Below are 115,343 nucleotides of genomic sequence, written 5' to 3'. Positions count from 1 at the left end.
ATTGGCAAGTGTTCTTTCTTAATCATTATGGCTATCGCATCATATAAAGCCTGTTCTTCTTCAGTCAGCTTAAACCAGTAGATATTCTCAAAACACCACATGATATAACCTATATGGGTAAGTATGATATACTTTATATCTTGTCCTTTATATTTTCCAAATATCATTTTTCTGTTTTCTTTTTCCATGCTATTTTTTCTTTAAATGTTTTCTGTATTTCACTGGTATAAATCGTTTGAGTTCTGGAAGCGAGGTAGACACAATATGCATCCATGCGTCCCATCTTTGACCTTCATGCTCTCTTTGAGGTTGAGAGCATATTTGCCCATAACAACTTCCATTTTTGTTTTCAGCTTTGCATTTAACGCCACCCTTCACATTCAGAGGAAAGATGGCAAAGGATACAAGCCTGCTCCTTACTTATTCCATAATCCATATCTAATGATAATTGAGTTGCTTTCATCGATTATTCCTCCTTTTTTCAACTAATAATTCCAACCGTTTCTCACACTCATCACATTCGATTTTCTTTCGCTCCAGCTTCTCCCGAAACTTAATCAGTTCCTCATCCGCGTCCTCGTCAAAGAACATGTTGTTCTGACGGTTGTGCTCTATGTATTCATTCATCCTGCGTTCTGCTTTTGTTATCTGGGCTTTGGCCGAAATCAGCTTAGACAGGCAAGAACTCACTTCAAGCGACTCTCCTGAACGATTGTCGTAGTAGTAAAAAGAAGTGTACACATCATTCCTCGGATACTGGCATTGCAATCTGGCCACCCTCCATCTGATTACCCACATCCTTCTTTCGTACACTTCACGCGGAAGGTCGTATGTATATAGTGTGACAGATTGATGACCGTAACCATAGCAGATGTTGATTTGCACCCAATTCTCGATTTTCAGCTCCTTTTCAGCTTTGGCCAAATCCTTTGCGAACTGATAATAATCACTCAAACTTTCCTGCTTTCCCATATCATTCAAATTTCAATTCAAGTTGTCTATCCGGTTCTTTATACCACGGATTTGCAAATAAGAAAGACTTTCTCAATGCCTCTGAGATTCTTTCACTCATAGCTTTAGAAACATTGTTCTTGTCCGATTCGCTGTTGATAAGCAAGCATCTTTCAAGGCTCCCATTGATAGGTTTCTCGTCAAGGAACAAACTATATTCTGTGAATATCCGGTTCTGACGTTTACCTTCCTTTTCTTCTTCATCAGTCTGGTACCGCTCAAATGCAGTGTCTTGAATTGTTCTAAGACACCTTTGTCCTCTCTCACTCCTGCATCCAAGCATTTCGTTTTCAAACATGACCGACAAAGCACGTTTCTTTCGAACATTTCCAATTCTAGCCCATCCATAATAAACTTTCAGCTTTCCCATATCATGCAACCTTTCGTTTTCTTATAATCTCCTTACAGATGGCCTCACAAAGCACGCGGGCCATGTTCACCTCCACGGCGTTACCGATAAACTTCTTCTGGTCTGACTGTGGCCCAATCAGTACATAGTCTTCCGGAAATCCCATGATTCTTTTTAGTTCCGGAATCCGAAGCATACGCATTTTTATGTCAATGATGCCATACAAAGCCATAAACTCCTTAATCTTGATTGTCATCGGACTGTCATCAGGTGTAACCTGTATGCCGATACCTCCTTCAACCTCTACCAGATAAGGTGGCATTTTGTCCATGCGGGCTATGAGCGTGAAAAAAGGATTGTTCACAGAACCTTCAGCACTAGCAAACTGAGGATTCATAAGATAGTGCCATTTACGATTAGCTGTGATTACTTGCGACGGCTGCTCGATGCTGCTTCCTACATTAGAGAAAGCTGTATTCATTATCCACGGTTTGCAGCTTACCATATTGAACTTAGGCACCGTGGTTACTGTACCAACCGGTTGATTAATGGATGTAGGTTTTCCGGTACCGTACTGGTTGTCTATGAAAACAGAATTTACCAATGCCAACCTGTCTTTAGTCGTAACTGTCGGGGCTGGAAGCTCGACCGAATGGTTGTGACCGTTTCCGTAATAAGCAGACACGAAAGAACCATGAACGAAGTTTACCTTGGCCAATGCAAGCCGTCCTTGTGTTGCCACAACCGGGCATGGCTCGTCAACGCTGGGTGCCTTGTATTTTCCCGTCAGGCTCATGGAGTTGTACTTCACTAAGAAAGCCTCCTTACCTCCGGCCACGAACTTAATCAAGCCGGAATAGATTCGTTCAAGAGTTTTCTCGGCCAGCGGTTTCTTCCGACAGAAGATACTTTCTCCCTCATCGGAGAGGTCCAGCACATCCTTGACAGGCTTCCACTTCTCCAGCCGACCGAACATATCGTTTTTCCCATCCTTGCAGTGTGTCGGTTCTGGGAATACGATAGGCAGGCCACGTTTGGCGAAGATACAGAAGAACCGCTTACGGGTAGTATAAGCACCATAATCAGCAGCGTTCAGAATACGCCAATCGAAGTCATATCCGTATCGCTTCACATTCCGTTTCCATTTCTCATAGCAACGACCCTTATCCCTGCTAATTGGATGCCCATGTTCGTCCATATCTCCCCAGCTCATGAACTCCTCTACGTTCTCTATCTGTATATAGTCAGGGTTAATGGCTTCGATGTAGCGGAACAGATGCTCAGCCAGTGTCCGGCTGTCAGCGTCCCGTGGCTGTCCGCCTTTGGCCTTACTGAAATTCGTACATTCAAGGCTGGCCCACAGCACAACCAGTGCATCCGGATAAATCTTCTTCATTCGTTCCACATGGGCCACCAAGGGGGACAGTTCCAGTGTTCTGATGTCCTCCGTGAAGTGCAGCGCATCCGGGTGGTTGGCCGCATGGCTGGCGATGGCGTTTGCATCGTGGTTTACACATGCTATCACTTTAGCGCACTGTTCATCTTCGTAGCGTGCGTTTTCTACTCCGGTACTGGTTCCACCGGCACCGCAGAAAAGGTCTATATAGAGTAACTTTATCATATCAGTTCCATCTTTGAGGTCTGTTGTTTATCCTATCAAGATAAGCGGCTATCTTCTTTTCCACGTTCTCACCGTTGCGGACGAAGATTCGCGTCCGTGTCTTGTCACCGGGGACAGCCACATACTTTCCATGCTTCTCAATCTCCCGCTGGTGAGCAACTTTAAGTTCTGTTCCTTTTGGATTTTTTTCAAGGTCAACTTTCTTTGACCCCTCTTCAACACAGCCATTAAGATTCTCTTGGCCATAAACATCTTTTTCCATAATTCTAATTTTTTCGGTTTGACTTTTAGTAATATATGCCACGACAATGCGTGGCATATTATCATACAACACCATCAAAAAGGCCCCTTTCGCGAGGATTAAGTGCTTCGTATTCTTCACGGAAGAATTCCTCTTTTGTTCGTCCCATCTTTTTGCCTCTTCTGGTATGCACATCGAATGTATATGGAGGAATGGGAATAGGATTTCTCCTTACATCTTCCAGCCATTCGTCTGCATTAATCATATTCTTATCGTAAATGAAGTTCTGAAGGTGATCTGCATCCCTGCATTTACGACAATAGCACAGAAGTATTACTGCCTTGCTGACAAATATTCTACCTTTTGGCTCCTTTGAGGACTTGTTGACAAGTTCGTGTCCTTGCCACAATGCTTCAATTTCAGACGTAATAAGTCCATAGCAATCTTCAGCGGAAATCGTATATAAACGCTTCCAGACATAATCCCTGTAACCGCTTGTCCACAGTTCCAAGGCAAAATATCCGGCAACAGCAGTGTCAGCCCGTCTTATAGCCTTCTGCATCGCTGACGACACCTCAAAAAAATCATATCCTCTAACAGTTCTGATAATCATAAATCATTGACATTTATTATCTTACATCAGTAAAATTAATACAGAATGACAAGTTTTGCAAACAGAAACTTCGCCATTTTTACGCCATTTTCAAAACTTGAACTTGCAAGTTATATTGTACTTAACAAGCTGCTTTGTTTTGTCCTTACCGTTATTGGTACTTCCCTTCAGATTAATGCTGTCTCCGAAATGCTTCTTGATAAGCATTATTGAACGCTGCTCCTCTGCCTGGTTCCGGAATGCGGCAAGACCTCCTGAATTGACGAAGGTGGATTTCTGCTCGAAGTTGTATCTAAGGTCAGTAAGTATCCTTCTTTCCTTGTACTTCATGTAACAGGAAATCCAGAAATCCTCCTTAAGCCTGAGCTCTTCATTCCACCATGTGTTCTTGTTGTAAAACACTCCATAAGAACATCCGGTTATCATCTTGGACAACGAAAGGAATGCAGTTTCATCGTACATGACCGGAGATATGCGTGCGGTAAACCCGAAAAGATGCACATCCATCATCTCAGCCATCTCGGCAAGATTGAAAATTATACGAGTTATCTCGTCCTTATCCTTGATTCTCGAAGGTTCTCCTTTTTCGACGTAAATAGATTTGCAAGCATGGACATCATCGTCCAGCATGAACAGGTTCCTGAAATGCTTCGCCATCCAGTTGCGTTTGGGGATGAGGCCGACAACATCGTCCGGATGGGTGACTATCTCACAGTCTGGATTGAACTGTCTGTACACGTCTGCCTGGCTCTCAGCAACGCAGATTATCGGGTCGTTCACCAGCTTTTTTGCGAACACCCTGTCGTGTCTCTTATGACTTGGTATTACGATTCTCAATTGCATGGCGTACATCCTTAATATCAACTACATTGCTTTTGCTCACTTTACCGGTCTTGTAACTCTGCATGTGCTGCATGTCAAGTGCTTCACGCAGCCAGTTGCTGTCCACTTCGTTAGAAGACATGACAATAAATAGCTCGTACTTCTCATCATACTTGGGTATAAGTGGATAGACGGCAGTTTCATCCGTTATGGCTTCGAAACGCTCCTTGAATTCATCCTTTTCAGGCTCCGGAGCAAACTCAATCCCCCATTCCTGAAGTTCAGACTTATCCCAGTCGTTCATCATCACGTCCATATCATTCTCACCGAATGACACGTTATCCTTTGTCGCATATTCACGCAGCTTCTTTACAGGAGTCTCAGGATTTAGAACCTTGCAAGGAAGTTCCTTGTACCCAAGTTCCTTGCAGGCCCTAAGTCTTAAATTACCGCACACTACAATGTATCTTTCTCCTACAGGATAGACAATTAGTTCACGAAGATTAAGCATCTCAGGACTGTCCTCTATGCTTTTCTTCATAGCGTCATAACGGTAATCCCTGAAGAACCGGGGATTCTTCGGCAGGCCATCAAGCTGGCCCTTGTTGAAATCCAGCAGACTTGTCTGGATTGTCTGAAATTCAAATTCTGTCATATACCAACTATTTAATCAACAACACTAATAATCAACATCACATAATAGCCGGAACATCACTTAGTACGGTACGAATTAAACTCCACTTTATCCTTCAAAAGTTGCTCGATGTCGTTGCATCCTATCTTCTCAAGATATGTAAGTGTAGCTATTATGACATCTGCGGCTTCTTCCTCACGCTCACTCCAGGATGGAATATGATTGCTTCGCTCCTTCCCGGCCTCGGCAAGTTCCCTCCATTCCGACGATATGGCCAGCACTACAGCCTTAGGAGAAGTGCTTTCAGTCATTTTTTTACGCTTCAACGCTATCTCAAAACATCTTTTAGCCAATCTGTTTAATGTAATCATAATTATCTAAGTTATTGTTATCGGACTATGTATCAACTTTTATTATCAAGGGGAATGATTCATTTCCATATCATTAATTCAATTACTGTTCACCGACAAGTTCCTTAAGTTTCTCATTCAGATTTTCTTCCTTTTTAGCGTATGAACTTGTGAGTTTTGAAGTCATCTCGTTGTATCTTTCAGGATACTGCTCGCTGAAAAGCATATCCTGTAATTTCTTCAAATCACTATCATACATCACAGCAGCTTCAGATAATTTTGCACGAATAAACTCTCTGTACCATTTGTTCCTTTCCTTAGCATTATCTGTAACATATTGCACAATATCAATCTTATTTATATTCAGCCCTATTGATTTTTGAAACAGGTATCCACAACCCTTCATTACCAACACATCGAATATAATCTGCTCGTTCGGTGACATTCCATCAGATTTGCTCGTATAATCATCCATGTCATCCGCCCATTTACGCATGGTTTCAGTTTTCTTCTCCACCATCAGCTCCCCATTTCTCTTTATCTTCTGTCTGATATTCTCAGCCTCAATCTGATTGGAAACATTACAAGCACCTTTGACAGATGAAGATTTCTTGAGATAATAAAATGACACCTTGAATTCCGGTCTGCTGTAACCTAGAACCTCTATGCATCTATATACCTCATTATTTTCAAGTTTCTCTGCAATCCTTTCATCAGATTCAGAATAAAAGCACGGATGGTCGAATACACTACTATATACGACTTCAAATCCCATATCGTTATACATCTTAATCGTATCTTCCTTTCTCTGTTTCTCACTCTCAGTATCCCATGACCGAGGAGGTTCGATTACGATGACAGATTTTCCGAATGTCAGAGGCTCACCCTTCTTGACGAGATTTTCAGCCTCCTTCATCACACGGTATTTGACATATTCCTGCTGCTTCCTGGAGAAACATTCACGATTAATGCACTTCTGCTCCTTACCTTTCATTTCGTAGAACAGGCACCCATGATTGGCAGTGTTATTGATGCAGCTAGAGCATGATGGAATCGAATCACTGAAATTATCCTCAGAAAAAAACTGTGCCTTATCAATGACACAAAACAGGTCATCAATATAATCCTTAATATCTGACAAGGTTACTCCATCCTCACCATTCACTTCTTCGTTATAGAATTCCTTCTGAGCGTCTACATCGAGTTTGGCAAGCAACATGGCGCCGGAGATAGGAATGAGGTCTTCTCTTAGCATCTCGATAAGCTCAGGAATAAGTCCTTTCAGCTTTACCCTGTCCTGCACGAATCTGGTAGACTTTCCAAATCGCAAAGCTATATCATCAACTGAATTGCCATTTTCTAGAAGCAGGGAAAATGCTATCGCTTCTTCAACCGGATCGACATCCTGCCGCTGCAAATTCTCAGTTATCATAGCGTCGAAAGCCTGTTCGTCAGTCATTTCCCTGACTATGCACGGTATTTCATTATACTTGTCGGATTTTTTTGCAAGCATATTCCATGCTCGGAAACGTCGCTCACCGCATACAATCTCATACTTAGATTCCGAATTGATAACTTCTCCAGTATCTTCATCTATTACAGAATCACCTTCCTTGATTACTCTTACTGTGATAGGCTGCAGCAGTCCCTGTTCTTCAATGTTCTGTGCAAGTTCCTTTAACTTTTCCTCATCGAATGTTTTACGAGGATTTCTAGGTGACGTTTGAATTAAACTCACCGGTAGATTTTTAATTTCTGCCATAATTTTATTATTTATTGGTTTGACTTTTAGTTCATTACATCAGTAAAGATAGTTCAGAATGACAAGTTTTGCAAACAGAAACTTCGCCATTTTACATCCTTTTTATCACTGAAATAAAAAGCCGTTCTACAGTCTTTTCGAATGCTTCCATCTTATCTGACCTTACGCTCACAATGCAATGTCCGTTAACGGTAAGATGTACATTATTCCAGCCAAAAAAATTGCATATTTCATCTTTTTTCAGGTACCCCTTTTTGTTGAACTTGATTTCGAATTTCGTTACGTTTCCGCTCATACTCTTCAAGTATCTTTTTCTGTTTCTCCATTTTCTTTTCTTTCATGAAGGAAAGTATATCATCAGATCTACGGAGCGCTTCCTGTGCACTCTTGTCTCCATGTGATGCCAGAACCTTTAATTGTTTTCGGTAATCATCATAATACAACCCAGATTCTTCCTGAACCCTTACCTTATGCTCATTGTACGATATTACGTCAGCCTTAGCGCATCTCTCACGATTATATTGATTCAGCCACCCCATGATAACAGAGCCATCCAGACGATTATATATCTCTCCGTATCTACCCTTCATAGCATTTCGGAAAGCCAACTTCAAATCATCAATCTTGAAATACGGATATTCCTCGATAATTAAATCAGTTGTAATGGCTACCTGTGAATCATTCATTGTATTTGACGCATTGAAGAAATCCACAACCTCCGACAGCAATATCACGACAATTGCACGTGCATGGTTTTCTCCGAATTCCATGGCAACTGTTACAAGTGCAGGCACTGAGGATGCAAAAACATCATCGATACTCTTAGGTTTCAGAATCTGTAAGTATTGCTTCGGCGAGGCCTTTAAGACGGCTAACTGATTCCTTTCTGCCTCCTGCCGTATTGTTATTTCGTTTTTCGTCATAATTACCCTCCAAAATCTTAGTGAAGTTTCCAGCCTTGAAAATCCAGTCAAAATCGCACTTCCAGTTTCTGTCGTTACACCCTAAAAGAAATGGACTGGCAGCCACCTTCTTCAATACGGTGAATACAGTTTCCTTGTCGTACTGGGCTATTCTTGCCTTGACAGCCTTGCGCCTTGCTTCGGTCATGTTCATGACCACTGACAATTTACCGTTGAAAGTAGTATTGAAGTATTCCTGCAATTTGACAAAATCAACATGTTCTATTTGCGGATGAGGCTTCAAAGAAAGCTCGTCTTTCTTTGTATCTCCTTCAGGAGATATTTCTTTATCATTTTCTTTACTTTTCTTTACTCTACTTTTCTTTACTTTACTTTGTGTACTTCTGACGTCAGAAACTTGGTTTTTGATGTCAGAAACTATTTTTCTTACATCGGAAACCATATATTCTTCAATGTACTCAATCTTTTCCCTCTTGTAAACCGCGGACTTGAATCGCTTCTGAATACCTAACGAGGTAAGTACGTTATGCTTATTATATATGTCCTGGTCAAAAAAATCAACTTGCAGAGCCTTCAATATAACTTCCTTAACAGCGCCCTCGGAAACCCCAACTGTGTCAGCAATAACAAAAGGCAAATCTTCATCCCACAAAATGTAATACCCTTTATCCTTGTAGATATTACACAGCAGGCAGATTAGTATGGAAGTAGCCTGTGAACCGCATGCCCTTGCAATCTTCCTGATTTTTATGTCTGAGAAAAAATCAACATCAAATGGGAAATAATCAATCCCCTGTTTGTTTGGTCTGGCCATAAGTACCTCCTACTTTCAGAACTCTATCGGCATTACCTCATATTCAATCCGTGGCTCCTTCTTGTCGATGAATTTCTGAATGTCTATTTGAACACAATATCTGTCATTATCAATCGTCTTGGTCTGTTGCAGGCAGTCAAGAAGAATCTTAAGAGAATTGTCCAGATCCGGACGGTTACTTGAATAATATATCTTGGCTTTCAGCTTGAAATATCCTTTGACCATCCTCCCACGTTCCGGACACTGAATATAGAAATTCTTTTCATATTCAGTAAGAACCTTCTGTTTGGCCAGCTTTGCATGACCATTTACATTCACTATCTTATAACAGTTACTCTTACTTGGTATCTGTCCTCTTATTACATACATAGGCTATAGTATTACATTGGTTAATTGTTTACCGTTCGTCTTGACCATCCACTTTCCTCTCTCCGGCTGCTCAATCCTCAAGTCCTCCACCTTACCGAAAGTCTTTATATTTCCGCACAAATCAACGACCCATCCTTCCTTCCCTGGATATGGCCGTATAACACGACCTACCATCTGGTAGTACAATGCAAGTGACATCGTAGGCCGGCAAAGAACGATTGTATCCAGCTCCGGATAATCAAATCCTGTAGTGAGTACACCGCAATTGGCAACAACCTTTATCTTTCCGGACTTGAAGTCTGCCAAAATCCGTTCACGTTCCTTTTTAGGGGTAGTTCCGCTGACCACAGCGCTACAAGGTATCTCATGGGTTAGCATTTCAGCCTCCTTTACAAACCTCGTGAACACCAGTATTCCACGTCTCGGTATTCCACTCTTAGGAGCCAGCAGCCTTCTTACCATGCTTATCAGGTATCCATACAGGTCCACACGTTCAAATTCCTTTGAAAGACTCGCGTCATCGAAGTCCGCACCGGTTGAATTTCTTCTGACATTCACAAGTTCTATTTTTGTCAGGTCGTAATATTTCAGTTTGGTAAGAAAACCTCTTGCAAGTAGTTCACTGACCTGACAATAATAGATTACGTCACTGAAAACTCTCGGTCGTGTGCGTGTAAGAAATTTAAGCATCGAACCGTTCATCGTACTACACAATCTATATGGAGTAGCAGTAAGTCCGATTATACGCCTCTCTGCTGCAGCGAAGAAATCTGAATACATTCCCTGTGACGGATTAACCAAATGGCATTCATCTATTAATATATACTTGAAATGCTTGAAATCTTCCATGTGATTATATACGCTACCGATAGTAGCAAAAGTAATCCTGTTTATATCCTTTCTTTTTACAGAGGCTGAATAGCATCCGGCATCAAAGATTCCATATGTCTGCAACTTTGCGAAGTTCTGCTCAAGTATTTCCTTGTTAGGTTGGAACACCAGCAACGGTTCATTCAGCCTTGCTGCTATGTCAGCTATGATGAGGCTTTTTCCACTGTTATGATGAATGAAAAACTGACCATCACAATATAAATGGTTTCCATCTATGGTAAATCCGTAATATTCACCATTACCTATGTAATGAACGGAAAATCCTGTAACAAGAACACTCTTCTTTTGTAAGCGAGGTTTCCCTTTCCTGATTTTAACTTTTGTCGGGATAATATCAAGCTCTCCTGTTATCGTCATTCGGTAATATGTTTCACCGTTTACTATCTTAATTGATTTATCTCCGCAGTAAAAACCAAGCGAACGACAGAGGAATGCAATATCGTCAGCAAGCCTTTCGGATTTAGTGCAATATTCATACATGTTTCTATCCTTATCGTAGTAAGAATCTGTATCAAGCAACCCTGCAAGGAGTTCTAATCTGTCAGATTTGGAAGCTGTCTTGTAGTCCATCGGTATAAACTTAAAAGCAGATGTCAATCCTGATAGACCAAGACTTTCCAAAACCAATTTTATAGGATTGGGGGTCATCCTGCTCACTCTAATATTAGAAAAGCAATAAGATGACGCAAGGTTGTCAGGCTTTGTCGCTTTCCTTACCTTTACATTATGCTTTGCTGCAAATGAGTACAAATATTCCTCAACTTCCTTACGTTGTGACGTAATGCTTATTCCATTTGTCGAAGTGCCGTCACCAAGATACAATCCAAGAAAGTAAGGTTCAAAAACCTTTATTTCCTCATTCCCAAAATCTACGAATTTCACTCTTCTCAGTTTATGGAGATGTTTATAATTATTACTCTTCGTGATGTATTCTTCTACTGATATTTCATCTATTCTTGACATACAAGAAGGATGATTCTTCCCTTCATTCGTTTTGTAAAGGGACAGTATATGACCTCCGTTTACAATAAATGTCTTACCCTTTATTGGCTTAATCTCATAAAGTTTGTCAATACCTCTATGAAGCTCAAGCACAGTACGTTTTTTTTCCGTCATCTCCTACAAGGCAATCTCCTACCTTTATGTCCTCAACATTCTTCATAGAACCGTCATACATAAGAATTTTAGTTCCTTTTGCATGACAGCCGGTAGGCAACACCATCAGGTAATTCTTTCCATTCTTCAGCTTGTAATGTGCAATTGCTGCGTTACTTGCATTCTGCTGGTAATCTCTTAATTGAAACTTCATAATCTGATTATTCCTTTATGAACTTTTTCGTGGCAGGAAGCACATAGAGTAACAAGGCAATCAAGGTGCTCAAGTTCCTTTCCTACAATTGAAACGCCATTTATCTTATATGTCTTGTGATGCACTTCCAAAGGATAGCGTGCGCCGCAAATCATGCACTTATGCCCATCCCTTAACCTCACCTCTCTTGCAACCTTTTCCCAATATGGGTTGTTAAGAGAATGTGCATAATTGGACTTGCGGCCACGCTTATGCTGCAATCTACTCATCTCCTACAGCTTGATTGAAATCATCTTCACCCATCACTTCACCTTCATCGTCCGGAATCATGTCATGCTCCTTGTCAAACTCTTCATCAGAAGGTCTCTCAGGTGCTGGAAAAGCTCCATCATTGCCACACGGTTCTTGTCTTCCTGTGCCCACAATGATGATTTGTCGTAGGATGGAATCTTTTCAGATTTGGCCAGCACGACCTTTCCGTTAAGAATTGAGTAATACAGGAAATATCCATTCAATGCTATGCGGAAAGTCTTTGTAGCCGGAAGTTGCTTTTCCTCTGTTCCTTCCTGTACTTTTGCAGCGTAATCCTTAATCTGCTTGCTCAATGAATTCAACCTTTCCTCAGCATCCGTCTTGATACGTTTTGCCTCTTCCTTAGCGTTCAGCAAAGCATTCTCAGCTTCAGGAAGCTCCTGCTCTACAAGCTTGCAGTATTTCCCACGAAGGTCCGATTTCTCCACGTCATCCATGTAGCGAAGCGCCATCTCGTTCTCAGGGAACAAAGCATTGAAGTGTTCGTTCACTGCTTTCAGAATGTCTTTCTCACTCTCAGCGTTCTCAAATTGCAGTTCCATTGGAAACTGTTCCCGAACTGCTTCCGGAAGAACAAACTTCAGTTCTTCCGGTTCGTAATCTTTAATTATTGCCATATTAATATTTGTTTTCGTACTCGGCTGCAAATGCCGAATAATACTTGTCTGTAGGTAACGGTAGCTGTATACCGTATTCAGTCATTATATCAGTCTTGACAGCATCCAGGAAATGTGACATCTCCATAGTGCTAAGACCTTTTGTACCTCTTGCGAGTTCCGTTGTTTCACCTTTAGGGGTAACAACCATCTTTGTAAGGAATTTCTTACAATACAGGTCATGTATCGTTTCCACACCTTCCTTTGTACTCCAGTACGCTTCACCGGTGAACTCACGCAAGGCACCACCCACGCACCTGAACCACATCCACATGAGTGCGTTCTGGTCCAGCGTCCTGGGCTTAGTCTTTCTCTTGATGGTAAGAGTATATTCACCATTACGGAGAAGGCTTAGCATGAAGTTGAAATCCTTGTCCATGGTGGCCTTACCGTCTTTCTTAATTATAGTAGCTTCCATAATCAGAACGGTAAATCATCACTTGGAGTCTCTGATGGTAATGGAGCTTCAAAAACATTATTCTGTGAACCACTCTTAGATGTTGTGGAAAGAATCTCCATGTTATCTGCGAATATCTCTGTGATATATCTCTTCACCTTACTGTTATCCTCATAACTTCTGGATCTGATTTTACCTTCGATAAAAACCTTGTCTCCCTTGTGAAGATATTTACCTGCAACCTCAGCAAGCCCCTTCCATAGTACAATATTGTGCCACTCTGTCCTGTCCGGTACCTGAGTACCATTCTGCAACGTGTATCCCTTTTCCGTCGTTGCCAGTGTGAACTGGCAGACTTTTGTTCCGGAATCAAGCGTTCTTACATCAGGGTCCTTTCCAAGATGCCCTATCAGCATTACCTTATTAAGCATTTTCTTCCTCCTTTCTTAATGTGATTCTTATAGATGCAGCAGTTTCAGTCTCCTTGATGTACTGTTTATACAACTCGGGATGCTCAGATTGAAACCTCTTAGTGTCGAAAGATTTTTTGATTCCTGCAGGTGTTATGGTAGCTTTCAATACACCTGTGTCCCACGACTTGACATCGTGTTCAACCATTGCGCGTTTCAACGAATCCTTGAAACCGTCAATGAACGGCTGTATTCTCTCAACTTCCGCTACAGCTTCAAGATATTTGTTTATCACGTCCTTTGGCAATAGCTGTACTTCATCCTGCTTGTGTTCAAGTGCAGTTTCAGTATCAAGGTAACGTGTTCCCTCAATCTCACACTGCAACAGCCTTTTGACCTCCACGTCAGATTTCCGGACAAGTGGAATAAGCTCTGACTTTTCATTGTAAAGCCATACACCGTACAGTTTAGAAACCTTCAGCTCAGGATTCTGCTTTTCGAACAGGTACGCATATATTGACAACTGCCATTCGAGGTATTCAATATCCGGCTTATACGTTGTCTTGATGTCGGCAAGTGCTATAGTTCCATCCTTCTCCCAGACACAATCAATATTTGAAGCGAAGTGCTCTTCATCAGAGACTGTGTATTCATTATCAAGAGCTGTATAACCAGCACCAGTACGTATCATTAAGTAATTAAGTGCCTCATTGCTTTCTGGCTCAAATCCCGTTACATCTGCGAACTGGCAATCATGATGGACCTTTGTGCCCCTCTCAGCAGCCTTTTCCAGCACAAACTTAGGAACATCTCTATACTTATCAGGGAACAACTGTCTCTTAATCATTCCTGTAATTCCTGAAAGCTGCTTGTCGCCCAGGAAATAGGTGTGGTTCTCTTCATTGAAAACCACACTTGACTTAACTAATTCTATCATTTGGGATATTTTTTACACATGTTCTGAATCTCGTTCTTGAACTCAAGGTTGTTTTGCATTGCAGTATATTTTTTCCACACAGCATTAATATCAGATCTACTCTTACATGCCCTTACTTTATCAATCGCTTCCTGAAGCTGTTTACCGGAAAATACGCTTGAATTTTGTTGAGGCTGCTCAGATTTCTGTTCCTTTGGCTTTGGGAACTGGTATCTTATAGCACCATTGTGGTCCACAATGATACATTTACTAACCTCTCTGTTCTCGTCATACTCAATCTCGCTTACAGAGAACTTAGTATAAGTAGAACATCTACCCGAAGTGCTCTTACTGATTTCGCTTGGCTCAAGTTTCACCCAAATAAAAGGTGCCGAGTAAAGTTCTCGACCAATCCCCCAGTTGAATCCGGCACGTTTGAAAGCATCCGAAGCCTGTCCTTTCTCCTTCTCGGTATTAGATTCCGTACCGACATCCTGTTTACTCACCCATTCCTTTTTACGTTCATCATAAATGGATATGGTGCAGAACAGATTTCCGTTCACTACTTCGTGGTCTCTCTTCCAGTTCATGGGGCCGAACACCTCATCAAGCAGCCTCATATCCACACGGGCATCCTTGTACAGCAACAATGTACATCCTTTCTCATTGATTGTACCGATTCGACATTCAATCTCGTTCGCTTTCAAGGTTCTTATGTTACCAACCTTTTCAGAAAGTGTCTGTTGCACTTCTTTTTCTTCCTGTTTTTCTTCCTGATTATCTTTTTCAGGAACTTCTGTTTTAGCTTTTCTTTCAGCCATAATTAAAGTATTAATGGTTTGACTTTTAGTTCATTACATCAGTAAAGGTAGTTCAGATGGTCAAGTTTTGCAAACAGAAACTTCGCCATTTTTACGCCTTAACATTTGTATCACAGATAGGTCTACACAACTCAACAACACGTTTGCAATCCTTCACATCGAACATACCTATGTGACAGATTTCGTGTGGTATCCCTAATTGAATGGATAACCACAGGTAAGCCTTATTCCTGTTTGATGTATTTGGGATATGTTTCTTCCAAATCTTATTTATAAGGTCTGTCTTAGCTATCTGGTCAAAATAGAAGTGAGCTTCTTTCTTGGCCTCTCTTAGTTCTGCATTTGCCAAACGGCCTAATGCCTGGTCTGTTCCTTTATGAACTCCTACATAAGCCCTGCAATCACGGCATATATAAATCATACCGTACGAACGTCCGTATATTACGGAGCTGTCAACAAATTCGGTAGGTTTACCACAGTATGGGCAAATCTTACCAGCAAGTATTTCATCCATAAAATTATCTATTAAAAGCCCCGAAGCATATTCTCCGGGGCACATCACACAATCAATCCTTTCCGATTTCGCGTTACCTTTCAGATAGAGTCAACGGCTAACCGATGCCGTGCGGATAAAACCTGCGCTATCTTCGCCCTACTTTCGGATTTGTAACGGATAACTTATAAAGGGTTGCGGGCAATACGGGATTCGAACCCGTACCTTCGACAAAGCAAGACAATTTAAAGAAACAATAATACATGGAAACTGTCGATATTCTACCATTAAACTAATTGCCCAGTGTGTGTACGGACGACTTTCACAAGCCAGTCCGTACACCAAGAAATTAAAACGTAAACATTTATGTAGAAAATAACCACTTTCACAGGCTTTTAGACTTGTTCCTTTTTTTATGTCTCTTCTTGTACGAACAGTACCTTAACACATCAGCACCATTGCAGAACCATTTTCCGTTCTGACAATCTGCCTTCTTCTCAGCACGTATCTTACCGCTCTCAACAAGCTTTTCCAACCGGTTCTCGGAACCGACTATTCCTGATGCCTGAGACTTGCTGAACTTTATTCCTTCCATTGCAAGAAGTATGTTCTCAAGAATCATTCCTGCTGTATTATCTGACAATATTGTAGTCATAAACTTCCCATTTAATTCGAACACCATCAGCTAACACGTTTAACCGTTACAATTCCGGCTTCACGGTCTGTCTTGCATTTCCATGACATACCTGAAGCACGTTCAACATCCAACCTATTGGCTATTGTACCCATAAGAGAAATTCTCTGATGAATACCAAAAATAACCTCTTCATCTATTTTCATGGATCGTAATGTCGATACAATAGGTCTTTTGCCCATAACTTCTACCTTTCTTTCCATATTATAACACAAGCATATACCGATGCAATTACAATGATTATACAGGAGCATATCCATATACCCTGCACCGGACTTGGTATTGTGATTGCTCCATACAACATGCCAACAGCACATATAGCTACCATCAGCATCCATATACGACTAAATACTTTCATAACTAATAAGTTTAAGTTCCGAGAGACGGATTCGAACCGCCACCTGCACCAAAAATCCTTATGCCCTCAGACTGGTGCCGTTCTGCCATTAAACAACCTCGGAATGTTCCCTCCGGAATTTTATAATCATGGAATTTCTCCGGAGGGATTTCTTAATTTTGTGTTGGAAATTCAAAAATTAAGATTTATGAAACATTTTATCGAACTTCTTCTTAACCACTTAGATTCCTTATCATTACTAGTAGGAATTATATTCTTTTTTATCAGAGAACTTTACAAGTTGAGTATCAGAAAAAAAGAACTAAAATTCAAAACCTTCTACTCAAACTCCGTCAATTCCATATCAGAATTCCTCGACTCTTTTCTTTCATACAAGGCAGCAATGAGAAACATCAACCTGATTGACATCCTCAATGAGCAAACAGACATCCTTGAATTGAATAAGATAGCTTATGAGCCTCTTATTGACATGAAAAACAAGAACCTGAAATTGCATTTCTACCTTGATAAAGAACTTTATGAAAAATATGATTCACTCGTACAAAGTTCCTCACTGCTTTATGATGAACTCAGGGACATAATATACAGCAAGGATTTGCCATACCCCGATAAAATCAATAAATACGAGGAAGCATTCACGAAATTTGAAGAGACTACAGAAAATTTCTTAATCCAAGCAATTAACGAATCTCAAAAGATGCTCAGCAATCATAAAGAAAAAAGAAATCATACATAATACAGAACAAATGACCAACATCACAATCGCAATAGGACACCAATAATTGGCTCCGTTAAAATCAAAAGGTCGCTCTTCCTTACACGATTTCCATATTTCATAAACAAGGCATGGAGAAACCATGCCGAATGCCCATGCTGCCACAAAATAAAGCATTGCAAATAGATTTTTCAATGACTCGGCAGTTTCTATCGAATTATCTATAACCATAACAAACTAATTTGAATTAGGGCTGGAGAAGGGAGTCGAACCCTTTCATCAACGATATTCATTATTGCATCTCTATTTTTTATAACCCATGTTGTGCTCTACCGTTAAGCTACTCCAGCTATATCATAAAGCCTGCATACGCAGACCGAATTGCTACAATTCTACACTCTGTCGGACCGCCCGTTATCCACGGTGAATTACTATACCATACCAGTATGTCCGTCAGCCAAAAGATGTCAAGGAACTCTTCTCTATTGTTCCCGGTGTGGCGGTCAGGCCACACCGGGATGTGATTTGTCAATCACCGAAAACACTCATTCTCATCTCTTCCTTTGAACTAAATAGTTCTTTCTCGGAATAGGATGCAAATGCTTCACTGGAGCATTCCTTTTCTTTTGGAACCAACATGTGATAGTAGTTCTTCTGTACTCCATCGGAGTCAACACTGATGCTGATACCCTTGATTGTTTTCTCTTCAGCCTTCATTCCTATAAGTGTCCAGACTTTCTGTCCTGGCTGATACTTGGTTGGTTTAATTTCCATAATGGTTTTGACTTTTAGTGAGGTTTTTATTACGCAAATTTGTATCTCAAGTAATCGGCTTCATTTGCAAAGCCGGGGTCAACGATGCCGAAATCATCATCATTTTCAACAATGTGGCTTTCAGCAACTTTGAGTTCATCTTCAAGCATGCTGATAAATTCTTCCTTGCTATCGTCTGTATTGAAGTAAGATTGCATCTCTTCTTCTGTCATAGACTTAGCTTTTTCGATGTCAGCTTTAAGACTTTCAGCTTCATTTTCGTAGAAAAATTCATCAGTTTTCATTTTCAATTATTCGTTTTAATTTCTATTTTTGTATGTGTGTATGTTTGTATTGCAAAGGTAATCTCATTTGAGATAATTTGCAAACATAGAGGTATAATTATTATCTCATATAGGATTATTTAACATTTATGTAGAATATGATTGAACGGATAAAAAAAATAATTAACCACTACGGACTATCTGACAGGGCTTTTGCTATTAAATGCGGAATTAAGCAGAATACATTCAGTAATCAGATTAACGGTGTCAGAGAGATAAGTCTACAAACAATCAATAGCATACTTATCACATTTGAGAACATTTCAGCAGAATGGCTTCTTCGCGGTAATGGAGAAATGCTGCTGACATCAGAACAGCCAACATCTTCAAACGAAAACGACAGATTAAGCAAGCTGATTGACACAATAGCCTTCCAGCAGGACACAATCAACAACCTTCAAAGAAAAATCAAGGAACTGGAAACAATAAACAAACGCCTTGAAGTAGAACTGACAATATTCAAGAATAACAAATTAATCGGATAAAATGAATTTCATATTCTGGAACATACATAAAAATAAGGACATCTTCCCAACAATAAAAGAACTCGCAATAACGGAAGATGTAGACATTCTTATGCTTGCAGAATATCCTGAATGCATGGAAGAAGAGTTGTTGAAAGCAATCAACGAAGAACCTTCTTTGTATAAATATCAATACGTACCTTCAAATTCACCGACTGACAAGGTTAAAATCTTTACCCGTTTTGACATATCTTTCATCAGTAATTCTAATGACAGGAACAGATTAAGCGCAAAACAACTTTTCAGTACTTTACTTAATAAGAATATCACGCTGATAACTTGCCACTTGCCAAGCAAAATAAATATGACGGATGATGAACTCTCTGAATATTCTACGGAAGTGGCTGAATTCATCGAGGAAGTGGAACAGCAAGTAGGACATCAAAGAACTATCATCTGCGGTGATTTTAACATGAATCCCTTTGACAAGGGAATGATAAAAGCAAGGGGATTGCATTCTGTGATGGATAAATCTGTCATCAACAATAACGGAAAAGCTACCGTAAGAGGTAACGAATATGAATTCCTATACAATCCGATGTGGGGATTCCTTGGAGATACAGGAAAAGGAAAGGTGTCTGGAACGATGTATTACAATTCATCTAAATCAATCAATTTCTACTGGCATATATACGACCAGGTACTGATAAGGCCGGAACTGATAGACTTTTTTGACGATTCTCTGCTGGATATTATAACACGTATTAATCAGAAACAGCTTGTAACATCTAATTTTGTAATCGACAAGCAATATTCAGACCATTTACCAATAAAGTTTAACTTAAAAATATGAGATTATGGAAATGAAGAATTTATGGAAAGTATCTGCCCCAACAGCAGTAGCACCAAATACAATTATGGAAGCTCAAGCACAAAACCTGACTGAGGCAACTAATGGACTTGTTGTCGGTGAAATTACAACAAAGACACTTTCTACAGTGTCAATCTATATAATAAGTCAAGTCTCTCCGATAACCAAAAATCCCAATATATGGGAGTGTACGTTTAATGCTACAGTTCCTAAGTTGAATTATAGATTACAAATCATGAAGATTGTGTTCTCTGCACTAGAGTTCTACCCATTGATACTGAATGACTACATAAATGGCGAAGAATATGAAGTCGATAGTGAAGATGATTTAAAGAGTAAATTGGAAGAAATCATTCCAAGTCCTAATATGACTAAAGTTATAAATAACCTTATGGTTCAAGCCTCAATCAAAGTTACTGAGCCAAATAAATAAAAATGGCAGGACACAATCAACAACCTGCAGAGAAGAATCAAGGAACTGGAAGCGGAACTAATAATAGCAAATAACCAACGTAAGATAGGGTAAAAAATCGTTGACCATGTAAAAAAATACGGCCAACAATGTAATTCTCAGTTAAATCAAAATCAAACATAAAAAAATTTAACTACATTTGTGTGTATGTGTGTGTGATTTATTATATTAAACAAGTAAAAACTACTATATAATGCCAGAAGAATTAGATATTAGAAAAATAAAAGAAGGTCTACCTGGTATAACAAAAATTGCTGCCGGTCAATTATATGAAGCATGTATGGTTTGCCTTCATAGGTCAGGACATCCTCAAAATGTCATAATGCCTTTGAAAGGCGATAACGAAAAAGAATATGAAATCCTCTGGGAAGATTATTTTGATGACCAGATTGATAGGACATATAAAGATCAGGAATACACCACAGAACACGGTGCCGTATGTATCTCTGCAATGTTGGCCATACATGAAACAGACTATACAATCATAGAACGTTCTAGGAAAGGAACAGGGGTCGACTACTGGCTAGGCCATGATGATGACATACCATTTAAAAAGTCGGCCAGACTGGAGGTCTCCGGAATATTTACAGGAGGAGAAAAGCCTCTTGAAACAAGATTCAAAAAAAAGATTAAACAAACGAACCAATCAGACTCTACGCAGTTACCTGCATATATATCAATTGTTGAATTTAGCTCTCCATTTGCTAAATTTGCAAAAAAGCGATGACTTATGAACATAAGGGAACACCACAACATAGCAATGGAAATTGCTGACCACGCCGATATGCTCAAAGCAATGAAAGACGCAGAAGGAGCTATTAGGCTTTATGCTGAAGCCTTCGAAAAAGAAAAAGAAGCTGCGATGTTCGCTCGTGAAAATAATTTAGGCGAACCTACCACCTCTATCCTTATCAGAAGCGCTGCGAGTCTTGCATACAATGCAAAAAACTATAGAGAAGCCGAAAGAATGATTTCATACGGTCTTCTTGGTGAACCTCCACACGAAATTGCCGAAGAAATGAGAGATCTCCTTGAAATGGTAAACTTCAAACGTCACATGGAGATAAAAGGAGTAGATTTTCAGGAAGGTGATATACAGCTTGTGATTAACGGGAAGGGAGTGAACTACGGAATGGCAAGAAGTGAAGACGTTATCGGAAGAATCATCAACTTTGTAAAACTCACGGAAAGAACCATAGAACGGAAATCAGGAAAGCCATTCAGAAAAAAAGGAAAAGTTTCAAAAGAACTTAAGAACTATTGCGAAGCTTATATATCTGTCCCAAGGGCTGGAAGCCTTGCATTTACTGTTCGGTTTACAAAGGATTTCGATTCAACCATTCCCGGATTTAGCAGCCTTGAGAATGTAATCGAAGATATTACAACAAATATACAACATATCAATAACAATGATATGGAAGCATTGAAAATGAATATACCTGACGAATCTTACAGAAGCAATTTTATTGGATTGACGAAAGAACTTGCTCCTGACGGAAAAGAAGTATCAATGTTCGGTATTACAACCTTCAATAATGGACATATTAATCCTGTTCCTATACAAAGAGACAAAAAAAGCATATCAGATACGATAATGAGTGAATTGGAGTCTTCTTTAGATGAGAAAGGAAAAAAGAAAAAAATATCTACAAAAGAGATTACAGGTGTGCTTACAGCTGCAAATGCGATAGGTAATAGTGTAAAGATTTCTTCTGTAGATTCAAGTGTCACACTGAGTGTTCCAGACGGACTTTCCGATATAGTACGAAACTACTGGGAAAGCGAAGTAAAAGTAAGATACCGGAAAGAATCTTCAAAAAATATACTTGAAATTATAGAAAGTCTATGAATATCATAAATATTTACACTTAATCATAAACAAGAACATACCGTTTATGACAAAAAATATATTGAAAACATGAAAAGACTTTTATTAACGTTATTTGTGGCTGTGTTATCAATCAGCCTTTATGCCAATAACTACATCTATTGTGAACTTGTAGGAACCTCAAAACTTCTTAGCAACAAAGTTAAGGTACAAGTTGACTATGGACAGGAAACCTCTTTCTGGAAAGGCATATCATACATGAAAGACGAAAACGGAAAGAATATAGAATTCAATTCTATGGTGGATGCAATGAACTACTTCGGAAAACAAGGATGGGAATTTGTACAAGCTTACGCAGTCACAATGGGAAATCAAAACGTATACCACTGGCTATTGAAAAAAGAAGTATCTGAAGAAGAACTGAACAAAGCATTGGAAACGGAAAAGTAATAGCCTTTACATAGCATCTATTCTTATAATTGTTCATTCATCATTGACAAAGTAGAATCACCTGAATAACATGATATGCAGAAATAGAATCTGGGAAGAATTGAAACAGGCAAAGGCAAACATTATCTGCATACAAAAATATACAGATAAACGAAGAGGATACAACAGGGCATATAATGGCTTTGTTGCCATCACAGCCTCTGCAGGTGCATTAGGTACTCTACTGAATGACAAAGTGCCGTTCTTCGCTTCTATGCTGATAGGATTCGTATCTATTATAAAGTCTGTACTTCCAAACTTCGTACAAGGTGAAAGTGAACTGTCATCGCTAGATGTTCTTGCAGACTTCTACAACAAATACATGAACTCGCTTGAAAACATCTGGTACCGGTTCGACCATGACATCATCGACGAAAAACAGGCTATGGATGAATTCTTCAAGCTAAAAGAAACGGAATGCGACAAGATGTCACAGATGAACAGGCTCGTACGTAATATCTCTACAAGATTTCAACGTAAGATAGATGAACAAGCTAAAGAATACATTAACCGTGTATATTACGAAAAATAAAATAACAACATTATAAGCACAAATAAGATGGAAAAATCAATTAAAAAAGTTGCATATCCTCCAGAAGTGAATATTGCAACGACAAAGATTCCAGGAGATAGATATCAAAATTCAATGCCAAAGGCTGTGAATGTACCACCTCCTCCAAAACCTAAAAAATAAATGAGTATGGGAAAAGATTATGCAGAAGTTCCGGGGACAGTGAACGTTCCACCTCCCCCAAAACCGAGAAAATAAACCACACATCTTCTCGGATATAACAATCGGATAATAGTCAACATTTATAATTACTCTCAAATAGATAGTATTGCATTCTCAAGATTAAGTATAGCATAACATCACAATTATCAACTTACTCTGTAAATCAATACTTTAAGCACGACAATTCAAACAATCAATAAACACAAAATAAAAATGAAAAAAGAAAGAATTTTAGAATTAAAAGTTTACAAACGTAGATATAAACTTAAAAAAAGGAATCAAAAACCAAGAAAAAAAGCATTGGCCGGAGTTTTTCCACGTATCAACATAAAAGTACAAACCAATCTTTTATCTTTTTTCCGAAAAAAAGGTTTTATAAATAAAGACTATATTTCAGATAGAGTAATTGTTCCCAAAATATTCTCTTTTGAAGAGAATAGCGATGACTGTATAACATTCTTTAAATGCCTAATGTCATCCTATCTGTTAACAGATAAAACTACCATTGCAGATTTTAATATATGTGAAAGAATTGATATTACAAATGCAATGTTGTTAAAGATTATAGTAAGAGAACTAATTGAGACAAAAGTACGATATAACGATAGATTTTATAATCCTACAGATAAAGAGATTAAATACAAAAAATCAAAATGCAATAAAGTAAACAGGTCTTTATTCGCTCTAAAGTTAGTAGACAATATAGGAAAGAAAGAAGTAGAGGATGTTAAACCTGAAGAAGGTTTCCTATATTTAGGACTACAAACAAACTTGGCAAGCAAGACCTCATACAAAGAGAACAAAAAAGGAGCTGTTTGTACTATAGTCAGAGAATTTATAAATGAATCACTGGTGCAATCAAACGCAATCCTAAATGCTAGTGGTATTCACAAAATAGACAAACTCTTATCCGAAATTTTTAATAATGCAGAAGATCATAGTACACATAATGAATGGTATGTTGACGGCGTTTCTTTTAAAAATATTATTGATGGAGAACCTATAATAGAACTTAACTTAGGAATATTAAATTTTGGATTTTCTATTTCAGAAGGTATCATTAATAATGAAAAGAAAAACAAAGAAATGATGACAAATATAAAGAAATGGTATAATAAGCATTCAGAATTGAAAGAGAAAGTAGGATCCAAACTAAATAAAGATGATTTATATACATTATATAGTCTACAAGACGGAGTAAGCCGTTTAAAATACGAGGATGAGAGTCGAGGACACGGGACTATGAATTTCATCAGGGCATTTATAACACTGGGGTCATTTGGAAAAGAAAATCCAGACTACAAACCTCATTTAAACATTATATCAGGAAAGACTTGTGTACGTTGTGATAATGAAGTAGAACCATATGAAGAGAACAATAACTACTTCTTATCGCTAAATAAGGAAAAAGATATATCTTTATTACCTGAAGAGAATTACCTTAGACACATGCAGGAATATTTTCCAGGTACATTCCTTGAAGTTAAGATATATCTAAACAAAAAATATTTTAGTAAGACTTTAAAAAATAAAGGGAATGAAAACAATAAGGTTAACCCAAGCGCATAGAGGACCAAATAGCACTATGTTCACAGGTAGAAAACAAGGGTATCAAGTAAGAGAAGAATTAAAACTTAACCAATGTGATAAAGATAGAGAAGAATATGAAATATCAGTACCTGAAGGAACAACATCATTCAACCCATCATTCTTCTTAGGATTATTCTATGAAAGTATATGTAATCTTGGAGGTATAGACAATTTTCATGAAAAGTATAAAATTACTTTTGAAGATGAAGACCCAGAAGTCATAAAATGTCTAAAAGAAGATATTGCAGACAATGAAAGACAAGCTGTAATAGAATATAACAATAGAAAATAGTTTATGGATAATTTACCGTATATTCATTTCAAGAATGATTCGTTAATGAACCAATCTTTCATCTTTGCATACCAACCTTTAGATAGCTTATACTACGACAAAAGAGAAGATGAACTAGAAAGGCTTGAAAAGATTATAAGTACTGATTTTTATGCAAATGTAATTTCAACATTAGCAATAATATTAACTATAGCCATATTCATAAGACAAAATTATATAAACAACAGAGATAGAAAAAAAGAGACAAAAAAGAGTTGGTACATGTCTGTAATAATACAACCCAATCTCAACAATATTGATACATTCTATAATCAAATACATCAACGAATTAATAACAATATTAATTCGTTGAAAAGAATTAATGACGGCAGATTTATACCAAGACAAAAGGCAAGAGCTAATAGAGCACTTAGAGATTTAAGAAATGATTTTCTTGACAATTTTGTTACGATTATACAATCATACGATAAATCTCTTGCTACAAATATAAATAGAATAATAAACGATTTACAGGATTTATGTTCAAATCAAATTGACAACTATTCAAATGCAGATATATCTCAAATAAAAAAGAGAATATATGAAAATAGAGCCTCACTAATAAGCCTCCTATATGATGGGATAAAAGAAGAAAAAGAAAAGTGGTATAAAAGGATATTCAAACGGAAAAGAAGATAATATATTCCACTTTCATTCCAGTCGTATAAAAGTCAACATCTATAATTAATTGACTATCAGCATGAAGTATCACATTCACAAAATTAAGTCTAGTTTAGTTTTTGTGTTGTGATACTCCTGCTAATAGTGATTAGCGGGAGTATCTTTTTTATTGTCTGTACACACATTCTCTCAAGAACAAATATGTTTATTAACAAATTCAGGCGTGAAAGTTGTTAAAAAACACCAACACGTCTGAATGCATATTCTTACATTTTGTATAAAAACAATCAAGGAATATCTATCAACTTATGTGTTTGCAAACTTAACCTCCATACAGGATGTTGTTTGATGTATTCCACAACTTCAGTGGTATTTTTCCCCGAACATGGTTGTAAAAAATAAGCGGAAGCCTTCAACTGCAAATAAGGCTCCACATCCTGTCCCACAAATACCACCTTTACTTCATCTATCCGTGCCACATGCAAACTTCCACTTTTTTTCGGTGAACAAGTAACCCAGTCAACCGAAGAAGGAAGTACACAAGTCCCATTGGTCTCCACACATACGTATTTACCCGCACGATGCAATGCTTCTATCAAAGGTTCATCTATCCATAACCCAGGTTCCCCTCCCGTAAGGATTACCATCCGACAAGGATAACGGCAAACCTCTTCCACTATCTCCTCGTCCGACAAGAAAGTACCTTTCTCATGACGCGTATCGCAAAAGTCACACTTCAGATTACAACCTGAGAAACGAACAAACACAGCCGGTGTACCTACATAAAAGCCCTCCCCTTGAAGACTGTAGAATATTTCATTAATCTTTTTCATAAACCACCCTATTCCCCTCAGATTCACACACTTCTACCTTCACACAATGAGGAACACGGTCGCAAATCCATTTGGCTATATTCTCGGCCGTAGGATTACAAGGCAACACGTCATTCAGATTTTTATGATCAAGTTGCCCTTTTACTACTTCTTTAATGTGCGTAAAATCGACTACCATTCCGTCCTCATTCAATTCCTCAGCCTGACAATACACAGTGACAATCCAATTATGCCCATGCAGGTTCTCACACTTACTTTCATAAGAAAGCTGCAAACGATGAGAGGCCGAAATTTCCATCCGTTTTATAACAGTATACATAATGATTTGATTTTTAAAACATTAAAAAAAAACGCATCTAATGTCACCTCAATGCAACCACAAAGGTAAAAAGAATTATCAGACAGAAAAAATCCATACACAAAAGATTTCACCCGCCCACAATCTCACAATTTTTAATAAAATCCACAACAAATATTTTTGATTTTCCAACCAATACTGTATATTTGTGTATATTTTTTGATATACGGATGACAGAAGAGGACAAAAAGCTGTTAAATACTTTCGAGGGCAGACTGAGACAATTACTGTATCTTTACGAGGAACTGGAAAAAGAAAATCTCTCCTTAAAAAAAGAAATCAGCCAAAGAAACGAAGAACTGGCCCAACTGGAGCATAGCCGGAAAGAATTGGAAACCAAGTATATCAATTTGAAAAACGCCCGTATTCTCAGTATCAACGACAACGACCTCCGCGATACGAAACAACGACTGGCGAAACTTGTGCGTGAAGTCGATAAATGCATCGCTTTGCTGAATGAATAAGACTACGACGGTAAAGTATATACTTTTATGGACGAAAAAAAGAGATTTAATCTACTCATTGACAACGAACGATATCCAGTATCCATACTTCCATCAGAAGAGGAAGGTTATCGGGAAGCTGCCAAACAGATTAATTATAAACTAAATAAATACCGAAGTGCATTTCCTGAATTCAGTAGCATACAACACTGGAAAATGGTAGCACTTGACTTAGCTTATGAAAATTTTTCCATGAAGGAAAGGAATGACACCTTACCTTATCAAGAAAAGCTAAAGGAGCTGAACGAAGATATTGAAAGATATATACGAGACAGCCGGAACAAAGGTTTATAGACAGATACATAAAGAGAAAACATTCACGCATAAGCTTTATCTGATGGGATTTCCCGCAGAGAAGTTTATGCGTTTTTTATTTATATATTTAAACTAATTATAATGTTGACGACAGTAATACTAGCGATTGTGGCCTTCCTGGTTGGAGGTGCATTGTCGTATGGATTCTTTAAGTATGGCTTGAAGACGAAATATGACACCATTATCAAAGAAGCCGAAACAGAGGCTGAGGTAATCAAGAAAAACAAACTTCTGGAAGTAAAAGAAAAGTTTCTAAACAAAAAGGCAGACCTGGAAAAGGAAGTCGCTCTCCGAAACCAGAAAATCCAACAGGCGGAAAACAAATTGAAGCAACGGGAAATGGTGCTGAACCAAAAGAACGAAGAGCTTCAGCGTAAACGCAACGAAACAGAGGCCATCAAAGAAAATCTGGACGCCCAACTTGTAATCATTGAAAAGAAAAAAGAAGAACTGGATACGCTTCAATCACAGGAAAGAGAAAAACTGGAAACCATTTCAGGATTGTCTGCGGAAGAAGCTAAAGAACGTCTGGTAGAATCCTTAAAGGAAGAAGCTAAAACCCAGGCACAGTCTTACATTAATGATATTATGGACGACGCCAAGCTTACGGCCAACCGTGAAGCGAAACGAATCGTCATCCAGTCTATCCAAAGAGTAGCTACAGAAACAGCCATTGAAAATTCTGTCACCGTATTCCATATTGAATCAGACGAAATTAAAGGACGCATTATCGGACGTGAAGGACGTAATATCCGGGCATTAGAAGCTGCCACAGGCGTAGAAATCGTAGTAGACGATACTCCGGAGGCAATTGTACTTTCTGCTTTCGACCCTGTTCGCCGTGAAATTGCTCGCCTGGCCTTGCATCAACTGGTAACCGACGGTCGTATTCATCCGGCCCGCATTGAAGAAGTGGTAGCCAAAGTACGTAAGCAGGTAGAAGACGAAATCATTGAAACGGGTAAACGTACCACTATCGATTTGGGTATCCATGGACTGCATCCGGAACTTATTCGTATCATTGGTAAGATGAAATACCGTTCTTCATACGGACAGAACTTGTTACAGCACGCTCGTGAAACAGCCAATCTATGTGCCGTAATGGCTTCTGAATTAGGATTGAATCCGAAAAAGGCAAAACGAGCCGGCTTGTTACACGATATCGGAAAAGTTCCTGATGAAGAACCTGAATTGCCGCACGCTCTATTGGGTATGAAACTAGCAGAGAAATACAAAGAAAAGGCAGATATCTGCAATGCCATCGGTGCTCATCACGACGAAGTGGAAATGACCAGTCTATTGGCTCCTATCGTACAAGTCTGCGATGCCATCTCTGGAGCACGTCCGGGAGCACGCCGTGAAATTGTAGAAGCTTACATCAAACGTCTGAATGACCTCGAACAACTTGCGATGTCATATCCTGGTGTTACCAAAACCTACGCCATCCAAGCCGGACGCGAACTCCGTGTCATTGTAGGTGCAGACAAGATTGACGACAAACAGACGGAAAGCCTGTCAACCGAAATCGCCAAGAAGATTCAAGACGAAATGACCTACCCGGGACAAGTAAAAATCACGGTTATTCGTGAAACCCGCGCTGTCAGCTTCGCAAAATAAAAACTATAAAAAAATCCGGAATCCACATTCCGGATTTTTTTATGGTTTCATCTCCACAGTTTTATCCTCTTTTTCCTTCCAATAAAGGCATCAACACCTTTTCGGCACATGCATAGCCTTCTTCATACAAAGCCGTAAGCTTATTTACATCTTTTTCTATTCGATTCACCACGACTTTCTTTTCAGGTCGAATAGCAATGACACGTCCTTCATCCTCTAATTTTTCAACAAGTTCCAACTGTTCATTATACACCGCACAACGGCGGCTAAGCACCAGCCTCAACCTAGGATAGCGACGATAGATAAAACGAGGCACACGAATATCTTTTTCCGATTTCCGGTATCCCCTATTACGAGTTAAAACCACCACATTCCGTTCATAACCTTGTGACATTGCACGCAATACTGGAATGGAATCTACAATTCCACCATCCAACATCGGACGTCCGTCTACATACGTAATAGGACACACATACGGAAGACTACTTGAAGCTTTGGCAATATCTACCAACCGTTCACGATTACGTCCCTCTTTTTCCTCCAAGTAACAAGCCCTTCCAGTCACACAATTAGTAGTAACCATTTCAAAGCGTGCCGGATTATTAAAATAAGCCTCATAATCAAAAGGTAAAATCTGACTCGGAAACAAATCATAAAGCAAATGCTGATCCAGAATACTGTGCTGATACCATAAATACTTCAAACCGATATAATGATATTCGGCCAGCATGTCAATGTTACTGAACTTGGCACGACCTCGCTGATGAGACATATACGACAAACCGTTACAAGCCCCCGCCGAAACACCTATCGCATAAGGAAACTCCAACTTATGATCCATCATGAAATCCAATACTCCACATGTGAATACACCTCGCATGCCTCCACCCTCAAGAACCAATCCTGTTTTTTCAAAGTCTAGTTCCATACTTCGTTCTTTTTAAGCAATCTTGGAATTTGCAAATATATGTTTTTCCCATACATCCTAACTATTTTTTCTATTTTATTTACTACATTTGCAACATTATTTTCACAAATGTGATATTAAAATGAAATGAATATGTTCGATTCACTTACTTATCAGAAACGCCGGAAGGCTCTACGAGAAAAAATGAGCAACGGCATTGTCCTTATTTTGGGCAACAACGAGGCACCTGCCAATTATCCTGACAACACATATAAATTTCGTCAAGACAGTTCTTTTGTCTATTTTTTCGGACACTCACATCCGGGTTATGCCGGAATCATTGATATAGACAACGGAACAGACTATTTTTTTGGAAACGACGTGGATATGGACGATATCATTTGGATGGGACCTCAACCCAGTGTCAAAGAACTGGCCGCACAGGTGGGAATTGAGAAGAGCTATCCATTCGATATGCTGAAAGACTTTGTAGGAAAAGCCATCGCACAAAGAAGAAAAGTGCATTTTCTTCCTCCTTACCGCTACGACAACATGCTGTTACTCGAAGAATTGACAGGCATCAAAGCATCCATGACCAAACAGCACGCTTCCATTGAACTCATAAAAGCTGTAATCTCCCTTCGTGCCGCCAAAGAAGCATGCGAAATCGCAGAAATCGACAAGGCTTGCAACGTAGGATATGAAATGCATACTGCTGCCATGCGTTTGTGTAAACCTGGAGTTTCAGAACAATACATAGCCGGAGTACTCGATGGCATCGCTTCTTCCTACGGACGAATGGTTTCATTTGCCACTATACTGACGCAGAACGGACAAACACTTCACAATCATGACCACAGTCATATCCTGAAAGAAGGCCGGATGATGCTGACCGATGCAGGAGCCGAGTTAATGAATTATTACTGCTCCGACCATACACGTACTATCCCTGTCGGTGGAAAGTTTACCAGCCGTCAGCGCGATGTATACGGTATTGTATTGGCCTGCCACGACAAAGCCCTCGAACTGGCACGTCCGGGAGTAACCTATAAATCCGTACATCTGGAAGTCTGCAAAGTATTGACCAATGGCTTGAAAGAACTAGGACTGATGAAAGGAAATACAGAAGATGCAGTCGCAGCCGGAGCACATGCTTTGTTTTTGCCACATGGACTGGGGCACATGATGGGACTGGATGTACACGACATGGAGGACCTGGGCCAATGTTATGTAGGTTACGATGAAGAAGTGCAGCCTTCTACCCAGTTTGGACTGGCCTCTCTTCGTATGGGACGCCGCTTGCAGGAAGGTTTTGTCATTACCGATGAACCTGGATGTTATTTCATCCCCGCATTAATCGATAAATGGAAAGCTGAAAAATTACATGCGGACTTCCTGAATTTCGATGAAATTGAAAAATACAAAGACTTTGGGGGAATTCGTTTGGAAGATGATATACTGATTACCTCAAAGGGTTCTCGTTTCTTGGGTGACAAGCATATTCCAATCACCTTCGACGAAGTGGAAGCTATCATGAATGAATAAAAACAATTTATTAACCCTATAACATTTTACATCAAAACAATGAACAAACTGATTTTATTAGCCGCAGTGGGACTTTGCTTTGGAAGCATCTATGCCAAGAACCCCAAGAAAAACAAAGCAGACGAAGGATTTATTTTCACAACGGTAAAAGAAAACCCAATAACCTCTATAAAAAACCAGAACCGTTCTAGTACTTGCTGGTCTTTTTCCAGCATAGGATTCCTGGAATCGGAATTGCTCCGTACAGGAAAAGGTGAATTCGATTTATCAGAAATGTTTGTGGTACACAAAACAATGGAAGACCGTGCTGTAAACTATGTACGTTATCATGGAGATGCTTCTTTCTCTCCGGGCGGTAGCTTTGAAGATATCGTTTACTGCTACAAGAACTACGGTATGGTACCTCAAGAAATTATGCCAGGCATCCAATACGGAGATTCTCTTCCTAATCACAACGAATTGGATGCTGTAGCAGAAGCCTATGTACAAGCCATTGGAAAAGGAAAACAAAGCAAACTGACTCCAGTGTGGAAAAAAGGAGTTACAGCAATCTATGACACTTACCTCGGAGAATGCCCAAAAGAATTCACTTACAAAGGAAAAACTTATACTCCCAAAACATTCGCCGACGAAGTATTAGGACTGAACATGGACGATTACGTTTCACTTACATCTTACACACACCATCCTTTCTACCAGCAGTTCAGCATCGAAGTACAAGACAACTGGCGTAATGCTTTATCTTACAACCTGCCGATTGACGAACTGATGGAAGTAATGGATAACGCTATCAACAACGGATATACCTTTGCCTGGGGAGCAGATGTAAGCGAAGAAGGATTTACTCGCGACGGCATCGCTGTATGCCCAAATGTAGAAAAAGGGGCAGAACTAACAGGCTCAGATATGGCACACTGGTTGGGATTAAGCAAGGCAGACAAGCGTAAAGAACTAACCAGCAAACCGCTTCCGGAAATTGAGGTAACTCAGGAAATGAGACAGACCGCATTCGACAACTGGGAAACCACAGACGACCACGGAATGCTCATCTATGGTATCGCCAAAGACCAGAACGGTAAAGAATATTATATGGTGAAAAATTCATGGGGATTAAGCGGAAAATACAAAGGTATCTGGTACGCTTCCAAGACGTTCGCTAAATATAAAACGATGAACATTCTAGTTCACAAAAAAGCAATCCCAGCTGATATCGCCAAAAAACTGGGACTTTAAATAGTTCATATATAGACTCATTATAAATAATAAGCGACTCATTCCATAATTTTAATAGGGAATGAGCCGCTTTTTTTCTTTCTTTTTACTAATTTTACGGATTGAAGTCCGAAATAAGTAACTTATTTGAGACAACAAGGTTCTTCCTTTAGTGGATATATCTTATAAAACCACCTGCAAACCAAATAAAGAAGCGCCTTACGTGAACTGAAAAAAAAGAAAAAAACATATATAAATGAACTACAAATGGAACTATCAACCTCCTACACTCCCAGAAAGAGAAGCAGCTAGAGCCCTCTCCAGAGAAATAGGCATCAGCCCCATCTTGTGCAAACTGCTACAAGAAAGAGGAATACATACAGCTGCTGAAGCCAAGCTTTTCTTCCGCCCGCAACTGAACGACTTACACGATCCGTTTCTAATGAAAGATATGGATGTAGCTGTGGAACGCCTCAATCTGGCCATGGGACGCAAAGAGAGAATTCTGGTGTATGGAGACTACGACGTGGACGGAACTACAGCCGTCGCACTGGTTTTCAAGTTTTTGCAACAGTTCTACTCGAACATCGACTATTATATCCCCGACAGATATAATGAAGGGTATGGCGTGTCAAAAAAAGGAGTAGACTATGCTTATGAAACAGGAGTAAAACTGGTCATTGTACTCGATTGTGGCATCAAAGCCGTTGAGGAAATCAGTTATGCCAAAGAAAAAGGTATCGACTTCATTATCTGTGATCACCACGTACCTGATGAAGTGCTTCCCCCAGCTGTCGCAATTTTGAATGCCAAAAGGTTTGATTCTACTTACCCGTATGAACATCTCTCCGGATGCGGAGTAGGCTTCAAGTTCATGCAAGCTTTTGCCCTGAACAACGGAATCGAATTTCATCAGTTGACTCCCCTGCTTGACTTGGTAGCCGTCAGCATTGCTTCCGACATTGTACCTATCATGGGAGAGAACCGCATCTTGGCCTATCACGGACTCCGCCAGCTGAACTCCAATCCGAGTATTGGACTGAAAGCTATCATTGACGTATGCGGACTGGCTGAAAGAGAAATCACGATGAGTGACATCGTATTCAAAATCGGACCACGTATCAATGCCTCCGGACGCATCCAGAATGGAAAAGAAGCTGTCGACCTTTTAATTGAAAAGGATTTTGCCTCCGCACTGAAAAAAGCCAACCGCATCAACAGTTACAATGAAACGCGAAAGGATCTGGATAAAAGCATGACGGAGGAAGCCAACAAAATTGTAGACAACCTGTCCGACCTGTCTGAAAGAAGATCGATTGTCATCTTCAATGAAGACTGGCACAAGGGGGTCATCGGTATCGTAGCTTCCCGACTGACGGAAATTTACTATCGCCCAGCCGTGGTACTGACACGCACAGACAACCTGGCCACAGGTTCTGCACGTTCCGTATCGGGTTTCGACGTATATAAAGCCATCGAATATTGCCGCGATTTATTGGAAAATTTTGGCGGACATACCTATGCCGCCGGGCTCTCCATGAAGGTGGAAAATGTGCCGGAATTTACCCGCCGGTTTGAAGAATATGTCACCAACCACATTCTTCCGGAACAAACCAATGCCACCATTCAGATTGATGCACAACTGGATTTCAGAGACATCACTCCGAAGTTTTTCTTCGACTTGAAGAAGTTCAATCCGTTTGGTCCGGAAAACCACAAGCCTATCTTTGCCACACTGAACGTGTATGATTACGGTACCAGCAAGGTGGTAGGCAGAGACCAGGAACACATCAAGCTGGAGTTGGTAGACAACAAATCGAACAACGTAATGAATGGCATCGCTTTCGGACAAAGCTCACAAGTCCGCTACATAAAGACCAAGCAATCGTTCAACATCTGCTATACCATCGAGGAAAATACCCATAAACGAGGAGAAATCCAATTGCAGATTGAAGACATCAAGCCGAGTCGAAGCTAGAAATCCATGGCCGACTATCTGAAAATCCTGAAACAATACTGGGGATACGACCACTTCCGAGGCATACAGGAAGATATCATCCGCAGCGTAGGCGAAGGCAAGGACACTTTGGGGCTTATGCCCACAGGAGGAGGTAAATCCATTACTTTCCAAGTGCCGGCCCTCGCCCAGGAAGGATTGTGTCTGGTCATTACCCCCCTGATTGCCCTGATGAAAGACCAGGTAAGAAACCTGCGTGAACGGGGTATCAAGGCCACTGCGGTTTATTCCGGCATGACGCGAGAAGAAATTCTGATTGCATTGGAAAACTGCATTTTCGGCAACTACAAATTTCTTTACATCTCACCGGAAAGACTAGGAACCGAAATCTTTCAGATTAAGCTTCGCAGCATGCACGTAAGCCTCATTACCGTGGATGAATCCCATTGCATCTCACAATGGGGATACGATTTCCGCCCTGCTTACCTGAAAATAGCCGACATCCGGCAACTGCTTCCGGGAGTTCCCGTCATTGCCCTGACGGCCACAGCCACTCCGGAAGTGGTCAAGGACATCCAAGAGCGACTCCAGTTCCGCCAGGAGAATGTATTCCGCATGAGTTTCGAGCGGAAGAATCTGGCCTATATTGTCCGCCACACGGAAGACAAAGAAGGCGAAATGTTGCACATCCTGCAACGGGTAAATGGTTCCAGCATTGTTTACACACGCAACCGGAAAAAAACCAAAGAAATAGCCCAGCTCCTGAACCGGAACCACATTACAGCCACATTCTACCATGCCGGACTCAGTGATGAGACCAAAGACCTACGTCAAAAAGCTTGGCTGAAAGGAGAATATCGTGTCATGGTGGCGACCAATGCTTTCGGTATGGGAATTGATAAGCCCGATGTACGTCTGGTGATTCATGCCGATGTACCCGACTCCCCCGAGGCATACTTTCAGGAGGCAGGACGAGCCGGAAGAGACGGCATGAAAGCGTATGCAGTACTGTTGTTCTGTCCCCGCGACAAGATTACCCTCAAACAACGAATTAGCGACACTTTTCCTGAAAAAGACTATATCCGGAAAGTGTACGAAGACATCAATTTCTACTACCAGATGGCCATGGGAGACGGATTGGGCTGTACCTTCGCCTTCAATTTGGATGAATTCTGCCACAATTTCAAGCATTTTCCTGTACAGACCGACAGTGCGCTGAAAATCCTGACACGCGCCGGCTACCTGGAATATACCGATGAACAGGACAATGCCTCCCGAATCATGTTCACCCTCACCAAGGAAGAACTATACCGCATTCATGAGCAAAACGCAGATACGGAAAAACTGATTCGTATTCTACTGCGGACCTATACCGGACTTTTCACGGATTATGCGTATATTAATGAAGAGCTGCTGGCCAAACGTTCCGGATTGAGCAGGCCACAAATCTACGAAACCTTGCTCTTTCTGACCCGACAGCACATCTTGCACTACATTCCCGGGAAAAAAACTCCCTACATCATTTACACCCGTGAACGACAAGAGACTGACCGTATTTACTTGAGCAAGGAAGTGTATGAGGAACGAAAAGAAAGCTACCGCCGGCGAATAGAGGCCATGATAGAATATGCTGAAAGTGAAAACAAATGCCGAAGCCGCATGCTACTCCATTATTTCGGTGAGAAGAACGAGCACAACTGTGGACAATGCGATGTATGCCTGCAACACCATCACTCCGGACTTAAACAAAGCCAGTTTGACGAAATCAGTCACCAGATACTTGCTTTACTAAAGACTTCTCCTTTTTCTCCGCAAGAACTCAAAACCCAAATTCAGGCCCCGGAGGAACAAGTGACCAAAGTCATAGCCTATCTCCTGTCGGAAGAAATCATCCATCAGGAAAATGGCCGACTACTCCTTTAAGCGAGTTTATATTAGTCAAACATTTTACTATTCTAAAAAAAAGACGTATCTTTGCCGGAAAACACCAAAAAACTTGATCCACATGGAAGAAGGAGGAGAATTCCGGGAACTCATGATACAGATTTTCCGTACCCGCATGGCATTCCGACGCGCCATGCAACGCACTCTAAAAGAGAATCATGCAGGCATCACTTTCGAGATGCTTCAAGTGCTGAGCAGTCTTTGGCATGAACAAGGTATCACCCAGCAGGCACTGGCAGAGCGAACCGCTAAAGACAAGGCCTGCCTGACCAACCTGATGAACAACCTGGAGAAAAAAGGATATGTCTATCGCAAGGAGGATCCCAATGACCGCCGAAACAAGCTGGTGTATCTTACCCTGGAAGGAGAAAACCTCAAAGTCCAAATCCGCCCAATCCTCAATTTAGTATATGCCAATGCGGAGCATATCTTATCTACCGAACGAACCGGAAATATTTTATCTGAACTAAAAACAGTGCAAAATGTTCTCGAAGACTTCTAGCACCCTACGAATCCTACTTCTCATCGGAAATTTCTTTCTTATCCTCCCGGTTATGGCGCAACAAGATTCGCTGTTCCTATCCGTAGAACAGCTTTTTGAATCGGGAGTAAAAAGCAGTCTGCGGCTGCAAGCCGACAGCCTGAAAGAAAGAATGGCCTATGAACGAAAACGTCATGCCCAAACAGTCTTGCTCCCCGACCTGGAAATCGGTCTCAAAGGAGGAGTTATCGGACAACCTGTGGTCTTTCAGGAAGGGCTTTCCCATCCTACTTATCCGGACACTCCCAACTGGTCGCAAAACTATACGGTCGACTTCAACCAACCGCTGTATCAGGGAGGAAAAATCCGCTGTTCCATCCGTAAGGCAGACATTGAAAAAGAAATCGCAGGCTTGCAACGAATGAGCAATCAAGCTGACATCAAACTGGGGTTACTCAACCAATACTTGAACCTCTTTACCTTGTTCAAGCAACACATCGTGCTTACCCGTAACATCGAAGAGTCGCTTCGGCGCCTGCAAGACATACGGCAGATGAAGAAAGAAGGACTCATCACCAACAACGATGTGCTGCGCAGTGAGATGCAACTCACCAACGACCGGCTTTCTCTGCAAGAAACAGAGAACAGTATCCTCATCGTATCCCAACAACTGAACCTGCTGCTGGGAAATTCCGAGAACCGGATTATAAAGCCCGACACCACATTGCTGCAGAAGGCTACTCCCCTGGAAAGCTACGAAGCCTATCTCCTGTCGGCTTACGAGCAGGCCCCAGACATGAAACTGCTGCAAAAAGAAACCGAACTGGCCCGGAACCAAATACAGATGAACCGCGCCTCCCGCAAGCCCAATGTCAACCTGTACGCATCCAACACGCTGGCGCGGCCTATCACCCGTACCATGACCGATTTGTATAACAACAACTGGAACATCGGACTTTCGGTTTCCTATCCCCTCTCGTCCTTATTCAAGTCCGACCATAAAATCAAGGAAAGCCAATTGCAGGTGTCCGTGCAAAAGAAAGAAGAGGAACTGAAAAAGCAACAGCTCCAGATGGACATTTACAATGCGATTCTCCGCCACAAAGAAGCCCTGCAGCAGGCTGACGCCTGGAAACTCTCTGTCCGTCAGGCACAGGAAAACTATCGTATCATGCAGAACCGTTATATGAACCAACTGGCCATACTGACCGATTTGTTGGATGCCAACTCTGTCCTGCTCAATGCCGAGCTTCAGCTGACAGCCTCACGCACACGAATCATTTACACCTATTACCAACTGCAGAAAGTCTGCGGAAGATTATAACCCATTCAATCCTACAAGAATATGACACTAAAAGAGACTCATAGCAAACTACGGAAGAGAAGACTGCAGAATATCATTCTCAACTTACTCTGCATACTGATTGCCGGCTCCGGACTGGTATGGGTGGGCAACTACTTCTGGAAATACATTCATTATGAAATCACGAACGATGCATTCATCGACCAGTATGTAGCCCCCTTGAACATACGCGCTTCGGGCTACATCAAGGAAGTCCGCTTCAAGGAACATCAATATGTACATCAAGGAGATACGCTGCTGATACTGGACAACCGCGAATATCAGATAAAGGTCAAGGAGGCCGAAGCAGCCCTGCTGGATGTGCAAGGTTCACGCGACGTACTACATTCCGGCATAGAGACCTCACAAACCAACGTGGCAGTGCAGGAAGCCAACATTGCCGAAGCAAAAGCCAAACTGTGGCAACTGGAGCAGGATTATCACCGCTTTGCCCGTCTGTTGCAGGAAGAATCGGTCCCCGAACAGCAGTACGAACAGGCAAAAGCCTCTTATGAGGCCGCAAAAGCCCGCTACCAAGCCCTGCTGGCACAACATAAGGCTGCGAAATCACAGTTCACAGAAACCAGCAAGAAAACCACCAGTGCCGAAGCAGCCATCCTGCTCAAGGAAGCCGACCTGGATCTGGCCAAGCTGAATCTTTCTTATACCGTACTCACTGCGCCATACGACGGATACATGGGACGCAGAACCCTTGAACCCGGACAATTCGTACAAGCCGGACAAACCATCTCCTACCTGGTCCGAAACACAGACAAATGGGTGACAGCCAACTATAAGGAAACCCAAATTGTCCACATCTACATTGGTCAGGAAGTACGTATCAAGGTCGATGCCTTTCCCGGAAAAGTCTTCCACGGGACGGTGACAGCCATCTCAGAAGCGACCGGTTCCAAATACTCGCTGGTACCTACCGACAATTCTGCCGGAAATTTCGTGAAGGTACAGCAGCGAATTCCTGTGAGAATAGACCTGAAAGACATTTCTCCTGAAGAGATGAGCGAATTGAGAGCCGGTATGATGGTAGAAACAGAAGCCTTACGCAAATGATGACCATGCAACAACTGGACGTCCCCGTACGTCAATGGGTTCCCGACTGGCTAGGAATGATATGCATCTTCACCATCATCCTGCCTGTCACCATGCTGAACGGTTCCTACACCGGAAGCATGCTTGAAGTGTCCAACACATTGGGCACCCACACTGAAGACATCACCATGGGGTATTATGCCGCTTCGGCCGGAATGGCTGTGGCCTATCCCATTGTTCCCAAAGTGCTCGATGCCCTTTCCTCCAAGTTCCTGTTGCTGACCGACCTGACCCTGCAATTCTTTCTCAGTTGGATATGTGCCCGTTCGCAAAACATCGACCTGGTCATTATCTGCAGTTTCTTCATCGGTTTTCTGAAAGGTTTCCTCATGCTCTGGTTCATCCGAAGGGCCACCAAGATTTTCAGTCCCAAGAACGTACGAAGCGAGTTTTATTCTTATTTTTATCCGCTGGTATTTGCCGGAGGACAGGTATCCATGGTACTCACAGCCGAACTGGCCTACCATTACAACTGGCAGTATATGTACTACTTCATGATGCTGCTCCTCATGACCGCCATCCTGATAGTGATTATCTGTTTCCGGCACGACCGCCCGTTGAAGCCCATACCGCTCTCTGAACTTCATCTGCGCGAGATGCTGGTCATTGCCACCGGACTCCTGATGCTTGTCTATGTCATCAACTATGGGAAAGTACTCGACTGGACCTCCTCTTTCAAAATCCGGCTTTATATCGTCATTGCTCCCATCCTGATTGCCTTTTTCATCTGGCAGCAATACCACTCCAAACATCCCTTCGTCAGTTTGGCTCCATTGTATCAGCCCAAGGCCATCGTAGGTTATCTGTATATGATGCTGGTCATGTTTTTCAGTACCTCCACCACCCTGCTCACCAACTATATGACAAGCATCCTGAAGGTAGACAGCACACACACTTATCTGCTCTATGGCTACCTGTTACCAGGTTATGCCCTGGGGGCTTTCATCTGCTTCTGGTGGTTCCGCTGGCAACGGTGGCGTTTCCGTTTTCTGATTGCCGGAGGGATGGGCTGCTTTGCCGCCTTCTTCGGTATCCTGTATTTCACCGTATCCCCCAACAGTACCTACGAGATGCTTTTCCTCCCTGTGTTTCTGCGAGGGCTGGGCATGCTGGTATTAATCATCGCCTTTGCCTTGTTTGCCGTAGAAGAGCTCAATCCCAAATACCTGCTGGCCAATGCCTTTTTCCTGATTTCTTTCCGGTCGGTGCTGGCCCCCATTCTGGCTACCTCTTTTTATAGCAACGCACTCTATCGGATGGAACAGAAATATTTGCATACCTTGTCGGAAACCGTCAGCCAGACCGATCCGCTGGCCGCCAGCCAGTTCAACCAGTCACTCAGCCAATATCTTTCACAAGGACACGAATATACCGAAGCCACCCAAATGGCAACTCAAACTCTCTATGCCACTTTGCAACAACAAAGCCTCCTGCTTTCGCTCAAACATATACTAGGCTATCTGTTTGTCATTACCCTGGTCATTGCCATCGTTTCGCGCTTCATCCCCTTCCACAAGACCATTCGTGTGAGATATGCCAAAACCGGGGATGATATGGTATAAAACAGCATAAAAAAACAGCGGAAAGAAAAATCCTTCCGCTGTTTTTATAAAAAATTTCATCAGAATTCAATAATCAATGACTTGCGAGGAGAAACCACAAGATTCTTTGTCAAATCGATTTTCTTCCCGCTCGATACATCTCTACCTTCTTTAGAATCCTTAGTCAAGACAGTATAGTACTCTGCAGCTAAAGTTTGTTCACTACTCGTACTATTCAGCACAATCATTTCAGTTTTTCCATCATGTACATGAGAATACATATATATTCCTCGCTGAGGAATATGATACTTCACTGTTCTGTTTTCTGCCATATACGTTGTTTAGTTTAATTTTGCGAGGCAAATATATGTATTTAAAACATAACTCTTAAACATAACAGCGAAAAAATTAATGTATTTACTCATTTTTCATGACATAAATCAACTTTAATATACTTCTACCTTCGCAGCCAGCGACTTACACTTGTCACGAAGCGCATCCAGATCGCCATCGTTCTTGTCATAGCAAACTACCACTCCCATACGACGGTTCAAGCGAGTAGTCGGTTTTCCAAAGATACGAAGATAGGTATTCGGCTGAGAACAAACCAGTTCCTCGCCTCTGTACTGCGGAGCTTTCTGGCTGGCAATCGGAGAAAGAATCACTGCACTTGCACCAATGTGTTCCTGCGTAATGCCCGGAATCGGCAGACCCAGTACCGCATACAGATGCAATTCAAACTCATTCAAGTTCTGCGTATTGGCCAAAGTTACCATACCGGTATCGTGCGGACGAGGAGAAAGCTCAGAGAAATAGACTCCGTTTTCATGGCTCAGGAAGAATTCCACTCCCCACAAACCATATCCCGTCAGCGCTTTTGTCACTTTGTCGGCCATCCGCTGTGCTTCAGCCAAATGTTCCGGTGCGATGTGAGCCGGCTGGAAACTTTCACGATAGTCTCCTCCCTTCTGTACGTGTCCGATAGGAGGGCAGAACAAAGTCGGTCCGTTCTTCTGAGTCACTGTCAGCAAAGTGATTTCACTGTCAAAATGAATGAATTCCTCTACAATCAGTTCCTTGATATCGCCACGACTACCGTTGCACCCATATTCCCATGAATACTTCAGGTCTTCTTCAGACTTTGCTACCGACTGACCCTTTCCAGAAGACGACATCAACGGTTTGATGACACACGGATAACCAATCTTACTGGCTGCCTCTTTCAGTTCATCGTAAGAGGAAGCATAAAAATACTTCGCAGTTTTCAGTCCCAGTTCCTTGGCTGCCAAATCGCGGATAGCCTTACGGTTCATTGTAAAATTCACCGCACGCGCACTCGGCACGACTTGAATACCTTCTTTTTCCAAATGATAAAGCCGTTCAGTACGTATCGCTTCTATTTCAGGAACAATAATATCCGGATGATACTTTTCTACCACACGGTCCAAAGCCTCTCCATCCAACATACTGAATACCTCGTACGCATCTGCCACCTGCATAGCCGGTGCACCTGCATAAGAGTCACACGCAATCACATACTGGCCCAAACGCTGGGCTGCAATGGTAAATTCCTTACCAAGTTCTCCGGAACCTAACAAAAGTATTTTTTTAGTCATATATATAAGGTTTATGCTTCTTTTCTGCAAAGATAATATTTTTCTTCAGACCTTATACCACGACCCACCGATTTATCAAGCTTCAACTTCCGCTGCTGCCAGCTTCTTCAAGGTCAACAATTCACTTCCGTCCTCGCCCAATAAGCTCACCGTACCATTTTCTTTTACCTCAAAACTGCGCACCTTGTTCAATGCATCCAGAATATTTCTTTCCGTTTCCATATCCGGACAAGCCATCATGGTGGAAATCATCTGGCTGAACTGCAAAGACGAGGGCTTTCCTTCTTCTTGAGAGAACCCGCCATTGATGGTGTTGCAACTGGCATTTCCATACACCCGTTTCTCTGCCAAGTCGAAAGTCAATTGAGGCGTTTTTTCCGTTTTACCGATTTCAGTTCCATTGACGGTCATAATCTGCCATGTCCCTTCCAAATCCTTTATAGAGACTTCCTTTACGTCCCGTTTCTGCAACAGGATGACCGATTTTCCATCGGCGTCGTTCAAGGATACACCTTCACCCACTTCTTCATATCCAGCCACCTTGTTCAAGGCTTCCAGCACACTCTGTTCTACCTTCATGTCCGGACACATCATCCGCGTCGCACCCACCTGTCCAAACGAAATTTTTCCCGCATTCAGCGTATCCAGGTTGAAGGTTCCCATCAGACGGTTGCATCCCGCATTGCCATACAAGCGGTGTTCGGCGTTGTCAAAACCCAGGAAAGGCGTATTTTCCGCACTTACTTTTTCCCCGTTCACTTCCACGATGTTCCATTCCCCTGAAAAATCAACCACAGCCACCGAGTTCTTTCCCGAGCCGCAGCTCATCAGCAGACAGGCAAAAGCTGCTGCTGCCAGATACTTTCTATTCATAACTTGTTTCTCTTTAATCGTAATTACATTTTCACAAACAATCCATTTTTAAGAATTGTTCATTTACAAAAATACGGATATCACCTGAATACTGCATCAGGTTTGGAATTATTTTCTATCTTTGCATATTGAACGGTAACGTTTACCGGGCATTTAAAGTATCAAATTAATAAATGAGTAAAGTATTGATTATCGGTGCAGGCGGTGTAGGTACCGTTGTTGCACACAAAGTGGCTCAGCATCCGGAAGTCTTCTCCGAAGTCATGATTGCAAGCCGCACACAGTCCAAATGCGACGCTATTGTCAAAGCAATTGGCAATCCTCACATCAAAACCGCCAAGGTAGATGCCGACAATGTGGATGAACTTGTGTCTTTATTCAACAGTTTTAAACCCGAAATCGTTATTAACGTAGCACTTCCCTACCAGGATTTAACGATTATGGAAGCATGTCTGCAAACGGGAGTGAACTACTTGGATACAGCAAACTACGAGCCGAAAGACGAGGCTCACTTTGAATACAGCTGGCAATGGGCTTACAAGAAACGCTTCGAGGAAGCCGGACTGACCGCCATTCTGGGTTGTGGATTCGACCCGGGAGTAAGTGGCGTATATACTGCTTACGCAGCCAAGCATCACTTCGACGAAATTCAGTATCTGGACATCGTGGACTGCAACGCCGGAAACCACCACAAGGCTTTTGCCACCAACTTTAACCCGGAAATCAACATCCGCGAAATCACACAGAACGGACGTTACTACGAGAACGGCAAATGGATTACAACCAAACCGCTGGAATTCCATAAAGACTTGACTTATCCGAACATCGGCCCGCGCGATTCTTACCTTCTGTATCACGAAGAACTGGAATCACTGGTCAAGAACTTCCCGACCATCAAACGTGCCCGCTTCTGGATGACTTTCGGCCAGGAATACCTGACTCACCTGCGCGTAATTCAGGACATCGGTATGGCCAGCATCAAGCCTATCAACTACAACGGCATGCAGATTGTTCCGTTGCAGTTCCTGAAAGCCGTGCTGCCTAACCCGCAGGATTTGGGTGAAAACTACGAAGGGGAGACTTCCATCGGATGCCGTATCCGGGGTATCAAGGACGGAAAGGAACATACTTATTATGTATACAACAACTGCTCTCACCAGGCTGCTTACAAAGAAACAGGCATGCAGGGTGTAAGTTATACTACCGGTGTACCGGCCATGATTGGGGCCATGATGTTCCTGAAAGGCCTGTGGAAACGTCCGGGCGTATGGAACGTGGAAGAATTCGATCCAGACCCATTCATGGATGCCCTGAACAAATACGGACTGCCTTGGCATGAAGTATTCGACGGTGACTTGGAACTGTAATCGATTGAAAAATTATCCCTATAAAGAATCAAGAATGGAGAACCGGAGCACTCATTCTTCATTCTTGGTTCTTTTCTTTTTTCCCACTTTTATAAAGAAACAATTATGAACATAGGAGACAAAGCTCCCGAAATACTGGGAATCAACGAAAAAGGTGAAGAAGTCCGCCTGAGCGACTACGCAGGCAAGAAAATCGTACTCTATTTCTACCCCAAGGATATGACTTCAGGCTGTACGGCACAGGCCTGTAACCTCCGTGACAACTACGCCGAGCTCCAGAAAGCTGGTTATGAAGTCATTGGCGTGAGCATCAACGATGAGAAATCACACCAAAAATTCATCGAGAAAAACCAGCTTCCGTTCACGCTGATTGCCGACACCGACCACAAACTGGTGGAAACCTTCGGCGTATGGGGAGAAAAAAGCATGTACGGACGCAAATACATGGGTACCTTCCGTACCACTTTCATTATTAATGAACAAGGCATCATCGAACGGATTATTTCGCCCAAGGAAGTGAAAACCAAAGATCATGCCGCACAAATCCTACAATAATTATGGCAAAGAAAGACGAACTTGAATTTGAAGGGGGTATTGAAAACACCCCCAAACCCAATAACAGTGAGAAACTGAAAGCCCTGCAAGCTGCCATGGACAAAATTGAGAAGAGCTTCGGAAAAGGCTCCATCATGAAAATGGGCGACGACCACGTGCAGGAAGTAGAAGTCATCCCCACCGGCTCCATTGCCCTGAATGCGGCACTGGGCGTAGGTGGTTATCCGAAAGGACGTATCATCGAAATCTACGGTCCGGAATCTTCCGGTAAGACCACACTGGCCATCCATGCCATTGCCGAAGCACAGAAAGCCGGCGGTATTGCTGCTTTCATCGATGCAGAACATGCTTTCGACCGTTTTTATGCAGCCAAGCTGGGAGTGGACATCGACAACTTGTGGATTTCACAACCCGACAACGGTGAACAGGCATTGGAAATTGCTGAACAGCTGATTCGTTCCTCTGCCATCGACATCATTGTCATCGACTCTGTAGCTGCCCTGACCCCGAAAGCTGAAATTGAAGGCGACATGGGCGATAACAAGGTAGGCTTGCAAGCCCGACTGATGTCACAGGCTCTGCGCAAGCTGACTTCTGCCATCAGCAAGACCAACACGACCTGTATCTTCATCAACCAGCTGCGTGAGAAAATCGGCGTCATGTTCGGCAACCCGGAAACCACTACCGGTGGTAACGCCTTGAAATTCTATGCATCTGTCCGCCTGGACATCCGTCGCGCTACTCAATTGAAAGACGGCGAAGAAGTCATCGGTAACCAGGTACGCGTGAAGGTCGTAAAGAACAAGGTGGCTCCTCCTTTCCGCAAAGCCGAATTCGACATCATGTTCGGTGAAGGTATTTCCCGCAGCGGTGAGATCATCGACTTGGGCGCCGAACTGGGCATCATCAAGAAAAGCGGTTCTTGGTACAGCTACAACGACACCAAACTGGGACAGGGCCGTGATGCCGCCAAACAATGCATCCAGGACAATCCAGAACTGGCCGACGAGCTGGAAAAACTGATTTTTGATGCGTTGAAAGACAAAGAATAAATCTCATTATCCTTTTTTTCTATAATAAAAACGGGTTCACTCTGCTGCAATCAGCGGATGAATCCGTTTTTTTACATGCCTACTATTACCTTTTTTATTGAATCCAGCACCAAAGAGAACGAAAAGACATCTCCATGAAAGTCCAAATCCCTCTCTCATTTTTTCCCAACATCTTCATAATTTCTCTGTTTCACACTGTGGGATACAAAAACCACAGTGCGGGATATATATTTCACAGTGTGGAATACAAAAACCACACTGTGAAACAGAACTATTTTCTAGAGAAAAAACAATATGTATACCAGCTTTTTCACCTTTATCAAAAAGTCCGTACACACAATATTTCCAGACCTCTCTCCCACCGTATGCAGACTCTTTATTACCTTATTTTCCAGCCCTGAGCTTTTTTCTCGACAAAAAGCAACGAAAGAAACAAAAAATACGTTATATTTACCACAAAGAATTATTGTGAACCACTAAAAAACAAAACTATGACCCTAAAGCATCAAATTCTTTTCATACTTTGTCTGGCCTTTTCCACTGTAGCTTCTTGGGCACAGAGTAATAAGTTCGTCAATTCAGCCTTCCGTTTCGCCACTCGTGCAGAGGCCCAAATGCTGATTACGGAACTGGACGACTATACCCGCAACTGGAACCAGTTTGATATCGACGTGCGTTTGCAGAAACCCAAAGGACGCAAATCCGAGTTGTTACAATTCGCCATGAACCAGACGCTTAACTGGAGTGACAAAGATAAAGAACGTATCAGTAAGGCAATGAAAAGCTTGGATACTGAAATCAAAAAACAAAAATACAACTTGGAATTCCCTAAAGAAATCATCTTCGTAAAAACTACGCAAAAAGAAGAAGGAAGTGCCCAGGCCTACACTCGCATGAACTGGATAGCCATTGGAGAAGAAGTATTACAAAGTTCTTCCGACGAGGACCTGAAATACCTTGTTGCACACGAACTGTTCCACCTGTTGACGCGACAGAATTCCACTTTCAAGAAAGACATGTATCAAGTTATCGGATTTACAATCATTGAAAAAGAAATCCTATTCCCGTCCGATTTAGCTGAGATGCGCATTTCAAACCCTGACATCAGCCACCATGACAGCTACGGAACCTTTACCATAAATGGGCAGAAACAATACTGCACCATGGTGATTTACACCGACAAGCCCTACGAAGGAAATACATTGTTTGATTACATAAAGATAGGACTTGTTCCGCTAAACGGAGAGTTCATCCCCATTCAAAAAGCTGGGAAAACCCTTATTTACACACTGGATGACGCGGAAGACTTCTACACACAAGTTGGTAAAAATACCAGCTACGTGATTCATCCGGAAGAAATCATGGCCGACAACTTTGCTTTTACACTGATTGGAAAGAAAGATTTACCGAATATGGAAATTATTCAAAAGACACAAAAGGTTCTGAAAGCCAACAACCGATAAATTATTGACAATCCACAATATAAAAAAGTCAGGCATTCATTTTTTTAAGTGCTTGACTTTTTTTATGCTAAGAAATAAAAAATCTATCGTTTCCGGTAGTCTTTCTCAATAGCCTGAGTAATCCAGTTGGCGAGGGCCTGACGATTGTCAGCAATAACCAGACGTTTCTGGTCCTGCGCATTCTGAATATTTCCCACCTCCAGAAAAACCGCTACAGGAGTCGTGTTACGGAGAACAAACAGATTACGTTCGCTCACCGTTCCCTCAAAACCGCGGTTAGGCTGATGCCGGTCGTACTTGGCACGAAATGTGCGCTGAATTTCTCTTGCCAGCTTCTTTCCTTTCGAACTGCCCGGTGCATGATAAAAATACACATCGGTCTGGTTATGACGTGCCCGGCTGTCCACGTGGATAAACACAGCCCGCTTGTAACTGCTCTTATCTTTTCGGTAGAGGCGGTTGATGGCATCGCAACGCTGCTGCAGACGGGCCACCTGATTCAACGGAATGGCTTTGCCCATGCAAGTCTCCCGCTTGCTGTTGTTCAATACCGCCTGGTTACGGATACCATCTTTCGCATCCTGAATGATGAAATGTACTTTTGCCCCGCGCTTCAGGAGCTCCCGCCCGAGGCGGAGAATAATGTCGTAGGCATATTCATCTTCGTGCAGTTCCTTTCCCTGATATTTGCCGATGCAGCCGGGGTCAGGACCGCCGTGTCCGCTCACCAAGTAAAAGACCGCTCCTTTCAAGGAGCTGGAAGTCACGGCATACGACGCATATTTCTTTCCCAGCAATGGCTCATAGTTGCCTTTCTTCCGCCCGTTCATTTCCAGAGGGAAACACAGCAGAAAGGCCAACAATACATACCCATATTTCTTCATCACTTCAGCAGTTCTTCTATTTTCTGACAAAGAGAAGCAAATTCCTCTTCATTATACAAACGCGTCATCATGACAATCTTTCCATCCTTGCCAACCAGTACATTGCGAGTGATTCCGGCATTGCGTTCTGCATACTTGGCAAAGATATCCGCCCCCGGGTCAAGTCCCAATGGATAGGTCACTCCTGTCTGCTTGGCAAAAGCCTTCACGCGTTCCAGCGGTTCGTCACGGTCTACCCCGTAGAGCACGAATGACGCATTGTCTTTATGTTTCTGCCAGATGTCTTTCTCGATAAAAGGCATTTCCTTGCGGCATACTCCACACCAGCTGGCCGTGAACTGCAACATCACTACCTTGCCTTTCAGGTCGGACAGCTTCACCTTGCTGCCATCCGTCAGCGTCATCTCAAAGTCGGGTGCCTCATCGCCTACCTTTACAATATATCCAGCCGCATCGGGAACCGGCTGACTAGCCTGAAGAGGGGCATGGCTCCCCATACATCCCATCAAAGCCAATGCTAAAAACAGCTTCTTCATATTCATTCTAAATTATAATCCGGTCCAAAGATAACACAAAAAAGTGAAAAACAGACATATCGGAATAGAAACACGTATTTTATCCACTACACCGGATGTTTATACAGAAACTTTATTACCTTTGCGAAACATGAAAAACTCAAAACAACCCAACCTATGGACTGCACAAACATCATCGGAGAAAAAATCAAAGCGCTCCGAAGCAATCAGGAAATAAGTATGCAGGAACTGGCCGAACGCGCCGGACTGACCGTGGAACAGGTGAGCCGCATCGAAGAGAACATCGACATTCCTTCGCTTGCCCCACTGATTAAAATCGCCCGTGTACTGGGGGTACGACTGGGTACTTTCCTGGACGACCAGCCCAATGAGACAGGACCGGTAATCTGCCGGAAAGGGGAGGCAGACGATACCATCGGCTTTTCCAACAATGCGACACAGGCACGGCAGCACATGCACTACCACTCACTGGCAAGAAGCAAGGCCGACCGTCACATGGACCCGTTTATCATCGACATCGAAGCCGACAGCGAAAAGGATTTCTTCCTTTCCGGACACGAAGGCGAAGAATTCATTATGGTACTGAAAGGGGAACTGGAAATCAGTTACGGGAAAAGTACTTACCGACTGAAGGAAGGTGATACCATTTATTACGACTCCATCGTGCCGCACCACGTACACGCTGCCGAAGGACAAGCCGCACAAATTCTGGCCGTGGTCTACACTCCGGCCTAAGTCTCACTCAAACCTTCAACGACATGTTACAACTATCTGAAAGAACCTTGGGCGACTGGCTGGAGCATTGGGCGGAAGTGACTCCGGACAAAGAATACATCGTCTATTCCGACCGTAACCTGCGCTTCACCTGGAAACAGTTCAACGAACGGGTGGACCGTATGGCCAAAGGCTTGCTGGCCATCGGAGTGCAAAAAGGCACGCACGTGGGTATCTGGGCCCGCAACGTACCCGACTGGCTGACTTTTCTGTATGCCTGTGCCAAAATCGGGGCCGTAGCGGTCACCGTCAACACGAACTACAAGCAGGCGGAACTGGAGTATCTTTGTGAGAACTCCGACATGCATACACTGTGTATCGTCGACGGGGAAAAGGACAGCAACTTCGTGGAAATGACCTACACCATGCTGCCTGAGCTGAAACTCTTTGAACGGGGACACATGAAAAGCAAGCGCTTCCCCCACATGCGCAACGTGATTTACATCGGACAGGAAAAATACCGAGGGATGTACAACACGGCAGAGATTCTGCTGCTGGGACATAACGTGGACGACGAGGAACTGACACGAGCCAAAAAGCAGGTGAACTGCCACGACACCGTAAACATGCAGTACACCTCGGGTACTACGGGATTCCCCAAAGGCGTCATGCTGACCCACTACAACATCGCCAACAACGGATTTCTGACGGGCGAACACATGAAATTCACCCCCGACGACAAGCTGTGTGTCTGTGTACCGCTGTTCCATTGTTTCGGAGTGGTACTGGCCACCATGAACTGCCTGACACATGGCTGTACACAGGTGATGATTGAGCGTTTCGACCCGTTGCTGGTCCTGGCTTCCGTTCACAAGGAACGGTGTACGGCCCTCTATGGCGTACCGACCATGTTCATTGCCGAACTGAATCATCCGATGTTCAGTCTGTTCGACCTGTCGAGCCTGCGCACCGGCATCATGGCCGGCTCTCTCTGTCCGGTGGAACTCATGAAACAGGTGGAAGAAAAGATGTTCATGCGCGTCACCAGCGTGTACGGACTGACGGAAACCTCACCGGGCATGACGCACAGCCGCATCGACGATGATCCGGAAGTGAGATATCACACCGTAGGGCACGACTTTGAATTTACTGAAGTGAAGGTGCTCGACCCGGAAACCGGCGAGGAATGTCCGATAGGGGTACAGGGAGAGATGTGCAACCGGGGCTACAACAACATGAAAGGATATTACAAGAACCCGGAGGCTACGGCCGAGGTTATCGATGCCAAGGGATTCCTCCATTCGGGCGACTTGGGAGTGAAGGATGAAAACGGGAACTACCGCATCACGGGCCGCATCAAGGACATGATTATCCGTGGCGGTGAAAACATCTACCCGCGTGAAATCGAAGAATTTCTCTACAAGATGCCGGGCATCAAGGATGTACAGGTGGCCGGTGTGCCTTCCAAGAAATACGGAGAAGCCGTAGGGGCCTTCATTATCCTGCACGAGGGCTACACCATGAACGAGTTCGATGTCCGGGAGTTCTGTCAGGGAAAAATCGCCCGCTACAAAATTCCCAAATACATCTTCTTCGTCAAGGAGTTCCCGATGACGGGCAGCGGCAAAATCCAGAAATTCAAACTGAAAGACTTGAGTCTGAAACTCTGTGCCGAACAGGGTATCGAAATTATATAAAAAGTGACTCGAACAACCAAAAAGAAAATGGCTCCCCCAAAATGCATTGTCACTGGGGGAGCCATTTGTTTGTATCGTTACGGAAAAAGAATCGTCAGGCAAGCTGCTGCAGGATGTCTGCGGCAATCTGCGGAGCGGTCAGGTGGTTCTGCTCCAGGAACTCCTGCACGTCGAAACGGTCTACAAATTCCTTCCGGGCTCCGAAATTGAGCACCTTCATCGGGCTGCAACCGAAATAGCGGGCAATCTTCTCGCCGAATCCGCCGTCCAAGACTCCGTCTTCCAGCGTCACTACCAGCTCGTGGTCGGCCTTCAGTTCTTCCATCAGGGCCTCATCCACTCCCGTAATGTAGCGCGGGTTAATCAGCGTCACTTCCATACCATGTTGACTCTTGAGCAAGTCAGCCGTTTCTTCCGCCAATCCGAAGAAAGAGCCCAATCCCAGGATGGCTACCCGATTACCTTTCTGGACGGTCTGATAACGGTTCAACCGACTGTAATCTGCATCCACCGGACGATTCCCGTAAGCCAGTTCCGTAGCCGGCACGCGGATAGCTACCGGATGTTCATTCTGACGGATACTCCATTCCAGCATGGCCATATACTCTTCCTGGCAGGTCGGTGCCAGGTAGACCAGATTCGGAATATTGCTGAGCAGCGGAATATCGAAGAAGCACAGATGTGTCACATCGTTCATGGCCGAGAGCGAACCCCAGAACACCAGAAGTACCGCCGGATTGCGGTTGATACACAAATCCTGCGAAAGCTGGTCGTAGGCACGTTGGATGAAGGTACTGTACACCCCAAACAACGGTTTACCTCCATTCTTGGCAATACCCGAAGCCAGGGCCACGGCATGCTCTTCGGCAATACCCACATCCACAAACTGCTTCCCGGCAGCCTTCCGACGGTCGGGAGTAAATCCCATCACGGTAGGCGTACCGGCTGAAATGGCCACAATGCGGCGGTCTTCCTGCATACGCTGCAACAAGTAGCGGGCGGTCAGGTCGGCATAGTCCTGCGGCTCTTCACTCGAATGGAACACCACTCCCGTTTCTGGATTGAACGGCATGGTCCAGTGGTACGTCTCTTTGTCCTTTTCAGCCGGAGCATATCCTTTTCCTTTCAGCGTGTTGATGTGCACCACAATCGGATGGTCAATGTCCTTCACTTGCTGGAAAGCTTTGATAAGCGCCTCTACGTTATTGCCTTCGTTCACATAAAGATAATCCAGTCCCATGGCCCGGAAAAGATTGCAAGGACACTGACCGTTGCTTTCGCGCAGCTCCTGCAAATTACGGTAAAGTCCTCCGTGATTCTCGGCAATCGACATCTGGTTGTCGTTGACTATAATGATGAAATTGGTTCCCAGTTCTGCCGCATAATCCAGTCCTTCCAAAGCTTCTCCACCACTGAGCGAACCGTCTCCGATGACCGCAATCACATTGCCGCCTTTCCCGGTCAGGTCTCTTCCTTTGGCCAATCCGCCCGCCAGGCTGACAGAAGTCGAAGTATGGCCCATCACAAAATGGTCGTGCACACTTTCCATCGGTTCGGAATAACCGGACACCTCGTCATACTGTTCCGGATGCAGGAAGGCATCCTTACGCCCGGTCAGCATTTTATGGGTATAACTTTGATGTGACACGTCGAACACAATCTTGTCTTCCGGCGAATGGAACACGTAATGCAAAGCAATTGTAGCTTCCACCATTCCGAAGTTAGGACCGAAATGTCCTCCGTGTGCGCTCAGCTTCTGCAACAGAGCCTGGCGTATCTCGTGGCTTAACACATTCATTTCTTCTACCGACAACTTTTTGACATCAGCCGGTGAATTGATTTTTTCCAGATACATAAAATGATATTTAAACAAGTTATACATTAAAGATGCAATTTCACGAAGCAAAAATAGGTGTTATTCCACTTCATGAACGTATATAAATTACGGCTTTTTATACCCGGATTACTTGCATGTAACCCTACAAAACAAAAAGACTGTTCCACTTATAATAGTGAAACAGCCTCTTTGTATGGTATGATCGGCCCAATTATTTCTTTACAATCTTAACCAGCAACGTCTTGCTGTCCAGTTTTCCTTTCGTATCGTATGCCTCCGACTTTACCAGTCCCACTCCTTCTGCATACCACTCCGTAATACGCAGTGTAGTGGTCTTCAATACGATTTTCGTACGCTGCAGATAAGAAATCTTCACGCAATTGAACTTTCCGGCAGTGGTACTGATGGTTTCGTTACCCATATAAGCCGCACCGGAAATGTTTACATCATTCTTCAGCATGTTGCGAACCCACTGATAGGACCGGTCAGGAATACTCTCTCCTCCCTTGGCACCATCCTTAATGGTAAACGAATTGTCGCCTTTGAATTTGAGCTTCTCCAGCAAGCCCAAGCGAGCAGCTTCATTATACTTATCAGGATCGGAATCAGAATCCACATACGGACCGTACATCAAGTCTTCCGTACAAACCGTGTTCGCTCCATCGTAGCTCCAGTTGAACAATGTATAGCTGGTATTGTTCTTTGCCTTTGTGGTCACAATCTTATCGTAATAAGAAGCCTGTACCTTCCCGTCTGCCTTTACCACCTTGCTCACCGTCATCGTTTCGTCGGAAGTACTCTGACCAATCTCATCATAATTCACATAATGCAATTCTGTTCCTTCCGTCGTACAGAAATATTGTGCTTGCATAGAATGACAGCCTAAAATAGCTGCGACCAAAAACATTAGCCTCTTCATAGTTTCATCTTTTAAACAAAATACGGTGCAAACATACAAATTTCTTTCTTTTTCTGCCTATCTTTGTCACAGAAAAAACATTAAATCGACTATACATGGGATTATTATCATCTTTATTCGGAAAAAGCCAATCCGATGAAAACGAACAGGAAAAGCAAGACAAGAAAAATTTTGACATTCTGAAATACGACGGCATCCGTGCCCGCAACATGGGAAAACTGGACTACGCCATCAAATGTTTTGAAGAGGCGGTAGCACTCAACGACGAAAACGAAACACTGGGACTGCTGGCCAGCGCCTACCTTCAGGCCAACCGGACAGACGATGCACGCATCACCCTCGACCGGCTCGTGGCAAAGGATGAAACCAATGTGCCGGCCTTGCTGTCACTGGCCAGCGTATGCTTCCTGCAAGAAGATTACGACAGCATGGAAAAAGCCTGCCAGAAAGCCATCGCCGCAGATGATAAAAACGCACAGGCCTACTACTTGGCCGGGAAAGCGGCTCACGGCATGAAAAACGGATTGCAAGCCATCGTGATGCTGACCAAAGCCCTCGCCCAAAATGAAAGTTATACGGAGGCCTACCTGCTCCGTGCGGAGGTTTTGTGGGAAATGCGTCAGGCAAAAGACGCCTTAGACGACTTGGAACAGGTGTTGAAACTCAATCCGGAGGAGGAAGAAGCCCTTCTGCTGAAAGCCACCATTCACATTCAGCTCGGGCAAACGGAAGAAGGTGAAGGGTGCCTGGACCAAGTGATTTCACTGAACCCATTTAACGTGAAGGCTTACTTGTTGAAAGGAAGCTTGCTGACAGAAGAGAAGAAACTGGACCAAGCCTTGGAGAACTATCAGGAGGCCATCGAATTGATACCGCAGGACGCTCAGCTGTATCAGGAAAGAGGACGGGTACGTCTGCTGATGGGAGATAAGGACGGAGCCACAGAAGACATGAAAAAAGCCATCGAACTGGCTCCTGAAAAAGAGAATCTGATTTCCGGTCATTTCGATAATTTTGAAAAGAACAACTTGCAGACGGGGATTTATTGATTCACGCCCTTAATAAATTAAGAAAAAAACGGCTGTGGAATGCGCTTTCAAAAAGATTTCCGCAGCCGTTTCTTTTATATGTCTTTTAATCAAAGCGTGTCGTAAGCCGCTTTCAATTGCTGCAAAGCTTTTTCGAGGGTAATTCGCGGACAGCCCACATTCATCCGCATAAAACCAGCCCCTTCCTTCCCAAACATTTCTCCGTCGTTCAATGCCAGTCCGGCCTTGTCCACAAAGAAAGCATTCAAGTCCTCGTGCGAAAGTCCCAGTTCCCGGCAGTCCAACCAAATCAGGTAAGAAGCCTGCGGACGCATCACCTTCATCTTAGGTATATGAGTCCCGACATAATCTGCCACATAATCAATATTTCCCTGAATATAGGCCAGACACTGCGCCAGCCACTCCTCCCCTTCGGTGTAAGCAGCCGTCACGGCAGGCCAGGCAAACACATGACCCGCATTCAGTTCGCCGGCATCCAGATAATTCACGAAGCGTTCCCGGAGCACCTCATTATGTATAAAGGTGTGCGAAGCAGCCACTCCCGGCATGTTGAACGTCTTGCTGGGCGCCATAAAGGTGACAGAGTTATTGCGTGCCTTTTCCGAAACCATGGCAAACGGCGTATGATGGAAAGGAGGCAAGGTCAAGTCGGCATGAATCTCGTCCGAGAACACAATCACGTTGTCGTCGGCACAAATTTCGGCCAGCTCCTGCAATTCTTCTTTTTTCCATACGACTCCACCCGGATTGTGAGGATTACAGAGAATCAATACCCGTATGCCTTTAATGGAACGACGAATCAAATCCAAGTCCATGCGGTAATGTCCGTCCACCTCTTTCAGCGGACACTCCACCAGCCGGCGGTTGTTGCGCGTCACCAGCCAGGCAAAAGGATGATACACTGGCGGCATAATCATGATTTTATCTCCCGGCTCCGTGAAACAGTTGATGGCCATTCCCAGTCCGGGCACAATGCCGGGTACAAAATTAATCTCTTCCTTCTGCACCGTCATGCCATAACGCTTCTTCACCCAGCCGATAATGGCCTGATAATAACTGTCCGGACGGAACGTATACCCCAGCACCGGATGTGCACAACGCTCACGGATGGCATCCAGAATAAACGGAGGAGTGGCAAAATCCATATCGGCCACCCACATGGGAATCAAATCCGAACGTCCCCACACATTCACCATACCGTCTACTTTCTCGCAGGAAGTGCCCCGACGGTCTATCACTTCATCAAAATTATAGTTCATGTCTTTTATCTGTTTGGCTGTTTTATATATGAAATATCTCTATACAACAAAGGTAAGAAAATACCTTCACATCCGGCATTAAGAACGTATTTTTTAAAAATGAGTAGAAAAAATTTGATGTAATATTTGTTTTTTAAAGAAAAGTATTACTTTTGCAGCAGAAATAACAACAAAATAACAAGAATATGAGAACATTTGCATCTTACTTCTTCTTTTACTTTTATTTCTTTTACTTTAGCAATGAAGTGAAGCGGGAGTTTGCATGCATACGGTAAGAAAAAATTAAATTGAAATGATAATACAAAGTCCCGCTTCCATGGAGCGGGACTTTTTTTATAGTTATAGTTACACAAGATGAAAAAGATAGCCATACAAGGAGTTCCGGGCTCGTACCATGACATCGCAGCCCATAAGTTTTTCAAGGACGAGGAAATCGAACTGATTTGCTGTAATACGTTCGAAGACGTGTTCGACACCCTTCGGAAAGACAGCAGCGTCATCGGAATGATTGCCATTGAAAATACGATTGCCGGAAGCCTCCTTCACAATTACGAGTTGCTCAGAGACAGCGGGGCAACGATTATCGGAGAACACAAACTACGCATCAGCCACAGCATCATGTGCCTGCCCGGAGAAGACTGGAGCACACTGACCGAAGTCAACTCCCATCCGGTGGCACTGGCACAATGCCGGGATTTCCTGCAGCATCACCCGCAGCTGAAAGTAGTGGAAACGGAAGATACCGCAGGCAGCGCACGCGACATCAAGGAAAAGGGTCTGAAAGGACATGCCGCCATCTGCTCCAAGTATGCCGCCGAACTTTACGGCATGAAAATCCTGCAGGAAGGCATCGAGACCAACAAGCACAATTTCACCCGCTTTCTGGTGGTATGCGACCCCTGGATGGCCGACGAACTGAAAGACCGTTCGAAAATCAACAAAGCCAACATCGTCTTTTCATTGCCACATAGCGAAGGAAGCCTCTCGCAGGTGTTGTCCATCTTTTCATTCTATCACATCAACCTGACCAAAATACAATCGTTGCCCATCATCGGAAGGGAATGGGAATACCTGTTCTACGTGGACGTCTTGTTCAACGATTATCTGAGATACAAACAATCCATTGATGCAGTCATGCCATTAACCAAAGCACTTAAAATTTTAGGAGAATATGCAGAAGGAGAATCAACCATATAAAATAGAGCCGGCCAACCGGTTAAGCAGTGTCAGCGAATATTATTTCAGCCGGAAGCTGAAAGAAGTGGCACAGATGAATGCCGAAGGAAAGAACGTCATCAGCCTGGGAATCGGAAGTCCCGACATGCCGCCTTCAGAAGAAACCATCAACGTGTTGTGCGAAAATGCCCGCAAGCCGGACGCACACGGCTACCAGCCTACTGTGGGAATACCTGAACTGCGCAAGGCCATGGCCGACTGGTACAAGAAATGGTACAACGTAGACCTGGACCCGGCTACGGAAATCCAGCCGCTCATCGGTTCCAAGGAAGGAATCCTGCACGTCACCCTGGCACTGGTCAATCCGGGCGACCAGGTGCTGGTTCCGAATCCGGGATACCCCACTTACACTTCACTGAACAAAATTCTGGGAAGCGAAATCGTGAACTACAACCTGCGGGAAGACAATCATTGGCAACCCGACTTCGACGAACTGGAGAAGATGGATTTGAGCCGGGTGAAAATCATGTGGACCAACTATCCGAACATGCCGACAGGCGCCAATGCCACGCTGGAACTTTACGAAAAACTGGTCGACTTCGCCCACCGTCACCAGCTGGTGGTAGTGAATGACAACCCCTACAGCTTCATTCTGAACCGTAAGCCTCTCAGCATCCTGAACATTCCGGGAGCCAAGGAATGTTGCATCGAGTTCAACTCCATGAGCAAGAGCCACAACATGCCGGGCTGGCGTGTGGGCATGCTGGGCACCAATGCTACCTTCGTACAGTGGATTCTGAAGATAAAAAGCAACATCGACTCCGGAACCTTCCGGCCTTTACAGCTGGCCGCTGCTCAAGCCTACCGTAACAGTGCAGAATGGCACGAAGAAGCTAACATCCATACCTATGCACGTCGCCGGAAACTGGCCGAAGAAATCATGCACACCTTAGGATGTACCTTCGACCCGGAACAAGTAGGTATGTTCCTGTGGGGTCGTATCCCCGACTCTTACGCCGATGTGGAAGACCTGACCGAGAAAATCCTTCACGAAGCCCGTGTCTTCATCACTCCGGGATTCATTTTCGGCAGCAACGGAAAGCGCTACATCCGCATTTCGCTTTGTGCCAAAGAGCCCCAACTGGAAGAAGCTCTGAAACGCATTCAAGCAGTTATGAACAAATAAACATTACAAAAATCAAATACTACCATGGAACAATTGGATTTATTACCCATCGAACTGGAAGGTGTTTCTCAGGAACGCCCTCTGATCATTGCAGGTCCCTGCAGTGCTGAAACTGAAGAGCAAGTCATGACTACGGCCAGAGCCTTGGCCGACAAAGGCATCAAGATTTTCCGTGCCGGAATCTGGAAACCCCGTACCAAACCGGGAGGCTTTGAAGGTATCGGCGTGGAAGGACTTTCCTGGTTGAAAGAAGTGAAAAAAGAAACCGGTATGTACGTGGCTACCGAAGTCGCTACCGCCAAACATGTATACGAATGCCTGAAAGCCGACGTGGACATCGTATGGATTGGTGCCCGTACAACTGCCAACCCGTTTGCTGTACAAGAAATTGCCGATGCCCTGAAAGGTGTGGACATTCCGGTGTATGTGAAGAACCCGGTCAACCCGGATCTGGAACTCTGGATTGGCGCCCTGGAACGCATCAACAATGCAGGACTGAAACGTATCGGAGCCATCCACCGCGGATTCTCTTCCTACGACAAAAAGATATACCGCAACCTGCCACAGTGGCACATCCCTATCGAGTTGCGTCGCCGTATTCCAAATCTGCCTATCCTTTGCGACCCGAGCCACATCGGCGGAAAGCGTGAACTGATTGCTCCGCTCTGCCAGCAGGCCATGGACCTGGGATTCGACGGACTCATCATCGAATCACACTGCAATCCGGAATGTGCATGGAGCGATGCCGCCCAGCAGGTAACACCTGATATCCTCGACTACATCCTGAACCTGCTCGTCATCCGTTCAGAACACCAGACCACAGAAAACCTGAACGAGCTGCGCCGCCAGATTGATGAATGTGACAACGAACTGATGGACATATTGGCCAAACGTATGCGGGTATGTCGCGAAATCGGAACCTTCAAGAAGGAACACAACATGACCATCCTGCAGACCGGACGTTACAACGAGATTCTGGACAAGCGAGGCGCACAAGGCTCACTCTGCGGAATGGACCCCGACTTCATCAAGCAAGTGTTCGAGCTGATTCACGAAGAAAGTGTCCGTCAGCAAATGGAAATCATCAACAAGTAAGCACGGGAGCGAGAAATGAAGATATTGATTTTAGGAGCCGGAAAAATGGGCTCCTTCTTTACCGATGTATTGAGTTTTGAACATGAAGTAGCCGTGTACGATGTAAATCCCCAGCGCCTGCGTTTCATGTACAACTGCTACCGTTTTACCCAACCGGATGAAATCAAGGAATTCCAGCCAGAACTGGTCATCAATGCCGCCACGGTGAAATATACCCTCGATGCGTTCAACCAGGTGCTTCCGCTCCTGCCTAAAGACTGCATCATCAGCGACATTGCCTCCGTGAAAACCGGGCTGAAAGAGTTTTACGAGCACTGCGGTTTCCGTTACGTGTCCACCCACCCGATGTTCGGTCCCACGTTTGCCAACCTCGACAAACTGAGCACCGAAAACGCCATCATCATCAAGGAAGGCGACCATTTGGGCAAGATTTTCTTCAAAGACCTCTACCAGCGTCTGAAGCTGAACATCTTTGAATACACGTTCGACGAACACGACGAAACCGTGGCCTACTCCTTGTCCATCCCGTTCGTATCGACCTTCGTGTTTGCGGCCGTCATGAAACACCAGGATGCTCCGGGTACCACCTTCAAGCGCCACATGGCCATCGCCCAAGGCGTGCTGAGCGAAGACGATTTCCTCTTGCAGGAAATCCTGTTCAATCCCCGCACGCCGGCACAAGTGGAAGGTATCCGTACGGAACTGAACGAACTGCTGGACATCATCAGCCGGAAAGACGCGGAAGGCATGCATGCTTACCTGACCAAAATCCGAAAGAACATCAAATAATAAACAGAAAAAAAGTCTCAGACTAAAATTACGAAAATAAAAATCCTCCTGCCTTTAGCCATAGAATGCAAGACAAACTAAAGCTAAACACAGGAGGATTTCTTATATAATCACAAATAGATTCCTTTTATCTCCAACAGATTCATCTGCAATCAGAACCGGTATCCTACCGTCAACAAGAAAGCCAGGTTCTTGTTATTTTCATTTACAAAACTGTCTTTAATCATATTGGTAAATCCATACTGTCCGGTCAGGTTAATCAAATAATGGTCGTCCAGTTCAAACCCGATACCATATTGCAAACCCACAGCACAGCGGTTCATCATGGCCTCATCACTGTTACCCACCTTCTTAAACAACTTGGTGCCTACTTCTGCCCCATTAGTTTCAACAGTCATTTTTCCACCCAATCCAAAGCCTACATACGGACCAAAGTTAATCACGAAACGATTACTTTCTGTTATATTCATTTTTACTGCTGCCAGCAAAGGGATATCCAAATATACCGGATTCATCTTTACATCGACCCCTTCCTCACTCTCCTTACAGCCTTTGCTGGTAAAGTTCAATCCAGACTGGAAAGACCACATGTCATTAATGGCATAATCCATACCCAATCCAACCGTATAACCCACTTTCATATCAGCCTCACTGTTAGTGATGTTTGCCATTGACATACCTCCATGGATGTCAAATCTAGCCTGTGAATAACCTGTTACAGCCAGCAATCCCAATAACAAAGTTAATAATGTCTTCTTCATAGTCAATAAATATTAAATTAAGTTTCTGTCCCCTCCGAAACAATTTCATTAATAAAGAGAAACACGGAGACCCACCTTTCGGCTATGTTTCCATTCACAAAACTCTAAACCTTTCCATTTATAAAAAATAAATGTTCCTTTTTGTTCATTTTCACTAAAAAAAGACCAGAAAATAAACAAAAAGGAACACTTTTACCTTTAGGTTCCCTCTTTACAACTTTATTTTTTTCGATACCGATTTCGATTCATTGTGCAGACGGTCGAGTGCAGTCACCACGTAACGGTACTTCGTCTTGCCGTCTTCATACGGCAACTTATAATATTCATCGTGTGTGATGGCTACAATGTGAGACGGATCGTTCAAATTCACCTTTTCCTTCTTATCGAAGCGATACACCACATAATGATAAGCCTTGTCCATCTCCGTCTTGGCTTTCGGTGCGGTCCAGAACAGAATGTAACCGTCTGCTGTCCACACCGGTTTCAGTTTGCGCACCTTTCCGGGAGCCTTGTCGTCCATGAACGGAGAGGCAGGAAGCAATGCCGGATACTTATGGTATTCCTTCACCAGCATATCCCGGTAATGACCCTTGTTTTCCACCACGGCAGCCGCATACCACTGGCAACTTCCCTGTACGGTCGGCAAGGAACGCTGCAAATTGTACTTGGCAGGAATCTGGCTCTGGTTCGGGTTCATCAAATCTGCCTTAGATACCGTACGCACCACATCCTGACCAATATACAACGGACGAGCAGCCGCATGACGTGCCCACCAGCGAATCAACGTCTCATAATCGGCAGCCGGATGACCAATTTCCCAGTAAATCTGCGGAATATTGTAGTCCACCCAACCATTGTTCACCCACAACAGCACATCGGCATACAAGTCATCGTAGTTCTGCAACCCGTTGGTCTCACTTCCGTTCGGGTCGTTTTTCCGGTTGCGGTAAATACCAAACGGAGATACCCCGAACTTCACCCACGGCTTACATTCGCGTACCGTCTCGTGAATCTCCTTAATCAGCACGTTCACATTGTCCCGGCGCCAGTCGGCCCGACGGGTAAATCCACGGCCATACGCCGCAAAACTGATATTGTCCGGAAAATCCTCTCCCGGATTCGGGTACGGATAGAAATAGTCGTCCATGTGAATGGCATCCACATCGTAACGGCTCACAATGTCGCGCACAATCTTGCAGATATATTTTCTGGATTCCGGCAATCCCGGGTCGAAATACAACTGTCCGGCATACTGCACGAACCATTCCGGATGCTGGTTATAAGGATGCATCGGCGACAACGCCCCCGTTCCTTTCGTCTTGGCCCGATACGGATTGATCCACGCATGCAACTCCATGTTCCGCTTGTGACATTCCTCAATCATAAACTGCAACGGGTCCCACATGGGAGAAGGCGCTTTTCCCTGTACGCCCGTCAAAAAACGACTCCACGGTTCGTATGGCGATTTATACAATGCATCCGCTTCCGCTCTCACCTGGAAAATGATGGCATTGATACCCGCTTTCTGCAAATTGTCCAGCTGGCTTACCAACATTTTTTTCATCTTCTCCGTAGGCATTCCCTGGAACTGTCCGTTCACACACTGTATCCATGCTCCGCGGAACTCCCGTTTAGGATAACGCGCCTGCGCATGCAAGCTGCCTGCCCACAGGCTTCCCAACAGGACAAACAACATCAATAGTCTAGTCTTCATATCTGTCAATTTTATCATATTCTTTTTCCTTTCCGGACAAATGTCCGATTAAGTCGCAAAGATAAAGATTATATTTGAGAAGCACCCTCCAGCAAGATATTATTTATGAATGATTTGACAGTAACAATTCTTTTATTCGTCCCTATATAAAAAAGAAAACCTCAGGAGAAATTCTCTGTTTCACACTGTGGGATACAAAAACCACAGTGCGGGATATATATTTCACAGTGTGGTACACAAATCCCACACTGTAAAACAGAGAAATTATCAGAGTATTTTACAGAAAATATCAGAGAGTTCCGAAGAAAACCTTTCCACTCCGTCCAAATTTCTTTCTGCATTTCTCGCAAATATAATTGACCATAAAATGGTTTCTCTCTACCGAAGCACTTTCCGGTCAACCTTGATTTTACTTTTCATTAACCGTATGATTTAAATTGTCTGACAAACTTACCGTTGCTCTGTAGCAAGGCAAATAGAAAGTGGATAAATAACAGTTTATCCGGACGTATTCCTGTATGTCTGAATATAAAATATATACGCTTACAATATGGATGAAAACATTTGGTATTCCAAAATAAAATAAATAATTTAGATGCGAAGATATAAGTATTAAAGTTACGAGAAAACACATAAAAACGGGACCCCAAAAAAGTAACATGAAAACAAAGAATCTATTTGGAATATTGATGCTGTTCCTGTTTACATTTACCTTTATCAGTTGTAATAAAGAGGAGGAATTTTCTAAAGAAGAGATACAACAAGTGCTATTTGACATGAAAGGTACTTATCACGGCACGGTTCACGTGAGTGCTCCAATTTGCCTAAAATCACATATCATTTCGAAGGAATGTGCGAATAGCATAAAATACGAAAAGGTAACAATAGAAAAATAAATACAAAACTATATCATGAAAATGAAAACAAGATTTCTATTAGGAATATTGCTCCTGTCAGTATGCGGTCTTACAGGATGCAGCGACGCTGGTAACGAAAACACGAATAACGTGATTCCATTCAACCTTAATAAAACTTCTTATGAAGTAAGATTAAAATACGTTGGCACCCAGATTCCTATTACAAACGGGAGTGGAGACTTCAGTGTTTCCGCAGCAGATGAAACTATGGTAGAAGCCAAGATAATTCAAAACGAAGGAGCAAACACCTATATTTTTATCGAAGGTAAACAGAAAGGAAAGACCACACTCAACGTGACGGACAATGTAACAGGTGATATGAAGACAGTAGAAGTGAAAGTGACGGATTGCTACCTGGCATACGCCATTGCTGAGAGCAATCATCCGATACTGAAAACTGGTATGGTACTTTTTTTAGTAAACAATCAAGCACGTGATTACTATCTCTTTGTTAAAGACAATATACATGGACAGTTATACAACCAGCCACTGGTTAAAGGCAGTTATGAGTTCTTTGTTACTATTGACTCAGATACAGATCCATCGTCACAATTATATTACATTCCTAATTTACGTTTAACATATCCTTCCAATGAGGATGGGAACTTGACTGATTCCAGTACTGCCACAACGGCCCATGATTTTCAAATCGAATTATGGGGTGAAAATGCAAGTTCTTCATACGCACTACAAGCCGTTCAAAACTATTTAGGCATAGATTGGAAGGAACTTACGGATAACTCCCAGACAAAATCACCTTCCCCCATAGATATGAAAATGGTAATGACTGTTCCTGATACAGAATATGAAATAACAGGACTAGTTAGCACAGCATCTATACCGGAAGGCGTGTTGGATTGACCGTATAATCAAATGGAGATTTCTCAATCCGAACAGTTTAACTTTAGGCGTACCAAGCGCTTTGCAGGTGCATGACGAGCAGAAAACAATAAAGAATATAAATACAGAGTAACAGAGCAATATGAAATAACGTGAGTTTGATGTCCTTCTCGAACTCACGTTACTTTATCGTATCCCCTGCTAACGAACTAGGTGTTTTATCACCACTTCTTTGATTTTTATATCTCGGGGAGCCAAAAAAATTTCCATCTCTTTCCCTTCTTCCAGTTTCTTCCTGTAGGTTTCAAACGAGACATACAACAAAGAGAAGAATTACGTTCTTCATCGCATTGTCAAGGTTTATCAATGAGTCTTTCTGTCTACATATTCTTTGTTTATCACTTCCTGACTCACCAGTTTTCCATCCTGAAAAGTAAATGCCGTAGTCAAAGTGTACCATTCCCGGTCGTAAAGACTTTCCTGATACAGCAACCGTTCAAGGGGACGGTTATGTATATCCATTGTCATTTCCTTCGCGTAGGGTTCACCAACAAGTGCCAAAAAATCCTTTTTACTCATTCCAATTTCAATCTTTTCGGAAGTGAACTTACTGTTTTGCACTCCCAAAAGGGATGCACAGCCCACCTGCATGATGCTGCAAATCAGTAGAACAATCAGTTTAAGTCTCATATTATACAAATTCATCTGTAATCCTTTTATGGGTGATTCGGTGTCTAATTTATATGTTTATTCTGGAATAAAAAGAATACAAGCTTACTTTTTATCTTTCTTAAAAATTGGTCTTATAATCTTATTCCATATTTTTAGACTTTAGAATAAAAGTTAGAATTCAAAAGACCGTTCAAATGATTAAAAAACATCTCAAAGCGTGGAAAGTTATCGTCCCGGCATGATGGTAGGATTGCCCCCTTGGTTTTTAAATTTAACGCTTCTTACTATTTCATACAGAATACCTCCCACATCCAGACCTATCTTGGTCTTATTGAACTTATAGTAAGGTATTGCTATAGGACGGGTATCCCAACTTTTTCTCATAGGGTCGTATATTCTTTCAACGCCCATTTCCACTCCCCAACGATCATTGAACTCATAGCCGATAGTCCCCCCGTAACGGTTCATGTAAAACCCGTAGGCACTTGTGGGAGCGTATGAGCCAAAGGCTCTGAAGCTCAGTTTGTCGGTTGGTCTGTAGATGAGGGCTCCTGCCGCACCGAAAGCCTGACCTGTACTGAATGGGAAATTATACTTTGTAGCATTCACTCCTCCCTGAATTTCCCAAAAGTCATTTATATCATACCGGTACATCAGTGAGGCTTCGTTGATTCTTCCAATTCCGGGTAATATAGATTGTGAACCATAGCCGTACAGATTCGGAGCAATCTTCCCATTTGTGCTGTAATCGCCGTAAAACATCGGAGAAGGATTTGTGTAGTAAGGCATATAAAATGGACGGCGGAGCCTTATTTCCTGAATCTCCATTTGAGGAATATCCGTTTCCGGCTTTATGTCCGGTATCTCTTCTTTTACAGCGAATGGTTTCACCGTCGGATTTTCACTCCCTACATATTCATTCGATATTGTCTTCAGACTATCTTTCTTCAGTTCGGAGACGTTTTCCTGAGCATATACACTGACTGTGATGCAACATAACACTGTAATTAAATATATTCTGATGCTCATACTGCTAACTATGTTGGTGAATACAATACAAATATAAGAATTAAATTGTAAGACAGATGATTAGAAAGTATCTATTTTACCAGGTTTTCTACTGATTGCCCATATTTAGTCGCCACATTTCACATTCCGCCGCACTTTGGTTATCCATTGTCCGTCCGGTGTGGAAACAGTATGTGATTATTTTCATTCTCACTAAAAATAATACGTCAACGAAGCCACGAACGTCCTGAACTTGGTGTCCGGATTATGCTGATAAGTCTTCGTCATGCCCCAGTCGTATCCTATGGCTATCTGTACCTGGCGGGCTATCTCCACTCCGGCACGAAAGCCCACTCCCCAGTCGAAGCGGGGCATCGTTCCGTCCTTAAATACATTAGAGGAAACTGTCTTGACGACTTCCGGCTCTCCCAAATTGCTGCTTATCTGCTTCATTTGACCGAACAGACCGACATTGAAGTGAGGGCCGGCATCCAGAAACAGACTGACATTCTTCCCGACCTGCAGTTTATAACCTATGTGAATGGGAAGATGAAGATAGTAAGGCGTACTTTCATATTCGTAAGTATTTTCGTTCATCACATAATAATAAGGGCTTTTCCAGCCGTAGGAAGAAAACATAAGTCCCATATTCACATACAACCCTTTCGCCGCCTCACGGAAGGCATATTCCCCTTTCAATCCGGCATGAAAACCGGATTTAGGCATGTTTTCCTTGGTGGAGTGATAATTATATCCTCCTGAAAGTCCGTACCTGAATTCCTGTGCCTGCACCGAAGCAAACAACGACACACATATTGCCAACGTAAGTAAAAGTCTTGTCTTCATAATCTTATGATTTTAAATCAATTATCATTCTTTTTCTTTCGGAGAGCTTATCCAATCGCTTTCGTACACATTACATCCTCCTAAAAGCCCGATGCCGTTCTCCACATTGGTATAATGGCTGCGGATGGGAGCCAACCCATATTTTCCCAAATCATTGTTTTGGATACGATTGAGCGCCTCTAAGTAAGTGTACATTTCTTTCGACAGCTTGTACAAATAGATTTTATAGGCGATGGTTTCCTTTTGCTCTTCATCTTCATAACCGAGATCGTAATATGTACCTACCTTCAGCGTATAACTCTTCCCGTCTATCTTGCTGTCATCCCAACAATATAGATAACGGTAATACTCTTTCGAAATATCAAAAATAGCATCGAATCCGGTCTTTTCCGAAAGCAACGGTTCCTTTTCCAAATCAAGGTCTACAGGCATATACTGTATGGTATCCCGCATTTCGGGGCTCGCATACACCGTTTTTTTCTTTTTAAGGACCCTCATCCCATAATAATCCTCCGTATCGGCCGTATCAGTGAAAGAGACGCGAAACTGTATGCTCCAGCCATAATTGCCGTCTGTCAGCACCACCTCCAGTTTCTCCAATGGAAAGGCCTTCGGTATCACCGTTTGTGCCTTGGCGAGCGGCAAATCGGGATAAGAGACTTCCATCTCGATACGGTCATCTTCTTTCAGCCTGCCCAACACATAATACGACTGAGCCGGAAGCAAACCGGTAGCTGTTTCCGTGTATTTTATCGCCTTCTCCTCTCCGTTCAGCTTGAACACCAGCGTAGGCTGGCCGTCTGTACTCGCCTCCTGGCCATGAATCACCCGGCTCCGGGCCACCTGTATCAAGGTCGTGTCACTCCCCGTAAAAGGCATGCAGAAAAGCACGACCTTGCTCTCGGCATCCATCTCTTTCAAACTGAAGTCGTGCGTACACGACTGGCATATAAAGACTCCTAAGAGAATCAACCACATTCTGTATCTCATACGAATTTAAAATTTAAGTGTATAACTGAAGGACGGTATGACAGGAAATACCCCGTGGGCTTTCCCCACAAACGTACCGTCCGGATTTTGCTGTACGGTGGCATAAAGCGGGTTCATCCGGCAATACGCATTATACAGACTGACATTCCAGATGCGCTCGAAACCTCTTTTCGTGGTTTTGCGGAAGTTAATCCCTACATCCAACCTGTGATAGGCTGGAAGGGAGACATTGTTGGGCATCTCGTACACCAGCATCTCTTCATTCGTTTTTTCTACTCCCGGTATGACAGGAGCATCCACCTGCTGCGACGGAAGGGTGATGCGATTCCCACTTCGATAGTTCCACGAGGCGTATGCATCGATCCGGTCATTGAACTTATGCGAGATAGAGACCGAAAATTTATGTCGGTTGTCGAACTTATCGGGATACCATGCAGGATAGAAGTCCGGGAAATACCGCTTGCTCCACGACAAGGTGTAGGAAGCATCGACCGAGGTCTTCCCATTGCTGTAACTGACATCGGTCTCCATTCCGTAAGCTTTTCCTTTTCCGGTTCTCACCTCATTCTCCCACCGGTCCGCCGTAGGGTTAAGCACGCCACTGCTGCCGTCATATTCTATCAGGTTGTCCAGGGTCTTATAAAATCCCTCCAAGTTCCACCGAATGCCATACGGCAGTTTGCCGTAGACTCCTGCGGCATATTGCCGCGATTTCATCGGCGTAATAAGTGCGGTGGAAGGCACCCAATAGTCGGTGGGCAGGTTCAGGTAAGTGGCCGAAAGCTGGTGCATGAACTGGCTCATCTCCGTGTACGAAACCTTCAGACTGGCCTTGTCGCACAACCTGAGGTGGATTGCCGCACGCGGCTCTATCGAATGATATTTCGTACCCGATATGCCAAACAATGTGTAATGTACCCCTCCATTCAGCTTCACGTGTTTACCTACCGACAGGTCATCTTCTGCATAAAGCGTGAATTCATTGCTCCTGTACCGGCTGATGATTTGGTCGGTCAGCGCGTTTGGAGAAGCATCGTCGTACTTGGAATAATAATTCTGGGGCACAAAAAGATGGTGCATATAGTTGGATCCGAAACGGATGTGATTCCACACATTCGGACGATAGTCAAACTCCATCCGGTAGCCGAAATCATGGATAGTGGAACGATTGCGCTGCTCTTTTACGATGGCTCCCTTCGTTCCTTCAATATATCCCAACCGCTCTTCACTCAGGTAATTGAAGTTCGCCCGATTATGGGTATAAACCCCTGTAATATTGGCAAACATCTTGTGCGAGAAAATGTATTTCCAGTTGACGGATGCGGTGAAGTTTCCCCATTGCAGACTGAACTTGTCTACATTGGTCGGCTCCGGGTCAAACAGGTATTCTTTATGCCTGAACTTGAAAAGGTCATTTCCCGAATAAAGGCTGATATCCGCACGACTTTTTTCCGAAAAGATATGGGTTACCTTTGCATTGAAGTCATGAAACGCATACCGCAGATTCTGCTTGTTCCGACGACTGGAGTTTATGATGGCAAGAGCCGGAGCCGTGAGCAAGTCCATCCACGTACGGCGCAGGGCCACATTGAACGAAGTACGGTTCTTCACAATCGGTCCTTCAAACTGTATTCTTCCTTCCAGTAGTCCCAGCGTGAAACTGCCCCGATACTTCTTCAGGTTTCCGTCATTGGTACGTACATCGACCACCGAAGAAAGCCGTCCGCCGTAGCGGGCCGGGAAGCCACTCTTATAGAAATCTATATTCTTGATAATGTCCGTATTGAATGCAGAAAACAGTCCTCCGGCATGGTTCACCTGATACAAGGGAGTACCATCCAGCAGAAACAGGTTTTCATCGTTATTGCCGCCATGCACGTACAACCCGGAGATAAGTTCCGTCCCGCTGGCCACTCCCGAGAGACTTTGAAGTTTCTTCACCACATCGGGCGAACTCATAAAGTTGTTTCCGTTCACAAAATCCTTTGCCGTAAGCGACACCTTCCCTGTCTGGGTGGTGTATAAAGGAGAATTCAAATCGGCGGTCACGACCACCTCCTCAATTTGGTAATCCGATTTCAGCCAAATATTTTTTGTTTTATTTCCCTTCAACGTAATCTCTTCCAGTAGTTCTCCGCTGCCGATGTGCGAGAATCGGATTTTGTGGGTTCCTTCACTCAAGGTCAGGCTGTAAAAACCGTGCTCGTTGGTCAGTGTTCCTGTATGAGAGGTGATGTCCCACACGGTAGCATTGATAACCGTCTCTCCGTTTTCCTGATAGACGTATCCGCTTAACGTATAGGAAGACAGTTTTTTAAGTATCACATACTCGCCGTTCATCTCCCATCGGATACCTGTATGCTCGAACAGGGTGGAAAGGGCACTTTCCAGACTGTTCATATCGAGATGCTTACCAACATAAGGAATGTCGAGCTTGATAGAAGCATCGTACACAAAGCTGACCGGATATACTTGTTTCACCTGTTCCATCAGGTCTTCAATTGTGACCCGATGCTGTGCATACAGGGATAAGGCATTCATCAAAGAAGCCAGAAAAAATAAGGGTAGGATGCTTGTCTTCATCTGCTTTTCTTTGTGATTTTTATATCCAGTGTCTTTTCAATCAACGCGATGATTTCCTCCAGGTTATCCGTCTTGAACTCTCCGGTAATCGTCCGGTAATGTGCCGACGAATACAGGGGTGTGCCATAATAAAGGGAAAGTTCTTTGAGGACCTCCTCAATCGGAGTGTTCCGGTAAATGAATTTACCCGTTGCCCATGCCGACGGGTTGGGAAAAGCCGGACGGCTCACCACTGGCATTTCGTCGCCATGGGCCAGCATGCCGCACATGTCTTTCGTGAGGATAATCCCGTCTTTGCCGTATCGGGCCTTGAACACCACCTTACCGGATTTTACATACACACGGGTAGCCGTGTCCTGTCTGGATTCGTCCACTTCAAACTCGGTACCCAACACTTTCACCTGCGCATAGTTGCTTGTGGCCAGGAAAGGAGCATGCACATTCCTGCGGACGGAAAAATACACCTTCCCGGACAGGCTCACCGCCCGGCATTCTTTTCCGTATGTATCCGCATCGTATGACACTGTGGCCCCTTGGGAAAGAATGAGCAGTGTACTGTCCGGCAAAAAATACCGGGTCACTCCAGTCTCTGCCGTGAGACACACGGTATGAGGTTCCTTTCCATTCCACAGGATATGATACCCCACGATACAAAGGAATATCGCCGCGGCTATACCCGAAAAATACAGCCAGCGCCTTCCGGACGGATGGGATTGTCCCTCACCCATCATTTTTCGCAAGGCCTTCCGGGTATCCAGTTTCCCGTATGTGTAATACCGAAGGACAAACTGGAGTTTTCTTTCTTCTTTATCTTTCATAAGAAAATGTGTTTTTAGCTAAGACTGAATGTCCGGCAGAAAATCCTATGCCGGAAACAAAAAAATTATCCGAAAAAGAACAGATACACCTTTTTCACTCCTGCCTTCACGGTTTTAATTGCCTTGCTCATCTGGTTCTTCACCGTATGGACAGAGATACCCATTCTGACGGCTATTTCCTCGTATTTCAACCCCTCTTTCTTGGCCAGCAGAAACACTTCCCTGCACTTTTCCGGCAAAGAGTCTATGGCCGTCCATATACGAGCCTCATCGTAAGCCCATTCTTCACATTCTTCGTCCGAAAGGATTTCTTCAAGGTCGGAAGGCTGCAAGTTGCTGTCAATCAATGAATCTTTCTTCAAAATGTCTATGCATCGGTTCCTCACCATGGCATACAGGTACGATTTAAGGCCACTTGTATCCACTCCCCTGTTTTTCCGCCTCCACAGTTCCATGAAACAGTCCTGTACCGTATCTTCCGCATCATCAATATCTTTCAGGTAATGAAGTGCGAACAGACAAAGCGGACGGTAATATTGAAGGAAATGCTCTCTGAATATTTTTGTATTGATGTCCATGTCCCAATGTAATTGATAGATTCGCATTTTTAGGAAAACTCAGAATCGAAAGTTTACCACTATGAAAGGACTCGTCTTTTATTATATTTAAACACAAGGACAGTTTTTTATACATTCTTTAAACAGGATACACTTCTAGAAACTTCACAGCGGATACATTTCATATAAGAATTAAGAAAGAAAAAACTTATATTTGCATTACCTGAACCAACAATCCTAAGAGTATGAGCAAGATTTATCCGGTAGGCATACAAAGTTTTGAAGAGATACGTAAAAACGGCTACTGCTATGTGGACAAGACGGCATTGATTTACCAACTGGTAAGCAGTGGTAAATACTACTTTCTGAGCCGTCCCCGACGCTTCGGAAAGAGTCTGCTCCTCTCCACGCTTGATGCCTATTTTTCAGGCAAAAAAGAGCTGTTTAAAGGCCTTTTCATGGAACAAAAGGAAAAGGAATGGACAGCTTATCCCGTATTGCATCTCGACCTGAATGCACGGAGATACGAGGATGAAGCTTCTCTTTATGCCATACTCAACCAACATCTGGAAAGTTGGGAAATAATCTATGGAGATGAGAAAAAGAATCGGGCACCGGAAGAACGTTTTGCCTACCTGATAGAAAAAATCAGCCGTACCACCGGAAAGAATGTGGTCGTATTAGTCGATGAATACGACAAACCGATGTTGCAGGCCATCGGTAACGAGACTCTTCTCCGCAATTACCGCAACACACTGAAAGCTTTCTACGGAGTATTGAAGACCTGCGACAAGTACCTCCGGTTCGCTCTGCTGACAGGTGTGACCAAATTCAGTAAGGTCAGTGTATTCAGCGACCTGAACAACCTGGAAGACATTTCCTTACAGTCCATGTACAACAATCTATGCGGAATCACAGAAAAGGAATTATCGGAAGTCTTTGCAGAAGACATCCAGCTATTGGCCGACAACAACGCACTGACCTATACGGAAACTTGTCGCCAACTGAAAGATTGGTATGACGGATACCATTTTGCCTACCGGTCGGAAGACATCTACAATCCTTTCAGTCTGCTTAACGCCATGAAAAGCAGGGAATTCGGAAGTTATTGGTTTGAAACAGGCACACCGACTTTTCTCGTAGAATTAATCAAACGCAGCAAATATAATTTGCAACGGCTCACGGAAGAAATAGCCACCGCCGATTCATTGGGAAGCATTGACACAATGGAGACCAACCCCGTTCCCATTCTCTACCAAAGTGGCTACCTCACCATTAAAGGATACGACAAAGAATTCAAGGTGTACAAACTGGGATTCCCCAATAAGGAAGTGGCAGAAGGATTTACCCGCTTCTTGCTGCCTTGTTATGCCTATATGCCTTCCGGCAATCCGTCCTTTGAACTCATGTGTTTCGTAAAAGAGATTCGAAACGGAGACATAGATGCTTTTATGAAACGTCTGCAAAGTTTCTTTACAGACACTCCTTATGAACTGATACGAGATTTGGAATTACATTATCAGAATGTGCTGTTTATTGTTTTCAAACTGTTAGGCTTTTATACCCAGGCAGAATACCATACCTCGGAAGGACGCATTGACCTGGTAGTGAAAACAGAGCAGTATATCTATGTTATGGAGTTCAAACTGGACGGAAGCGCGGAGGAAGCGCTAAAGCAAATCAATGACAAACAATATGCACTGCCTTTTGCCACCGATACAAGAAAAGTCTACAAACTGGGAGTAAACTTCAGCCATCGTACACGCAGCATCGAAAAATGGGTGACAGAAGAAGTCCGTTCATGAATTCTCGCCTTCTTTAAACTCCTCCCATTTCTTGACTACGGTCTCAATCGGGATGTCCAGTAGTTTCATCTGACTGAAAAGCTCCGGCAGATTTTCAGTCATAAACTTCAGACTGCGGGCCTGTCTGATCTTTTTCAGAGCATCGACAGTCACAAAATAGCCCAATCCCCGCCGGGTATAAATGATACCCCATTGCAACAGCAGGTCGTAGGTCTTCACCACGGTATTGGTGTTGACTTCGAACAGGACGGCCTGCTCACGCACACTGGGTATGCGATCATCCGAATGATACTTCCCGGCCAATATCTCGTCACAGATTCGTTCTGCCATCTGCAGATAAATAGCCCTATCTTGTTTGAAATCTACCATCTTCCTATTTAAACTCCAACCTTCTAAAACCTTTATAGGTCATGACAACAGCCACTATGCTCCAAACCACAGAAACCGATACCCAAGTGTATTTGATGATGCTTTTGGGAGCACCTAATCCATACATGCACACCACAGGCAACACATAAGAGCACACACATAAAACGACTAGCAGCCAGAACTGAATCTTACTGTACTGTTTCCTGCACATCACCACCAGCGTCAACATCGCTACATAAAAAGCCACTACCACCTGCACGATGAGTTGTGTAAATCCATAGCCTCCTCCCAAAAAGAGAAGAACCAGTCCGTCTGTTTTCTCCGTAAAAAACAACGGAGCAGCCAGTTGTATGAAGATATTCGACAAGACCGCACATCCCACCAACATCACCGTACCTATCAAAAAGGTACTGACAAACAAACTTACATATTTTTCTGCCCACGTGACCGGAAGCATGAACTTATTTATCAAATCTTTATCATTCCGCATGTTTTCCATCAGACTCCAAAACGTATAATAATAGGACAGGAGAATCAGCAATTGTTCGATAAGTGACAAACATTCTTTCAAACTATCTCCTGACACAAAGGCACAGAACACACAGATACTGAAGGAACGTAAAAGCAAAAGCTGGATAAACGCTTTCTTTTTTCCATAGAAAAACATTTCCTTTAACTGAAGCTGACTGAACCTCCACATTTCTTTTACGGCAAAACTTTTCATACCTTTCCTCCCTTCTTCATTAAGGCATTAAACAGCAGTTCCAAAGACACTTCCGTATCTATCTCCTCTCGTTTAGGAGTGATTACATGATAACCCTCTGCACAAGGTTCTGCATACAGTGCTCCTTCTTCATCGCTCTGGATACCGAATGAATAGCGACTGGATATTTCTTCCAAAGAAGCCGCATACACAGAGGCATCCTTTCTCAACACAATCACATCGGTCAACAGATTTTCAATGTCCTGCACAATGTGAGTGGACAAAACCACTATCTGATCTTCCCGGACATGCTTCATCAACAACTTACGAAACATTTTTCGCGCAGGAATATCCATTCCATTGGCTGCCTCATCCATCAATACCATCTTCGTCCCTAACGACAAAGCGATACTGAAAGCTATTTTGTGTTTTTCTCCCAAGGATAATTTGTTCAGGTTCTTGATGTCCCGCTGCAGCCCGAAATCGGCCAGGCAGTCATTCCACACGTCTTCACGGAACCCGGGATAGAAACCGGTGTAAACAGACAGAAACTGATCCAGTCTCATATCGGGAAAAGTAAAATCAGCCGGCAGCATGAACACATTCCGCAAGGTCTCGACCTCCCTCTTCCGTACGCTACGACCGTCTGCATCAATCTCACCGCTTTGCGCAAAGAGCTTGCCTGCCATCAGTTTCAAGAGCGTAGTCTTACCGGAACCATTCATGCCCAGCAAACCATACCATCGTCCCTCCTCCAAACGGAGACTCAGATTGTCCAACACCATTCTATCAGACTGATACCCAAATGAAACACTTCTTAGTTCTACCATAGTCACTCAACTGAAAATCGTTATACTGTACCATCAAAGTGGTACAGCAAAGATAGGAATTCTTATTGGAAAAACAAATGATTTTCCGAAAAGAATGAGACAATATCCACCAAACGTCAAGTAACTTTCTATGTTTCCCTTCCGCAAAACCTACGTTTCCCGATGTGGAAACCTACGTTTCGCGCAAGGAAAACATACGGTTCCGCACCGGAAAACGTAAAAGACTTCTTTCCGTACGGAAGTATTCGCTTTGATAATTCCAGCTATTTTTCGTAACTTCGCACGTTCATCTAACAAGAAGAGACACATGTCAGAAAATGATTTTATTACCATAAAGGGTGCCCGGGTGAATAACCTGAAAAACATCGACGTACGTATCCCCCGCAACAAGCTGGTAGTCATTACCGGACTGTCCGGTTCGGGAAAGTCGTCGCTGGCATTCGACACGCTGTATGCCGAAGGGCAAAGACGCTATGTGGAAAGCCTGTCTGCCTACGCCCGCCAGTTTCTCGGACGTATGAGCAAACCGGAATGTGACTTTATCAAGGGGATTCCGCCGGCCATCGCCATCGAACAGAAGGTGACGAGCCGCAACCCACGTTCTACCGTAGGTACATCGACCGAGATTTATGAGTACCTGCGTCTGCTTTTCGCACGGGTGGGAAAAACCTATTCGCCCATAAGCGGACAACTGGTGAAGAAGGACAGCGTGGAAGACATTGTGAACTGCATGCTGTCGTATCCGAAGGGTACACGCTACACGGTGCTGACCCCCATCCTTCCCCGCGACGGAAGAACCGTGGCGGAACAGCTGGACATGGACATGAAGCAAGGATTCACCCGACTGGAGGTGGACGGCGAAATGGTACGCATTGAGGACTATACCTACCACGAAAGCGACAAGGTGTATCTGCTGGTAGACCGTATGAGCTGCGACGACAGCAAGGATGCCATCAGCCGACTGACGGATTCTGCCGAAACGGCCATGTACGAAGGCGACGGCACGTGCATGCTCCGTTTTTACTTGTCGGACGACACCCGCCTGCATGTGTTCAGCACCAAATTTGAAGCTGACGGCATCAAGTTTGAAGAACCGAACGACCAGATGTTCTCGTTCAACTCGCCGCTGGGAGCCTGTCCTACGTGTGAAGGCTTCGGCAAGATTATCGGCATCGATGAACATCTGGTAATCCCCAACCGGGCACTGAGCGTGTACGACGGGGCCGTACTCTGCTGGCGAGGTGAGAAAATGGGAGAATGGCTGAACGAGTTCCTGCGGGAAGCGCCGGCTCATGATTTTCCCATCTTCACACCGTACTATGAACTGACGCAGGAACAGAAGGATTACCTCTGGCACGGACCGAGAGAGAAGGTCTGCATCGACTCTTTCTTCAAGATGCTGGAGGAAAACCAATACAAGATACAGTATCGCGTGATGCTGGCCCGCTACCGGGGAAAAACGACCTGCCCTACTTGTCATGGCAGCCGGCTGAAAAAGGAAGCCAGCTACGTGCGGGTAGGCGGAAAGAACATCTCGGAACTGGTGGAAATGCCGATTACCCAGTTGCAGGAGTTTTTCCGTACCTTGACCTTGGATGCCCACGACACTCTCGTGGCACAACGGTTGTTGAGTGAAATCAAGAACCGCCTGACCTTCCTGTCGGATGTGGGACTGGGCTACCTGACCCTAAATCGGTTGAGCAACTCGCTCTCCGGAGGTGAAAGCCAGCGAATCAACCTGGCTACCTCGCTGGGAAGCAGTCTGGTGGGCTCGTTGTACATCCTCGACGAACCGAGCATCGGATTGCACAGCCGCGACACCACCCGCCTCATCAAGGTGCTGCGCCAGTTGCAACAGCTGGGCAACACGGTGGTAGTGGTGGAACATGACGAGGAAATCATCCGGGCAGCCGACTACATCATCGACATCGGTCCGAAAGCCGGACGACTGGGTGGACAGGTGGTGTACCAAGGCGACATGAAAGACTTGCACAAAGGCAGCGACAGCTATACCGTGAAATACCTGCTGGGAGAAGAAACCATTGACCCTCCTGCCAGCCACCGCCCGTGGAACAACTACATCGAAATCAAGGGAGCTCGTGAGAACAACCTAAAAGGCATCGACGTACGCTTCCCTCTCAACGTGATGACGGTGGTGACGGGTGTCAGCGGTTCCGGAAAGAGTACGCTGGTGCGCGACATCTTCTACAAAGCCCTGAAGCGGGAATACAGCGAGTCGAGCGAACGTCCGGGCGAATTTGTCTCACTGGGCGGCGACATCCACCAGGTAAGTGACATCGAGTTTGTAGACCAGAACCCAATTGGAAAATCTTCCCGAAGCAATCCGGTGACCTACGTCAAGGCGTACGATGAAATCCGGAAACTGTTTGCCGACCAGCCGCTGGCCAAGCAGATGGGATACAGCGCAGGCTATTTCTCGTTCAACACGGAAGGCGGACGCTGCGAAGAATGCAAGGGAGAAGGTACGGTGACGGTAGAAATGCAGTTCATGGCCGACTTGGTGCTGGAGTGCGAATCTTGCCACGGCAAACGCTTCAAGAACGACACGCTGGAAGTGAAGTTCGAAGGGAAAAACATCTACGACGTACTGGAAATGACGGTCAACCAGGCCATCGAGTTCTTCACGGAACACAACCAGAAGAAGATTGTCAAGAAGCTCCGTCCGTTGCAAGATGTGGGGCTGGGCTACATCAAGCTGGGACAGTCCTCTTCGACCCTTTCCGGAGGAGAAAACCAGCGCGTGAAACTGGCCTACTTCCTCAGTATCGAAAAGGCACAGCCTACCATCTTCGTGTTCGACGAACCGACCACAGGCTTGCACTTCCACGACATCAAGAAACTGCTGGAGGCCTTCGACGCCCTCATCAGCCGGGGACATACCTTAGTCATCATCGAGCACAACATGGATGTCATCAAGTGTGCCGACTATGTCATCGACCTCGGACCGGAAGGAGGCGATAAGGGAGGTAATCTGGTAGTGGCCGGTACACCGGAGGAGGTAGCCCAATGTGCCGCTTCCTATACGGGACAATACTTGGCCGAGAAACTCAATCCGCAATCTTAACGCACCAACTACATGACTCAAATACTTGAAACCCTATATAGCCGGCTGACCGGACATGCCCCTGCAAGCGTAGAGGCACTGCCGGGAGCTGGCTCCAACCGAAGCTATTACCGCCTGAAGGGCAACCCGACCCTCATCGGGGTGTGCGGTACTTCGCGCGAAGAGAACGAAGCCTTCATCTACCTGTCGCATCATTTTCAGGCACAGCATTTACCCGTGCCGGCAGTACATGCTGTTTCCGACGACGGACTCTGCTACCTACAGGATGATTTGGGCACGGATTCCCTGTTCCAGCTCATCGCCCACGGAAGAGAGACGGGAGAATTTGACGAGACAGAACGGAACCTGCTGAAAAAGGTCATCCGGCTGTTGCCCCGCGTGCAGTTTGAAGGGGCAAAAGGGCTGGATTTCGGGAGATGCTATCCGGCGGTAGAATTTGACCATAGAAGCATCCTGTGGGACTTGAACTACTTCAAATATTGTTTTCTGAAAGCGACGGGCGTAGATTTCCGGGAAGATTTGCTGGAAGATGACTTCGATGCCCTCTGCCAGACCCTGATGGGAAGTATGGAATCCCAACCGGTATTCATGTACCGCGACTTCCAGAGCCGGAACATCATGGTGAAAGACGGAGAACCTTACCTGATAGACTTTCAGGGAGGACGGAAAGGACCGATTTATTACGACGTGGCTTCTTTCCTCTGGCAGGCCAAGGCCAACTATCCGGACAGTCTCCGCCAGGAACTGATAGACGAGTACATGGACGCCCTTCGCCCGTACAAGCCAATCGAAAAAACGGAATTCCTGTCGCGCCTGCGCCATGTGGTATTGTTCCGCACGCTGCAGGTACTGGGAGCTTACGGCTTCCGCGGTTACTTCGAAAAAAAGGCCCATTTCATTGAAAGCATTCCTTTTGCCATCGAGAACCTGCGCCAGCTGTTGCAGGAAGGTTTCCCGGAATATCCTTATCTCTGCGAAGTGTTGCAGCGCATGACGGGACTGAAGCAGTTTGCCGTGGTCCGCAACCGCCGCAACCTGACCGTGACGGTGATGAGTTTCTCCTACCGGAAAGGGATTCCGACAGACGAGAGCGGAAACGGCGGAGGATACGTGTTCGACTGCCGCGCCGTACACAACCCCGGACGCTACGAGCAGTACAAGTCGCTCACGGGACGGGATGCACCGGTCATCGAGTTTCTGGAAAAAGACGGAGAAATCACGGAGTTCCTGCGCCACACCGATGCCTTGGTGGATGCCCATGTGCAGCGTTTTTTGGAACGGGGTTTCTCACACCTGATGATTTGCTTCGGCTGTACCGGTGGACAGCACCGCTCGGTATATTCCGCACAGCATACGGCCGAACACTTGCATGAGAAATTCAAAATCAACGTACACCTGATTCATCGGGAACAACAAATAGACCAATTACTGAAAGCCAAATGAAAGCCATGATATTTGCTGCCGGACTGGGTACCCGGCTCAAACCACTGACCGACCATACTCCCAAAGCCTTGGTGCCGGTGGCCGGACGTCCCATGCTGGAGCATGTGATTCTCAAACTGAAAGAAGCGGGATTTACTGAACTGGTCATCAACATCCATCATTTCGGAGAACAGATTCTCGATTTTCTGAAAGCCAACCAAGATTTCGGACTAACCATCCACATCAGTGACGAACGCAAGATGCTGCTGGATACGGGAGGCGGCATCAAGAAGGCAGCAACTTTCTTCACAGGAACGGAACCTTTCCTGGTACACAATGTGGACATTCTGTCGAATGCCGACCTGAAAGAAGTCTATGAGTTTCACCGAAAGAGCCGGAATCTGGCCACCTTGCTGGTCAGCCCGCGCAAGACCTCGCGCTACCTGCTGTTCGATGCAGACAACCGCCTGAAGGGCTGGATTCACAAAGACACCCTGCAGACCAAACCGGAAGGATTGGTATATGAACCGGGGAAATACCGCGAATACGCCTTCAGCGGCATCCATGTGATTTCACCGGAATTGTTTCATTACATGGAAGGAGAGCAATGGACCGGCAAATTTCCCATTATGGATTTTTACCTACAGAACTGCCGCCAACTCCTGCTCGGCGGATGCGTAAAGGAAGATTTACAACTGATTGACATCGGCAAGCCGGACACGCTGGCCCGGGCCGAAGAATTTCTACAGCATTAACATTAATACCATGTAACGGCACTACCCGTATTGCTTCGCTGGTCCCACTTCAGGGCATCGGTCAGCATACTGGAGTTGGCACGGATGGAGAAATTGTAGGAAGTGAACGGGCCGAACACCAACCCACAGCTCATATTAAAACAGTGCAAGTCGCGGGTAATGTTCAAGGTGGTCATAGACATTTCCTTAGTGGTAAAGTCATACCCTGTAGAATACGTCATGTTCCAGCGGCTTCCAATCTTGAAGTTACCCGACACATTCAATGAATGGGTCAGTGAGTACGGATACCGCATCTTCTTGATATTGATTTTCTTGGAACGGTCCTCCCGAATGCTGTAACTGTAGCTCAAGCTGATGCTCCACGGAAACTTAAAGGCCAGGTAACCGTCCGAATCCAAAGAAGCCTTCTCCGTCTTTCGCATATTGGAATTATTGTTCTGACTTTCGGTTTCCTCGTCAGTATCGTCCTCCTCATCCGAGTTTTCCTTATCCTTCTTGTTCTTATCGTCATTTTCATCCTTCTTACCGAAAAGTTTCTTGAAGGTATCGTTGTTCAAGGTATAAGAAAACGAACCGCTGTAGCCCTGGAAACGTCCGAAACGCCCGTAAGACCATTCCGTACGATCACCTACCACGACATTACCATTTTCATCAAACTGATAGGCGTAGGTAGCAAAGGAAGCGTTCATATTGAATGTATAGCTCTTGGTCAACTTCATACGAAGGTTCATGCTCAAGTCACTCCATCGCTTGTTGGCCACATCATAAGAAAGAGAAGCTCCCAACTGGTCAATCAGACTGATTTTCTTGTAGCCCGTGGTATCCTTGTCCGACTTCATCTTCATTTCAATGTTGTTATCCACAGAGAAACTGATGTTCTGTGACATCTGTTTTCCGGGCACCCCATACACAGCCCCTTCATACGGCGAATATTCCACGGTACGCACTTCTCCGTTTTCGTCCGTATAAGTATAGGTATCGTAATAGCCATAACGTGCCTTACCGAAATCCGGCGTATACGTATAGCTGATTGTCGGTGTAAAGACGTGACGAATCTGAATTTCCTTGCTCTTCATGAACAACGGCTTGTACATACCATACAATTTGGTATTCATCTGCAATGCCAGATTATAGTCGTACACACGGTTGAAACCATTGATGGTATCCCGACGCACATGATCGGTAGAAGTAGAGTTCGGGTCGTAGCTCTGCTTCACTTTCCGCAAATACCAGCGTTCCGTATAGTTGAACGAAGGTACGATGTTGATGTATTTGAAAAGGTTGAAAGTGGCCGAAACCGGAATTTTATGCTGCATACCATTCTCCCACTGAGTCAACGGGGTTTTAAACAGCAAGTTATCCTTCGTACTGATGGAGTTGGTAATACTTCCGGTATACTGCAAAGAAATCTTCTCATACCAGCGTTCATCACCCGCAGACTTTTTCCGCTTGAACGGATAGATACGGTTCAACGAGATATTGACATCCGGCAAGGTCATGCTCAAAGAAGAGTCACGCGTATTCTGCGTGATATTGAACGCTCCCGAAATGTTCAACCCGATTTCCGGAAAGTTACGAGAATAACTCACACTAGACGCCTTGGTATTCTGAGAGTACTGCTGCGGATTGTACAAACTGCTCAAGCTGGAACGGTCATAACTACTGGTGGCAAAGTTCACACTGGCCGAGAACGAACTGTTCGGATTGGCCTTGGCATCCTGCCGGTGACTCCACTGAATACGGAAGTCCTTCGACACTGAATAGTCGGGCATGTTCTTTTCACCGGTTTTCGTCACCAGGTAACTGGCATTAAAAGAACCGCTAAACTTGTATCGCTTGGTGTAATTGGAAGCCGCCGAGAGTCCCCACGAACCCTTGGTAAAGATTTCACCCAATACTTTCAAGTCCATCTTGTCGCTGATGGCGAAATAATATCCTCCATCACGCAGATAGAAACCACGGTTCATTTCATCTCCATACGTCGGCATGATGAAACCGGAAGAATAGCTGCTGTTGAAAGGGAAGAATCCAAAGGGTACGGCAATGGGCAGCGGCACATCTTCCACCACCAACTGGGCCGGACCGAATACCACATTCTTCTTGGGACGGACCTTCGCCATGGAGAGTTTCAAATAGAAATGAGGATGCTCATGGTTATCACAGGTAGTATATTTTCCATGGCGCATGTAAATCTCGTCATTGGCTCCTTTTTTTCCCTCCTCACTGGTGACATATCCTTCACCCTGCTGTGTGACAATATTATTGATGAATCCTTTCTTCGTCTTGAAGTTATAGCGCATAATCTTGGATTCGTAGGGAGTTTCTCCATCCTTGAATATCGGCGTACCGGTCTCTACCCCCGTCGTATCGGCCACACCTCTTGCGTAGACCGTACTGCTGTCCATATTCATGGAGATAACTGCAGAAGTCAACTCGATGTTCTGGTAATTGACCTTTCCTTCTCCATAAAGATGTGCATAACCTCCCTTGGTAAAGACAATGGAATCGCTCGCCTCATAAATGACAGGGGCATCCAGCGGCTCCTTCTTCTTGGCGGTGTCTGCGGCCAATGTATCCATCCCTAACGAATCCATCGCCAATGAATCCCGCTGAAGAGAATCGGCTGTCACCGAATTTCTGTCCCCTCCCCGCATACGTTTTCCTCTCACACGCTGCGCTTCGGCATAGAATGAGCAGAAAAAGCCAAAAACAAACAAGGATAGCAATAAATATGTTGTTCTTCTAAATGATGTCATCACCGTTTTCTTACGCAATATGCGGTGCAAAAGTAAGCATTATCCTACAAATAAATGTCAAACCTTTCCTTATTTATGTATTTTTAGTTCTACAAGAAGAGTTTACACCAGGCATCAAAACGGGTGAGCCCCTCGTCGCCATGCTTCTCGATGCTCTTACGGGCCTTTTCCACACTCTTCTCCTTATCCAGTTTGGTCTTTGAATAGAACTTATCGGCAAAACAGATAATCTGCTCCTCCAGACTGACAGGAATCATATCGCGATGGGGTATCGGCAAATTCTGTTCGAGAATGCTCTGCAAGGACAGTCCTGCCCCCGTGTGACGCTCGCACACCAGTGCATGACGCGGGTATCCTTCACGGGCCACCAGTTCCGCCCCCAGATAGCCATGGCAGATATAGGGATATTTACCAAAACAATAAATGCCATCGGCATCGGTCTCAAAGATACCGATGTCGTGCAACATGGCGGCTTCCTCAATGAAATTCAAGTCCAAGTTCAGTTCCGGATGTTTCCGGGCCATGGCCAGTGCCTTGTCGGCTACCGAACGGCTGTGTACCAGCAGAATGTGTCTCAACTCATTTTCTACCGGATAATATTTGTCTATCAATGCAAGTGGATTCATCATAAAGGTGCTATATTTGTAAAAAGTCTCACAAATCTATAAAAAATCCATGAGTTACACGAAAAGATTCCGATTGAATTACATACTGGGGCTGTGCTGCCTCTGGTTTGGGGCCCTGCAAGGACAAGCCACCGTGCGCAACGGGGCCGACCAACTGGATAAATTACTTCCGCTACTGGAAGGAAAACGGGTTTCGCTCGTTGTTAACCACACTTCACTTTGCGGAAAAACCCATTTGCTGGACACCCTGTCTACCTACCTCAAAATCGTGCAGGTGTTTGCACCGGAACACGGATTCCGCGGAGAAGCCGATGCCGGAGAAAGTGTCAAAGATGGGAAAGACCTCCGCACGGGAGTTCCCATCCGTTCTCTTTACGGGAAAAGCAAGAAACCGCTTCCCTCCCAACTGGCGGGTACGGATGTGTTGGTTTTCGACATGCAGGACGTAGGTGCTCGGTTCTATACCTATCTCAGTACACTTTACTACGTGATGCAAGCCTGTGCAGAGAATCATAAGGAACTGATTGTGCTGGACCGCCCCAATCCATGTGACTACGTAGACGGCCCGGTACGAGAAAAAGCCTATAAAAGTTTTGTGGGCATGCTTCCTATCCCGGTGCTTCACGGCTGTACGCTGGGCGAACTGGCCCGGATGATCAACGGAGAAGGATGGCTGGGCCACCAACTGCAATGTTCCCTACACATCATCCCAGTGGAAGGGTGGAGACACGGACAATCGTATTCGCTTCCGGTGAAGCCCTCTCCCAACCTTCCCAATGACCTTTCCATTGCACTCTATCCTTCCCTCTGCCCGTTTGAAGGTACTGCGGTGAGCGTAGGAAGAGGTACCCTATTCCCATTCCAGGTAGCAGGCTCACCCTATTTGCGCAAAGCCTTTTCCTTCCACTTCACGCCCAAAGCACTGGAAGGATTCGACAAGCATCCCCTGCACCGCGACTGTACCTGCTACGGAATAGATTTACGTACAACAGACCAGCTCCCTCAAGGCTTTTCCTTGCAATACGTCATCCAATTCTACCGGGCCTACCAGTCCCTCTATCCGGATGCAGAGAAACGGTTCTTCACCCGCTCCCGATGGTTCGACCTGCTGATGGGGACCTCACAAGTACGCAAGGACATCCTGCAGGGAAAGACCGAAACGGAAATCCGCCGGACCTGGGAAAAAGATTTGCAACTCTATCGGGCTATCCGTGCAAAGTATCTGCTATATGAATAAAAAAGAGCGGACAGCAGTCTTCTCCTGCGAGATTCCTGCTGTCCGCTCTGTATTCTTTCAATTTCAAGAATTATTTTTTCTTCATTTTCTGCATCATACCGGCCATCTTGCTACCTGTCACCATCTTCATCATCTTGCGAGTCTGGTCGAACTGCTTCAGCAAGCGGTTCACTTCCTGAATGCTGGTACCACTACCTTTGGCGATACGCGTACGGCGTGTGCCGTTCAGGATTTCCGGATGTGTACGTTCTTCCGGTGTCATGGAATAGATAATGGCTTCAATGCTCTTGAAGGCATTGTCGTCAATGTCAATATCCTTGATGGCCTTTCCTACCCCCGGAATCATGGAAGCCAGTTCCTTCAGGTTACCCATCTTCTTAATCTGGTGAATCTGTGTCAGGAAGTCGTTGAAATCAAACTGGTTCTTCTGGATTTTCTTCTGCAAACGCTTTGCCTCTTCTTCATCGTACTGTTCCTGCGCACGTTCTACCAAAGAAACGATATCACCCATACCCAAGATACGGTCGGCCATACGAGCCGGATGGAACTGGTCTACGGCATCCAGTTTTTCACCTGTACCGACAAACATAATCGGCTTGTTGACCACGGTACGAATAGACAGGGCCGCACCACCACGGGTATCACCATCCAACTTGGTCAGTACCACACCGGTGAAATCCAGACGTTCGTTGAACTCACGGGCTGTATTCACCGCATCCTGTCCGGTCATGGCATCTACCACAAACAGGGTTGCATCCGGATTGATGGCCTTCTTGATGGCTTCAATCTCGTTCATCATCTGCTCGTCAACAGCCAGACGTCCGGCGGTATCGACAATCACCAAGTCATAACCTTTTGCCTTGGCTTCCTGAATGGCGTTCAACGCAATCTGCACAGGATCCTTGCTGTCCAATTCGCTGTACACCGGCACTTCTACCTGCTGTCCCAGCACTTTCAACTGTTCGATAGCAGCCGGACGATACACGTCGCAGGCTACCAGCAAAGGCTTGCGGTTTTTCTTGGCCTTCATCATACGGGCCAGCTTGCCAGAGAAGGTAGTCTTACCAGAACCCTGCAAACCTGACATCAGGATGACAGCCGGACGGTTTTTCAACTCGATTTCTGCCGTATCTCCTCCCATCAGGGTGGTCAGTTCATCGTGTACTATCTTTACCATCAACTGGCTGGGCTTGACTGCTGTCAAGACATTCTGTCCCAAAGCCTTTTCCTTTACCGTATCGGTAAAGTTCTTCGCCACTTTATAATTCACGTCCGCATCCAACAAGGCACGACGGACATCCTTCAAGGTTTCGGCCACATTGATTTCGGTGATTTTTCCTTCACCCTTCAATATCTTAAACGACCGTTCCAGTCTTTCACTTAAATTATCGAACATATATGTTGCTTTTTTATTTATTATCAAAATTTTCCAGCGTGCAAAATTACAAAAAAATCAGTATGCTCAAATCTTTTTATTCTGCCATTTTGCTTTTTTCAGATAAATGAGGCTGAAAGTCAGCATCAATATATAGTAAATGACCTCGGTAGTGAAGCAAATATCCACCGGTGCCTGGAGAATCATACCTACTCCTACCACATAAAGGGCATAGAACACTTGCACACATACTTCAAGCACCAAGGCAGCCTGCGTGTTTCCCGTACCGGATATGCCATTGAAGTACACATTGGCCAGTGAGGAAATCAACATGGCTCCACACACCACATACAAGGCCGATACAGACTCGTGCCACAAGGCTTCTTCATTGGTATAAACCGACAAGATACTTTCAGGAAAAGCGACACAAAGTGCCACACACACCACCATAATCAAAAAAGACATGCGGGCAATCTTATGCAGCAACGTCAATACGCCTGCTACTCCTCCTGCCCCAATCAGATTGCTGACCAGCGTGTTGGCTGAGGTGGACAGCGCCTGTACGGGTATCAGCAACACCACGTACACACTACGCACAATGTTGGCGATTGCCAGCTGCCGCTGTCCCAAACGTTCCAGTGCCATGAAAAAGACAAACCAGATGGCCATGGCCAGAAAATACTGCACCATCGTGAAGCAGGAGATACGCAAGATACGCATCACCATCGCCATGTCGAATTGTCCGAAACGGTTCAATCCGTATTTCTTCAAATCTACTTTATAATAGGTATATAACAGGAAAAATACCAACGAAGAAGCTTCTGCAATGACAGAGGCCAAGGCGGCTCCCCGTACCCCCATCTCCGGCAAGCCCAATTCTCCAAAGACCAATCCGTAGTCCAACACCACATTCACCAGTGCCATGACCACCGCATTCAAGGTCAGTACCTTGGTACGGGTAATGCCGATATACAATCCCCGGAACATGACATTCACAAAGGCAAACAGGAATCCCCAAATACGCCAGACAAAGAATTCATACGTGGCTTCATAAATGGAATCGGAAGCAATCAGCAGGCGAATCAACAGTCCGGCAGAAAAATACATCAGTGCCAACAGGCAGACAGCCATTACGAAGCTGAAAGCCGTGCCTTGCCACATGACCGGTCCCACGGCCCGGTAATTGCCCTCACCGTTACGTCGGGCTATTAGAATCTGTGAACCGACGCTGAATCCAAAAGCAATAGTGTACACACAGATATACAACAATCCTCCCATGGCTGATGCCCCCAATGCGACCTCGCCCACACGTCCTAAGAAGGCCGTATCGGTCACGTTAATCACATTCTGAGCCAGCAAGCCCAGAAAAATCGGATAGGTCACATGCCAGATTTCTTTATTGGTGTACATACGTCAGGAAATAAATTGAGTAAAAACCGCATACTTTTGCAAAGATACACATTTCGCACAAGATGGGAAGGAAAAGACCTGAAATCGCCCCATTCGTTTCAAATAAAACAATTTCATTTAAAATAAATTTTGCACATTTCGTTGGTTCTTGCGCAATTTTAAATTACTTTTGCGGCCTATTTCTAACAAACAACCTATTAAAACGAATGAAGAAAATTCTTTTTCTCAGTGCAGCGACACTGTGTCTTTCCTCTCCGGCTTTTGCGGGAGATTATCTTACGAATACCAACCAACACGCCGCTTTCCTCCGTATGGTCGCACGAGGAGCTTCCATCGATGTAGACGGTGTGTACAGTAACCCCGCCGGACTTTCCTTCCTGTCTCACGAAGGATTCTATCTGTCACTGACCGGACAAAGTGCTTATCAGACACGCGAAATAAATGCTACGTTCCCACTCTTCCAACAAGCGGACGGTGCCGGAACCAACCGTCAGTACAAAGGAACAGCTTCTGCTCCTCTTATCCCCAGCTTCCAAGGACTCTATAAAAAAGACAACTGGGTGATTTCTGCCAGCTTCGCCATTACGGGAGGTGGAGGAAAGGCCTCGTTCAGCAACGGTCTTCCCATGTTTGATGCCCTGGCCATGGGAATGATCAGCCAGCAGACGGGTGGGAAAGTCACTCCGCAAATGTACGACATCAATACCGCCATGGACGGCAAGCAGTATATTTACGGACTGCAACTGGGATTAAGCTATAAAATCAATAACTGGCTGAGCGTTTTTGCAGGTGGACGAATGAACTACGTAAGCAGCGGATACGAGGGATACCTGAAAGCGCACCTGAAAGAAAACCTGGGTGGCACCCAACTGACTAACCTGGAACTGAACTGTGACCAAAGCGGATGGGGACTGACTCCTATCCTCGGAATAGATGCCAAACTGGGACGCTGGAACCTGGCAGCCAAATATGAATTCAAGACAAACCTGAACATCGAAAACAAAACCAATGTACTGGAAGTGCCTGCAGGTACTCCAGAAGCTATCATGAAACCTTACGCCGACGGTGAACAGACACCAAGTGACATTCCGGCCTTCCTGAGTGTAGCCGCCGGATACGAAATTCTGCCCAACCTGCGTGCTTCGGTGGAATATCATTTCTTCGATGACAAGCATGCAGGCATGCTGAACGACCGTCAAAAGACCCTGAAACACGGTACACATGAATATCTGGCAGGCCTGGAATGGGACATCACCAAACGGCTGACCGTCAGCGGGGGATACCAACGGACCAATTATGGCCTCAGTGATGAATTCCAGACCGACACCAGCTTCTATTGTGATTCGTATTCCTTGGGCTTTGGAGCAAGAGTAAATCTGACACAGGCATGGAGCATCGATGTGGCTTATTTTTGGACGCACTATGACAAATATACCAAAGAAGTGGCCAGCTACAACGGTACCGGACTCAGTGGAACAGACATATACTACCGTACCAACAAAGTTTTCGGCCTGAGCTTGAACTATAAATTTTAAACTTCTTCCGCTTCGTATCACATGTATCCAAACATTCTTGATACGGAGCGGATTTTTCATATCCGACATCCTCAACCAGACAATTTGTCACATTTTATTTCATTCCACGAAAAAAAGCTACAATCCATTGCCTTTTTCTGCTCTTTTCATATATTTGTGACCTAATTTCCTTACAAACCATTTCAAATATCGAACTATGAGCAAAAAGCTATCGTGGGTACTCTTGTTTGCCCTATTAGGAAGTGTGGCAGTTACTGGATGCACGGATGAAGATCCACAAGAAAATAACCCATCCATCGGCCCCTCCGACAATGACAAAGATACAGATGACGACCCATCTCAAAGCATATCTACCGAAACGTATTATGCCAATATGTTTGGTAAAGACGCGTTAGAGACCTATTACCTATGGAACGAAGAAATCAGTGAAGACCTGAACCGATGGAACATTGAAACCAACAATGACCCTATCGGCACCTTCGACCAGATAAGATATCACGAAGGAGAAAAATACATCGACAAATGGTCCATGCTTACCGATGATATGACTTCTTTTGAGAATGAAATAAACGGTACGGTCACTACCTTCGGCTGGAGCTTGAGTTTATACGATATCTCAAGTTCTGAAGAAAAAGAACGATACATAGGAGTGGTCAATTATGTATACAAAGATTCTCCGGCTGCCCAAGCTGGACTCAAACGAGGAGATATCCTTCTCACGATGGACGGTAACATCATAAATTCCAGCAATTACCTGAACCTCTATTATGGTAGTACACTGACCGTCACCCTTGGATTATTGGGGTCGGACAATTACATCCACGAACAAAACAAAGAAGTGTCACTTACCGCCGTTTCCATGTATGAGAATCCGGTGATTTGCGATTCCATCTATGAATTCAATGGTAAAAAGGTAGGTTATCTGGCTTATACAGGATTTGACCTGTCATCAATTCCCCAACTCATTGAAATCAGCCGCAAGTTTAAATCAGAGCAGATCAAAGAACTCATCCTCGACTTACGCTACAATGGAGGAGGATATGTGACCACAGAACATGTGCTGGCCTCTCTTTTCGCGCCCCAAAGCGCAGTAACCCAAAAAGAAGTTTTTGAGAAAGAAGTTTATAACAAGCTTTTGACTCAATATTACCAACAAGAAGGCATCGATTTGGAATACCGTTTTGGCACAGATTTTGAGTATCAGGATCAAGACCAAACTGTAACAGTGAGTACCAAGGACGCCAACATCGGACTGGAAAAAATTTACGGACTGATTGGTTCCGGATCCGCCTCCGCTTCAGAAGCTCTTTTGGGAGGACTGATGCCTTACACGCAGATAGAACTTATCGGAAGTCAATCTCATGGAAAATATTGTACGGGAGCCCTACTCCCAGCCAAAGACTTCTACGTGCAATCACCGGCCGAACTCCACAACTGGGGAGCTTATGTCATGATAAGTATTTATCAGAATGCCCAAGGGAAAACACCTTGTATGCCCGACGGCTTGACTCCAGACATTGTCATTGAAGACAATCCGCTCCTACCTTATGCCATAGGCGACGTGAACGAACCGCTGTTAAAGCAGGCACTTATCGAAGCTGGACGTACTTACGATGACGGCACGTCATCTACCACTCTCAGCCGTAGCATGGTTTCCAAGTTCCGTAAACTGCCCCAGGTAGAAAATGTGACTTTTGGGAAACGCATTCTGACATTACCCTCAAAAGCCCCACACAATATACTTATCAGAACAGAGCAAAAATAAAAACATCAGATTCAAAGAAATGGGCAGTTTCCAAATAGAGAAATTGAATAAACTTACTTATAATCTATAAGTTATTACATAAAAATCTCCTGCTTTTAGCCAGATAATCTAGATAAACGAAGGCTGAAGCAGGAGATTTTTATTTTTAAATTCAATCTACTCAGAGTTTTACCGTAACACTCTGTTTAGAAGCGACTTTATTCTTTTAGGGAATATACCAATCCTTTTCAAAGAATCATTCTTCCCACACCAGATAAGCAGAAATCAGCCAGTGATTCAATTCATTGCCGCTTGCAGGCTGTGCCTCAGGAATACGGACCGTAAAAGTATGCTTGCCGGCCTTTAAATCCTTCAAGCTTATTTCCTCCGGCGTCACATCCGAACCCGGGCACCAGTTAGAACGAGACAAATCGGAAGAAGCCAAGGGCTCTTCCACTTCTTTGGTCTTATAACCGTCTTCACTAATATAAGCCGCCAAACGTTTGATCAACCATACTCCTGTAGCGGGGTTAAAACGACGGAAAGAAGCACAATCATCTCGCCAAGGAATGAAATTATAGACCTCTTTTCCATCTACAGAGAGAATATTTCGCTTCTGTACAAATTCATCCCCACCTTCATGACCTCCATGGCCGGTAACAATGTATTTCAGACGTACATTCTTTGCATTCTCCGGTAATACGAAATCAGTGGAAACTGATTTGCGCGCAAAAATATCCGGATACGTCTGCCCGATATAATACACCGTATTCATCAAGGGTTCTACATGACGGCGTACCAGCTTTTCGCAAGTCACCGGCGTTTCCTTTACCTTCAGCTCCATACTGGCCACATAACCTTCTTTTGTCCAGGTATCAATAAAAATGCCGACATAGGCTTCTCCTTTCAAGGCCGGATATAAATCGGTGATATCCTGCTCCCATTGCACACATTTCTCCCATTTGGGGATATAGACCGGACGGCGCTTACTGGACAACGAATCATCATTCTCGCTGTAATATCCCACCCCAAATGGCGTCATGAAACGCATCAGTTCAATCGTAGGCAAGTAGTCCTTTCCGGGCACGATTCCCACCATCTTCTCCAATTTCAGGCTGTCGATTTCCGGGAACTTCTTTTTTCCCTGTGCAATACTCAACAGATTGATGGCCGAATGTTTGGGAATCACAAAGCAAGAACCCGACTTATCCCAGCGGTCGCCATTTGAAGCCACCGTCACTTTCACACTCACCGTTACATCCCGTTGGTAATCGGGTATCTGAATCTTCTTCAAAATGATACGCCCGTTCACCAGGTGAATGACGCCATTGGCATCAGCCTCAGCGTAATTGGGATACACATCCGGTGCGAAACGAATATTTTCCTTATTAAACACTGCCAAATTTAAATCTCCCTTGGCCGGAAGTTCCTTATGTCCTGCCGCATAGATATTCATGGCCACGAACAAGGAAACAAACATACTAACTATCTTCATATACTTATAAATGATTATTTTACAACTTCAAAACCTCTCTTGTCCAAATAGGCTTTAAATTTACGAAGGTATTCCTCGTCCGGACCATCAAAGAAAGAAACGCCAGAAGCACCGTTGTTAAAAGCTTCCTCCAACGCCTGCTCGAATGTATTTTTAATATCCGGGAACATCAGCCCCGCATAAATCTTTGCTTTTCCATGAACAGTCTGAACACTTTCCTTGACCGAACGCCCAATCCATTCCGGCCCTTCATAATAAAAGCCATTGTAAATCATCGGGAAATATGCATCGAGTGACCATTCTCCCCAATCCTGACGCACCATCTTACGAGCCATCGACGGACCGGGGAATACAGCTGCAGAGATTTGCTTCCCTTCTGCCTTGAGAGTCCGCGTAATCTTATCCACCACACGCGTAATGGCATCCAAGCGGAAGTTTATCCACGACTGGTCTTCCATCGGATATTTCAATTCCAACGGATCCTTCCCGGACTGTTCCTTAAACATTCTCCGACACACCTCACAATAACAATAATCGTATTCCGGCAATTCCGCTGTCTGCTCAATGCCATAATTCTTCCATAAACTAACCGGAAGCACCACATCCGGAAAACGAACATAATCCAAATGTACTCCATCCACATAAGGCAGATTCGCTTCTTTCAAATAATCGGCAGCCAGATATTCAGCCACACCTTCATGATTCGGACACAAGAAACGATAATAATCCACATAAGCCGGTTTATCGTAGCAAGACTCTCCCTTGCGGTTTACGGCAAACCAGTCGGGATGTGTTTCAAGGACCTCCTTACGGTTCATCGTCCACTTCCAATAATGAGCCTCCAGCCCCGCATCTTTACACACCCGATATGTATTCTCGTCATATCCTTCAAACATGACTCCACTAATACCGCATTCTTTCATCAAGGCAAAATGTTTTTTATAAAACTCATCCCCTTTTTCTTTATTGATACGCATCCAGACCCAGTTTCTCACCTGCCGGGGAGTAATCGCCTCACAAATAAACCGTCCGTTCTGATCCACCACATAACGTATTTTTTCTTTCGGTACGGTTACTGACATGCAGAATGTACGACTGGTAGCTTCTACGGATATTTCCGAACCCACAGGTAAATCCTGCAGTTCCGCATCGGTCAAAAAGAAATTCTCTTTGGCACGCAGATAATTCTTCTCTTTGGCATAATAATCCAGCTGCGCATAAAACATGGCCCACAGCAATTTATAAGCAGCTAAGTTATAGGGATATTTAAATGTATCTGTACCTTTTCCTACCACTTTATCCGAAAGATACAAGAATCCCCATCGGTCGGGCATGTGCATATCAATCCGTCCCGTAGGCATCCATACCCAGTTTTCCTCCCGCTGTCCGGGCTTTAACCACTGCACCCGTGAGAAATTAATACGCCAGTAATTCCCTGCCTTAGCCGGGTTGGAGAAATTTACCGTCAACGCCTTATGAGGTATAGCCATTTCTACCGTCCATTGTTTGTCTTTATCGTCCGACCTGTTCAAAGTTCCTTCACGATGTACAGCCAGTTGCAATCCCGGACAATCCCATTGCACCAGGAAATTACCCCCTGAACGGTAAGGCTTATCCAACATCAAATCGAACATCACTCCCTTTGCATTAGTTTCTATTTCAAAGTAATTCTGCCCATCGCCATCCGGGTCTAAAAATACCTCAAAATCATTATCATAATAAATAATCGTATCCCGCAGACTCAGCTTTGCCTTAATATCTTCTTCCTGCAAAGTGGCAGCCACATAAAGATAGTAATCATCCCACAACATTTTAGCCGATGTATCATAACAAGGCTTAGCAAATCCCTTTCCACTAATATCTACAAAAGAAGAAGTAGGCTGAGCCTTCTGCCAGTCTGCCTCATCCAGCTTCCCATCAATTTTTATTTTTCCATTTGTACGATAGCAGACATAACCTTCGGGCAACGTAAGCATACGCTCGTATCTTGTATATAAATTCTGCGCCCAAAGCTGTCCCACTACTAACAATGCAAACAAACTACCTATTACTTGTTTCCTCATGTTCCTGTTTTTATTAATTACTTTCAATTACCTGCCCTGCTCCCCGATACAATTTAACCGGTCCATCCAACAGTACGGCCACAACGGTTATCTGCGGATCCAGCACACGATCAGGCACATCAATATAAAGATTACCAGGAACCTCACTCCAATAGTTTTTGTTGTAAACCTTATAAGATAACATGGCTCCGTTGCCTACTACCCACACTCGGTTCACCTTGTTCATCAATCCCTTCACTTCAATCGGGCCGTTAGGCTTGTAAGGTAAATACAGATACAGAATATCTCCCCCCTTATTCAAAGTGGTATATCCTTGAAAATGTTCCGTCGGGATACCCGCACGAGTGTCATAAATAGCTTCTTTGTGTTTCTTGGTCCAACGCCCAAATTCCTTCAAGATAGCCACTTGCTCTTCAGGAATGGTTCCATCTTCCTTCGGACCGATGTCCAGCAACAAATTTCCTCCCATACTCAGGCAGTCGACAAACGTACGCAACAAAATAAAAGGAGATTTATAATTGGTATCCGTATGCTGATATCCCCACGAGTCATTCATCGTCATACACAACTCCCAGTATTTATCCTGAGGACGCACAATAGGAACACCCTGTTCAGGAGTCGCATAATCTCCATAACCTTGGATACGGGAATTGATAATCACATTCTTATTATCCGAACGCAACAAATCTACAATGCCCTTTGAATTCCAAGCCTCAGCCGTTTGTTCCCAGTCACCATCAAACCAATACAAATCCGGCTTCCATGTTTTGTTCAATTCCGACAGCTGTGCCATATTAAATTCCACAAAACGTTTCCAACGTACAGAATCATTCGTATAACGCACATCAGTACGTGTCATATTTGGATAATCCGGATGCGACCAGTCCAACAATGAATAATAGAATCCCAGTTTCAACCCTTGCTTACGGACTTCTTTGACAAAAGGACTGATTAAATCTCGTTTTGCCGGTGTACATTTCACCGTACTCAACTCTCCGGCTTTAGTATCCCACAAGGCCATACCATCATGATGCTTGGTCGTAATAACGGTATAACGTGCCCCACTTTCTTTTATCAAATTCACCCAAGCCTTCGGATTATATTTTGAGGCAGTGAAACCATCTTTCTGACTCATATATTCTTCATAAGGCAGATATTTATTGAAAAAAGACCAGCTCTCGGATACCCCTTTCACCGAATAAATACCCCAATGAATAAAAATGCCCAACTTGGCATTTGCAAACCACTCCATCCTTTTTTCCTTCTGCGCATCGACCTGTTCCTTCTCCGGTGTCTGTCCCCAAACTGGAGTCCCCAAAAATCCGAACAAAAGCAACGCTGCAAGCAATTGATTTTTCATGATAATAAAAGATTTAAATTAACAACAAACACTCAAAAATTAATCTTATCCAAGAACCAACTTCCACAGTTTTCCCTACGGAATAAGAAAACCTACATGAGTAAAAAATAAAAATTGGTCTAACTATTCTCAAATATACAGATTTATTATCTGTATATCGGACTCTTCCACCTTATTTTTATTTATTTTTCTCACATTGTATCAAATTTATGCTTAATCAACGAATCCCTCAGATTTTTACGTTGAGCCCAGATTTTTACGTTGAGCCACATAAATCATACTCTATGAAAAATGGCAAAACGATGATTATATAACGAAAAGAGGATGCATCATTTTGACACATCCTCTTTTTTGCGGAAGCTGGGGGATTCGAACCCCCGGTACGGTTACCCGTACGGCAGTTTAGCAAACTGCTGGTTTCAGCCACTCACCCAAACTTCCAGTAGCCGATAGTAGCGCATACGGGAATCGAACCCGTGTTTCAGCCGTGAGAGGGCCGCGTCCTAGGCCACTAGACGAAAGCGCCATTTCTCTTTCCCAAAACAAGAGCGGAAGCTGGGGGATTCGAACCCCCGGTACGGTTACCCGTACGGCAGTTTAGCAAACTGCTGGTTTCAGCCACTCACCCAAACTTCCATTCTTTGGGAAACGCATTTTCTTTCAAATGCGGTGCAAAGATAGAGCGACTTTTTGAGTTGTGCAAACTTTTGCAGATTTTTTTTCGAAACAGAGTATTTACCTCCTGCAGCTTAAACCCCATACGTTTTTGTAATTAATACAAATTAATAATATACCATAAATCAGGTATTGCGCATAAGCTGCTTTTTCGCTACCTTTGCAACGGTTTAAAGAGAACCAAATTCATATAACTTTTTAATATTTCAATTTATGGCAATGAATTTTAAAGAAGGTCGTTGGAACCATGAAATCAACGTCACCGATTTCGTAAAGACAAACATTACGCCTTACGAAGGCGACGCTTCATTCCTGGTGGGTCCAACTGAACGTACAAAAGCTGTTTGGAATAAATGTCTGGAAGCATTGGCTGAAGAACGTGCAAACAATGGCGTACGCTCTCTTGATCCATCTACTGTATCAACCATCACTTCTTTTGCACCTGGATACATCGACAAAGAAAATGAAGTTATTGTCGGTTTGCAGACTGACGAAGTGTTACGTCGCGCCATCAAACCGTTCGGTGGTATCAAAGTGGTAGAAAAAGCTTGCCGCGAAAACGGGGTAGAAGTTGATCCTAAGGTAAAAGACATTTTCACGCATTACCGCAAAACACACAATGACGGAGTATTTGATGCGTATACAGAAGAAATCCGTTCCTTCCGCTCACTCGGCTTCCTGACAGGGCTGCCGGATAATTATGCACGTGGACGTATCATCGGCGACTATCGTCGTCTGGCACTTTATGGCCTGGACCGTTTGATTGAAGCCAAGCAGAACGATTTGCGTCACCTCACAGGCCCGATGACGGATGCCCGTATCCGCCTCCGCGAAGAAGTGGCAGAACAAATCAAGGCCCTGAAAGAAATCAAAATAATGGGAGAACAATATGGCCTTGAATTGGGACGTCCCGCTCTCAATGCACAAGAGGCTGTACAGTGGGTATATATGGCTTATCTGGCCGCGGTAAAAGAACAAGACGGTGCGGCCATGTCACTGGGTAATGTTTCCTCTTTCCTGGATATCTATATTGAGTACGATATGGCTCATGGTCTGCTGGATGAAGCCCATGCACAAGAATTGATTGACCAGTTTGTCATCAAGTTGCGTATGGTGCGCCACTTGCGTATGCAGGCATATACCGATATCTTTGCAGGCGACCCGACATGGGTAACTGAATCAATTGGCGGACGCTTCAATGACGGACGTACCAAAGTGACGAAAACCTCTTTCCGTTTCTTGCAAACATTATACAACCTCGGTCCTTCACCTGAACCGAACTTGACCGTTCTGTGGAGTCCGGAATTGCCGGAAGGCTTCAAGAATTTCTGCGCTCAGGTATCAATTGATACTTCTTCTATCCAATACGAAAATGATGACCTGATGCGCGAAGTCCGCAATTCAGACGATTACGGTATTGCCTGCTGCGTTTCTTATCAAGATATCGGCCGCCACATCCAGTTCTTCGGTGCACGCTGTAACCTGGCAAAAGCCCTGTTGCTGGCCATCAATGGTGGACGTTGTGAAAATACAGGAACCCTGATGGTAAAAGGCATTCCGGCATTGACCAGCGATGTGCTGAACTTTGAAGAAGTACTGGCCAATTATAAGAAAGTATTGAAAGAAATGGCCCGTGTATATAATGAAGCCATGAACATCATTCACTACATGCACGACAAGTACTACTACGAAAAAGCCCAAATGGCATTTGTAGACACTGACCCAGCTATCAATTTGGCCTATGGTGTAGCAGGTATGTCTATTGCAGTCGACTCACTTTCTGCCATCAAATATGCCAAAGTAACTGCACGCCGCAACGACATCGGCTTGACAGAAGGCTTCGACATCGAAGGAGAATTCCCTTGCTTCGGTAATGATGACGACCGTGTAGACCACTTGGCTGTCGACCTGATTTACTATTTCGACGAAGAGCTGAAGAAATTACCGGTTTACAAGAACGCCAAACCGACCTTGTCTATTCTGACAATTACTTCTAATGTAATGTACGGAAAGAAAACAGGTGCTACTCCCGACGGACGTGCCAAAGGCGTAGCATTTGCACCGGGGGCCAACCCAATGCATGGACGTGACAAGAACGGTGCCATCGCTTCATTGAGCTCAGTTGCCAAATTGCGCTATCGTGATTCACAAGATGGTATCAGCAATACCTTCTCTATCGTACCCAAGTCACTGGGAGTAGATATGGAAAACCGTATCGAAAACCTCGTAACCATGATGGACGGTTATTTCGTGAAAGGTGCTCACCATCTGAACGTAAACGTACTGAACCGAGAAATGCTGGAAGATGCCATGGAACATCCGGAAAAATATCCTCAGTTGACTATCCGTGTGTCAGGCTATGCTGTGAATTTCATCAAACTGAGTCGTGAACACCAGTTGGAAGTGATTTCACGTAGTTTCCATGAACGCATGTAATTGAAACTAAAGAGTATATTATTCACAAGACACAAGCTATCCCGGTATCCCGCGGAAAGCTTGTGTCTCTTATTTTCTATTCAATTATGATTAAAGTACATTCATACGAATCACTAGGCACTTACGACGGCCCCGGAATACGTCTGGTAGTATTTTTACAAGGATGCAACTTCCGATGTTTGTATTGCGCCAATCCCGATACGATTGATGCCAAAGGAGAAAGTAAAGAAACTGCATCAGAAGAAATTCTAAAAATGGCAGTAAGTCAAAAACCCTTCTTTGGGAAAAAAGGAGGCATTACTTTTAGTGGAGGAGAACCTACATTTCAAGCCAAAGCCCTCGTTCCTTTATTCCGAATGCTAAAAGCAGCCGGCATCCACATTTGCGTCGATACAAACGGAGGAATCTGGAACGAGGATGTAAAGGAATTGTTGTCACTGGCCGACCTCGTGCTGCTGGACGTAAAAGAATTCAATGACGAACGTCATAAAATACTAACCTCCAGAAGCAATGCACAGACGCTAAAAACAGCTGCCTGGCTAGAAGAAAACCACAAACCGTTTTGGTTACGTTATGTACTGGTACAGAACTACAGCTATTTCAAGGAAGATATAGAAGCACTAGGAGAACACTTCAAAAATTACCAGATGATTGAACGTGTAGAAATACTTCCCTATCACACACTGGGAGTACATAAGTATGAGGCCATGCATTTAGACTATAAACTAAAAGAAGTAAAACTGAATACACAAGCTCAATTAGACGAAGCCAAGTCACTGTTTGACAAACACTTTCATACTGTCTATGTAAACTAATCGATTTTTATTCAAAAAAAAATCAAGATTACGTGCAGTATTCCGTCTTATATTTCATTTATATGACAAACAACAGGAAACATAAGACAACGTTATATGGAAAGAATAAGGTTAGTGAAAAGTACCGAGATGGGAAAAGAAAAATCAAGAAAAATTTCCAGCAAACAACTGGAAGCAAAAATTACAGCTTATACAATTTTATTGGCTGCGATTGTAATGAATATATTGTGGTGGACAGGTACACAGTTCTTGGAGTTGAACAATAACCACAATATTACAAAAAATGCAAGTTCCTTCAATCAAGAACTTATGCAACATAAATAACACCAATTGCATCTTCAATAAAAAATCCAGCATTTTGTGAAAATGCTGGATTTTTTATTCTTCTATATCTTCCTTATACCAACAGAACCGTCAACTCACGTGCACCATGAGCTCCCAGAACCAATGCCTGCTCAATATCGGCAGTTTTTGAAGGACCCGAAATAAACACACCGTAACCATATTCACCTGTATCAATCCTTTGGTAAGCTTCATGCATGTTATTGACCAAATTTTTTCGGTCGAGCAAAAGAATCAACGCTTCAGAAATAAAATACACCGCACGCTGTTCCACATCCTGCTCCACCCAGACGGCCCCATTTTCACAGACGCCGATACGTCCGCGTACCACAGCCAGGTCGGTTCCATCCAAATCTGCCGATGCAGCCACCTCGTCCGGATGGAAAGTGGCACACGTAATCTCTTTCAAGTTGGAGGCTATGCGTTTGGCATCCGGATACAACTTGCGAATCAAATCATTTATATCTTCACCGTCCTTTACCTCCACAACACGTCCGCCGACTTCCGCTACCACTTTAGTGAACTGTGCCACCGGATTGGCATACGTAATCGCTTCCTGTTCCAGAGCAGATAAATCGGGTTTCTCATAACGCACCCGCGTATTCCGACGAATATTTTGTAATATATCTTCTCTACTACTCATAATCCTTATTTTACTTTACCCTTTTTCCACATCTCATTAAAGCTTTCTTTGGCAAACTGAGGCATATCATGTTCTTTCCCCCAGTCATTCAATCCGTTATATATCAGTGCATGCGGGAATGAGTTCACCCACGACGCCCGTGCCAATGCAAAATTGAATAAGGCTGGGTGTTCCATCAGCACTTTCATACCTCCCGACATGGTCCGTTTAGATGAACTGGCCACTCCCAAATCGTCCAACTTCTGCCGCCAACGGTAAATCTGGTCGGCCAAGTCCACTTTTGCCGGACACACATTCTGACAAGAATAGCACAAAGAGCACGCCGATACGTTGTCATAATAATGCAAAGGAGCTTTCAGCATACCCAGATTGATGCCGATAGGCCCCGGAATAAAATACGTATACGAATATCCTCCCGAACGACGATATACCGGACACGTGTTCATGCACGCCCCACAGCGCAGACAGTTCAATGTCTTCACATGCTCCTGATCGGCCAGAATATTACTGCGCCCATTGTCCACAATAATGATATGCAATTCTCCTCCCTTACGCGGCTTGCGGTAATGAGAAGTATAAGTAGTAATTGGCTGTCCCGTACCGGAACGTGCCAGCAGGCGGGTAAATACACCCAAAGCTTCCCGGTCGGGCACAATCTTTTCCAACCCGAAAGCGGCAATCTGCAATTTAGGTTGTGAAGTTCCCATATCGGCATTCCCTTCGTTGGTACATACCACAAACTCACCCGTAGAAGCCACGGCAAAGTTGGCACCGGTCATGGCTGCCTCTGCCTCCAGGAACTTATGACGCAAATTCTTACGGGCTGCATGTGTCAGATAAGTCTGGTCGTTGTTGCCCGGTTCTGTACCCATCTCCTTTACAAACAGTTCACCGATTTCTTCCTTCTTGATGTGGATGGCCGGCACCACAATATGGCTCGGTTTCTTGTGCATGAGCTGGAGAATCCGTTCTCCCAAATCGCTTTCTACCACGTCAATCCCTTTCTGAATCAAGAATTCATTCAATCCACATTCCTCAGCCAGCATGGATTTGCTCTTGATGAAGCGATGCACATTATGTCCGTGCAAGATATTATAAATAATAGAACAGTACTCATCCGCATCCTTTGCCCAATACACATGTGCTCCATTTGCCTGGGCATTCTTCTCAAACTCCTGCAAAAGCAAGTCAAGATGACTGTTGCTATACATTTTAATGGCAGAAGCCATATCACGCAAATGCTCCCATTCCGGTACTTCCCGGCTGATTTTATCACGTTTGGCACGCATCATCCACAATGTCTGGTCGTGCCAAGCTGCCAGTTCCTTGTTCTCCTGAAACTTCTCGGCAGCTTTCGAATGTTTCGTACTCATAATCCTGCTGCTAAAACTTCTACAATATGAATGGTCTTGATGGGCAATTTCTCCCGGGAAATAATCCCGTTCTGATGCATCAGACAAGAACTGTCTGCCCCTACGATGTATTCAGCTCCCGTATCGATGTGACGCTGCACCTTGTCACGCCCCATCTGCCCGGATACGGCATGTTCCTCCACCGCAAACATACCGCCAAAACCGCAACATTCATCCGGACGTTCTGGCTCTACAACCTCAATACCTTTCACCAACGACAACAAATCGCGCAATTTATTATAATAAGGTATGTTCAATTCACTCGGAGAAGAAAGGTGCATCAGACGGACCCCATGGCAACTGTTCTGAATACTCACCTTGTGAGGAAAAGAAGCCTGCAAGGAGGTAGGCTTCACCACATCATGGATGAACTCACAAATATCATAGATTTTTTCTTCACTAGCACAACGGTGCGACTCTTTTGCCAACAGGTTACCATAATGGTCACGCACGAACACTACGCAACTAGCCGACGGGCCTACAATGTAATCATATTGTTCAAAAAGACGGTCAAAACGACGGGCCAACTCCACAGACTCTTCCTCAAACCCCGCATTCGCCATCGGTTGTCCGCAGCAAGTCTGATCCAGCGGATAATCGACATCTACCCCCAGACTTTTCAGTAACTTAAAAGAAGCTACTCCCACCTGTGGATAAACGGCATTGATATAACAGGGAATAAATAATCCTACTTTCATATATCTAAATCAGTTATTAGTCTTCTTTCGAGCAAAAGTAAAAGGTTTTCTCCGGATATGAAAATTTTCCTTTGCATTTTGAACAGGTTTTAAAGACGAACAACAAACTGTTACAAATGCGTGCGCCCCGCGAATCACTTCGCAGGGCGCACCCAACTAATAACTAACTTCTTTTACTTTTGTGGTTTACGTAATTTCTATATGACTAACACTGCAAAGATACGGGAATCCGCTTTTCCGGACAATACCTAAAATTGGGTATTTTAGAATCGGTCCAAATAGCAAGATTCATTTATAAATTCATTTTCACTTCACTCAGTTCTACCAACTTGTTTACAATGGCATAAATGGTCAATCCAGCTGCCGAATGGATTTGCAGTTTCCTCGTGATGTTCCTGCGATGCGTAATAACCGTATGTACAGAGATATACAATTTCTCAGCAATCTCCTTGTTGGTCATTCCGCGGACCACACAACCCACAATTTCCTTTTCCCGCTGACTCAATGAATCCTGATCGCTGTCCTCTTCTTCCGCCATGTTCATCAGCTGAGAAATCTTGTGCGACAATGAATCCACATCATCAAACAACCCTACAGAATCATCATAACCTTTCAACTGGCTGACATCTACCATCGTATAAATCAATGATACAAACTTCATCGACTGCTCGGCATATTCCTGCTTGAAAGCAGCCACGTCAAACCATCCCCCAAACTGAGGATTTATCACCAATACTTGAGGCCTGTGCGCCTCCATGCAATGCCGCAACCCCTCTTCCGAAGAAATTTCAATCACCTGCACCGACAAATCGGGCAGACGTCTCAACACAGCCACCAGTCCGCTACGGACAATCATCGACTTTTCAGCCACAGCAATGTATATTGTTTCTTGCGGTTTCATTTTATCTCCTTTTCAAGCTCCATAATGGCGGGCACAAAAATATAATCTTCCACCCGGTTGTGTGAAGCCAAATCTTCCTCACAACTAAAAATATCGAACAGCGTGGCATTCAACAGCTGATTGTCACCACCTGACGGATAATATTTGATAATGATATTTTTCAATTCGGTCAATTTGGCATTTACCTGGTCATGACGACGGGCAAACACCCCGATACTGTAGTCCGGCAAGCGCTCTCCCTTCAACAAATGCTCCACATACGTAAACACCTTTTCATTTTCATATTCCATGTGCTTCCGTACTTCATGCACATACGCATCAAAAAACTTGACTATGAGAAAAGCCACTTCGTTTTCCGAAGAACAATCAATGGCTTCAATCAGTTTCCGACGGATGGTAGGCAGCTGAAAATCCAGAAAATAAGAATGTGCCCGCTTCAGATAATCCATCAAGGCCGGAATGGAAAGCCCGCTCAAATGGTCATGAATATGGTTGCTCTCCTCACCGAGAAAGTTCACTACAATTAAAAACGTATTGCAGTCCACATTGTTCATCGCGCAGACTTCCTGCACCGACTTGTCACCAAAGCCCAGCGAAACGCCAAAGCGGCTCAACACTTGCAAAAGCGCATAGTTCTCGCATATCAGGTCACTCATTTTGTCCGTGGGTTTATACATCCGGGTCGTATTGTTACACATAAATATCGTATTCATCATTTTACGTGGCAAAATAAAGAAATCCAGTCAAAAACCGCAATCACTATTTTTAGGTATATTCCTGCGCTTTTTGACCTTTCAGACAAAGATACACCGCAGTCCTCCATTTTACGATGGAGAAATACACAAAAATCTCTAAATAAAAGCCGAAAAAACCGCCGCCGATACGTAGAAAAAAATTACCTTTGTTACATAAACTTTAAAATTATCGCATTATGTATACCATACAGGCCAACGCTTCCGGTACACGAAGCATCGACGTTTCTGAAAAACATCTGGAAACCATTGAAAAATATTCACTTTTCCAACAACTCATTGACAGCAACGGCATCGTAGACGAAACCGTGCTCGACAAGCTGAAACTGAACATCCGTTCACTGATTGCTTCCATGGAAGAAAACAGCAAGGATTTGCTCGACTTGTGCATCGACGTCATTTACCACAACAACATGAAAGCCTTCGGACTGCACCAGCTCATTCTGCTCTATATCAAATGGGAAAGAGAAAAGGAAGAGAAAGAAGACAACGAAGACGAATCTACAGAAGAAACCCACAATTCATAAACTGCCTTGAAAGAATACAAGCTGACCGACTGGCTGCCTACGACCAAGAAAGAAGCCGAACTGAGGGGATGGAATGAACTGGATGTCATTATTTTCAGCGGGGATGCCTATGTGGACCATCCTTCTTTCGGAGCTGCCGTCATCGGACGAATGCTCGAAGCCAAAGGCCTGAAAGTGGCCATCATTCCCCAGCCCAACTGGCGCGATGACTTGCGCGACTTCAAGAAACTGGGAAGACCCCGCCTGTTCTTCGGCGTTTCTGCCGGATGCATGGACAGCATGGTCAACAAATACACGGCCAATAAACGACTGAGAAGTGAAGATGCGTATACTCCGGACGGACGCCACGACATGCGTCCGGAGTATCCCAGCATTGTCTATACACAAATTCTGAAGAAGCTGTATCCCGATGTACCGGTGGTTTTGGGAGGTATTGAAGCTTCCCTCCGACGACTGACACATTACGACTACTGGGAAGAAAAGCTACGTCCTTCCATCCTGGTGGAATCGGGAGCGGACTTGCTGATTTATGGCATGGGCGAAAAGCCTATTACGGAACTGAGTGAACGACTGCTGAAAGTGGAAGGAGAAACGCATGCCGGCGACCTGCCACACGACATTCCGCAAACGGCTTACCTGATTTCGCAGGAAGAAGCTGCCCACCTGCCGGAGAATCCCAACGGACAGGGTGACCTTACCCTGTATTCCCATGAGGAATGTCTGAAAGACAAAAAAAAGCAGGCACAGAATTTCCGCCACATCGAGGAAGAGTCCAACCGTTATGCCGCGGCCCGCATACTGCAACAGGTAGGCAAGCAGACAGTAGTGACCAATCCTCCCTATCCCCCGATGACACAAGGGGAACTCGACATGTCGTTCGACCTGCCTTATACCCGTCTGCCGCATCCCAAATACAAGAACAAACGGATTCCGGCATACGAAATGATTAAATTCTCTGTCAACATCCACCGAGGCTGTTTTGGCGGATGCGCTTTCTGTACCATTTCGGCCCATCAGGGAAAGTTCATTGTCAGCCGAAGCAAGGAAAGCATTCTCAAGGAAGTGAAGGCCATCACCGAGATGCCCGACTTCAAAGGCTATCTGAGTGATTTGGGAGGTCCTTCAGCCAACATGTACCAGATGGGAGGAAAAGATACGTCCCTCTGTCAGCGTTGTAAACGCCCGTCGTGCATCCACCCCAAAATCTGCCCGAACTTGAATACCGACCATCATCCACTGCTGGAAATCTATCATGCGGTAGACAGCTTGCCGGGCATCAAGAAAAGCTTTATCGGAAGCGGAGTACGTTACGACCTGCTTCTGCACCAAAGCAAGGACGCGAAAACCAACCAGAGTACCAAGGAATATACACGCGAACTGATTACACGCCACGTAAGCGGACGACTGAAGGTGGCACCGGAACATACCAGTGACAAGGTGCTCTACCTGATGCGCAAACCGCCCTTTGAACAGTTCTATGAGTTCAAGCGTATCTTCGACAAAATCAATAAGGAAGCCGGACTGCGGCAGCAGATTATTCCCTACTTCATCAGCAGCCATCCCGGATGTACGGAAGAGGATATGGCCGAACTGGCCGTCATTACCAAGCGGTTGGATTTCCATCTGGAGCAGGTGCAGGATTTTACCCCGACCCCTATGACGGTCTCCACGGAGGCATGGTACACCGGACTGCATCCTTACACCCTGGAACCCGTCTTCTCGGCCAAAACGCCGCGCGAAAAGCTGGCCCAGCGCATGTTCTTCTTCTGGTACAAGCCCGAAGAACGCAAGGCCATCATCAATGAACTGCGGAAAATTGGCCGCAGCGACCTGATCAACAAGTTATACGGAAAATAAGGAATCCACGTGGGGTTCGTCCGTGTCAGGCATGACGCGGACGAATCTTACGGACCACCGTCGACAACGTTTTCTGAATGGTCTTAGTCAACACAATCAACGTGACGGCCACCAGAATCAGAAAAATTCCCCAAGCCTCCTGTGCCGTAAACGATTCGCCGAAAATCAAAGCACCGATACAGACAGCCGTCACCGGCTCCATGGCTCCCAGAACAGAGGTAAGCGTACCCCCGATATGCTGTACGGCCAACACCAGCGTGATATTGGAGATGACGGTCGGCACTACGGCCAACAGCACCAGATTCCCTACCGACACGGCGTCCGGCACCGGTTGTATTCCTTGATTGGTCAGCGCCTTCACGGCAAACATCACCGTGCTGACAATAAACACATAAAAAGCCAGTTTCCGCCCGTTCATATCGCGCAGACGGGATTTGTTGACTGCCACAATATAACTGGCGTAGCATACAGCCGAAAGGAGAACGATAATCACCCCCGACACATCAAACGACAATTCATCCCCTTTCAATGAAAGTTCAGACACGCCATACACCGCCAGCAGAATGGCAACCCATGTCACCCAAGACGCCTTCTCACGAAACAGCACCCACATCAGCAAGGTGACGAACACCGGATAGGTGAAATGCAGGGTAGTGGCCACTCCCGCCCCCATAAAACCATATCCCCAAAACAAGAACATGGCCGAACCGGTGTAAAACAATCCCAGCAAAAGAAACAGCGGAATATCCCGCAGCTCTATATGAAACGATTCCTTTTTCACCTTCATCATTACCCCCAAAGCAAAGGTGGCAAAAAGGAACCGATAGAAAAGAATGGTATCAAACATCATCCCTTTCCGCATCAGCGGAAGGGTAAACAAGGGTATCAAACCGAATGTCACCGAAGTGGCAAGTCCATAGAAAAATCCTTTCAAACTGTTCATACTGCGAAATGTAAGAATAAACTCCGCAAAGGTACACAATTCAGGCCGATATACCTAACACAAAAGAGGCCACAGAAACCTTCTTCGGGTTTCTGCAGCCTCTTCCGGTTATTTTCATCGCAATAATCAGCGGTCTTTTATCGGCTTGTAATCCACTTCCTCCAGCACGTTCTTGTAGGCCGGACGGATGATGCGGCGACCTTCGAAGTTCAGCTCCTCAATGCGGTGTGCCGTCCATCCTACGATACGGGCCATGGCAAACAGCGGGGTATAGATTTCATGCGGCAATCCCATCATTTCGTAGATAAATCCCGAATAGAAGTCCACGTTCGAACATACCTGCTTCTTGGTACCTTTCACCTTCTTGAAACATTCTATGGCACGCTGTTCCAACAGTTCCAGGAAAGCAAATTCCTTTTCGCATCCCTTTTCTGCCACCAGCTCGCCGGCCAGTTCCTTCAGCAAGACCGCACGCGGGTCGGAAATGGTGTACACCGCATGACCGATACCGTAAATCAGTCCGCTGCCGTCGTATGCCTCCTTGTTCAACATACGGGTCAGGTACGTATCAATCTCATCCACATTCGTCCAATCGGAAATCACCTCCTTCAAGTGATGGAACATCTTGATCACCTGAATATTGGCTCCTCCATGTAACGGACCTTTCAAAGAACCGATACCGGCGGCGATACTGGAATAGGTATCCGTACGGGTAGAGCTGGTGACGCGTACTGTAAACGTAGAGTTGTTACCACCTCCGTGTTCAGCCTGCAACACCAACAGCAAGTCAAGCATACGGGCTTCCAGCGGCGTATAGTCCTTTTTAATCATATAAAGGAAGTTTTCGGCCAACGACAGGTTCTCGTGCGGGTGACGGATATGCAAGGAACGTCCGTGTATGCTGTGACGATAAATGTTATAAGCATACGCAATGATGGTCGGGAACTTCGAAATCAGCTCGATGGACTGACGCATCAGGTTGTCGCGTGAGATGTCATCCGGATTCGGATCGAACGTATACATCTCCAGTACACTGCGGGCCAGGATATTCATGATGTTCTGTCCCTCCAGGTCGATGATGTTCATCGTGGTCTTCTTGTCGAGCGGCATGTTGTCGTTAATCAGTTCCTTGAACGAAGCCAGCTGTTCACTGTCCGGGAGTTCTCCCGAAAGCAACAGATAAGCCACTTCCTCAAAGCCGAAACGTTTCTCACGCAACAGCGCATGAGCGATGTCATCCAGGTCGTATCCACGATAGAACAACTTGCCCGGAATCGGTTTCAGTCCCTGGTCGGTACGTTCATACCCTACCACATTACCAATCTTCGTCAGTCCCACCAGTACTCCCGTACCGTCTTCATTACGAAGGCCACGCTTCACATTGTATTTGGTAAACAGTTCATTGTCTATACGGCATGCCTGCTTGGCACATTCGGAAAGCTTGTAAACGATATATTCCTTTTTCATAAACTACTCTTTTATCCATTAATCACTCCGACAAAAAAACCGTCTGCTCTTACAGCAGTTCGACGATTCGCTGTCCAAAATCCTTTGTTCCCAGTGCGTTTCCTTTCGGCATGAAACGGGCCAGGTCGGCCGTAGCTTCTCCGTTGGAGAATGCTTTTTCCAATGCATTCACAATCAGCTGGGCAGCTTCTTTCCAGCCCATGTATTCCAGCATCATCACCGACGACAACAACAGGGAGCAAGGATTGACCACATCCTGTCCGGCAATGTTCGGCGCCGTGCCGTGAGTCGCTTCAAAAATAGCATGTCCGGTCTGGTAATTGATGTTGGCACCCGGTGCGATGCCGATACCGCCCACCATGGCAGCCAGCTGGTCGGATATATAGTCTCCGTTCAGGTTCAATGTCGCAATCACAGAATATTCTTCCGGCAGCAACAGCGTATTCTGCAGGAATGCATCGGCAATGCAGTCCTTCACCACCAGTTTGCCTTCATTGATGGCCTTGGCTACGGCAGCCTTGGCAGATTCTTCGCCCAAGTCTTTCTTCAGACGGTCATACTCGTTCATGGTGAAAGTACGGTCCTTGAATTCCGTTTCAGCCACTTCGTATCCCCAGCGTTTGAAGCCTCCCTCGGTAAACTTCATGATGTTTCCTTTATGTACCAGTGTCACTGAAGGCAGCCCGTTGTCCAATGCAAACTGGATAGCTGCACGTACCAACCGCTGTGTTCCTTCCTTCGATACCGGTTTCACACCAAATGAAGAAGTCTCCGGGAAACGTACCTTGGTGACGCCCATTTCATCATGCAGGAATTTATAGAACTTCTGCGCTTCCGGAGTGCCCTGTTCCCACTCGATACCGGCATAAATATCCTCTGTATTTTCACGGAAAATATACATGTTCACCTTATGAGGTTCTTTTACCGGAGAAACCACGCCCTTGAACCAACGTACCGGACGCAGACAGACATACAAGTCGAGGGTCTGACGCAACGCCACATTCAACGAACGGATACCTCCGCCTACCGGAGTGGTCAGCGGCCCCTTGATACCTACCAGGTATTCCTTGAACGCATCCAATGTAGCTTGCGGCAACCATTCACCGGTCTTTTCAAACGCCTTACCCCCTGCCAGCACTTCTTTCCATTCAATGCTGCGCTTGCCCACGTAGGCCAGTTCTACCGCCGCATTGACAATTTTCTGACATACCGGAGTAATTTCAGCGCCTACTCCATCTCCTTCGATAAAAGGAATCACCACATTGTCGGGAACCATCAGTTTCCCGTCTTCCATATACATCTTGCTGTTACTCATATCTCTCTTATTTTTTAAAGGTGTTCAAGGCAGAACCTGCTTTGAACCAGTTAATTTGCATTTCATTATAGGTGTGAAGCACTTCGAAAGTCTCCGTCGTGCCGTCATCGTGCGTCAGTACGGCATACAGCGGACGTCCCGGTGCAAAATGCTGCAATCCCAGGATGGAAATCCGGTCGTGTTCACGCACCTTGTCGTAATCATCTTTGTTGGCAAAAGTCAGCGCCAGCATACCCTGTTTCTTCAGGTTGGTTTCATGGATACGCGCAAAGCTCTTGGCCAGAATCACCCGCACGTTCAGGAAACGTGGTTCCATGGCGGCATGTTCCCGGCTGGAGCCCTCTCCGTAGTTTTCTTCCGCCACAACGATAGAGCCCATGCCTTTCGCCTTGTACTGCTTGGCCACGGCAGAAACCGCCTCATACTCGCCCGTCAGCTGATTCCATACGCAGTTCGTCTTGCCGTTGAAAGCATTGACCGCTCCCATCAGCATGTTGTCGGAAATATTTTCCAGGTGCCCACGGAAACGCAACCACGGTCCGGCCATTGAAATATGGTCAGTGGTACATTTTCCCTGCGTCTTAATCAGCAACGGCAGTTCCAGGAAGTCTTCTCCGTTCCATGGAGCAAACGGTTCCAGTTTCTGCAAACGTTGTGAATCCGGCTGAATGGTGACTTCCACCTTGCCTCCGTCGGCCGAAGGAGCCACATACCCGTTGTCATCCACCGTAAAGCCTTTCAAAGGCAAAGTTTCTCCCGTAGGAGGATCCAGTTTCACCGCCTCGCCCTTTTCATTCTTCAGGGTATCTGTCAGCGGATTGAAGCACAAGTCACCGGCAATGGCAAAAGCGACTGCAATTTCCGGTGAAGCGATAAACGCATGCGTATTCGGATTCCCGTCGGCACGTTTGGCAAAGTTACGGTTGAACGAAGTCACGATGGAATTGGCCCGCAACGGGTCGTCGGTCACACGCTTCCACTGGCCGATACAAGGGCCACAGGCATTGGTCATCACCACGCCACCGATACTCTTCAGGTCTTCAATCATGCCGTCGCGCTGTGCCGTGCAATACACCTGCTCCGAACCCGGATTGATAATCAGCGAAGCCTGCATCTTCAGTCCCTTTGCCTTTACCTGACGGGCTACCGAAGCCGCACGGCTCAAATCCTGATAAGAAGAGTTGGTGCAGGAACCAATCAGTCCCACTTCCATTTTCTGCGGGAAACCTTCCTTCTTCACACGGGCCGCAAATTCCGAAATCGGACAAGCCGCATCGGGGGTGAACGGACCGTTCACATAGGGTTCCAAAGCCGAAAGATCGATTTCAATCAACCGGTCGTAATATTTCTCCGGACACAGTGCCACTTCCGCATCCGCCTGCAAGTCGGCTGCATTGGCCTCAGCCAGTAAAGCAATCTCCTCACGGCCGGTCGCACACAGGTAGCGTTTCATTTCCTCATCGTACGGGAAAACCGAAGTCGTGGCTCCCACTTCCGCTCCCATGTTACAGATGGTAGCCTTTCCGGTAGCCGACAACGAATGCGTACCTTCTCCAAAATATTCGATGATGGCATTGGTTCCCCCTTTTACGGTCAGAATGCCTGCCAGCTTCAGAATCACATCCTTCGGCGAAACCCAACCGTTCAGTTTACCGGTCAGCTTCACGCCAATCAGTTTCGGCATCTTCAGTTCCCATTCCATGCCGGTCATCACGTCCACCGCGTCGGCACCACCTACGCCGATGGCAATCATTCCCAAGCCACCTGCATTCGGCGTATGAGAATCGGTACCCACCATCATTCCGCCTGGGAACGCATAGTTCTCGAGTACCACCTGATGAATGATTCCCGCTCCCGGCTTCCAAAAGCCGATACCGTATTTCGAAGCCACACTCTTCAAAAAGTCATATACCTCTTTATTCGTGGTACAAGCAGAAGGCAAATCCTCTTCCACTCCTTTATATGCTTGAATCAAATGGTCGCAATGTACAGTGGCAGGTACTGCCGATACGGATTTCCCGGCATTCATAAACTGCAGCAATGCCATCTGTGCCGTGGCATCCTGCATGGCCACCCGGTCGGGACGGAAATTGACATACTCTTCTCCCCGACGGAACGGAGCCATCGTGTGCTCGTCGTACAAATGGGCATACAATATTTTCTCGGCCAAGGTCATGGCGCGCCCCAGTTTATTCCGGGCTTTTCCTACTTTTTCCGCATACGACGCATAGAACGTCTTCTGCATTTCCATGTCGTAAATCATCTGAGCAATCTTTTTATAACTTAGTGCGCAAATATATCGAAAATATATCACAATATCACACTTAAAACGAATAAAAAAATGACAAACTGCCATTTATTATTACATTTTATTAACAAAATACATCTTTCAACAGGAATCCGCCAATAAGTTACAAGCATCAAAATCCATACCCCCACAACTCCTCAACCATTCTTACTTTTTCATTTACATAAAAAAACAAAACATTAGTGTCCAATAAAAATGGACGAGTTAAAAAATTAATCAAATAGTCCTTCAAAAAGGGGATAATCGAGTTCTTTGATATCGTTGAAATCA

111 protein-coding genes, 6 tRNA genes and 2 pseudogenes (1 of these 119 running past the window's edge) are annotated in these 115,343 nt (G+C 44.6%); 47 read left to right on the top strand and 72 right to left on the bottom strand.

The window, feature by feature from the left end; translation table 11 throughout:
- From OCV81_RS03685 to OCV81_RS03560, 27 genes and pseudogenes are all read right to left on the bottom strand, one after another.
- On the bottom strand, positions 1 to 188 hold the start of the coding sequence (locus OCV81_RS03685) for a hypothetical protein (RefSeq protein WP_148328462.1). It extends 325 nt beyond the left edge of the window; only the first 188 of its 513 coding nucleotides appear in the window; the start codon lies at positions 186 to 188; the stop codon falls past the left edge of the window.
- A gap of 271 nt (positions 189 to 459) precedes the next feature.
- Positions 460 to 972, bottom strand: coding sequence for a hypothetical protein (locus OCV81_RS03680; protein WP_262640060.1), 513 nt, complete (start codon positions 970 to 972; stop codon positions 460 to 462).
- 1 nt (position 973) lies between these two features.
- Entirely contained in the window at positions 974 to 1,381 is a 408-nt protein-coding gene (locus OCV81_RS03675; RefSeq protein WP_148328460.1) for a hypothetical protein, read from the bottom strand.
- 1 nt (position 1,382) lies between these two features.
- A complete protein-coding gene (locus OCV81_RS03670) occupies positions 1,383 to 2,981 on the bottom strand; it encodes a DNA cytosine methyltransferase (RefSeq protein ID WP_148328459.1) in 1,599 nt (532 codons plus the stop codon).
- Position 2,982: 1 nt separating this feature from the next.
- Positions 2,983 to 3,243, bottom strand: a complete 261-nt coding sequence (locus OCV81_RS03665; RefSeq protein WP_148328457.1) for a hypothetical protein — start codon at positions 3,241 to 3,243, stop codon at positions 2,983 to 2,985.
- Positions 3,244 to 3,304: 61 nt separating this feature from the next.
- Entirely contained in the window at positions 3,305 to 3,835 is a 531-nt protein-coding gene (locus OCV81_RS03660; protein WP_148328455.1) for a hypothetical protein, read from the bottom strand.
- A 90-nt stretch (positions 3,836 to 3,925) separates the two neighbouring features.
- Positions 3,926 to 4,678, bottom strand: coding sequence for a GREB1-related protein (locus OCV81_RS03655; protein WP_148328453.1), 753 nt, complete (start codon positions 4,676 to 4,678; stop codon positions 3,926 to 3,928).
- Positions 4,647 to 5,312, bottom strand: a complete 666-nt coding sequence (locus OCV81_RS03650) for a ParB N-terminal domain-containing protein (protein ID WP_148328451.1) — start codon at positions 5,310 to 5,312, stop codon at positions 4,647 to 4,649. The genes OCV81_RS03655 and OCV81_RS03650 overlap by 32 nt, the downstream gene beginning before the upstream one ends.
- A 56-nt stretch (positions 5,313 to 5,368) precedes the next feature.
- Positions 5,369 to 5,602 carry a nucleoside triphosphate pyrophosphohydrolase family protein gene (locus OCV81_RS03645; protein ID WP_262640059.1) on the bottom strand — a complete coding sequence of 78 codons (234 nt, stop codon included), beginning with the start codon at positions 5,600 to 5,602 and terminating at the stop codon, positions 5,369 to 5,371.
- 142 nt (positions 5,603 to 5,744) lie between these two features.
- The gene (locus tag OCV81_RS03640; protein WP_148328447.1) at positions 5,745 to 7,403 is read right to left on the bottom strand and encodes a ParB/RepB/Spo0J family partition protein; all 1,659 of its coding nucleotides are present in this window, start codon (positions 7,401 to 7,403) and stop codon (positions 5,745 to 5,747) included.
- A gap of 230 nt (positions 7,404 to 7,633) precedes the next feature.
- Complete coding sequence (locus OCV81_RS03635; protein WP_262640058.1) at positions 7,634 to 8,173, bottom strand: DUF6633 family protein; 540 nt, start codon at positions 8,171 to 8,173, stop codon at positions 7,634 to 7,636.
- A gap of 52 nt (positions 8,174 to 8,225) precedes the next feature.
- Positions 8,226 to 9,140 (bottom strand): DUF4373 domain-containing protein, encoded by a 915-nt coding sequence (locus OCV81_RS03630; RefSeq protein ID WP_262640057.1) that lies wholly within the window; start codon positions 9,138 to 9,140, stop codon positions 8,226 to 8,228.
- 15 nt (positions 9,141 to 9,155) lie between these two features.
- Entirely contained in the window at positions 9,156 to 9,509 is a 354-nt protein-coding gene (locus OCV81_RS03625) for a RusA family crossover junction endodeoxyribonuclease (RefSeq protein ID WP_148328445.1), read from the bottom strand.
- Between the two features lie 3 nt (positions 9,510 to 9,512).
- Positions 9,513 to 10,565: pseudogene (locus tag OCV81_RS03620) on the bottom strand (DEAD/DEAH box helicase); the annotation flags it as partial.
- Between the two features lie 186 nt (positions 10,566 to 10,751).
- A pseudogene (locus OCV81_RS17805) lies at positions 10,752 to 10,970 on the bottom strand (LAGLIDADG family homing endonuclease); the annotation flags it as partial.
- A 517-nt stretch (positions 10,971 to 11,487) separates the two neighbouring features.
- A complete protein-coding gene (locus tag OCV81_RS03615; RefSeq protein WP_148328443.1) occupies positions 11,488 to 11,709 on the bottom strand; it encodes a Hint domain-containing homing endonuclease in 222 nt (73 codons plus the stop codon).
- Positions 11,706 to 11,864, bottom strand: coding sequence for an HNH endonuclease (locus OCV81_RS03610; RefSeq protein WP_262640072.1), 159 nt, complete (start codon positions 11,862 to 11,864; stop codon positions 11,706 to 11,708). Before OCV81_RS03610 ends, OCV81_RS03615 begins: the two co-directional genes overlap by 4 nt.
- Positions 11,865 to 12,035: 171 nt before the next feature.
- Positions 12,036 to 12,638 (bottom strand): hypothetical protein, encoded by a 603-nt coding sequence (locus OCV81_RS03605; protein ID WP_148328439.1) that lies wholly within the window; start codon positions 12,636 to 12,638, stop codon positions 12,036 to 12,038.
- 1 nt (position 12,639) lies between these two features.
- On the bottom strand, positions 12,640 to 13,095 hold the full coding sequence (locus tag OCV81_RS03600; RefSeq protein WP_148328438.1) for a hypothetical protein: 456 nt from the start codon (positions 13,093 to 13,095) through the stop codon (positions 12,640 to 12,642).
- Between the two features lie 2 nt (positions 13,096 to 13,097).
- On the bottom strand, positions 13,098 to 13,505 hold the full coding sequence (locus OCV81_RS03595; protein WP_148328437.1) for a single-stranded DNA-binding protein: 408 nt from the start codon (positions 13,503 to 13,505) through the stop codon (positions 13,098 to 13,100).
- Complete coding sequence (locus tag OCV81_RS03590) at positions 13,498 to 14,421, bottom strand: PD-(D/E)XK nuclease family protein (protein ID WP_148328436.1); 924 nt, start codon at positions 14,419 to 14,421, stop codon at positions 13,498 to 13,500. Before OCV81_RS03590 ends, OCV81_RS03595 begins: the two co-directional genes overlap by 8 nt.
- Positions 14,418 to 15,221, bottom strand: a complete 804-nt coding sequence (locus OCV81_RS03585) for a Rad52/Rad22 family DNA repair protein (RefSeq protein WP_262640051.1) — start codon at positions 15,219 to 15,221, stop codon at positions 14,418 to 14,420. Before OCV81_RS03585 ends, OCV81_RS03590 begins: the two co-directional genes overlap by 4 nt.
- Positions 15,222 to 15,312: 91 nt before the next feature.
- A complete protein-coding gene (locus tag OCV81_RS03580; RefSeq protein ID WP_148328435.1) occupies positions 15,313 to 15,735 on the bottom strand; it encodes a zinc-finger-containing protein in 423 nt (140 codons plus the stop codon).
- A gap of 177 nt (positions 15,736 to 15,912) precedes the next feature.
- Positions 15,913 to 16,016, bottom strand: a tRNA-OTHER gene (locus OCV81_RS03575).
- Between the two features lie 83 nt (positions 16,017 to 16,099).
- Positions 16,100 to 16,369: a hypothetical protein gene (locus OCV81_RS03570; protein WP_239472725.1), complete on the bottom strand. Its 270-nt coding sequence runs from the start codon at positions 16,367 to 16,369 to the stop codon at positions 16,100 to 16,102.
- 26 nt (positions 16,370 to 16,395) lie between these two features.
- Positions 16,396 to 16,611, bottom strand: coding sequence for a hypothetical protein (locus OCV81_RS03565; RefSeq protein WP_148328433.1), 216 nt, complete (start codon positions 16,609 to 16,611; stop codon positions 16,396 to 16,398).
- A gap of 171 nt (positions 16,612 to 16,782) precedes the next feature.
- Positions 16,783 to 16,869 (bottom strand) — tRNA-OTHER (locus tag OCV81_RS03560).
- 84 nt (positions 16,870 to 16,953) lie between these two features.
- Here OCV81_RS03560 and OCV81_RS03555 point away from each other — a divergent pair.
- Positions 16,954 to 17,502 carry a hypothetical protein gene (locus tag OCV81_RS03555; RefSeq protein ID WP_148328431.1) on the top strand — a complete coding sequence of 183 codons (549 nt, stop codon included), beginning with the start codon at positions 16,954 to 16,956 and terminating at the stop codon, positions 17,500 to 17,502.
- A gap of 230 nt (positions 17,503 to 17,732) precedes the next feature.
- Here OCV81_RS03555 and OCV81_RS03550 read toward each other — a convergent pair.
- The 3 genes from OCV81_RS03550 to OCV81_RS03540 all read right to left on the bottom strand — a co-directional run bounded on the left by OCV81_RS03550 (position 17,733) and on the right by OCV81_RS03540 (position 18,539).
- Positions 17,733 to 17,831, bottom strand: a tRNA-OTHER gene (locus tag OCV81_RS03550).
- A gap of 178 nt (positions 17,832 to 18,009) precedes the next feature.
- Positions 18,010 to 18,255, bottom strand: a complete 246-nt coding sequence (locus OCV81_RS03545; RefSeq protein ID WP_148328430.1) for a hypothetical protein — start codon at positions 18,253 to 18,255, stop codon at positions 18,010 to 18,012.
- A 29-nt stretch (positions 18,256 to 18,284) separates the two neighbouring features.
- The gene (locus tag OCV81_RS03540) at positions 18,285 to 18,539 is read right to left on the bottom strand and encodes a hypothetical protein (RefSeq protein ID WP_148328427.1); all 255 of its coding nucleotides are present in this window, start codon (positions 18,537 to 18,539) and stop codon (positions 18,285 to 18,287) included.
- Positions 18,540 to 18,676: 137 nt separating this feature from the next.
- On the opposite strand from OCV81_RS03540, the gene OCV81_RS03535 reads away from it, so the two are divergent.
- The 11 genes from OCV81_RS03535 to OCV81_RS03485 all read left to right on the top strand — a co-directional run bounded on the left by OCV81_RS03535 (position 18,677) and on the right by OCV81_RS03485 (position 25,995).
- Complete coding sequence (locus OCV81_RS03535; protein WP_148328425.1) at positions 18,677 to 19,063, top strand: helix-turn-helix domain-containing protein; 387 nt, start codon at positions 18,677 to 18,679, stop codon at positions 19,061 to 19,063.
- Position 19,064: 1 nt separating this feature from the next.
- Positions 19,065 to 19,895, top strand: a complete 831-nt coding sequence (locus OCV81_RS03530) for an exonuclease/endonuclease/phosphatase family protein (protein ID WP_148328423.1) — start codon at positions 19,065 to 19,067, stop codon at positions 19,893 to 19,895.
- A gap of 4 nt (positions 19,896 to 19,899) precedes the next feature.
- The gene (locus OCV81_RS03525) at positions 19,900 to 20,346 is read left to right on the top strand and encodes a hypothetical protein (RefSeq protein ID WP_148328421.1); all 447 of its coding nucleotides are present in this window, start codon (positions 19,900 to 19,902) and stop codon (positions 20,344 to 20,346) included.
- Positions 20,347 to 20,578: 232 nt separating this feature from the next.
- A complete protein-coding gene (locus OCV81_RS03520) occupies positions 20,579 to 21,112 on the top strand; it encodes a hypothetical protein (RefSeq protein WP_148328419.1) in 534 nt (177 codons plus the stop codon).
- 3 nt (positions 21,113 to 21,115) lie between these two features.
- Positions 21,116 to 22,234 carry a hypothetical protein gene (locus OCV81_RS03515; protein WP_148328417.1) on the top strand — a complete coding sequence of 373 codons (1,119 nt, stop codon included), beginning with the start codon at positions 21,116 to 21,118 and terminating at the stop codon, positions 22,232 to 22,234.
- Between the two features lie 69 nt (positions 22,235 to 22,303).
- Positions 22,304 to 22,663, top strand: coding sequence for a hypothetical protein (locus OCV81_RS03510; RefSeq protein ID WP_148328415.1), 360 nt, complete (start codon positions 22,304 to 22,306; stop codon positions 22,661 to 22,663).
- 70 nt (positions 22,664 to 22,733) lie between these two features.
- Complete coding sequence (locus OCV81_RS03505) at positions 22,734 to 23,234, top strand: hypothetical protein (RefSeq protein ID WP_148328413.1); 501 nt, start codon at positions 22,734 to 22,736, stop codon at positions 23,232 to 23,234.
- A 27-nt stretch (positions 23,235 to 23,261) separates the two neighbouring features.
- Positions 23,262 to 23,396, top strand: a complete 135-nt coding sequence (locus tag OCV81_RS03500) for a hypothetical protein (RefSeq protein WP_262640043.1) — start codon at positions 23,262 to 23,264, stop codon at positions 23,394 to 23,396.
- Positions 23,397 to 23,648: 252 nt separating this feature from the next.
- Positions 23,649 to 25,004 carry a hypothetical protein gene (locus tag OCV81_RS03495; RefSeq protein ID WP_148328411.1) on the top strand — a complete coding sequence of 452 codons (1,356 nt, stop codon included), beginning with the start codon at positions 23,649 to 23,651 and terminating at the stop codon, positions 25,002 to 25,004.
- A complete protein-coding gene (locus OCV81_RS03490) occupies positions 24,973 to 25,317 on the top strand; it encodes a hypothetical protein (RefSeq protein WP_148328409.1) in 345 nt (114 codons plus the stop codon). The genes OCV81_RS03495 and OCV81_RS03490 overlap by 32 nt, the downstream gene beginning before the upstream one ends.
- A 3-nt stretch (positions 25,318 to 25,320) precedes the next feature.
- Positions 25,321 to 25,995, top strand: a complete 675-nt coding sequence (locus tag OCV81_RS03485) for a hypothetical protein (protein ID WP_148328407.1) — start codon at positions 25,321 to 25,323, stop codon at positions 25,993 to 25,995.
- A 269-nt stretch (positions 25,996 to 26,264) separates the two neighbouring features.
- Here OCV81_RS03485 and OCV81_RS03480 read toward each other — a convergent pair whose 3' ends face one another.
- Positions 26,265 to 26,810: a 7-carboxy-7-deazaguanine synthase QueE gene (locus OCV81_RS03480; protein ID WP_148328405.1), complete on the bottom strand. Its 546-nt coding sequence runs from the start codon at positions 26,808 to 26,810 to the stop codon at positions 26,265 to 26,267.
- A complete protein-coding gene (queD, locus tag OCV81_RS03475; RefSeq protein WP_148328403.1) occupies positions 26,797 to 27,129 on the bottom strand; it encodes a 6-carboxytetrahydropterin synthase QueD in 333 nt (110 codons plus the stop codon). Before queD ends, OCV81_RS03480 begins: the two co-directional genes overlap by 14 nt.
- Positions 27,130 to 27,338: 209 nt before the next feature.
- Between queD and OCV81_RS03470 the strand changes: the two genes are divergently transcribed.
- The 3 genes from OCV81_RS03470 (at position 27,339) to rny (ending at position 29,603) form a co-directional block, all read left to right on the top strand.
- Positions 27,339 to 27,632 (top strand): V-type ATPase 116kDa subunit family protein, encoded by a 294-nt coding sequence (locus tag OCV81_RS03470; protein WP_148328401.1) that lies wholly within the window; start codon positions 27,339 to 27,341, stop codon positions 27,630 to 27,632.
- Positions 27,633 to 27,659: 27 nt separating this feature from the next.
- On the top strand, positions 27,660 to 27,965 hold the full coding sequence (locus OCV81_RS03465; protein ID WP_148328399.1) for a cell division protein ZapA: 306 nt from the start codon (positions 27,660 to 27,662) through the stop codon (positions 27,963 to 27,965).
- Positions 27,966 to 28,067: 102 nt separating this feature from the next.
- Positions 28,068 to 29,603, top strand: coding sequence for a ribonuclease Y (gene rny, locus OCV81_RS03460; RefSeq protein ID WP_022354184.1), 1,536 nt, complete (start codon positions 28,068 to 28,070; stop codon positions 29,601 to 29,603).
- A 61-nt stretch (positions 29,604 to 29,664) separates the two neighbouring features.
- Here the strand turns inward: rny and OCV81_RS03455 are convergent, their stop codons facing one another.
- The gene (locus OCV81_RS03455) at positions 29,665 to 30,531 is read right to left on the bottom strand and encodes a patatin-like phospholipase family protein (protein WP_148328397.1); all 867 of its coding nucleotides are present in this window, start codon (positions 30,529 to 30,531) and stop codon (positions 29,665 to 29,667) included.
- Between the two features lie 132 nt (positions 30,532 to 30,663).
- On the opposite strand from OCV81_RS03455, the gene OCV81_RS03450 reads away from it, so the two are divergent.
- From OCV81_RS03450 to OCV81_RS03415, 8 genes are all read left to right on the top strand, one after another.
- Positions 30,664 to 32,055, top strand: a complete 1,392-nt coding sequence (locus tag OCV81_RS03450) for an aminopeptidase P family protein (RefSeq protein WP_148328395.1) — start codon at positions 30,664 to 30,666, stop codon at positions 32,053 to 32,055.
- 39 nt (positions 32,056 to 32,094) lie between these two features.
- Positions 32,095 to 33,288, top strand: a complete 1,194-nt coding sequence (locus OCV81_RS03445; protein WP_148328393.1) for a C1 family peptidase — start codon at positions 32,095 to 32,097, stop codon at positions 33,286 to 33,288.
- A gap of 235 nt (positions 33,289 to 33,523) precedes the next feature.
- On the top strand, positions 33,524 to 35,245 hold the full coding sequence (gene recJ, locus OCV81_RS03440; RefSeq protein WP_148328390.1) for a single-stranded-DNA-specific exonuclease RecJ: 1,722 nt from the start codon (positions 33,524 to 33,526) through the stop codon (positions 35,243 to 35,245).
- A gap of 6 nt (positions 35,246 to 35,251) precedes the next feature.
- On the top strand, positions 35,252 to 37,147 hold the full coding sequence (locus OCV81_RS03435) for a RecQ family ATP-dependent DNA helicase (RefSeq protein ID WP_148328388.1): 1,896 nt from the start codon (positions 35,252 to 35,254) through the stop codon (positions 37,145 to 37,147).
- 82 nt (positions 37,148 to 37,229) lie between these two features.
- Positions 37,230 to 37,670, top strand: coding sequence for a MarR family winged helix-turn-helix transcriptional regulator (locus OCV81_RS03430; protein ID WP_148328386.1), 441 nt, complete (start codon positions 37,230 to 37,232; stop codon positions 37,668 to 37,670).
- A gap of 52 nt (positions 37,671 to 37,722) precedes the next feature.
- Positions 37,723 to 38,973, top strand: coding sequence for a TolC family protein (locus OCV81_RS03425; protein ID WP_262640041.1), 1,251 nt, complete (start codon positions 37,723 to 37,725; stop codon positions 38,971 to 38,973).
- Between the two features lie 21 nt (positions 38,974 to 38,994).
- Complete coding sequence (locus tag OCV81_RS03420; protein ID WP_148328382.1) at positions 38,995 to 40,059, top strand: HlyD family secretion protein; 1,065 nt, start codon at positions 38,995 to 38,997, stop codon at positions 40,057 to 40,059.
- Positions 40,056 to 41,660 carry an MFS transporter gene (locus tag OCV81_RS03415; RefSeq protein WP_262640040.1) on the top strand — a complete coding sequence of 535 codons (1,605 nt, stop codon included), beginning with the start codon at positions 40,056 to 40,058 and terminating at the stop codon, positions 41,658 to 41,660. The genes OCV81_RS03420 and OCV81_RS03415 overlap by 4 nt, the downstream gene beginning before the upstream one ends.
- Positions 41,661 to 41,719: 59 nt before the next feature.
- Here OCV81_RS03415 and OCV81_RS03410 read toward each other — a convergent pair whose 3' ends face one another.
- The 3 genes from OCV81_RS03410 to OCV81_RS03400 all read right to left on the bottom strand — a co-directional run bounded on the left by OCV81_RS03410 (position 41,720) and on the right by OCV81_RS03400 (position 44,128).
- Positions 41,720 to 41,971: a cyclomaltodextrinase C-terminal domain-containing protein gene (locus OCV81_RS03410; protein WP_148328380.1), complete on the bottom strand. Its 252-nt coding sequence runs from the start codon at positions 41,969 to 41,971 to the stop codon at positions 41,720 to 41,722.
- Positions 41,972 to 42,085: 114 nt separating this feature from the next.
- Positions 42,086 to 43,255, bottom strand: a complete 1,170-nt coding sequence (gene purT / locus OCV81_RS03405; RefSeq protein ID WP_148328378.1) for a formate-dependent phosphoribosylglycinamide formyltransferase — start codon at positions 43,253 to 43,255, stop codon at positions 42,086 to 42,088.
- Positions 43,256 to 43,330: 75 nt separating this feature from the next.
- Entirely contained in the window at positions 43,331 to 44,128 is a 798-nt protein-coding gene (locus tag OCV81_RS03400) for an META domain-containing protein (protein ID WP_148328376.1), read from the bottom strand.
- A 173-nt stretch (positions 44,129 to 44,301) separates the two neighbouring features.
- Between OCV81_RS03400 and OCV81_RS03395 the strand changes: the two genes are divergently transcribed.
- The 4 genes from OCV81_RS03395 to OCV81_RS03380 all read left to right on the top strand — a co-directional run bounded on the left by OCV81_RS03395 (position 44,302) and on the right by OCV81_RS03380 (position 48,565).
- Positions 44,302 to 45,495, top strand: coding sequence for a saccharopine dehydrogenase family protein (locus OCV81_RS03395; protein WP_148328374.1), 1,194 nt, complete (start codon positions 44,302 to 44,304; stop codon positions 45,493 to 45,495).
- A 105-nt stretch (positions 45,496 to 45,600) separates the two neighbouring features.
- Positions 45,601 to 46,050 (top strand): thioredoxin-dependent thiol peroxidase, encoded by a 450-nt coding sequence (gene bcp, locus OCV81_RS03390; RefSeq protein ID WP_148328372.1) that lies wholly within the window; start codon positions 45,601 to 45,603, stop codon positions 46,048 to 46,050.
- 2 nt (positions 46,051 to 46,052) lie between these two features.
- A complete protein-coding gene (recA, locus tag OCV81_RS03385; RefSeq protein WP_148328370.1) occupies positions 46,053 to 47,102 on the top strand; it encodes a recombinase RecA in 1,050 nt (349 codons plus the stop codon).
- A gap of 491 nt (positions 47,103 to 47,593) precedes the next feature.
- The gene (locus OCV81_RS03380) at positions 47,594 to 48,565 is read left to right on the top strand and encodes a hypothetical protein (RefSeq protein WP_148328368.1); all 972 of its coding nucleotides are present in this window, start codon (positions 47,594 to 47,596) and stop codon (positions 48,563 to 48,565) included.
- An 83-nt stretch (positions 48,566 to 48,648) separates the two neighbouring features.
- Here the strand turns inward: OCV81_RS03380 and OCV81_RS03375 are convergent, their stop codons facing one another.
- Together OCV81_RS03375 and OCV81_RS03370 are read right to left on the bottom strand one after the other, a co-directional pair.
- On the bottom strand, positions 48,649 to 49,395 hold the full coding sequence (locus OCV81_RS03375; RefSeq protein ID WP_239464772.1) for an N-acetylmuramoyl-L-alanine amidase family protein: 747 nt from the start codon (positions 49,393 to 49,395) through the stop codon (positions 48,649 to 48,651).
- Positions 49,396 to 49,448: 53 nt separating this feature from the next.
- On the bottom strand, positions 49,449 to 49,955 hold the full coding sequence (locus tag OCV81_RS03370; protein ID WP_394802512.1) for a TlpA family protein disulfide reductase: 507 nt from the start codon (positions 49,953 to 49,955) through the stop codon (positions 49,449 to 49,451).
- Between the two features lie 186 nt (positions 49,956 to 50,141).
- On the opposite strand from OCV81_RS03370, the gene OCV81_RS03365 reads away from it, so the two are divergent.
- Together OCV81_RS03365 and OCV81_RS03360 are read left to right on the top strand one after the other, a co-directional pair.
- Positions 50,142 to 50,720 (top strand): helix-turn-helix domain-containing protein, encoded by a 579-nt coding sequence (locus tag OCV81_RS03365; protein WP_148328364.1) that lies wholly within the window; start codon positions 50,142 to 50,144, stop codon positions 50,718 to 50,720.
- Positions 50,721 to 50,743: 23 nt separating this feature from the next.
- Positions 50,744 to 52,396 carry an AMP-binding protein gene (locus OCV81_RS03360; protein ID WP_148328362.1) on the top strand — a complete coding sequence of 551 codons (1,653 nt, stop codon included), beginning with the start codon at positions 50,744 to 50,746 and terminating at the stop codon, positions 52,394 to 52,396.
- A gap of 94 nt (positions 52,397 to 52,490) precedes the next feature.
- Here OCV81_RS03360 and OCV81_RS03355 read toward each other — a convergent pair whose 3' ends face one another.
- On the bottom strand, positions 52,491 to 54,251 hold the full coding sequence (locus tag OCV81_RS03355) for a 1-deoxy-D-xylulose-5-phosphate synthase (RefSeq protein ID WP_148328360.1): 1,761 nt from the start codon (positions 54,249 to 54,251) through the stop codon (positions 52,491 to 52,493).
- 193 nt (positions 54,252 to 54,444) lie between these two features.
- Entirely contained in the window at positions 54,445 to 55,152 is a 708-nt protein-coding gene (locus OCV81_RS03350) for a TapB family protein (protein WP_262640039.1), read from the bottom strand.
- A gap of 95 nt (positions 55,153 to 55,247) precedes the next feature.
- Here OCV81_RS03350 and OCV81_RS03345 point away from each other — a divergent pair, with 95 nt between their 5' ends.
- Positions 55,248 to 56,201 (top strand): tetratricopeptide repeat protein, encoded by a 954-nt coding sequence (locus OCV81_RS03345; RefSeq protein ID WP_148328358.1) that lies wholly within the window; start codon positions 55,248 to 55,250, stop codon positions 56,199 to 56,201.
- A gap of 89 nt (positions 56,202 to 56,290) precedes the next feature.
- On the opposite strand, the gene OCV81_RS03340 is transcribed toward OCV81_RS03345, so the two are convergent.
- A complete protein-coding gene (locus tag OCV81_RS03340) occupies positions 56,291 to 57,460 on the bottom strand; it encodes a MalY/PatB family protein (protein ID WP_148328356.1) in 1,170 nt (389 codons plus the stop codon).
- Between the two features lie 354 nt (positions 57,461 to 57,814).
- Here OCV81_RS03340 and OCV81_RS03335 point away from each other — a divergent pair, with 354 nt between their 5' ends.
- From OCV81_RS03335 to OCV81_RS03320, 4 genes are read left to right on the top strand one after another with little or no spacing between them, the layout of a single operon-like run.
- On the top strand, positions 57,815 to 58,657 hold the full coding sequence (locus OCV81_RS03335; RefSeq protein WP_022354602.1) for a prephenate dehydratase: 843 nt from the start codon (positions 57,815 to 57,817) through the stop codon (positions 58,655 to 58,657).
- Positions 58,632 to 59,822, top strand: coding sequence for a pyridoxal phosphate-dependent aminotransferase (locus OCV81_RS03330; RefSeq protein ID WP_148328354.1), 1,191 nt, complete (start codon positions 58,632 to 58,634; stop codon positions 59,820 to 59,822). The genes OCV81_RS03335 and OCV81_RS03330 overlap by 26 nt, the downstream gene beginning before the upstream one ends.
- A 24-nt stretch (positions 59,823 to 59,846) precedes the next feature.
- On the top strand, positions 59,847 to 60,917 hold the full coding sequence (locus OCV81_RS03325) for a bifunctional 3-deoxy-7-phosphoheptulonate synthase/chorismate mutase type II (protein WP_072543198.1): 1,071 nt from the start codon (positions 59,847 to 59,849) through the stop codon (positions 60,915 to 60,917).
- A 15-nt stretch (positions 60,918 to 60,932) separates the two neighbouring features.
- A complete protein-coding gene (locus tag OCV81_RS03320; RefSeq protein ID WP_148328352.1) occupies positions 60,933 to 61,706 on the top strand; it encodes a prephenate dehydrogenase in 774 nt (257 codons plus the stop codon).
- A 152-nt stretch (positions 61,707 to 61,858) separates the two neighbouring features.
- On the opposite strand, the gene OCV81_RS03315 is transcribed toward OCV81_RS03320, so the two are convergent.
- Entirely contained in the window at positions 61,859 to 62,467 is a 609-nt protein-coding gene (locus tag OCV81_RS03315; RefSeq protein WP_148328350.1) for a porin family protein, read from the bottom strand.
- Between the two features lie 211 nt (positions 62,468 to 62,678).
- Positions 62,679 to 64,181, bottom strand: coding sequence for a glycoside hydrolase family 10 protein (locus OCV81_RS03310; RefSeq protein WP_148328348.1), 1,503 nt, complete (start codon positions 64,179 to 64,181; stop codon positions 62,679 to 62,681).
- 911 nt (positions 64,182 to 65,092) lie between these two features.
- On the opposite strand from OCV81_RS03310, the gene OCV81_RS03305 reads away from it, so the two are divergent.
- The gene (locus OCV81_RS03305) at positions 65,093 to 65,959 is read left to right on the top strand and encodes a hypothetical protein (RefSeq protein WP_262640038.1); all 867 of its coding nucleotides are present in this window, start codon (positions 65,093 to 65,095) and stop codon (positions 65,957 to 65,959) included.
- Positions 65,960 to 66,301: 342 nt separating this feature from the next.
- Here OCV81_RS03305 and OCV81_RS03300 read toward each other — a convergent pair whose 3' ends face one another.
- The 7 genes from OCV81_RS03300 to OCV81_RS03270 form a co-directional block, all read right to left on the bottom strand.
- Positions 66,302 to 66,643, bottom strand: coding sequence for a hypothetical protein (locus OCV81_RS03300; RefSeq protein ID WP_022354613.1), 342 nt, complete (start codon positions 66,641 to 66,643; stop codon positions 66,302 to 66,304).
- A gap of 192 nt (positions 66,644 to 66,835) precedes the next feature.
- The gene (locus OCV81_RS03295) at positions 66,836 to 67,639 is read right to left on the bottom strand and encodes a hypothetical protein (protein WP_148328347.1); all 804 of its coding nucleotides are present in this window, start codon (positions 67,637 to 67,639) and stop codon (positions 66,836 to 66,838) included.
- A 192-nt stretch (positions 67,640 to 67,831) separates the two neighbouring features.
- Entirely contained in the window at positions 67,832 to 68,464 is a 633-nt protein-coding gene (locus OCV81_RS03290; protein ID WP_148328345.1) for a porin family protein, read from the bottom strand.
- Between the two features lie 24 nt (positions 68,465 to 68,488).
- The gene (locus OCV81_RS03285) at positions 68,489 to 69,454 is read right to left on the bottom strand and encodes a DUF4249 domain-containing protein (RefSeq protein ID WP_148328342.1); all 966 of its coding nucleotides are present in this window, start codon (positions 69,452 to 69,454) and stop codon (positions 68,489 to 68,491) included.
- Positions 69,455 to 69,460: 6 nt separating this feature from the next.
- Positions 69,461 to 72,037 carry a carboxypeptidase-like regulatory domain-containing protein gene (locus tag OCV81_RS03280; RefSeq protein WP_262640036.1) on the bottom strand — a complete coding sequence of 859 codons (2,577 nt, stop codon included), beginning with the start codon at positions 72,035 to 72,037 and terminating at the stop codon, positions 69,461 to 69,463.
- Positions 72,034 to 72,855 (bottom strand): FecR family protein, encoded by an 822-nt coding sequence (locus OCV81_RS03275; RefSeq protein ID WP_148328340.1) that lies wholly within the window; start codon positions 72,853 to 72,855, stop codon positions 72,034 to 72,036. The genes OCV81_RS03280 and OCV81_RS03275 overlap by 4 nt, the downstream gene beginning before the upstream one ends.
- Before the next feature lie 65 nt (positions 72,856 to 72,920).
- Positions 72,921 to 73,433 (bottom strand): RNA polymerase sigma-70 factor, encoded by a 513-nt coding sequence (locus tag OCV81_RS03270; RefSeq protein WP_148328338.1) that lies wholly within the window; start codon positions 73,431 to 73,433, stop codon positions 72,921 to 72,923.
- Positions 73,434 to 73,657: 224 nt separating this feature from the next.
- Here OCV81_RS03270 and OCV81_RS03265 point away from each other — a divergent pair, with 224 nt between their 5' ends.
- Positions 73,658 to 75,217, top strand: coding sequence for an ATP-binding protein (locus OCV81_RS03265; RefSeq protein WP_148328336.1), 1,560 nt, complete (start codon positions 73,658 to 73,660; stop codon positions 75,215 to 75,217).
- On the opposite strand, the gene OCV81_RS03260 is transcribed toward OCV81_RS03265, so the two are convergent.
- The 3 genes from OCV81_RS03260 to OCV81_RS03250 are packed head-to-tail and all read right to left on the bottom strand — an operon-like array spanning position 75,212 to position 77,119.
- Complete coding sequence (locus tag OCV81_RS03260; protein ID WP_148328334.1) at positions 75,212 to 75,586, bottom strand: GntR family transcriptional regulator; 375 nt, start codon at positions 75,584 to 75,586, stop codon at positions 75,212 to 75,214. The genes OCV81_RS03265 and OCV81_RS03260 overlap by 6 nt on opposite strands.
- Positions 75,587 to 75,590: 4 nt before the next feature.
- The gene (locus OCV81_RS03255) at positions 75,591 to 76,310 is read right to left on the bottom strand and encodes a hypothetical protein (RefSeq protein WP_148328332.1); all 720 of its coding nucleotides are present in this window, start codon (positions 76,308 to 76,310) and stop codon (positions 75,591 to 75,593) included.
- Complete coding sequence (locus OCV81_RS03250; RefSeq protein ID WP_148328330.1) at positions 76,307 to 77,119, bottom strand: ATP-binding cassette domain-containing protein; 813 nt, start codon at positions 77,117 to 77,119, stop codon at positions 76,307 to 76,309. The genes OCV81_RS03255 and OCV81_RS03250 overlap by 4 nt, the downstream gene beginning before the upstream one ends.
- Positions 77,120 to 77,426: 307 nt before the next feature.
- On the opposite strand from OCV81_RS03250, the gene uvrA reads away from it, so the two are divergent.
- Genes uvrA through OCV81_RS03235 form a run of 3 tightly spaced genes read left to right on the top strand, consistent with a single transcriptional unit; the run spans position 77,427 to position 82,381 of the window.
- Positions 77,427 to 80,204, top strand: coding sequence for an excinuclease ABC subunit UvrA (gene uvrA, locus OCV81_RS03245; RefSeq protein WP_148328329.1), 2,778 nt, complete (start codon positions 77,427 to 77,429; stop codon positions 80,202 to 80,204).
- 12 nt (positions 80,205 to 80,216) lie between these two features.
- Entirely contained in the window at positions 80,217 to 81,647 is a 1,431-nt protein-coding gene (locus tag OCV81_RS03240) for a RapZ C-terminal domain-containing protein (RefSeq protein WP_148328327.1), read from the top strand.
- Complete coding sequence (locus OCV81_RS03235) at positions 81,644 to 82,381, top strand: nucleotidyltransferase family protein (RefSeq protein WP_148328323.1); 738 nt, start codon at positions 81,644 to 81,646, stop codon at positions 82,379 to 82,381. The genes OCV81_RS03240 and OCV81_RS03235 overlap by 4 nt, the downstream gene beginning before the upstream one ends.
- A 2-nt stretch (positions 82,382 to 82,383) precedes the next feature.
- Here OCV81_RS03235 and OCV81_RS03230 read toward each other — a convergent pair whose 3' ends face one another.
- Both OCV81_RS03230 and OCV81_RS03225 read right to left on the bottom strand, forming a co-directional pair.
- Complete coding sequence (locus tag OCV81_RS03230) at positions 82,384 to 85,035, bottom strand: putative LPS assembly protein LptD (protein ID WP_262640070.1); 2,652 nt, start codon at positions 85,033 to 85,035, stop codon at positions 82,384 to 82,386.
- A 191-nt stretch (positions 85,036 to 85,226) separates the two neighbouring features.
- The gene (locus tag OCV81_RS03225; protein WP_148328528.1) at positions 85,227 to 85,763 is read right to left on the bottom strand and encodes an HD domain-containing protein; all 537 of its coding nucleotides are present in this window, start codon (positions 85,761 to 85,763) and stop codon (positions 85,227 to 85,229) included.
- Positions 85,764 to 85,812: 49 nt separating this feature from the next.
- Between OCV81_RS03225 and OCV81_RS03220 the strand changes: the two genes are divergently transcribed.
- A complete protein-coding gene (locus tag OCV81_RS03220) occupies positions 85,813 to 87,000 on the top strand; it encodes an exo-beta-N-acetylmuramidase NamZ family protein (protein ID WP_148328321.1) in 1,188 nt (395 codons plus the stop codon).
- Positions 87,001 to 87,070: 70 nt separating this feature from the next.
- Here OCV81_RS03220 and ffh read toward each other — a convergent pair whose 3' ends face one another.
- Together ffh and OCV81_RS03210 are read right to left on the bottom strand one after the other, a co-directional pair.
- Positions 87,071 to 88,396 carry a signal recognition particle protein gene (gene ffh / locus OCV81_RS03215; protein ID WP_148328319.1) on the bottom strand — a complete coding sequence of 442 codons (1,326 nt, stop codon included), beginning with the start codon at positions 88,394 to 88,396 and terminating at the stop codon, positions 87,071 to 87,073.
- A 66-nt stretch (positions 88,397 to 88,462) separates the two neighbouring features.
- Positions 88,463 to 89,785: an MATE family efflux transporter gene (locus tag OCV81_RS03210; RefSeq protein WP_148328316.1), complete on the bottom strand. Its 1,323-nt coding sequence runs from the start codon at positions 89,783 to 89,785 to the stop codon at positions 88,463 to 88,465.
- A 206-nt stretch (positions 89,786 to 89,991) separates the two neighbouring features.
- Here OCV81_RS03210 and OCV81_RS03205 point away from each other — a divergent pair, with 206 nt between their 5' ends.
- Both OCV81_RS03205 and OCV81_RS03200 read left to right on the top strand, forming a co-directional pair.
- A complete protein-coding gene (locus OCV81_RS03205) occupies positions 89,992 to 91,320 on the top strand; it encodes an OmpP1/FadL family transporter (protein ID WP_148328314.1) in 1,329 nt (442 codons plus the stop codon).
- Between the two features lie 196 nt (positions 91,321 to 91,516).
- Positions 91,517 to 93,085 carry a S41 family peptidase gene (locus tag OCV81_RS03200; protein ID WP_148328312.1) on the top strand — a complete coding sequence of 523 codons (1,569 nt, stop codon included), beginning with the start codon at positions 91,517 to 91,519 and terminating at the stop codon, positions 93,083 to 93,085.
- A gap of 235 nt (positions 93,086 to 93,320) precedes the next feature.
- Here OCV81_RS03200 and OCV81_RS03195 read toward each other — a convergent pair whose 3' ends face one another.
- From OCV81_RS03195 to OCV81_RS03170, 6 genes are all read right to left on the bottom strand, one after another.
- On the bottom strand, positions 93,321 to 94,559 hold the full coding sequence (locus OCV81_RS03195; RefSeq protein ID WP_148328310.1) for a PNGase F N-terminal domain-containing protein: 1,239 nt from the start codon (positions 94,557 to 94,559) through the stop codon (positions 93,321 to 93,323).
- 14 nt (positions 94,560 to 94,573) lie between these two features.
- Positions 94,574 to 96,622 (bottom strand): sugar-binding protein, encoded by a 2,049-nt coding sequence (locus OCV81_RS03190; RefSeq protein WP_148328308.1) that lies wholly within the window; start codon positions 96,620 to 96,622, stop codon positions 94,574 to 94,576.
- 13 nt (positions 96,623 to 96,635) lie between these two features.
- Positions 96,636 to 97,982, bottom strand: a complete 1,347-nt coding sequence (locus OCV81_RS03185) for an alpha-L-fucosidase (protein WP_148328306.1) — start codon at positions 97,980 to 97,982, stop codon at positions 96,636 to 96,638.
- 354 nt (positions 97,983 to 98,336) lie between these two features.
- Positions 98,337 to 98,423: transfer RNA gene (locus tag OCV81_RS03180), tRNA-Ser, on the bottom strand.
- 12 nt (positions 98,424 to 98,435) lie between these two features.
- Positions 98,436 to 98,508: transfer RNA gene (locus tag OCV81_RS03175), tRNA-Glu, on the bottom strand.
- A gap of 23 nt (positions 98,509 to 98,531) precedes the next feature.
- A tRNA-Ser gene (locus OCV81_RS03170) sits at positions 98,532 to 98,618 on the bottom strand.
- A gap of 252 nt (positions 98,619 to 98,870) precedes the next feature.
- On the opposite strand from OCV81_RS03170, the gene pflB reads away from it, so the two are divergent.
- From pflB to OCV81_RS03155, 3 genes are all read left to right on the top strand, one after another.
- On the top strand, positions 98,871 to 101,093 hold the full coding sequence (pflB, locus tag OCV81_RS03165; RefSeq protein WP_148328304.1) for a formate C-acetyltransferase: 2,223 nt from the start codon (positions 98,871 to 98,873) through the stop codon (positions 101,091 to 101,093).
- Between the two features lie 86 nt (positions 101,094 to 101,179).
- Positions 101,180 to 101,908, top strand: a complete 729-nt coding sequence (pflA, locus tag OCV81_RS03160) for a pyruvate formate-lyase-activating protein (RefSeq protein ID WP_148328302.1) — start codon at positions 101,180 to 101,182, stop codon at positions 101,906 to 101,908.
- 96 nt (positions 101,909 to 102,004) lie between these two features.
- Entirely contained in the window at positions 102,005 to 102,232 is a 228-nt protein-coding gene (locus OCV81_RS03155) for a hypothetical protein (protein ID WP_148328300.1), read from the top strand.
- A gap of 73 nt (positions 102,233 to 102,305) precedes the next feature.
- On the opposite strand, the gene OCV81_RS03150 is transcribed toward OCV81_RS03155, so the two are convergent.
- The 5 genes from OCV81_RS03150 to OCV81_RS03130 all read right to left on the bottom strand — a co-directional run bounded on the left by OCV81_RS03150 (position 102,306) and on the right by OCV81_RS03130 (position 106,617).
- Complete coding sequence (locus tag OCV81_RS03150) at positions 102,306 to 102,893, bottom strand: LutC/YkgG family protein (protein WP_148328298.1); 588 nt, start codon at positions 102,891 to 102,893, stop codon at positions 102,306 to 102,308.
- Between the two features lie 5 nt (positions 102,894 to 102,898).
- Positions 102,899 to 104,266 carry a lactate utilization protein B gene (locus tag OCV81_RS03145; RefSeq protein WP_148328296.1) on the bottom strand — a complete coding sequence of 456 codons (1,368 nt, stop codon included), beginning with the start codon at positions 104,264 to 104,266 and terminating at the stop codon, positions 102,899 to 102,901.
- On the bottom strand, positions 104,263 to 105,003 hold the full coding sequence (locus tag OCV81_RS03140) for a (Fe-S)-binding protein (RefSeq protein ID WP_022353620.1): 741 nt from the start codon (positions 105,001 to 105,003) through the stop codon (positions 104,263 to 104,265). The genes OCV81_RS03145 and OCV81_RS03140 overlap by 4 nt, the downstream gene beginning before the upstream one ends.
- 292 nt (positions 105,004 to 105,295) lie before the next feature.
- Positions 105,296 to 105,904 carry a response regulator transcription factor gene (locus OCV81_RS03135; protein WP_148328294.1) on the bottom strand — a complete coding sequence of 203 codons (609 nt, stop codon included), beginning with the start codon at positions 105,902 to 105,904 and terminating at the stop codon, positions 105,296 to 105,298.
- Entirely contained in the window at positions 105,901 to 106,617 is a 717-nt protein-coding gene (locus tag OCV81_RS03130) for a hemerythrin domain-containing protein (RefSeq protein WP_394802511.1), read from the bottom strand. The genes OCV81_RS03135 and OCV81_RS03130 overlap by 4 nt, the downstream gene beginning before the upstream one ends.
- Before the next feature lie 218 nt (positions 106,618 to 106,835).
- On the opposite strand from OCV81_RS03130, the gene OCV81_RS03125 reads away from it, so the two are divergent.
- Both OCV81_RS03125 and OCV81_RS03120 read left to right on the top strand, forming a co-directional pair.
- On the top strand, positions 106,836 to 107,183 hold the full coding sequence (locus OCV81_RS03125) for a hypothetical protein (RefSeq protein ID WP_022353617.1): 348 nt from the start codon (positions 106,836 to 106,838) through the stop codon (positions 107,181 to 107,183).
- Between the two features lie 6 nt (positions 107,184 to 107,189).
- A complete protein-coding gene (locus OCV81_RS03120; protein WP_148328292.1) occupies positions 107,190 to 109,040 on the top strand; it encodes a YgiQ family radical SAM protein in 1,851 nt (616 codons plus the stop codon).
- 25 nt (positions 109,041 to 109,065) lie between these two features.
- On the opposite strand, the gene OCV81_RS03115 is transcribed toward OCV81_RS03120, so the two are convergent.
- From OCV81_RS03115 to OCV81_RS03100, 4 genes are all read right to left on the bottom strand, one after another.
- Positions 109,066 to 109,983 (bottom strand): DMT family transporter, encoded by a 918-nt coding sequence (locus tag OCV81_RS03115; protein WP_148328290.1) that lies wholly within the window; start codon positions 109,981 to 109,983, stop codon positions 109,066 to 109,068.
- Positions 109,984 to 110,109: 126 nt separating this feature from the next.
- Positions 110,110 to 111,450, bottom strand: coding sequence for a citrate/2-methylcitrate synthase (locus OCV81_RS03110; RefSeq protein ID WP_022353614.1), 1,341 nt, complete (start codon positions 111,448 to 111,450; stop codon positions 110,110 to 110,112).
- A gap of 49 nt (positions 111,451 to 111,499) precedes the next feature.
- Entirely contained in the window at positions 111,500 to 112,765 is a 1,266-nt protein-coding gene (gene icd / locus OCV81_RS03105) for an NADP-dependent isocitrate dehydrogenase (protein ID WP_148328288.1), read from the bottom strand.
- A 7-nt stretch (positions 112,766 to 112,772) separates the two neighbouring features.
- Positions 112,773 to 115,028: an aconitate hydratase gene (locus tag OCV81_RS03100; protein ID WP_148328286.1), complete on the bottom strand. Its 2,256-nt coding sequence runs from the start codon at positions 115,026 to 115,028 to the stop codon at positions 112,773 to 112,775.
- Positions 115,029 to 115,343: the final 315 nt, after the last annotated feature.

The organism is Phocaeicola fibrisolvens (assembly GCF_025567125.1).
Taxonomy (GTDB): Bacteria; Bacteroidota; Bacteroidia; order Bacteroidales; family Bacteroidaceae; genus Phocaeicola; species Phocaeicola fibrisolvens.
Note: the sequence above shows the minus strand (reverse complement) of the source record. Positions and strands in the feature narration are given on the sequence as shown.

Coding starts and splice junctions, on each gene's coding strand:
- OCV81_RS03680 (WP_262640060.1), bottom strand. CDS start 972: ATGGGAAAGCAGGAAAGTTTGAGTGATTATTATCAGTTCGCAAAGGAT.
- OCV81_RS03675 (WP_148328460.1), bottom strand. CDS start 1,381: ATGGGAAAGCTGAAAGTTTATTATGGATGGGCTAGAATTGGAAATGTT.
- OCV81_RS03670 (WP_148328459.1), bottom strand. CDS start 2,981: ATGATAAAGTTACTCTATATAGACCTTTTCTGCGGTGCCGGTGGAACC.
- OCV81_RS03665 (WP_148328457.1), bottom strand. CDS start 3,243: ATGGAAAAAGATGTTTATGGCCAAGAGAATCTTAATGGCTGTGTTGAA.
- OCV81_RS03660 (WP_148328455.1), bottom strand. CDS start 3,835: ATGATTATCAGAACTGTTAGAGGATATGATTTTTTTGAGGTGTCGTCA.
- OCV81_RS03655 (WP_148328453.1), bottom strand. CDS start 4,678: ATGCAATTGAGAATCGTAATACCAAGTCATAAGAGACACGACAGGGTG.
- OCV81_RS03650 (WP_148328451.1), bottom strand. CDS start 5,312: ATGACAGAATTTGAATTTCAGACAATCCAGACAAGTCTGCTGGATTTC.
- OCV81_RS03645 (WP_262640059.1), bottom strand. CDS start 5,602: ATGACTGAAAGCACTTCTCCTAAGGCTGTAGTGCTGGCCATATCGTCG.
- OCV81_RS03640 (WP_148328447.1), bottom strand. CDS start 7,403: ATGGCAGAAATTAAAAATCTACCGGTGAGTTTAATTCAAACGTCACCT.
- OCV81_RS03635 (WP_262640058.1), bottom strand. CDS start 8,173: ATGGAATTCGGAGAAAACCATGCACGTGCAATTGTCGTGATATTGCTG.
- OCV81_RS03630 (WP_262640057.1), bottom strand. CDS start 9,140: ATGGCCAGACCAAACAAACAGGGGATTGATTATTTCCCATTTGATGTT.
- OCV81_RS03625 (WP_148328445.1), bottom strand. CDS start 9,509: ATGTATGTAATAAGAGGACAGATACCAAGTAAGAGTAACTGTTATAAG.
- OCV81_RS03615 (WP_148328443.1), bottom strand. CDS start 11,709: ATGAAGTTTCAATTAAGAGATTACCAGCAGAATGCAAGTAACGCAGCA.
- OCV81_RS03610 (WP_262640072.1), bottom strand. CDS start 11,864: ATGATTTGCGGCGCACGCTATCCTTTGGAAGTGCATCACAAGACATAT.
- OCV81_RS03605 (WP_148328439.1), bottom strand. CDS start 12,638: ATGGCAATAATTAAAGATTACGAACCGGAAGAACTGAAGTTTGTTCTT.
- OCV81_RS03600 (WP_148328438.1), bottom strand. CDS start 13,095: ATGGAAGCTACTATAATTAAGAAAGACGGTAAGGCCACCATGGACAAG.
- OCV81_RS03595 (WP_148328437.1), bottom strand. CDS start 13,505: ATGCTTAATAAGGTAATGCTGATAGGGCATCTTGGAAAGGACCCTGAT.
- OCV81_RS03590 (WP_148328436.1), bottom strand. CDS start 14,421: ATGATAGAATTAGTTAAGTCAAGTGTGGTTTTCAATGAAGAGAACCAC.
- OCV81_RS03585 (WP_262640051.1), bottom strand. CDS start 15,221: ATGGCTGAAAGAAAAGCTAAAACAGAAGTTCCTGAAAAAGATAATCAG.
- OCV81_RS03580 (WP_148328435.1), bottom strand. CDS start 15,735: ATGGATGAAATACTTGCTGGTAAGATTTGCCCATACTGTGGTAAACCT.
- OCV81_RS03570 (WP_239472725.1), bottom strand. CDS start 16,369: ATGACTACAATATTGTCAGATAATACAGCAGGAATGATTCTTGAGAAC.
- OCV81_RS03565 (WP_148328433.1), bottom strand. CDS start 16,611: ATGGAAAGAAAGGTAGAAGTTATGGGCAAAAGACCTATTGTATCGACA.
- OCV81_RS03555 (WP_148328431.1), top strand. CDS start 16,954: ATGAAACATTTTATCGAACTTCTTCTTAACCACTTAGATTCCTTATCA.
- OCV81_RS03545 (WP_148328430.1), bottom strand. CDS start 18,255: ATGGAAATTAAACCAACCAAGTATCAGCCAGGACAGAAAGTCTGGACA.
- OCV81_RS03540 (WP_148328427.1), bottom strand. CDS start 18,539: ATGAAAACTGATGAATTTTTCTACGAAAATGAAGCTGAAAGTCTTAAA.
- OCV81_RS03535 (WP_148328425.1), top strand. CDS start 18,677: ATGATTGAACGGATAAAAAAAATAATTAACCACTACGGACTATCTGAC.
- OCV81_RS03530 (WP_148328423.1), top strand. CDS start 19,065: ATGAATTTCATATTCTGGAACATACATAAAAATAAGGACATCTTCCCA.
- OCV81_RS03525 (WP_148328421.1), top strand. CDS start 19,900: ATGGAAATGAAGAATTTATGGAAAGTATCTGCCCCAACAGCAGTAGCA.
- OCV81_RS03520 (WP_148328419.1), top strand. CDS start 20,579: ATGCCAGAAGAATTAGATATTAGAAAAATAAAAGAAGGTCTACCTGGT.
- OCV81_RS03515 (WP_148328417.1), top strand. CDS start 21,116: ATGAACATAAGGGAACACCACAACATAGCAATGGAAATTGCTGACCAC.
- OCV81_RS03510 (WP_148328415.1), top strand. CDS start 22,304: ATGAAAAGACTTTTATTAACGTTATTTGTGGCTGTGTTATCAATCAGC.
- OCV81_RS03505 (WP_148328413.1), top strand. CDS start 22,734: ATGATATGCAGAAATAGAATCTGGGAAGAATTGAAACAGGCAAAGGCA.
- OCV81_RS03500 (WP_262640043.1), top strand. CDS start 23,262: ATGGAAAAATCAATTAAAAAAGTTGCATATCCTCCAGAAGTGAATATT.
- OCV81_RS03495 (WP_148328411.1), top strand. CDS start 23,649: ATGAAAAAAGAAAGAATTTTAGAATTAAAAGTTTACAAACGTAGATAT.
- OCV81_RS03490 (WP_148328409.1), top strand. CDS start 24,973: ATGAAAACAATAAGGTTAACCCAAGCGCATAGAGGACCAAATAGCACT.
- OCV81_RS03485 (WP_148328407.1), top strand. CDS start 25,321: ATGGATAATTTACCGTATATTCATTTCAAGAATGATTCGTTAATGAAC.
- OCV81_RS03480 (WP_148328405.1), bottom strand. CDS start 26,810: ATGAAAAAGATTAATGAAATATTCTACAGTCTTCAAGGGGAGGGCTTT.
- queD (WP_148328403.1), bottom strand. CDS start 27,129: ATGTATACTGTTATAAAACGGATGGAAATTTCGGCCTCTCATCGTTTG.
- OCV81_RS03470 (WP_148328401.1), top strand. CDS start 27,339: ATGACAGAAGAGGACAAAAAGCTGTTAAATACTTTCGAGGGCAGACTG.
- OCV81_RS03465 (WP_148328399.1), top strand. CDS start 27,660: ATGGACGAAAAAAAGAGATTTAATCTACTCATTGACAACGAACGATAT.
- rny (WP_022354184.1), top strand. CDS start 28,068: ATGTTGACGACAGTAATACTAGCGATTGTGGCCTTCCTGGTTGGAGGT.
- OCV81_RS03455 (WP_148328397.1), bottom strand. CDS start 30,531: ATGGAACTAGACTTTGAAAAAACAGGATTGGTTCTTGAGGGTGGAGGC.
- OCV81_RS03450 (WP_148328395.1), top strand. CDS start 30,664: ATGTTCGATTCACTTACTTATCAGAAACGCCGGAAGGCTCTACGAGAA.
- OCV81_RS03445 (WP_148328393.1), top strand. CDS start 32,095: ATGAACAAACTGATTTTATTAGCCGCAGTGGGACTTTGCTTTGGAAGC.
- recJ (WP_148328390.1), top strand. CDS start 33,524: ATGAACTACAAATGGAACTATCAACCTCCTACACTCCCAGAAAGAGAA.
- OCV81_RS03435 (WP_148328388.1), top strand. CDS start 35,252: ATGGCCGACTATCTGAAAATCCTGAAACAATACTGGGGATACGACCAC.
- OCV81_RS03430 (WP_148328386.1), top strand. CDS start 37,230: ATGGAAGAAGGAGGAGAATTCCGGGAACTCATGATACAGATTTTCCGT.
- OCV81_RS03425 (WP_262640041.1), top strand. CDS start 37,723: ATGGCGCAACAAGATTCGCTGTTCCTATCCGTAGAACAGCTTTTTGAA.
- OCV81_RS03420 (WP_148328382.1), top strand. CDS start 38,995: ATGACACTAAAAGAGACTCATAGCAAACTACGGAAGAGAAGACTGCAG.
- OCV81_RS03415 (WP_262640040.1), top strand. CDS start 40,056: ATGATGACCATGCAACAACTGGACGTCCCCGTACGTCAATGGGTTCCC.
- OCV81_RS03410 (WP_148328380.1), bottom strand. CDS start 41,971: ATGGCAGAAAACAGAACAGTGAAGTATCATATTCCTCAGCGAGGAATA.
- purT (WP_148328378.1), bottom strand. CDS start 43,255: ATGACTAAAAAAATACTTTTGTTAGGTTCCGGAGAACTTGGTAAGGAA.
- OCV81_RS03400 (WP_148328376.1), bottom strand. CDS start 44,128: ATGAATAGAAAGTATCTGGCAGCAGCAGCTTTTGCCTGTCTGCTGATG.
- OCV81_RS03395 (WP_148328374.1), top strand. CDS start 44,302: ATGAGTAAAGTATTGATTATCGGTGCAGGCGGTGTAGGTACCGTTGTT.
- bcp (WP_148328372.1), top strand. CDS start 45,601: ATGAACATAGGAGACAAAGCTCCCGAAATACTGGGAATCAACGAAAAA.
- recA (WP_148328370.1), top strand. CDS start 46,053: ATGGCAAAGAAAGACGAACTTGAATTTGAAGGGGGTATTGAAAACACC.
- OCV81_RS03380 (WP_148328368.1), top strand. CDS start 47,594: ATGACCCTAAAGCATCAAATTCTTTTCATACTTTGTCTGGCCTTTTCC.
- OCV81_RS03375 (WP_239464772.1), bottom strand. CDS start 49,395: ATGAACGGGCGGAAGAAAGGCAACTATGAGCCATTGCTGGGAAAGAAA.
- OCV81_RS03370 (WP_394802512.1), bottom strand. CDS start 49,955: ATGGGATGTATGGGGAGCCATGCCCCTCTTCAGGCTAGTCAGCCGGTT.
- OCV81_RS03365 (WP_148328364.1), top strand. CDS start 50,142: ATGGACTGCACAAACATCATCGGAGAAAAAATCAAAGCGCTCCGAAGC.
- OCV81_RS03360 (WP_148328362.1), top strand. CDS start 50,744: ATGTTACAACTATCTGAAAGAACCTTGGGCGACTGGCTGGAGCATTGG.
- OCV81_RS03355 (WP_148328360.1), bottom strand. CDS start 54,251: ATGTATCTGGAAAAAATCAATTCACCGGCTGATGTCAAAAAGTTGTCG.
- OCV81_RS03350 (WP_262640039.1), bottom strand. CDS start 55,152: ATGAAGAGGCTAATGTTTTTGGTCGCAGCTATTTTAGGCTGTCATTCT.
- OCV81_RS03345 (WP_148328358.1), top strand. CDS start 55,248: ATGGGATTATTATCATCTTTATTCGGAAAAAGCCAATCCGATGAAAAC.
- OCV81_RS03340 (WP_148328356.1), bottom strand. CDS start 57,460: ATGAACTATAATTTTGATGAAGTGATAGACCGTCGGGGCACTTCCTGC.
- OCV81_RS03335 (WP_022354602.1), top strand. CDS start 57,815: ATGAAAAAGATAGCCATACAAGGAGTTCCGGGCTCGTACCATGACATC.
- OCV81_RS03330 (WP_148328354.1), top strand. CDS start 58,632: ATGCAGAAGGAGAATCAACCATATAAAATAGAGCCGGCCAACCGGTTA.
- OCV81_RS03325 (WP_072543198.1), top strand. CDS start 59,847: ATGGAACAATTGGATTTATTACCCATCGAACTGGAAGGTGTTTCTCAG.
- OCV81_RS03320 (WP_148328352.1), top strand. CDS start 60,933: ATGAAGATATTGATTTTAGGAGCCGGAAAAATGGGCTCCTTCTTTACC.
- OCV81_RS03315 (WP_148328350.1), bottom strand. CDS start 62,467: ATGAAGAAGACATTATTAACTTTGTTATTGGGATTGCTGGCTGTAACA.
- OCV81_RS03310 (WP_148328348.1), bottom strand. CDS start 64,181: ATGAAGACTAGACTATTGATGTTGTTTGTCCTGTTGGGAAGCCTGTGG.
- OCV81_RS03305 (WP_262640038.1), top strand. CDS start 65,093: ATGAAAATGAAAACAAGATTTCTATTAGGAATATTGCTCCTGTCAGTA.
- OCV81_RS03300 (WP_022354613.1), bottom strand. CDS start 66,643: ATGAATTTGTATAATATGAGACTTAAACTGATTGTTCTACTGATTTGC.
- OCV81_RS03295 (WP_148328347.1), bottom strand. CDS start 67,639: ATGAGCATCAGAATATATTTAATTACAGTGTTATGTTGCATCACAGTC.
- OCV81_RS03290 (WP_148328345.1), bottom strand. CDS start 68,464: ATGAAGACAAGACTTTTACTTACGTTGGCAATATGTGTGTCGTTGTTT.
- OCV81_RS03285 (WP_148328342.1), bottom strand. CDS start 69,454: ATGAGATACAGAATGTGGTTGATTCTCTTAGGAGTCTTTATATGCCAG.
- OCV81_RS03280 (WP_262640036.1), bottom strand. CDS start 72,037: ATGAAGACAAGCATCCTACCCTTATTTTTTCTGGCTTCTTTGATGAAT.
- OCV81_RS03275 (WP_148328340.1), bottom strand. CDS start 72,855: ATGAAAGATAAAGAAGAAAGAAAACTCCAGTTTGTCCTTCGGTATTAC.
- OCV81_RS03270 (WP_148328338.1), bottom strand. CDS start 73,433: ATGGACATCAATACAAAAATATTCAGAGAGCATTTCCTTCAATATTAC.
- OCV81_RS03265 (WP_148328336.1), top strand. CDS start 73,658: ATGAGCAAGATTTATCCGGTAGGCATACAAAGTTTTGAAGAGATACGT.
- OCV81_RS03260 (WP_148328334.1), bottom strand. CDS start 75,586: ATGGTAGATTTCAAACAAGATAGGGCTATTTATCTGCAGATGGCAGAA.
- OCV81_RS03255 (WP_148328332.1), bottom strand. CDS start 76,310: ATGAAAAGTTTTGCCGTAAAAGAAATGTGGAGGTTCAGTCAGCTTCAG.
- OCV81_RS03250 (WP_148328330.1), bottom strand. CDS start 77,119: ATGGTAGAACTAAGAAGTGTTTCATTTGGGTATCAGTCTGATAGAATG.
- uvrA (WP_148328329.1), top strand. CDS start 77,427: ATGTCAGAAAATGATTTTATTACCATAAAGGGTGCCCGGGTGAATAAC.
- OCV81_RS03240 (WP_148328327.1), top strand. CDS start 80,217: ATGACTCAAATACTTGAAACCCTATATAGCCGGCTGACCGGACATGCC.
- OCV81_RS03235 (WP_148328323.1), top strand. CDS start 81,644: ATGAAAGCCATGATATTTGCTGCCGGACTGGGTACCCGGCTCAAACCA.
- OCV81_RS03230 (WP_262640070.1), bottom strand. CDS start 85,035: ATGCGGGGAGGGGACAGAAATTCGGTGACAGCCGATTCTCTTCAGCGG.
- OCV81_RS03225 (WP_148328528.1), bottom strand. CDS start 85,763: ATGAATCCACTTGCATTGATAGACAAATATTATCCGGTAGAAAATGAG.
- OCV81_RS03220 (WP_148328321.1), top strand. CDS start 85,813: ATGAGTTACACGAAAAGATTCCGATTGAATTACATACTGGGGCTGTGC.
- ffh (WP_148328319.1), bottom strand. CDS start 88,396: ATGTTCGATAATTTAAGTGAAAGACTGGAACGGTCGTTTAAGATATTG.
- OCV81_RS03210 (WP_148328316.1), bottom strand. CDS start 89,785: ATGTACACCAATAAAGAAATCTGGCATGTGACCTATCCGATTTTTCTG.
- OCV81_RS03205 (WP_148328314.1), top strand. CDS start 89,992: ATGAAGAAAATTCTTTTTCTCAGTGCAGCGACACTGTGTCTTTCCTCT.
- OCV81_RS03200 (WP_148328312.1), top strand. CDS start 91,517: ATGAGCAAAAAGCTATCGTGGGTACTCTTGTTTGCCCTATTAGGAAGT.
- OCV81_RS03195 (WP_148328310.1), bottom strand. CDS start 94,559: ATGAAGATAGTTAGTATGTTTGTTTCCTTGTTCGTGGCCATGAATATC.
- OCV81_RS03190 (WP_148328308.1), bottom strand. CDS start 96,622: ATGAGGAAACAAGTAATAGGTAGTTTGTTTGCATTGTTAGTAGTGGGA.
- OCV81_RS03185 (WP_148328306.1), bottom strand. CDS start 97,982: ATGAAAAATCAATTGCTTGCAGCGTTGCTTTTGTTCGGATTTTTGGGG.
- pflB (WP_148328304.1), top strand. CDS start 98,871: ATGGCAATGAATTTTAAAGAAGGTCGTTGGAACCATGAAATCAACGTC.
- pflA (WP_148328302.1), top strand. CDS start 101,180: ATGATTAAAGTACATTCATACGAATCACTAGGCACTTACGACGGCCCC.
- OCV81_RS03155 (WP_148328300.1), top strand. CDS start 102,005: ATGGAAAGAATAAGGTTAGTGAAAAGTACCGAGATGGGAAAAGAAAAA.
- OCV81_RS03150 (WP_148328298.1), bottom strand. CDS start 102,893: ATGAGTAGTAGAGAAGATATATTACAAAATATTCGTCGGAATACGCGG.
- OCV81_RS03145 (WP_148328296.1), bottom strand. CDS start 104,266: ATGAGTACGAAACATTCGAAAGCTGCCGAGAAGTTTCAGGAGAACAAG.
- OCV81_RS03140 (WP_022353620.1), bottom strand. CDS start 105,003: ATGAAAGTAGGATTATTTATTCCCTGTTATATCAATGCCGTTTATCCA.
- OCV81_RS03135 (WP_148328294.1), bottom strand. CDS start 105,904: ATGAAACCGCAAGAAACAATATACATTGCTGTGGCTGAAAAGTCGATG.
- OCV81_RS03130 (WP_394802511.1), bottom strand. CDS start 106,617: ATGAATACGATATTTATGTGTAACAATACGACCCGGATGTATAAACCC.
- OCV81_RS03125 (WP_022353617.1), top strand. CDS start 106,836: ATGTATACCATACAGGCCAACGCTTCCGGTACACGAAGCATCGACGTT.
- OCV81_RS03115 (WP_148328290.1), bottom strand. CDS start 109,983: ATGAACAGTTTGAAAGGATTTTTCTATGGACTTGCCACTTCGGTGACA.
- OCV81_RS03110 (WP_022353614.1), bottom strand. CDS start 111,450: ATGAAAAAGGAATATATCGTTTACAAGCTTTCCGAATGTGCCAAGCAG.
- icd (WP_148328288.1), bottom strand. CDS start 112,765: ATGAGTAACAGCAAGATGTATATGGAAGACGGGAAACTGATGGTTCCC.
- OCV81_RS03100 (WP_148328286.1), bottom strand. CDS start 115,028: ATGATTTACGACATGGAAATGCAGAAGACGTTCTATGCGTCGTATGCG.